Origin of the sequence: Xanthomonas sp. LF02-5 (assembly GCF_034105325.1) — a bacterium.
GTDB lineage: Bacteria > Pseudomonadota > Gammaproteobacteria > Xanthomonadales > Xanthomonadaceae > Xanthomonas_A > Xanthomonas_A sontii.
On record NZ_JAXGGF010000003.1, the window covers coordinates 285523 to 400865 of the forward strand.

The following is a 115343-nucleotide window of genomic DNA, read 5'->3' on the forward strand; positions in this document are numbered from 1 at the left end:
GTGCTTGCGCATCCCCACCCACAACGCCAGCGACAGCAGCGAGATGCCGCCCAGCAGCAGGAATGCGGCGCGATAGCCGAACCCCTGTGCGATCCAGCCGCCCAGTGCGGGACTCAGCGCCGCGCCGACGCCCTGCATCGTCATCACCGCGCCCTGCCCCACGTTGACCCGGCCGGTGCCCTGCAGCAGGTGCGCCACCAGCGCCGGCACCGCCACGCTCTGCAGGCCCGCGCCGACGCCGTCGAGGATCTGCACGGGGAACACGCCCCAGGTATGGATGACGCTGGCGGCGATCAGTCCGCGCAGCGGCAGCGCCAGGAAGGTCAGCAGCAGTACCCACCAGTGCCCGCGCACGCGGATCAGGCGCATCGCCAGCAGCGAGGCGAGCACCATCGTGGACTGGGCGACGATGATGGTGGTGGCGGTCAGCGCGTTCGGGTCGCCCTGATGCGCGGCCACCACGGCCATGCCGTACAGCGGCAGCATCGCCGCATTGCCGAGGTGGAACAGCGCCAGCGCCGCGGCCAGGACCAGCAAGGGCTTGCAGGTCAGCAGTACCGACCAGCCGCTGACGTGCGTACCGTGGTCGTCCTCGGCCTCGGCCATGCCGCGCGCCGCACGGTGATCGATGGCGTCGCGCGGAATCATCAACACCGAGATGATCGCCAGCACGCCGAAGCAGCCGGTCAGCACGAACACCGCGCCGAAACCGAATTTCCAGCCGAGCAAGCCCGCCAGCGCCGCGGCCACCACGTTGCCGGCATGGCTGCCGACCTGGTTGCGCGCGATCTGGTGATCGAAGCCGGCCTGGCGCACCAGGCCCAGGGTGATGCCGGACAGCGCCGGCCCCAGCGCGGCGGCGGCGAGCGCGGTCATCACCTGTGCGGCGATGACGCCGGGCAGCGTCGGCGACCACCACAGCAGCGCCGAGGCCAGCAGGATCATGCTGCAGCCGACCACCACGATGCTGCGCTTGCGCTTGGTCGCATCGACCAGCGCGCCGCCCGGCGTGGTGGCGAGCATGCCGACGATGCCGCCGGCGGTCATTACCGAGCCGATCGCGCCGAGCGACCAGCCCTTGGATTGCAGGAACACGCTCAGGAACGGGCCGAGCCCGTCCTGCACGTCGGCCATGGTGAAGTTGAGCGCTTCCAGCGCGCGCGTGCCGCGCGGGCGCTTGCCAGCGCCGCTCATGCGCGCACCGCCGGCGACGCGAGCGGCGACAAGGACAGGAGTGCGTGGTGCTGCGCAGGCGCGACGGGCGGCATGACGGTGTCCTGGATGAGCACGGGAAACACAGGCGCGGCGGTGGCCAGGGGCACACCGCCGCGACGACTCGGAACTCAGTGGGGCTTGGGCTTCGGTTTCGGCTTGGGCCCGTCCTTCGGCGCAGCATCATCCGCATGCGCGTGCAACGGCTTGTGATGAGGCTTGGGCGGCTTCGGCTTCAACCGCTGCAGCGTCGCGTCGCTGGCGCCCAACGCCTGCGCATGCAGCACCTGGCCATGCGCGGACTCCAGCAATTCGCCCTGCGCCGTCAGCGGCTTGCCGGCGGCGAGCCAGCGCGCCGATTCCGGCACCGCGTGCGGCGGGAAGCGCACGATCAGCCCGTCCTCCAGCAGCGCGCCATGCACCTGCCCGTGCGGGCCGTGCAGCAGCCGTGCGATGGTACCGGCGTGACGCGCCGCGTCCTGCGCGGGCTTGTGCTTGGCCGGCGGCTTGGGCTTGGGTGTGTGAGGACCGGCATGCGGACCTTCATCGACGATGCGCGCGGCCCCGTCCGGGTCCACCGCCAGCGCCACCAGCACATCGGCGCCGCGCGGCTTGAGTCCGCGTACGCCGAGGCCGGCGCCCGGACGCAGCGCCTTCAGCAGTTGCGCCGACAGGTGCGGCGGGGTGTGCACTTCGGTGCCGTCGTCGAACAGCAGGCCGTCGACGTCGGCCTTGGGGTTGAGCAGGAAGCGCGCGAGCGTGCCACGGGTTTCCGGCAGGGAATCGGGATCGACCCAATGCATTGCATTCTCCAGACGAACAAGGGATGCCGACGGGGGCCGGCAGCGCCCGCCGCGAACGGCGGGCGCAGGGGTCAGGCGCGATGGAACCGCGCCCGGATCAACGCGGGGCCGGCGGCGGTGGCGGGGCGGCCGGCGCACCCGGCGCGCCCGGCGGCGGCGGAGCAGCCGGCGGCGCAGGCGGGGCCGGGGGCGCGAACACCGCCTGCAGCGAGTTGCGGTCGCGGCCGACCTGGGTGGCTTCCACCGAGCGACCCACCTGGGTCAACACGCCGAAGCCGTTGACGCTCAGGCGCGCGCCGGGCCGCAGCAACTCGCTGTACTGCACGGCGGCGTGCGGTGGCATGCGCACCACGGTGCCGTCGCTGAGCAGCACGCCGGCGGTGTCGCCGCGCGGGCCATAGACCAGCCGCTCGATGCGGCCATCGGCCTGCAGCGGGGTCAGGGCCGGCGGTGCCGGGGGCGCCGGCGGCGGCGTCATCGGGTTCGGCGGGCGGTCGACCACCTGCTTGCCACTGCGGCGCGCGGTGATGGTGTTGGCCTGCAGCAGCGGCAGGCTGCCCAGGCGATAGCCCTGCACCGAGATCGCATCGCCACGACGTACGGCGGCCTGCAGATCGGCCGACAGGTGCGGCGGGAAGCTGACCTGGGTGCCGTCCATCAGCCACAGGCCATCGACGTCGCCGTTGGGGTTGAGCATGAAGCGCTCGACGGTGCCGTCCACGCGCACCGGCGTGGCAGCGACGGGGGCCGCGGGCGGCGGCGGCGGCGCCGGAACGCTGCCGGGCGCCGGCGGGGCGGGAGGTGCGGGCGGCGCCGGCACCTGCGCGGTGGCGGCAGCGGCGGCGGTGGCCAGCACCAGGGACAGAGCGAGTGCGCTACGACGGATCATGGAAGTTCCTCCTGAGCGGCAAGGGGGCGCCGCTCGCAGGAGAAATAATGCAGAGGCCGTGCCAACTTTTAAGTCATTGATCTTTAAATGAATCGAGTGCCAATCTGGCTTTGGCAGCGTCTCCATTCCATCCACATCTGTCCGCTTTGCGGACAGGTGTGGATGGAAGGGGATTGGAGATTGGGGATTGGGGATTCGCAAAAGCGGACGCGTCGCCTGATGTCTGGTGCTGTGACGAATCCCGAATCCCCAATCCCCAATCCCGCGGCGCGCCAGCGCGCCGCTACAGCCCGTACTCGTCGAGCTTGCGGTACAGGAGCTGGCGATGGATGCCGAGCCGGCGTGCGGCCTCGGCGCGGTTGCCGTGGGCCTGGGTCAGCGCCGCCTGGATCATCTGCCGTTCCAGTTGCGCGATCGCCTGCGGCAGGGTCAGCGCGTCGGTATCGAGCGTCGTGGGCGTCTCGGCGGGCTGGGCCAGCAGTTCGTCCAGGTCGTGCGCCTCGACCACCGGCGCGCGCACCAGCACCTGGCAGCGCTGCATGGCGTTGCGCAGTTCGCGCACATTGCCCGGCCAGGGATAGGCGCGCAGGCGCGCCTGCGCTGCCGTCGACAGGGTCTGCGGGGCGCTGGCACCGGCGGCGAGGAAGTGCTGGGCGAGCAGGAGGATGTCGTCGCCGCGCTCGCGCAGCGGCGGCAGTTCGATCGGCACCACGTTGAGCCGGTAGCGCAGGTCGCTGCGGAAGCGCCCGGCGTCCACCGCCTGCAGCAGGTCGCGGTGGGTGGCGGCGATCACCCGCACGTCCACCTTCTGCGCGCCGCGCCCGCCCAGCGGCGAGACCTCGCCTTCCTGCAGGAAACGCAGCAGCTTGGCCTGCATCGGCAAGGGCATGTCGCCGATCTCGTCGAGGAACAGGGTGCCGCCATCGGCGTCGCGGATCAGGCCGTTGCGGTCGCTCACCGCGCCGGAGAACGCGCCCTTGCGGTAGCCGAACAGCTCGCTCTCCATCAGCTCGGCGGGAATCGCCGCGCAATTGATCGCCACGAACGGCTGCGCGGCACGCGCGCTGGCACGGTGCAGCGCGCGCGCCGCCAGTTCCTTGCCGGTGCCGGTTTCGCCGGTGATGAGCACCGGCAGGTCGGACGCGGCGGCCAGGCCGATGCGCTTGTGCACGGTGCGCATCGCCGCGCTGTGGCCGAGCAGCGCGTCGTCTTCCTCGGCCGGCATCGCCGCTGCGGCGTCCGGCGCGGCGTCGCCGCGGCTGCGCAGGGCGCGCTCGACCACCTCGGCGATATCGGCGCGGCCCACCGGCTTGACCAGGTGATCGAAGGCGCCGAGCTTCATCGCCTCGATGGTGTTGCCGCTGGACGCATGCGCGGTGAGCATCACCAGCGGCACGCGCATGGCCTGCGCGTCGTCCTGGCGCGCACGCATCAGTGCGATGCCGTCCATGCCGGGCATGCGGAAATCGACGAAGGCCAGGTCGAGGCCGCCCTCGCCCAGGCGCGCCAGGCCCTCACGCGGGTCGGCCACGGCCACCACCTCGTGGCCGAACGAGCGCAGCGTGGCCTGCAGGGTGCTGAGGAAGGCCAGTTCGTCGTCGATGATCAGGATGCGCGCCATGGCAGCTCCAGGCTGAACTCGGTGATGCCGTCGCGATGCGCGTAGTGCGCCTCGCCGCCATGCGCGCGGGCGATCTCGCGCACCAGCGCCAGGCCCAGGCCGTTGCCGTCGCTGCGGCCGCTGGCGAACGGTTCGAACAGATGCGCGGCCACCGGCGCCGGCACCGGCTCGCCCTGGTTGCGCACGCGCAGGTGCAGCAGGTCGTTCTCGGCCTGCGCCGCCAACGTGACCTCGGTGCCGGGCGCGGCGTGCTGCAGCGCATTGCGCAGCAGGTTGTGCAGGGCGCGCGCGGCCTGCTGCGGATCCAGCATCCACTGCGCTGGCGCCACTTGCAGGCGCAGCGCGATCGGCGGCGTCTGCCCGTCCCAGTCGGCCGGGTCCAGCAGCGCCTGCAGCCACGGTTGCAGCGCCACCGTCTGCCGGTGCAGGCGGATCGGCTGAACCATGCCGAGCAGGCTTTCCACCACGCCGTCCAGGCGCTGGATCTGCGCCAGCATCAGTTGCGCCTGGGCGTCGTCGGCGCCGTACGCGTGCGCGGCGATCTGGTTTTCCAGCGCCAGGCGCAGGGTCGCGATCGGGTTGCGGATTTCGTGCGCCACGGTCGCGGTCATGCGCCCCAGCGCGGCCAGGCGTTCGTGCCGCGACAGCTCCTCGCCGAGCCGGCGGGTCTCGGCCAGGGCCCGCGCGCTGCGTTGCGCATAGTCGGTGACCGCGGCGCCGAGCCGGTCCAGCTCCGGCGCGCCGGTCTTGGGGATCTGCGGTACCTCGGCCGGCGTCGCCAAGGCCTGCTGGATGCCCTGCAGGCGCTGGCTCCAGCGCCGCACCACCCAGCCCAGCGCCAGCGCCGACACCACCACCAGCGCCAGGATCAGCGCCATCCCCAGCGCCAGCGGCAGACTGGCGGCGGCGTCGCTGGAGGCCACGCGGGTCATGGCCCAGGCCGCGGCATTGCGGTCCAGCGGGCAGGCCGCGATCAGCAGGCTCTCGCGTTGCCCGTCGCGGCGATAGTCCACCGGGTGCTGCGCCTCCACTCCGCGCTGCGCGGTGGACACGATGACGTTGCGCTCGGCCGAGGGCACGTCGGTCTTGTGCTCGGTCCCGTCGTAGGTCGGATAGGCATAGGCGACGAAGCCGCGCTGGCGGTCCCAGAAGCCGCCTTCCACGCCGGCGGCATCGGCCAGCACCAGCTGCGACACCACCGCCGCCAGGCCGGTGCCGTCGCTGCCGTGGGCAGCGGCGCTGGCGCCGTTGTAGCGCTGCACCATGCGCGTGCACACCTCGCGCAACCCGGCCTGCGCGCGTTCGCTGCGCACGCCCTCGCTGTGCCGGTACAGCCCGACCAGCACCACCGCCATGCCCACGCAGGCGGCGACGATGACGATCCAGATCAGCAGCAGTTGCCGCAACAGCGAACGGGGCATGGACGTCCTTGGGCGCAACGGAAGAAGCGGGGCGAACCGCGGCGATCGTAACCGCGCCGCGGTGCCTGCGGCGACTCAGCGCAGGTTGGTCTTGACCAGTTCCAGCACCTCGTCGCCGCGTCCGCTCATCACCGCGCGCAGCAGGTACAGGCCCATGCCCTTGGCCTGTTCCAGCTTGACCGCCGGCGGGATCGCCAGTTCCTGGCTGGCCACGCGCACGTCCACCAGCGCCGGGCCGGGATGCGCGAATGCCTCGCGCAGGGCCGGCTCCAGTTGCGCCGACTCGTCCACGCGCAGACCCAGGATGCCCATGGCGTTGCTCATCGCCGCGAAGTCCGGATTGCTCAGGTCGGTGCCGGTATCCAGGTAGCCGGCCGACTTCATTTCCATCGCCACGAAGCCCAGCGAGCCGTTGTTGTAGACCACCACCTTCACCGGCAGGCCGAGTTGGGCCAGGGTGATGAAATCGCCCATCAGCATGGTGAAGCCGCCATCGCCGGACAGCGAGATCACCTGCCGGCGCGGGAACTGCGCCTGCGCGCCGAGCGCCTGCGGCATCGCATTGGCCATCGAGCCGTGGTTGAACGAGCCGAGCAGGCGGCGCTGGCCGTTCATGGTCAGGTAGCGCGCCGCCCACACCGTCGGCGTGCCGACGTCGCAGGTGAAGATCGCATCGGCGTCGGCGAGCGCATCGACCATGCGCGTGACGAACTGCGGATGCAACGGCTCGCCGGGGGCCGAGGCCACGGCCAGGTCGTCCAGGCCCTCGCGCGCCTTGCGGTAGTGAGCCAGCGACTTCTCCAGGAAGCCGCGGTCCTCGCGACGCTGCAGGCGCGGCAGCAGCGCGGCGATGGTCTCGCGCACGTCGGCGGCGATGCCCAGTTGCAGCGGCGTGCGCCGCCCCAGCGCGGCCGGGTCGTTATCGACCTGCACGATGGTGGCGTCCTTGGGATAGAACTGCCGGTACGGGAAATCGGTGCCGAGCATCAGCAGCGTGTCGCAGTTGAGCATGGCCTGGTAGCCGGAACTGAAGCCGATCAGGCCGGTCATGCCGACGTCGAACGGGTTGTCCCACTCCACATGTTCCTTGCCACGCAGCGCGTGCACGATCGGTGCGCCGAGCGCGTCGGCCAGCGCCACCACCTCGTCGTGCGCGCCGGCGCAGCCGCTGCCGCACAGCAAGGTGGTGGCCTTGCTCGCCTGCAGCAGATCGGCCAGCTTCGCCACGTCGGCGTCGGCCGGCAGGATGCGCGGCACGGCCAGCGCCGGCCACGTCGTCGGCGTGCCCTTGGGCATTTCCTGCAGCGCCACGTCGCCTGGAATGACCACTACCGCCACGCCGCGGCGCAGGATCGCCGTGCGCATCGCCCGCTGCAGCACTTCCGGCATCTGCGCCGGGTTGGTCACCAGTTCGACGTAGTGGCTGCACTCGCGGAACAGTTCCTGCGGATGCGTCTCCTGGAAATAGCTCAGGCCGATCTCCGAGGACGGAATGTGCGCGGCGATCGCCAACACCGGCTGGTGGCTGCGGTGACAATCGAACAGGCCGTTGATCAGATGCAGGTTGCCCGGGCCGCAACTGCCGGCGCACACCGCCAGCTTGCCGCTGACCGCGGCTTCGGCGCCGGCGGCGAAGGCGGCCACTTCCTCGTGGCGCACGTGCATCCACTCGATGCTGTCCATCTGCCGCAGCGCGTCGGTCAAGCCGTTGAGGCTGTCGCCGGTCACGCCCCAGATCCGCTCCACGCCCGCGCTGTGCAGGGTTTCGGCGAGCAGGCGAGCCATGGTCTGCTTGGACATACGTGCTGATCTCCGGGTGGGGAGCAGCATGGTCGCACCGCGTGCGTTACCGACGCGTGGCGCAGCAGATGCAGCCCGCGCCTGCCGCCCCCATGTTCAGCGCACGGTGCGGCTAGTCTTCGCCGCGTGCAGCGGCGGCATCGTGCGCCGCATTGTCCGCATCATCCTCGTGGTAGCCACCCGGCGTGGCGGCCTTGCCGTGTGCGCCGCCGGCATGCTCGCCGGTGGCGCCGTAGGTGCCGGCCTGGCCGAGGTTGGGCTGGCTGCGCCCGCTGCGGTCCTCGCCGTGGTCCTGCGGTGTCCGTGCGTGCGGCGACGGCATGGGCTGCGACGGCACGCCGCGGTCGCGGCCGCGCGGCGGCACGCCGCTGTCGGCGGACACATCGCCCTGCGTGCCGCGGTAGGCGGCCTGGCGTACATCGTGCGTGCCGGTGGGAGGTGAAGTGCGCTGCGCCATGACGATCTCCTGCAGAAGCGTGTGAGCGGATCACGCTAGGCCGGCGCACGTTAGCCGGCATGCAAGTTGCGATGAAGGCAGCGCGAGCGGCGACTGCGATGCCGACCGGCGCGACCACGCCGCACGCACGTGACCTGCACGCCTGCGCCACCCGTGCTGGCCGACGCTGGCCGCTCCTTCCACATTGGAGCCCTGCGATGTCCGGTCTACTCTGGAAACTTGCGCTAGCCGGCACGGCTTACGCCGCCATCCGCGCCTATCGCCGCAACACCCACACCACCATGGCCGACGCGGCCTCGTCCATGCCACCAGCCGAACTGGATGAAGGTCGGGCCACGCCGCCGCATGGCGACGCCCTGCAAGGCGCCGAGCCCACGTCGACGACTGCGGCCACAAACGATCCGGACGGCGCCGTGCCGGCCTGATCCCTGCAACGCGCAGCGGCGTGTCGCGCGCTCACCGCCGACACGCTGCTTCCGCCATCCGCAGGGCGCGGGCGTCAGCTCAGCCTTTGGGGCGATCGTGGGTCTCGCGGCCATCGCCGTGGCGCGCATTGCGCGCACGCAGTTCTTCCCCGGCCTTGCGCGCCAGTTCCTCGTATTGCTTGCGGATCTCTTCCAGCCGCTTCTCGTCCAGCTCTTCCAGATCCAGCAGCTCGTTGTTGGCCTTGGCGCTGACCCGGATCAGCTCGTCGAGCTTGATCTGCATCGCCGCGGTGTCGGCGTTCTGGGTGTGCTGGATCAGGAACACCATCAGGAAGGTGATGATGGTGGTGCCGGTGTTGATGACCAGTTGCCAGGTGTCGTTGAAGCCGAACACCGGGCCGCTGAGGCCCCACACCAGCACGATGCATAGCGCGATGCAGAAGGTCCAGGGCGTGCCGGCGGCATACGACGCCTTCTTGGCGACGACGTTGAACAGCTTGGCAGGTTTCATCGCAGGCCCTCGCTCGACGGCAGACGCCTGCACCGCCGCCAGCGTCTGCAGGCGGCTAAGGATGATCGACAGCCTCCCGTGAGCGAGGCGTGCATATCGCGCCAGCGCCGGGCCAATGAAAAAGGCGGGGTCGCCCCCGCCTTTTTGCTTGACCTGTGCGCGAGGCTCAGCCGGCCTGTTGCGTCGCCGGCTGCAGCGCCCGCACCGGGCGCGGCCGGCTCGGGAAGGCGTGGCGCAGGATCCGCCACACCACCTGGCCGAACTGCTTGGGCAGCGAGCCGGTGTTGTAGTGCTGGCCGTAGCGCGCGCAGATCTCGCGCACCTGCACCGCCAGCGCCGCATAGCGGTTGGCCGGCACGTCCGGGAAGAAATGGTGCTCGATCTGGTGGCTGAGGTTGCCCGACAGCACGTTCAGCAGCTTGCCGCCGGCCAGGTTGGAGGAACCGCGCAGTTGCCGCAGGTACCAATGGCCGCGCGACTCGTTCTTGATCGACTCCTTGGGGAAGGTCTCGGCGTCGGCGGTGAAGTGGCCGCAGAAGATGATCACGAAGGTCCAGATGCTGCGCAGCACGTTGGCGGCCAGGTTGCCCAGCAGCACCGGCAGGAAGAACGGGCCGGCCAGCGCCGGGAACAGGATGTAGTCCTTGAAGATCTGCCGGCCCATCTTGCGCCCGACCGGCAGGAACGTCCGCTTCAATTCGCCGCGCTTCATCTTGCCGGCCAGCCAGCGGCCCAGGCGCAGGTCCTGGATCGCCACGCCCCATTCGAACAGCAGCGCGAACACCACCGCGATGAACGGCTGCGCCAGGTAGAACGGGCGCCAGCGCTGCTCGGGGAAGATGCGCAGCAGGCCATAGCCGATGTCGTCGTCCATGCCGCGCACGTTGGTGTAGGTGTGGTGCTTGAAGTTGTGCGTCTTGCGCCAGTTGTCGCCAGTGGCGACGATGTCCCACTCGTAGGTGTTGCCGTTCAGGTGCGCATCGCCCATCCAGTCGTACTGGCCGTGCATCACGTTGTGGCCCAGCTCCATGTTCTCCAAAATCTTGGACAGGGTCAGCAGCAGCACGCCGGCGATCCACGCCGGCACCAGCACGCTGTGCACGAACGCCCCGAGGAACAGCAGCGCACGGCCGGCCACGCCGGTGTAGCGCACCGCGGCGACGATGCGGCGGATGTAGCGGGCATCGCGCGCGCCCAGGTCGGCCAGGGTGCGCATGCGCAGCGCATCCAGTTCGTCGCCGAAGGCCTGCAGTTCGGCAGGGGTGAGTGCGCGGTTGCGGGGAGCCGCCATGGGGAAGTCCTTCAGAGGTCCAGGGTCAGGTCGCTGCTGGCGCTGTTGACGCACAGCTTCAGCGAACCGGGTTCGGCGGCGTGGGCGCCGCTGAGCAGATCACGGGTGATGCCGGCCTGCTTGCCACAGGCGCAGCTGTTGCAGATGCCCATGCGGCAGCCGTGCTTGGGACGCAGGCCTTCGGCTTCCAGCGCGGTGAGCAGCGACTGGCCGCGCGGCAGCTGCAGCACGCGGCCGCTGCGCGCCAGGGTCACCGCCACGGTGCCCTGCTCGACATCGGCCGGGGCCGGCGGCGGGCTGAACGCTTCGGCCTGGAAGCGGGCCACGCGGTGCTGCAGGCGCGCGCGCGCCGCCTGCACGAAGCCGCCCGGGCCGCAGGCCAGCACCTGCGCCTGCCCCAGGTCGCCCAGGGCGTCCATCGACAGCGTGTCCACGCGCGGCGCCGGCGTGTCGCCCTCGCCGGTGATGGCCAACTGCAGGCGGAAACGCGGATGCGCCGCGGCCAGCGCCTGCAGTTCGTCGCGGAAGCAGACCTGGTCGTGGCGCCGCGCCCAGTACAGCAGGTCGACATCGGCCGGCATGCCGGCATCGGCCAGTTGCCGCAGCAGCGCGCGCATCGGGGTGATGCCGCTGCCGGCGGCCAGCAGCAGCCAGCGGCCGTGCGGCGCGGTCGGCAGCACCATCTCGCCGTAGGCCTGGCCAAGTTCGAACACCTCGCCGATGCGCGCCGCGCCGGCCAGGTACTGGCTGACCCGGCCGCCGTCGACGGTCTTGACCGTGATCGCCAGGCGCCCGCCCGGCAACGGCGTGGGGCTGTAGCTGCGCAGCAGCCGGCGGCCGTCGATCTCCACGCCCAGTTCCACGTGCTGGCCGGCACGCAGGCCGCGCCAGTGGCGGTTGGGCTGCAGCACCAGGGTCACCGCATCGCTGCTGGCGGCCTCACGCTGCACCAGCCGGGCGCGCGGGCGCTGCCAGGTCCACAACGGATGCAGGCGGGTCGACCAGAAATCGAACACGTCCGGCTTGACCCAGGCGCGCAGGGCGCGGGCGGCGGGGCGGAGCTTGGCGGGACGGCGGGCAGCGTTCATGGGTCCACTATACAGATGAAGATACAGATGTCTATACAGTTGTGCATTCAGCAATGGCGTTATCATCCCTCATTGCCTGGCCCGGTCTGCCCATGACGACGCTCTCCCCTCCCCCGTTCGCGGACACGCCGAACGCCCGCAAGGGCGCGATCTCGCGCGAGGACCTGCTGGCCGCCGCGCTCAAACTGATCGGGCCGCACCGCAGCGTGTCCACACTGAGCCTGCGCGAGGTGACCCGCGAGGCCGGCATCGCCCCCAACAGCTTCTACCGCCAGTTCCGCGACATGGACGAGCTGGCGGTGGCGCTGATCGACCTGGCCGGCAGCTCGCTGCGCACCATCATCGGCCAGGCGCGGCAGCGTGCCGCCGGCAACCGCCGCAGCATCATCCTCAGTTCCGTGGAGACTTTCATGGAACAGTTGCGCGCCGACGACAAGCTGCTGCACGTCCTGTTACGCGAGGGCACGGTCGGCTCGGACGCGTTCAAGCATGCGGTGGACCGCGAGCTGAACTATTTCGAGGACGAACTGCGGGTGGACCTGATCCGCCTGGCCGCGCTGGAGGGCTCGCCGCTGCACGAGCCGGCACTGGTGTCCAAGGCGATCACCCGGCTGGTGTTCGCGATGGGCGCCACCGCGATGGACCTGCCGCCGGAGAAGGATCCTGAACTGATCCGGCAGATCACCGCGATGCTGCGCATGATCATCGTCGGCGCGCGCACGCTCGCCGCCGGCTGAGTTCGCGGCGCAGCGGCGTCGCCACCGCAGACAGCCATCGGCACGGGCGCTTGCCCGCATCGTGACATGCCGCCGACATGGCCTTGGCCCCGGCTTTACCTGCGCCTGCCCACCCTCGTCGGACACTCCCCCAACGAGGCATGCACATGGCCGTTCCAAACTATCCGTCGCCGCCGTTCAAGGCGCAGCAGCAATCCTTTCCCGGCAAGACCCAGGCCATGGATCCGAAACCGGACCACGGTGAAGACAGCTATGTCGGCCACGGCCTGCTGCAGGGCAAGCGCACCCTGATCACCGGCGGCGACAGCGGCATCGGCGCGGCGGTGGCGATCGCCTATGCGCGCGAAGGCGCCGACGTTGCCATCGCCTATCTGCCCGACGAGCAGGACGACGCCGAGCGCATCGGCAAGCTGGTTGAGGATGCCGGCGTGCGCGTGCTGCTGCATCCGTGCGACATCAGCGACCGCGCGCAGGCCGAGACGTTGATCAAGACCGTGACCGACGCCTTCGGCGGCCTCGACGTACTGGTCAACAACGCGGCCTACCAGCGCTATTTCCATAGCTTCGACGAGATCACCCTCGACGAATGGGAGAAAACCTTCGCCACCAACGTGCATGCGCCGTTCCACCTGGTGCGGCTGGCGCTGCCGCACATGCCCGAGGGCGGCTCGATCATCAACACCGCCTCGGTGAACTCGAAGAAGCCCACGCCCAACATCCTGCCGTACTCGGCCACCAAGGGCGCGCTGGCCAACCTGACCATCGGCCTGGCCGGCCTGCTCGCCGAGAAGAAGATCCGCGTCAACGCGGTGCTGCCAGGCCCGATCTGGACTCCGTTCATTCCCACCGGCATGGATGAGGAATCGGTGCGCACCTTCGGCGAGCAGACGCCGTTCGGCCGTCCTGGCCAGCCAGCGGAACTGGCCTCGGCCTATGTATTGTTGGCTGCGGACACCTCAAGCTATACCTCGGGCACGTTGCTGACCATCTCGGGTGGCGCAGTGACGCTGTAAGGCCGGGAATCGTAAGTGGGGAATCGGGAATGGGAAAAGCGCTGCGGGCTGGCGGCGCTGTAGGTGCGGCTCTGGCCGCGAGAGGCTTTCTCCTGATGTTGTCGCCGTGATCCTCACGCAAGCACACGCATCGCGCCTGCTGCTGTCTCGTTAGCAGGCCACAGATCTAGCGCACTCCCCTCTTTAGGAGCGGCTTCAGCCGCGACAGGCATTCCCATGAAGGCCTGTCACGACTGAAGCCGCTCCTTCGAGCGCGAGCGCAAAAGACATGCAGCACCCGCGCATCACGCGTATCGCCACCGTGTACATCTCCTCACACGGCATCTCGCACGGCATTCACTCTGCGCTGCAACTGCTCTAACGGCGGCAAGTCTAGGTTGATCGCACAGGGGAAAAACACACGGACGCGCGATGCGATGCAGGTGCGTCGCGCACACCATCTGGAGCGATATCCATGACCCGAAGCAACACCGAACGCTTGTTGAAGTGGCTGCAGGACGCCTACGCCATGGAGCAGGAGGCCAACACCATGCTCACTGCCACCGCCGGCCGCCTGGAGCACTGCCCGCAGCTGAAGGCGCGCATCGAGCAGCACGTCGACGAAACCCGCGATCAGTCCGAGCAGGTCAAGCGCTGCATCCAGATCCTCGACGGCTCGGTCCCGACGATCAAGGGCACGGTGGCGAGCGTGATGGCCTCGGTGCACGCCGCCGGCAATTCGATGATGAGCGACGAGGTGGCCAAGAGCCTGGGCGTGAGCTACGCGTTCGAGCATATGGAGATCGCCAGCTACCGTTCCCTGGTGATCGCCGCCAAGGAAGCCGGGCAGACCGAGATCGCCGACATCTGCGCCGCCATCCTCGACCAGGAAATCGCCATGGCCGAGTGGCTGATCGAGCACCAGGAAGCCACGATCCTGGCGTTCCTGAAGCGCGAACGCACCGAAGGCGAAACCGCCAAGCACTGAGCGTCGTCGTGCACCGCACGACGCGTGCGCATTCCCCCGCAGCACCCACCATCATCGACCGGAGACTCCCCATGGCCGTCAAGACCATCGACGAATTGTTCATCCACGAGCTGTCGGACATCTACAGCGCCGAGAAGCAGCTGACCAAGGCACTGCCGCGACTGGCACGCGCCTCCACCAACCCGGCGCTGCGCGCGGCGTTCGAAGCGCACCTGGAAGAAACCCAAGGCCAGATCGAACGCATCGACCAGATCGTCGAAAAAGGCAACCTGCGCCTGAAGCGGATCAAGTGCGCCGCCATGGAAGGCCTGGTGGAAGAAGGCAAGGAAGTGATCGAGTCGATCGAAGCCGGCCCGGTGCGCGATGCCGCGTTGATCGGCGGCGCGCAGAAGGTCGAGCATTACGAGATCGCCTCCTACGGCACACTTGCCGCCATGGCCAAGCAGTTGGGCATGGACGATGCGTTGAGCCTGCTGCTGGAAACGCTCAATGAAGAGAAGTCCACCGACGAGAAGCTGACCCTGCTGGCCGAGCAGGGGGGCAACGAAGAAGCGGCACGCAAGCGCAAGGCGGCCTGACCGCCCCAGCTGCGGCCCGCCGGCGCGGGTCGCAGCGTCCAAGACGCCTATCCCCCACGCGCGGCCGTCGGTCGCGCCATTGCGTCGTCTCGACGTTCGGGCGGCACTCCAAGAGAACCCCATGTTCATGCACAACAAGCGGCTGATGTACACGGTCCGCGTGGCACAACCCGATCCGGCGCTGGCCTCGCTGATGCTGGAACAGTTCGGCGGCCCGCAAGGCGAGCTCGCCGCGGCGATGCGCTACTTCACCCAGGCCATCGGCGAGGTCGATCCCGGCCGCAAGGATCTGCTCTACGACATCGCCACCGAGGAGCTGAGCCACCTGGAAATCATCGGCTCGATCATCGCCATGCTCAACCAGGGGCCGAAGGCGGTGCTGTCCGAAGGCATGGCCGAAGCCGAGGACATGCGCAACCTCACCCGCAACAACAACACCAGCCAGACCCAGCAGATTCTCTACGGCGGCGGCCCGGCGCTGGTCAATTCAAGTGGCGTGCCGTGGAGCGCGGCCTACGTGGACAGCATCGGCGAGCCGACGGCCGACCTGCGCTCCAACATCGCCGCCGAAGCGCGTGCCAAGATCGTGTATGAGCGCCTGATCAACGTCACCGACGATCCGGGCATCGTCGATGCGCTGACCTTCCTGATGACCCGCGAGGTGGCGCACCAGAAATCCTTCGAGAAGGCGCTATACGCGATCGAGCCGAACTTCCCGCCAGGCAAACTGCCGGGCGATCCGGCCTTCACCGACCGCTACTACGACATGTCGCAGGGCGACGGCGACATGCAGGGGCCCTGGAACAGCGGCAGCCAGTGGGAGTCCATTGCCAACCGCAATCGCCAGGTGGCGGTGGATGGCGGCAGCGGGATGCCCAGCGTGGGCCTGAGCGAACTGGAACAGAGCGCAGTGCAGGCGCTGGCGGCGCGTACGCTGTCGCAGCCGGACAGCGACCCGACCACCGGTGCCGACCTGGGTGCCGGCCCGGGTGCCGGTTCGACCAAGGGCAGCGTGGCGCGCTAGCGCTTCACTGCAGGTCCACCGCAACGACGCCGACGCCGCGATGCACAAGCACCGCGGCGTTCGCATGTCTGGGCCATTGCCCGTGGTCGACACCGCCCTCGGCGCCGCGATCAATCGCCGGTCTGCCGATGCGGCGCGTGCACCGGCTTGGATTGCGGGGAATCCTTCTGCCGCAGCCAGATGCTCAACACCACCAGCGCGAACACCGCCAGGAACTCGCTCTGCCAGTTCTGCATCGATTCGAACCAGAACTGCGCGCCGCTGGCGTGTTCCCAGAAGGACGGCAGCGGCCGATGCTGCATGGCCTGCTCGGCCACCTCGTGGCGCCAACTGCCCAGTGCATGCAGGACGAAGCTGAGCAGGAACAGCGCACCGAAGGCCAGTGCCAGCGAGCGCTCGTACAGCGCCAGCCAGATGCCGCCGGCGCGCACCGGCCAAGGCGCCGGGCCCGGCGCGACGGCGTCGTCCTCCTGCCCTGGCGACAGCGGCCGCGACTCGGCCGAGCCCCACTGGCGCAGCTTCACCGTCAGCACCACGTACATGCCCATCTGCAGGAACTCGCTCTCCCAGTTCTCGAACAGCGCGCCGATGAAGTGCCCGCTGTGCAGGTACTGCAACATCGGCAGCGCCGCCAGCCCCTGCTGGCGCAGTTCCTCGTTGTAGGCTTGGTGGCCACTCAGCGCCTGAGCGGCCATGAACAGCAGGCTCAGCGCCAGCAACACGATCGACAGGCTGTTGCGTTTCCAGAACATCGACTCGGCTCCTCCTCCACCGCCGCACTGCCGGCACGCCGTCGCTGCGACCATAGGCAGCCACAGGCAAAAAGTGGATGAAGAAGCTGGGGCGATACGCCTCGGATGCCAGGCGATGCCATCACCTGCAGGAGCGGCCACGGCGTGGCAGCAGGCGCCACCACGCCGCACTGGCTCAGAACTCTTCCCACTCCGCGCTGTCCGCCGGCACGCCCTGGATCGGGCGTGGCTTGGCCGCCACTTGCCGCACCGGGACCGTCGGCTTGGGCTTGGCGGCGGCGACAGCCCGCACTGCCGGCCTGGCCGGCTGCGGCCTTGCCGCGATGGCCGGTGCCACGCTGATGGCGGCGCCGCCGGCGAGGCGGAACACCGCCACCGCGCGTGCCAGTTCCGCCGCCTGGTCTTCCATGCTCTTGGCCGCCGCGCTGGCTTCTTCCACCAATGCCGCGTTCTGCTGGGTGCCCTCGTCCAGCTGCATCACCGTCTTGCTGACCTGGTCGATGCCCGCGCTCTGCTCGGCGCTGGCCGCGGAGATCTCGGCCATGATGTCGGTGACCCGCTTCACCGAGGCGACCACCTCGGTCATGGTGGTGCCGGCGCGGTTGACCAGGGTCGAGCCCTGCTCCACTTCCTGCACCGAGTCGGAGATCAGGGCCTTGATCTCCTTGGCCGCCGCCGCCGAGCGCTGCGCCAGCGTGCGCACTTCCGAGGCCACCACGGCGAAGCCGCGGCCCTGTTCGCCGGCGCGCGCCGCTTCCACCGCCGCATTGAGCGCGAGGATGTTGGTCTGGAAGGCGATGCCGTCGATCACGCCGATGATGTCGGCGATGCGCGCGGACGCGGCGCTGATCGAGGCCATGGTCGCCACCACTTCCTCCACGGCGCGGCCGCCGTGCTCGGCCACCTCGCCGGTGCTCAGCACCAGCTGGTTGGCCTGGCGCGCGCTGTCGGCGTTCTGCTTCACGGTGGACGCCAGCTCCTCCATCGAGGCGGCGGTTTCTTCCAGGCTGGCCGCCTGCTGCTCGGTGCGCACCGACAGGTCGCTGTTGCCGCTGGCGATCTCGCTGGCGGCGGTGTTGATCGAGCCGACCGCGCGCTGGATGCCCTGCACGATGCCGGTCAGTTGCTCGGCGGTGCGGTTGGCGGCGTCGGCGAGGGTGCCGAACGCGCCTTCGTAGCGCACGTCCACGCGCTGCGACAGGTCGCCATCGGCGATCGCCCCCATGATCCGGCCGACGTCGGCCAGGCCGCTGTCGGCCTGACGCATCAGCCGGTTGAGCGCTTCCACCATTTCCTTGAACGCGAACGCGTAGCGCGCCTCGTCGCCACGTGCAGTGAAGTCGCCGCGGGCGGCCGCGTCGGCCAGCCGCGCGATGTCGCCGTTGACCGCCGACAGGTTGGCCTTGACCACGTCCAGCGCCTCGTGCAGCGCGGCGCGCTGTCCCGGCAGCCGACGCATGTCGCGGCGCAGGTCGCCGCGGCCGTACTCGTCCATGATCGCCATCGCCTCGACGATCGCGTCCAGGTGCTCGAACAGCGCCGTGTTCATGCCGTGCGCCAGCGTGCCGTAGTCGCCCGGGAAGTCTTCCGGCATGCGATGGCTGATGTCCTCGCCCTGCTGCAGCCGCACCAGGGTCTGCATCTCGCCGTTGAAGCGCTGCAGCTGGGTCTGCATCTGTTGCATGCTGGTCATCAACTGCCCGGTCTCGTCGCGCGACTCGACCTTGATCGGATTGTCGAAGCGGCCGGAGGCGATCGCCTCGGCGGTCCGCGTGGCGCCGCGCAACGGCGCGACGATGGCGCCGGCGATCAGCCAGCACAGGCCCACGACCAGCGCCACCAGGCCACCACCGATCACGGTGAGGATCTTGGTGAAGCCCATCGCCTGGGCTTGGATGTCCTCGGCATACACGCCCATCGCCAGCACCCAGTTCCACTGCGGGTACAGCGCGGCGTAGCTGATCTTCGGCAGCTGCACCGACTTGCCGGGCTTGGGCGCGGTGTAGTAGCTGAAACCGTCGCCGCTGCGCACCGCCGTCTGGATGTCGCGGTACACGTACTCGCCGGCATCGCTCCTGTAGCCGCTCATGTCGGTGCCGACCGCGCGCTTGGGATGCATGACGATGCGCATCTGCGGGTCGACGATGAAGAAGTAGTCCACGCCGCCGTTGGTCTTCATGTCGGCCAGCGCGCCCTTGGCCGCTGCCTGCGCCTGCGCCTCGGTCATCTCGCCGCGCTTGGCCAGATCGGCGTAGTGCTGCATCACGCTCAGGCCCATGTCGACCTGGGTCTTGACACTTTGCTTGCGCGCATCGATCAGGTTGAGATATTGCAGGCGCGCCGCGGCAACGGCGAGCAGGATCACGCCGAGCGCGATCAGCGTGCACAGCACGATGAACTTGCGCGCCATGGGCAGATTGGCGATATGGCGGCGCAGAAATTGGATGGGATTCATGGCGTAGAAAGCAGAGAACGGAATTTTGTATCGGCCAGCGCGCGCTCGAACTTGAACTGCGAAGTGCTTCGCCAGAGCAACGCGCACCACAGTTTCACGCTGCAGCCGGCTTCCGTCAGGCCAGTGCGGTATCCATCGGCGCGCTCGCGGACGGCACGCCGGCGGCGTGCGGCTCCCACACCAGGCGATGGAAATCGAAGCCCTGCTGCAAGCGCGGCTTGACCACGTTGAAGTACGGCGAGACGTCGAAATCGCGCGGCAGCGTCAGGCTGTGATGGCGCGGATGCAGGATCTCCGCGTCTTCTCCGGCATCGCTTCCCGTCGGCGGCGCCTGGTCGATTTCCGGCAGGATGGGATAGCGGATCGCGCCGAACGCCTGCGCCAGCAACGTCGAGCAGATCGCCCGCGTCGGCTCGCCGCTGCCCAGCTCCAGGAAGCGCCGCTTCACCGACGACGGCAGCGGCGGCGTGCGGATCAGGTAGCGCGCCAGATCGAAGATGTTCTTCAGGTCGTAGCTGTTGCCGACCCGCGAGACCATGTACTCCACCACGGTCTCGATCTCCTGCGCGCTCAACCCGACCGGACGGCAGATGCGGGTGTGCAGGCCGGCGAACTCGCTCAATCCCACCAGGCGCACGCCGACGTTGATGTCGACATCGCAGAACAGCGGCGCTTCCTCGCCGGGAAGCGCGGCCACGTGGTGGCCGATGTACAGCGCCGCGTGCGACCAAGTGGACTGGCTCAGGTACTTGATGGCGGTGGAGAAGCGGCTGTTGCCCTCGACCAGCAACACGTCGCCCTTGCGCAGCGTGGCACGCAACAGCTGCGGCGGGCTGGTCGGCAGTTGCGAGCCATGGCGGCGCGGCTTGGACAGGAACTTGGCCAGGTGGCGGCCCAGCAAACGTGGCAAGGACAGCATGCGCGTTCCCCCGAGGGACGGCCGCTTCGGCGAAACGGCTCCGCTATCCGCAATGGCGGCCATGCGCTGGATTTCTTGAATGGCGTGCCGGCGCCAGCGACCGGCTCACGGTTGCCGCAGGATCGACAGCTCCACGAACTGCGCGCTGCTGGAACGCAGGTAGACCGCATAGCGACCACGGCCCGGCACTTGCACCAGAAAGCGGTCTCCCGGCACCGGCTGGAGCTTGTCGACCGCGGCCGCACCCAGCGGCGCGATCCGCAGCCGCACCTTGGCATCGTCCTGCGCTGGCGTGAGATTGGCGATGGTCAGCGCGCCATCGAAGAGGGTGCGGCTCTCGCCCGGCAACAGACTCAGCATCAGCGACATCGCCGCGGCCTTGGCGTCGCAGGCACCGGCCTGCGCCTCGGCCAGCTGCCGCTGCAGCGGCTTGACCTCCACGTACTGCACGAAGCCGTAGGTCGCGCCGATCACCACCAGCACTGCCGAGACCTCGGCGGCGGTGCGCTTGAACGAGAGTGCTTGCCACCATGTCTGCGCCGGCGGGGGCGGCGTCTGTCGGGTCGTTCGAGCCATGCATCACGGTATCGATGCCGCCATGCCGCTGTCTGCCAGCACGGCTGACATCGCCGCGCACGGCCGCGTTCGTCTACCTGGCGATACAGACGCGACGCCACCCGCCTCGCGATAGGCGCCGCCCCAAGCACGGACATCGCGCGATGGCGCGGCATGGCCTCGCGCCTACGCAACTCCCAGCAGGCGATGACGCGTCTTTCGGAGGTTTCGAAACCACGGATCGTGGACGCGCAGGGTGAACCGCCCACGCATGTTGCGCCGCAACTTGACGCATCGAGCGCCCGGGCAGAGTCTTGGTATGAAATTTCGAAATTATTTTCGCAATCCGAAATTCACTTGTCAAGCGACAGGATCGAGCGGGTCGAGCAAGCTGGCGATTCCGCCGGGTCCTCCAGGAACTGCAGATGATCAAGACGACTTCCCAGCGCGCGGCCAGCGCCGCGCCCGACGACGGCGACGAGGCCGGGGACAAGAAGCTGCGCAGCACCGTGCAGTCGCTGGCCAAGGGCTTTCGCGTGCTCGAGGCGTTCTCGTCCGAGCACGAGGAACTGTCGCTGAGCCAGATCGCGGCCCTGGCCCGGCTCGATCCCGGCACCACCTTCCGCATGCTCAACACCCTGGTCGAGCTGGGCTACGTGCACCGCGTGCCGGAGAGCCGCCGCTTCCGCCTGACCCTGAAGGTGCTCGACCTCGGCTTCCACGCCATCGCCCGCCGCGATCTGCGCAGCGTGGTGCGGCCGCTGCTGCGCACGCTGGTCAGCGACGTCAACGAAGCGGCCAGCTTCGCGGTGCTGCAAGGCCCCGACGTGCTCTACATCGAGCGCGTGCGCGCCGGCATCACCCGCCTGGGCGTGGACATCCGCATCGGCACCACGGTGCCCAGCACCCGTACGGCGATCGGCCTGGCGATGCTGGCGCACCTGGCGCCGGCGGAAGTGACGCGGGTGACCGGGGTCGACGTGCAGGGTGCGCAGACGCCGGAGATCGCCACGATCCGGCGCACCTTCGACAGCATCCGCCGCGACCGCTACGTGATCCTGGAGTCGATGCTGACCCAGGGCCTGCGCGTGCTGGCGGTCCCGGTGCTGGATGCGGACGACTATCCGCTCGGCGCGATCAGTGTCGCCGCGCCGTCGGTGCGCACCAGCCACGCCGAACTGCTGGAGACCGCCCTCCAGCCGACGCTGCTGGCCGCCAAGGACATCGCCTTCGCGATCCAGGCCAGCGGGAGTGTTGCCGTGACCGCCCCCAGCACCTGATCCGCCCGGGCCACCGCCCGGCCCTCTCTGTCCGTCTCGCTGCGTGGACGCTTCGGCGCCCGCGTCGGGGTCCCCTTGTCCTGCGAAAGGCAGCCACGATGCTCATGCCCACCACAGCCCCTGCCCCCACCGCCAACGCCACCGCCCGCACCCCCTCCATCGCCGAGGCGCAGGCGGAGATCGGCGCACGCCTCGAACGCCTGCCGATCACCCGCAACGTGTGGTGGGCGCGCAACATCGTCGGCGCCGCCACGTTCTTCGACGGCTACACGGTGATCGCCATCGCCTACGCGATGCCGGTGCTGACCAAGGAATGGCAGCTGTCGCCGGCGCAGATCGGCACGATCCTGTCGGCCGGCTACCTGGGCCAACTGCTGGGCTCGGTGTTCTTCGGCTGGCTGGCCGAGCGTATCGGCCGGCTGCACGTGCTGCTGTTCACCATCCTGCTGTTCGTGTCGATGGACGTGGCCTGCCTGTTCGCCGGCAGCGCCGCGGCGATGATCGCGTTCCGCTTCGTCCAGGGTATCGGCACCGGCGGCGAGGTGCCGGTGGCCAGCGCCTACATCAACGAACTGATCGGTTCGAAGAAGCGCGGGCGCTTCTTCCTGCTGTACGAGGTGATGTTCCTGCTCGGCCTGGTCGCCGCCGGCGGCATCGGCTACTTCCTGGTGCCGGCCTACGGCTGGAAGGCGATGTTCATGGTCGGGCTGATCCCGGCGGCGATCATGATTCCGCTGCGCTTCTTCATGTTCGAATCGCCGCGCTGGCTGGCCTCCAAGGGCCACTACGCCAAGGCCGACGCCATCGTCGCCGAACTGGAGCGCAGCGCCGAGCGCCGCCATGGCCCGTTGCCGGCGCCGGTGTTCGACCGCAGCGCGCTGCCCAAGGCGCAGCGCTCGGACTGGCGCGAGCTGTTCGGCAGCGTCTATCGCAAGCGCACCCTGGTGATCTGGAGCCTGTGGTTCTGCTCCTACCTGGTGGCCAACGGCATCATCACCTGGCTGCCGACGCTGTACCGCACGCACTTCGGGCTGTCGCTGCAGCAGAGCATCGCCTATGGCTTCTTCACCTCGCTGGCCGGTGTCGCCGCCGCGGTGGTGTGCGCGCTGTCGATCGACAAGGTCGGACGCAAGCGCTGGTATGGGCTGGCGTTCGTGGCCGGCGGCGTGCCGCTGCTGGCGCTGGCGGCGCTCGGCGGCACCTCGGCGCCGCAGGTGCTGGTGTTCGCGGCGCTGGGCTACGCCGCGGTGCAGACCATCACCTTCTCGCTGTACCTGTACTCGGCCGAGCTCTACCCCACCCGCATCCGCGCCATCGGCACCGGACTGGGCAGCGCCTGGCTGCGCCTGGGCTCGGCCTGCGGGCCGCTGCTGGTCGGCGCGGTCATCGCCGGACTCGGCATCCGCTACGTGTTCGCCGCCTTCGCCGCCGTGCTGCTGGCCGGCGCCGTCGTGACCTGGCGCTTCGCCCTGGAAACCAAGGGCAAATCGCTGGAGCAGCTGTCGCCCTGAGCGTATCGCCGGCACTGCCGCCGGCGCATCGCACAACACCTCCGCACCACCCCCGTCGGACCCCGCGTTCGATTCCATCCCCCGTTGATCCAAAGAAGAGGAAATGAGCATGAGCACCATCGACCTGAAAGGCCTGGTCCCCGCCCCGGTCACCCCGTTCACCCGCGACGGCGCCGTCGACTATCCCGCGATCAAGCGCATCGGCGCCTGGCTCGGCGGCATCGACGGGGTCAAGGGCCTGACCGTGCTCGGCCACGCCGGCGAAGGCACGTTCCTGGAGCGCGACGAACAGGCCAAGGTGATCACCGCCTTCCGCGACGCCGTCGACGGCCGCATCCCGATCATCGCCGGCATCACCCTGGAAGGCACCCGCGTCGCCGCCGACGAAGCCAAGCGCGCGGTCGCCGCCGGCGCCTCCGCCGGCCTGATCTATCCGTCGCACGGCTGGCTGCGCTTCGGCTACCAGAGGGGCGCGCCGCAGGACCGCTACAAGGCCATCCACGAGGCCAGCGGGCTGCCGATGATCCTGTTCCAGTACCCGGATGCGACCAAGGCCACCTACGACCTGGAGACGCTGCTGGAGATCGCCGCACTGCCGGGCGTGGTCGCGATGAAGAACGGCGTGCGCAACATGAAGCGCTGGGACACCGAGATCCCGGTGTTCCGCAAGGAGCGCCCGCACGTGCCGGTGCTGACCTGCCACGACGAGTATCTGCTGCACACCATGTTCGACGTGGATGGCGCGCTGGTGGGCTACGGCTGCATCGCCCCGGAACCGCTGCTGGAGATGATCGCCGCGGGCAAGGCCAAGGACTACGCCAAGGCGCGAGCACTGCACGACCGCCTGCTGCCGGTGACCAAGAGCGTCTATCACCGCGGCTCGCACATGGAAGGCTCGGTGGCGCTGAAGTGGGCGCTGGTCGCGCGCGGCCTGCTCGACCACGCCACGGTGCGTTCGCCGCTGCTGCCGCTGACCGAGGGCGCCGACAAGGAGATCGCTGCGGCGATGGCCGCCGCCGGCCTCGGCAAGGTGGGCTGACCCGCACGGGTTGCCTCCAGCTCGATGGGCCGCGCAGTTGCGCGGCCCATCCGCTGCGGCGATGGCGTGCGCCTCGGCGCCGCGCAACGCGTTCCGGTCTGCCCTCGCGTTTCTTTGCCGGTCCCCCCACAGGTCTGCACACAGGCGTGCCCGTCGCCGACGGACGCGACGCCGTGCTGCGGCTCCACGACCGGAAGGTGTCTTCCCTTCGCGCACTGCCGCGTCGCCGCGCACCCACCGCGCACGTCCGGCGAGTGCTTCGTCTCGTCCGTGGAGCGTCCCATGTCCCGTTCTCTTTCCTGCGTCTCGTTGCTGGCGGCTGCGGCCGCCCTGCCGGCCTCCGCCATTGCCGCCGACACCACGCAATGGCTCGACGACCACGGCATCGCGCCGCGCCTGGTCTGGTCCAACGACTATGCGCGCAACGTCGACGGCGGCCTGTCGCGCGGCGACCGCAACGCCGGCGGCGTGGTCGCCGGCGCGGACCTGGATCTGCAACGCCTGTTCGGCATTCCCGGTGCCACGCTGCACGCCACCGGCGCCTGGTACTACGGCGACAGCCTGTCGCAGCGGCAGATCGGCAACGGCGTCAAGGTGCAGGGCTATTGGTACCCGCAGCAGCAGGCGCAACTGGCGCAACTGACCTGGGAACAGAGCTTCGCCGACGGGCGCTGGCAACTGGTCGCCGGGCGCATGAACACCACCTGGCAGTTCGCGCGCAGCCGCTACGGCTGCCGCTTCGTCAGCGCCTCGGACTGTCCGTTCCAGCTGAGCCAGGCCGATGGCGGCTTCGTCGGCTTTCCCTACGTGAACTGGGGCGCGAAGCTGCGCTACAAGCCTGACGCCACCTACGTGTCGGTGGGCGCGTTCGAACTGAACCCGCAGCGCAAGAACAACCACGGCCTGGACTGGAGCACCGCCGACAGCAGCGGCGTGCTGGGCACGCTCGAGGTCGGCTACGAACCCGATCCCGCACTGGGCAAGGGCGCACCGCGCTACCTCGCCGGCCTCTGGTACAACTCGGCCGACTACAGCGACCTGCGCTACAACCAGGCCGGGGGCTTGCGCGGGCTGGTCGGCGGCCCCGCGCGCCTGTACGACGGCGGGCGCTGGGGCGCCTACGCGCTCGGCGAACGCGCGCTGTACCGGCCGCAGGGCATGGCGAGCAAGCGCATGCTGGTCGCCTTCGGCAACATCGCCGCACCGTTCGACAAGCACCAGGTCTACGACCTGCAGGTCACCGCCGGCCTGTACTACAGCGGCCCGTTCGCGGCACGGCCCGGCGACGGCATGGGCGCGATCGCGCACTACTACCGCTTCAGTGCGGACCAGCAGGGCTACATGAACGACCTGCTGCGCAAGCGCGGCGCGGCCGCGGACATCGCGCGCAACGAACTCATGTTCGAACTCAACTACAGCTATCGCATCGCGCAGACGCCGCTGTTCCTGGTGCCGAACGTGCAGTACATCGTCCATCCCGACATCCTGGGCAATCCCGCGGCGCGCCGTGCGCCCGACGATGCGCTGGCGATCGGCTTGCGGGTGATGCTCAACATGGGTGGGCTGGGCACGCCGAAATGACACCGCGCGTGGCACGGGCCGGGACCGGTATCGCGGCAGCCGAGGCAGGCGCGCACGCACGCTTGCGCCGCTGCGGGTAACCTCCCCTTTCCCCATGCATCGCCTGGATCGCGCCTCAATGGCCAACCCCTACTACCGTGGCCCCGTCAGCGACCATTTCGATGGCGTGCGCTTCTTCAACCCCGGCCAGCCCACGATCGACAATGCGCTGAGCAAGGTCCTGCGCTGGAAGGCCGCCATGGGCGCGGTGCGCTGGCCTGCGCAGGTCCCGGTGACGCCGGCCATGCCTGCACCGCGGCACGACGGCCTGCGCATCACCATGGTCGGCCACGCCACGCTGTTGATCCAGGCCGGCGGCCTCAACCTGCTCACCGACCCGGTGTGGTCGCAGCGCGCCAGCCCTTCGCAGATCGCAGGGCCCAAGCGGGTAACGGCACCGGGCATCCGCTTCGCAGACCTGCCGCCCATCGATGCGGTGCTGCTGAGCCACAACCACTACGACCACTTCGACCTGGCGACCTTGCGCACGCTGCACGACGCGCACCAGCCGCTGTTCGTGATGCCGCTGGGCAACGACGTCCTGCTGCGCAAGCGCGTGCCCGATGCGCGCATCGCCACCGGCGACTGGCACGACCGGCTGCCGATCGGCGACACCGCGACGGCGACGCTGACCCGCGCCAACCATTGGTCCAGCCGCGGCATCGCCGACCGCAGGATGGCACTGTGGTCCGGCTTCTTCGTCGAGACCGCGCGGGGATCGGTGTGGTTCGCGGGAGACACCGGCTACGGCGATGGCGCCATCTTCCGCGAGATCCGCGACCGACACGGCGCGCCCGACGTGGCGTTGATCCCGATCGGCGCCTACGCGCCGCGCTGGTTCATGGCGCCACAGCACATCGACCCCACCGAAGCGGTGCGGATCTTCCGCGACACCGGCGCGCGGCGCGCGCTCGGCATCCACTGGGGCACCTTCCAGCTCACCGACGAAGGGCGTGATGAGCCGCGCGAAGCGCTGGCCGCCGCACTGCACCTGGCCGGCATCGCCGCAACGGACTTCGTCGCCGCCGAGCCTGGGCAGGCGTTCGACTTCGCCGATTTGGCGCCTTGACGTGCGCAGAAGTGAAGCCTGCGGGCGACAATGGACGCTGCTTCTTAAGGCCGGTTGCCTGAGTTTCCCCCGCAGGAGCGTTCCGTCGTCACGACGCGGCGAACCGCCGCGGTCGCGCAATTCGCCCTCGCGACGCAGAGAGCGCAGGTGCAGACGGCTACACTCGCGCTCCCGCCCACCAGGACACCGTCATGCGCGACCTCAGCCCACTGCCTTCCATCGCCCTCGGCCGCTACCGCCACTTCAAGGGCGGCGAATACGAGGTGCTGGGCATGGTCCGCAGCAGCGAAACGCTGGAACCGCTGGTGCTGTACCGGCCGCTGTACGGCGAAGGCACGCTGTGGGTGCGGCCGTATCCGATGTTCGTCGAGCAGGTGGAGATCGATGGCGTACGCCGCCCGCGCTTCGCGCCGATCGACGCGGACGCCTGAGCACGGCGCAGGCGACCGCGCCCGACGCGAGACGCTAGCGCTTGGCCGCGCTGTCCACGTCGCTCTTGGTCGCGGCGTGATCCTGTGCCGGGCGGTTGCGGTTCTTCTTGGCGCGCGTGACCAGATACAGCATCGCGGCGATGAGCAGGACGAACAGTCCGGCGACCCAGGGCATCAGCGTGGTGTCCATTCGACACTCCAATTCGGTTGCACAGCGGTCACCAGACCACACCCGCAGTGAAGGCCTTGGCTAGTGCGACGGTGAGGTCGGCGTCGTGCCGGTGCATCGCATGCGCACGATGGGCGGTTCCGTCGCGCAGTCCTGAGCCGCCGCGACGGCGCCCTTTACGACGGCCTTCGCGACAGGCACCAGCATCATTTGGGTTTGCGACCAGGCGCATTCCGCACGCCGCCGCGATCGCGCTGTCGATGCCTGAGAGGCCCTGGCCGAGACGTTCGCAGGACGGGCAAGCCACTCGAATCTCAGGCCTTCGGAGCGCACCGGCTGCCGTGCCGGCCAAGCCGCCCAGCGCACGCCGAACCGACCGGGACACATTGACATACGCACTGTACGCAAATAACGTACGCCACGTATGTGAATGAAGGCCCGCCCATGCACCAACGCCGCAGCCGCCGCGAGATGATCGAGACCACCCGCGCCAGCCTGCTGGCTGTGGCGCGGCAGGCGTTCGCCACACATGGCTTCGCGCACACCTCGATGGACGTGTTGACCGCCGAGGCCGGTCTTACCCGTGGCGCGCTGTATCACCACTTCGGCAGCAAGGACGGCCTGCTGATCGCGGTCATCGAGCAGATCGAGGCCGAGGTGGGCCTGCGCCTGCAGGCGGTGTCCGACGCCGCGCCCACGCCGTGGGACGGTTTCCGCCGCCGCTGCCGCACCTACCTGGAACTGGCGCTGGAACCGGAGATCCGCCGGATCATCCTGCAGGACGCGCGCGCCGTGTTCGGCGACGTGCCGCCGGCGGCGCAGTCGGTGGGCATCGCCGCGCTGCAGGCGGCGCTGGAAGCCCTGATCGCCGCCGGCACGGTGGCGCCGCTGCATGCCGGGGTGATGGCACGCATGCTCTACGGCGCGATCACCGAGGCGGCGTTCTGGATCGCCGAGCCGGACGCCGACCTGCACGCACGGCTGGCCGACGCGCTGGACGCCTTGGACCGACTGCTCGACAGCCTGCGCACGCCCTGATTCCGCAGCACTCCCCGCCTCGCCACTCGACCAGGATCACGCACATGCACTGGCGCAATACCGCACAGCGCTTCGGCGCCCTCGCCAAGCTGTTCCACTGGACCACCGCCGCCGCCTTCATCGGCGCCTATGCGGTGGTGTACTACGTCATCTGGTTCATGGACGACACCTCCGACGCCTCGCTGCCGGTGCTCAACCTGCACTGGGTGCTGGGCCTGCTGGTCGGGTTCCTGGTGCTGCCACGGCTGTTGTGGCGCTGGCTGGACGTGCAACCGGAGGATCCGCCGGGCTCGGCGCTGGAACACCGGCTTGCGCATCTGGCGCACTGGGGCCTGTACGCGCTGCTGATCGTGATGCCGCTGACCGGCTACATTGGCACCGGCGCACCCACCGATGTCGGCCTGTTCCGCATTCCCGGCTTCAACGAGACCGCGCTGTTCGGCTGGATCAGCCGCACCTGGCACCTGAGCTGGGAGGCGTTCGAAGCGCCGATCGACGTGGTGCACCACTTCATCGGCAAATGGATCGCATGGGTCGTCGTACTGCTGCACGTGGCCGCCGCGCTGTTCCATCACTGGGTCCGGCGCGACGAGGTGCTGACCCGCATGCTGCCGGGGCGTACACCGCGCGTGCGCAGCGACGCGACCTCCGCCTGAGCCAACGCGCCTCTAGCGCGACGCCGGCACCTGCGCTGTGCGCGTCGCGGCCTCCACTGGCGCCAGCGGCCAGCGCACTTCGAATCGTGTCCCGCTGCCGGCCGGCAAGCACAGCGCATCGCCGCCATGCGCCACGGCGATGGCCTTGACCACCGCCAGGCCCAGGCCGCTGCCGCCGCTCTTGCGCGAACGCGACGGATCGCCGCGGCGGAACGCATCGAACACCCGCGCGGCGATCTCGGGCGCGATGCCGGGGCCGGTGTCTTCCACGAACAGCACGCATTGGCCGGCGTCCGCCTGCACGCCCATCCGCAGCGGGCCCGGCTCGGCATAGTGCTGCGCGTTTTCGAGCAAGGCCATCAGCGCCTGGCGGATGCGCACCGCATCGCACAGCACCGGCGTGCGCAGCGCCAGCACGGGTTCCAGCACCAGCCCGCGCGCGTCCAGGCTGGCGCCGAAGGCATGCAGCACGGCCTCCACTTCCCGCGCCAGGTCGGCCGGCGCCGACTGCAACTCCAGGTGCCCGCTGTCGGTGAGGCTGAGCACGCGCAGGTCCTCGATCAGCCGGTTCAGGCCTTCCACCTGCCGCAACAGGCTCTCGAACGCCGCCACGTCCGGCGCGAACACGCCCTCGGCCAGGCCCTGCAGGCGCCCGCGCAGGATCGTCACCGGCGTGCGCAGTTCGTGGGCGACGGCGGCATTCCAGAATGCGCGCTCGCGGGTCATCGCCTGCAGGCGGTCGGCCATGGCGTTGAAGTCGCGCACCAGCTGCGCGGTCTCGCCCAGCGCATGCGCATCCATGCTCGCGCGTGCGTGCAAGTTGCCCTGGGCGACTTCGCGCAGGCTGTGCGCCACCGAGTTCAACGGGGTGAGGATGCGCCGCGACAGCCGCACCGCCACCGCCACCGCGATCGCCACGGCCAGTGCGGCGGTGGCGCCGATCCACATCATCTCCACCCGCGACGGCACCCAGGTGTCGGAGATGCTGTTGGGCTGGTAGGCCGCCGCCAGCGCGTAGAACACGTAGGAGCCGACCACCGACAGCAGGATGATCCACAGCGCCAGCGCGCCCAGCGACAGGATGACCTGGCGGCGCAGCCCGGGGGCGCGGCTCATGCGCCGGATCCGAACCGGTAGCCGACGCCGCGCACGCTGGCCGGCGTGCCCTGCACGCCCAGCGCCTCCAGCTTCTTGCGCAGCTTGCTGATGTGGCTGTCGATGGTGCGCTCCTGGGTGTCGCCTTCCGGCAGGCAGGCGTCGAGCAGTTCGGCGCGGCTGAACACCCGCTTCGGCGCGCGCATCAGCCGCACCAGCAGCTTGAACTCGGTGAGCGTGAGGTCCAGCGTGTGCCGCTGCTCGCCCACGCGCACGCTGGCCTCGTGCTGGTCCAGATCGACATGGAAGGCGCCCACCCGCAGGCTGCGCGCCTCCTCGGCGCCGTTGCCGCGGATGCGCCGCAGCACCGCCTGCACCCGCGCCACCACCTCGGCCGGGTTGAACGGCTTGACCACGTAGTCGTCGGCGCCCAGGCGCAGGCCCATCAGCTTGTCGATGTCCTGGTCCAGCGCGGTGAGCATGATCACCGGGGTCTCGCCCCGGTGGCGCAGTTCGGCCAGCACCTTCCAGCCGTCCGCCGCCGGCAGTTGCACGTCCAGCAGGATCAGATCCGGATCCAGCGCCAGGTGCAGGTCCAGCGCGGCGCGGCCATCGGCGGCGTGGGCGCTGCGCAGCCCGCTGCGCGCCAGGTAGGCGCTGAGGATCTCGGCGATCTCGCTCTCGTCTTCGGCGATCAGGACCAGCGGCGCGGACGCGGGCACGGCGGCACCCGGAGAGGAAACGGACATGGAGGCAGCGAAGGCGCATCGGCCCGGACGGGCGGATCTCCATCATATCTCCACATCGCATCGAACGCCGCGCAACCCGCGGCCGCGACCATGCGCGGCTTTGGCGTCCGCCGCATCCGCGGCGGCAGCGACGAGGCACGAGGCATGGGCATGCGGCAACAGGTACGGACTCTGGGACTCGGCGGCGCGCTGGCGTTGGCCCTGGTGGGCTGCGGCGGCGGCGCGCAGCCGCAAGCGGTGGCCGCGCCGGTACAGGTCACCGCGGTGACCCTGCACCCTGCGCCGATGACGGTGAGCGTGGACCTGCCCGGCCGCGTGGCCGCGCTGCGCAGCGCACAGATCCGCCCACAGGTCGGCGGCATCGTGCAGCGTCGCTTCTTCGAGCAGGGCGCCGATGTGCGGCGCGGCGATGCGCTGTTCCAGATCAACCCGGCACCGTTCAAGGCCGACATGGACACCGCCGCAGCCGCACTGCACCGTGCCGAGGCCGCGCAGGTGCTTGCCGACGTGCAGCATGCCCGGCTACAGCGGCTGGTCGAATCCGGCATGGTCAGCCGGCAGATGTACGACGACGCCGCCTCGCAGCGCAGCCAGGCCGCCGCGGCGGTCGCCGAGGCCAAGGCGACGCTGTCGCGGCGGCGCCTGGACCTGGCCTTCGCCACCGTCGACGCACCGATCGACGGCCGCATCGACCAGGCACTGCTCACCGAGGGTGCGCTGGTCTCGCCCAGCGACAGCGCGCCGATGGCGGTGATCCAGCAGATCGACCAGGTCTACGTCGACGTGCGCCAGTCCGCCAGCGACCTGGACCCGCTGGATCCGGCCGCGCGCGCGCAGGCCACCGGCGACGACGGCCTGCCGGCGCAGATCCTCGACCGCAGCGGCACGCCCTCGGGACTGAGCGGGCGCGTGCTGTTCTCCGGCATCACCGTCGATGCCGGCACCGGCGATGTGCTGCTGCGCATCCTCGTCGACAACCCGCAACGGCGCCTGTTGCCAGGCATGTACGTGCGGGCGCGGGTGCCGCGCGCCCACTACGCGCAGGCGCTGCGCGTGCCGCAGCAGGCGATCACCCATGTCGGCAAGCGCGCGCAGGTGTGGGTGCTGGACGCCAATGCGCAGGCGCACAGCGCGACGGTGCAGCTGGGCGAACTGGTGCAGGGGCACTACCGTGTCGTCGCCGGCCTGCAACCCGGGCAGCAGGTGGTGGTCGAAGGCATCGACCGGCTCAGCACCGGCGCCCGGGTGAAGGCGCGTGCGTGGCAGCCGCCGGTGGTCGCCACCGCCGCCGCGGACTGAACCGGGAACGCCGCCATGCCACAGTTCTTCATCGAACGCCCGGTCTTCGCCTGGGTGATCGCGCTGTTCATCGTGCTGTTCGGCACCCTGGCCATCGGCCAGCTGCCGGTGGCGCGCTATCCCTCGGTGGCGCCGCCCTCGGTGTCGCTGATCGCGTCCTACCCCGGCGCCACGCCGCAGACCCTCAACGACTCGGTGGTGAGCCTGGTCGAACGCGAGCTGTCGGGGGTCAAGAACCTGCTTTACTTCGAGTCCACGGTGGACACCTCGGGCAGCGCGCAGATCACCGCCACCTTCAAGCCCGGCACCAATGCGGAGCTGGCGCAGGTGGACGTGCAGAACCGCATCAAGGCGGTGGAGCCGCGCCTGCCGCAGGCGGTGCGGCAGAACGGCCTGCAGGTGGAATCGGCCGCGTCCGGCTTCCTGATGCTGGTCGGCCTGACCTCGCCGGACGGCCGCTACGACGAGGTGGCGCTCAACGACTACCTGGCCCGCAACATCGTGCAGGAACTGCGGCGCATCGACGGCGTCGGCCGCGTGCAGCTGTTCGGCGCCGAGCAGGCCATGCGCGTGTGGGTGGACCCGGACAAGCTCGTCGCCTACGGCATGACCATGACCGAACTGGCGCAGGCGATCGAACAGCAGAACGCGCAGATCGCGCCCGGCCGCCTCGGCGACGAGCCGACCGTGCGCGGACAACGCCTGACCGTGCCGCTGACCGTGGCCGGGCAACTGACCACGCCCGCGCAGTTCGCCGCCATCGTGCTGCGTGCCGACAGCGGCGGCGCGCGTGTGACCCTGGGCGACGTGGCGCGGGTGGAGCTGGGCGCACAGTCCTATGGCTTCTCCAACCGCGAGGACGGCGCTCCCGCCACCAGCGCGGCGATCCAGCTCTCGCCCGGCGCCAATGCGGTGCGCACCGCGCAGGCGGTGAAGGCACGGCTGGCGGAACTGGCCGCGAGCATGCCGACCGGCATGCGCTATTCGATCCCGTTCGACACCGCGCCGTTCGTGAAGCTCTCGATCAAGCAGGTGGTCAAGACCCTGCTCGAAGCGATGGTGCTGGTGTTCCTGGTGATGTACCTGTTCCTGCAGAACGTGCGCTACACGCTGATCCCGGCCATCGTCGCGCCGATCGCACTGCTGGGCACCTTCGCGGTGATGCTGCTGGCCGGTTTCTCGATCAACGTGCTGACGATGTTCGGCATGGTGCTGGCGATCGGCATCATCGTCGACGACGCCATCGTGGTGGTGGAGAACGTCGAGCGGATCATGGCCAGCGAAGGCCTGCCGCCGCGGCAGGCCACGACCAAGGCGATGCGCGAGATCACCGGCGCGGTGGTCGGCATCACCCTGGTGCTGACCGCGGTGTTCATCCCCATGGCCTTCGCCAGCGGCTCGGTGGGCGTGATCTACCAGCAGTTCACCCTGGCGATGGCGGTGTCGATCCTGTTCTCGGCGTTCCTGGCGCTGACCCTGACCCCGGCGCTGTGCGCCACCCTGCTGCGCCCGATCGCGCCCGGCCATCATGCCAAGCGCGGATTCTTCGGCGCGTTCAACCGCGGCTTCGAGCGCCTGACCGGCAGCTATGCCGCACGCGTGGCGCGGCTGCTGCGGCGCAGCGCGCAGGTGCTGGCGGTGTTCGCGGTCCTGTGCGTGGCGTTGGTCTTCGCCATGCGCGTGCTGCCCTCGGCGTTCCTGCCGGAAGAGGACCAGGGCTACTTCATGACCTCGATCCAGTTGCCCACCGATGCCACCAGCGAGCGCACGCTGGCGGTGGTCAAGGCGTTCGAGCGGCACGTCGCCACGCGCCCGGCGCTGGCCTCCAACCTGGTGATCCTGGGTTTCAGCTTCTCCGGCTCGGGCACCAACGCGGCCATGGCCTTCACCATGCTCAAGGACTGGGACCAGCGCGACGGCGCCACCTCCAGCGACGAAGCCGACCGCGTGCAGCAGGCCATGGCCGACCTGCCCGAGGGCACGGTGATGAGCCTGCTGCCGCCGGCCATCGACGAGCTCGGCACCTCTTCCGGCTTCACCCTGTACCTGCAGGACCGCGGCAACCGCGGCGAGGCCGCGCTGATGGCGGCGCAGGCGAAGCTGCTGCAACTGGCCGCGGGCAGCAAGGTGGTCAGCGGCGTGTATCAGGACGGGCTGCCGCCGGGCAAGAGCATCCGCCTGGAGATCGACCGCCAGCATGCCGAAGCCATGGGCCTGCCGTTCTCCGCGATCAGCAACACCCTGTCGGCGGCGATGGGCTCGCTGTACGTCAACGACTTCCCCAACGCCGGGCGCATGCAGCAGGTGATCCTGCAGGCCGACGCCGCGTCGCGCATGCAACTGGACGACGTGCTGGGCCTGCGCGTGCGCAGCACCGAGGGCGGCATGGTGCCGCTGCGCGAAGTGGTGACCGCCACCTGGACCGACGCGCCGCAGCAGCTGGCGCGCTTCCAGGGCTTCCCGGCCGTGCGCATCACCGGCGGCGCCGCGCCTGGCGTGTCCAGCGGCGCGGCCATGGCCGAGATGGAACGGCTGGCCGCGCAACTGCCGCCGGGCTTCGCCGTGGCCTGGACCGGGCAATCGCTGCAGGAGCGGCAGTCGGCCGCGCAAGCGCCGCTGCTGATGCTGCTGTCGGCACTGGTGGTGTTCCTGGTGCTGGCGGCGCTGTACGAGAGCTGGACGATCCCGCTGTCGGTGATGCTGGTGGTGCCGCTGGGCCTGCTCGGTGCGGTGGCCGCAGTGATGCTGCGCGGCCTGCCCAACGACGTGTTCTTCAAGGTCGGCCTGATCACCATCATCGGCCTGTCGGCGAAGAACGCCATCCTCATCGTCGAGTTCGCCCGGCAACTGCATCGCGACGGCCAGGGCCTGCTCGAGGCGGCGACCAACGCCGCGCGCCTGCGCCTGCGCCCGATCCTGATGACCTCGCTGGCCTTCGCCCTGGGCGTGGTGCCGCTGATGCTGGCCAGCGGCGCCAGCGCCGAGACCCAGCACGCCATCGGCACCGGTGTGTTCGGCGGCATGGTCAGCGGCACCGTGCTGGCGATCTTCTTCGTGCCGGCATTCTTCGTCTGCGTGGTGGGGCTGCAGGAGCGGGTGGCGCGCTGGCGTGCGCGACGCGGCGGGGGTGCGTCTGCCGAGAACTAGATCGGCGCTGCCGCTGCCGTTGTGGCCGTCAACTGTCGTGCAGCCGGGCCGCGCGACGTGGTGTGCTTTTCCGATGGCGCAATGCGTCGGGACTGAAGTCCCTCCCACAGTGCACACGACTGGCTCGCCGCAAGCGCCTGCGGGAGCGGCTTCAGCCGCGACGAGGCATCACTGGGAATGCCTGTCGCGGCTGAAGCCGCTCCCACGAAAAAGAATCGCTGCCGTCGATCGGCACTGAGCAGCACCTCTTCTCCTGGCCTCGCCCGATCTCAGGAGGTGAGACGCCGCTGCCGCATGCTTGCGCGCTCCCCGCTGCTGCCCTGGCCGCCCCTTGCTGCAGGACAGCCAGGTGCGCACATGCGCTGACGTCAGCAGCACCTCGCCGGCCTTTCTGGGCCAGGCCGCGGACAGCACTACCGCACACGCGGTGCCTGTCAGTGCGGGCAAGCGACAGGCGCCACCACGGGGATCTCTCCATCGATGGATCGCACCATGTTCAAGGCACGAATCGGCGACCTGTTCGCCAGCCACGCCCACGTCCACGCGAATGCGGTCAATTGCGCCGGCATCATGGGCAAGGGCATCGCGCAGGCGTTCAAGCGGCGCTACCCGGCGATGTTCGAGGACTATGCCGTGCGCTGCCGGGAAGGCCGCGTGCGTATCGGCGAGCCCTATCTGTACGACGACGCCAGCGGCATCCGCATTCTCAACTTCCCGACCAAGCGCCATTGGCGCTCGCCGTCGCGGCTGGAGGACATCGCGGCAGGGCTGGACCACCTCGCCGCGCATCTGCGCGAATGGGGCGTGCGCAGTCTTGCCCTGCCGCCGCTCGGCTGCGGCAACGGCGGCCTGGCCTGGGAGGAGGTCGGCCCGTTGATCTACCGCACGCTGGCGCACCTGCCGGTCGACATCGAGGTCTATGCGCCGTACGGCACGCCGCTGGCGCAACTCGAAACCGCCTTCCTGTCGCGGCCGGCCAACACCTCGACCGAGGGCGTTGGCAAACGTACGGCACCCCAGCCGGGCTGGATCGCGATCATGGAAGTGCTGCGGCGGTTGCAGGCCCGGCCGGAAGCGCGGCCGATCGGGCGCACCCTGTTCCAGACGCTCTGCTGGGCGATGACCGAACTGGGCGTACCGACCGGACTGACGTTCGGCACTGCCGGCCGCGGCCCGCGCCAGGGCGACGTCCGGCCGATCCTGACCGACCTGGCCAACCGCAACTGGCTGCAGGAGCAGCCGCAGGGGCGGACCATGGCACTGCGCGCCTCGCCGCAGTAAGACAAGGAGCATGCGCGGTTCGCGGCGGCGTATGCACCCTACGACACCGAGATCGCGAAAGCCGTGGACCTGTTCGCACAGATCAGGAACATCGACCAGGCCGAGGACATCATGACGGTGTTCCAGGCCGCGCGCCGGCTGCAGGTGGCGCATCCCGGGCAGGCGCTCCCCGCGCATCAACTGCATGCACATCTACTCGCTTCCAGGACCACGGCCGATTCCGAACAGACGCAGCAAGCGCTCGTCGAAGCGGTCCGCATGCTGGTGGCGCTGGACTGGATACGCCTGAACTGAAAGTGTGCCAAGTGTGTGGAATCAACGCGCTGCCGAGTCGAAGTCGGGCAGATCGCTTTTTCGTTCCACATGGTCTCTGCGTTCCGGCCGCGCAGAGTCCCGAGTGTGCCGCCGCACTTCGGCAGCGGCCGGAGACAGCGATGGGTCCAGCGTCACGCAGAACCACTCCACCCGCTCGCCAGTGCTCGGCACAACCTGCAACCGGTCAGAAGCGCACACGCCAGACGCTGTTGCCGACATCGTCGGCGATCAGCAGCGCGCCGTCCTTGTCCTGCGCCAGGCCGACCGGTGCGCCGTATAGCTGCGACTCGTCCTTCGAGTGGAAGCCGCTGACCACGGTCTGCGGCGGGCCGACCGGCCGGCCCTGCTGGAACGGCACGTACACCACCTGGTAGCCGCTGAGCGGCGAGCGGTTCCAGCTGCCGTGCTCGGCCACGAACGCACCCTCGCGGTACTTCGCCGGCAGCGCATCGCCGCGGGAGAACCACAGGCCCAGCGCTGCCACATGCGAGCCCAGCGCGTAGTCCGGCTTGATCGCCTTGGCCACCAGGTCCGGGCGCTGGTCCTTGACCCGCACATCCACGTTCTGTCCATAGTAGCTGTACGGCCAGCCGTAGAAGCCGCCGTCCTGCACCGAGGTCAGGTAGTCGGGCACCAGATCGGCGCCGATCTCGTCGCGCTCGTTGGCGATCGCCCACAGCTTGCCGGTGCGCGGCTCCCACTGCAGTCCGGTCGGATTGCGGATGCCCGAGGCGAAGATGCGGCTGCTGGCCGAGGCCACGTCCACTTCCAGGACGGCCGCGCGGCGGTACTCCACGTCCAGCCCGTTCTCGCCGATGTTGCTGTTGGAGCCCACGCCGACGTACAGCTTGCGCCCGTCGGGGCTGGCCAGCAGCGCCTTGGTCCAATGGTGCTCGATGGTGCCGGGGAGATCGGCGAACAGCGTGCCGGGCGCGGTGATCTCGGTCTGGCCGGGGACGTAGGGGAACTTCATGATGTTGTCGGTGTTGGCGACGTACAGCGCATCGCCGATCAGCTGCACCCCGAACGGCGAGTGCAGCCCCTTCAGGAACGCATGCTGTTCCCACCGGCCGTCCGCAGTCCTGCGCAGCAGGGTGATGCGGTTGCCGCCCTTGGCGCTCTTGCCGGAGCGGCTCTGGACCAGCCCCGCGATCAGTTGCTTGGGCGTGGTGACGGGTTCCATCCCTGGCGAATTGGCCTCCACCACCAGCACGTCGTCGTTGGGCAGCACGTACAGCTGGCGCGGATGCTTCAGGCCACCAGCGATCTTCTCGATCTTCAGGCCAGCCGCCACCGTGGGCGCCTGCCCCTCCTTCCAGCCCACTCCCTCGGGAACCTGCATCGGAGGCAGCAGGAAGTTGCGCGGCTGCGGCAGCGGCGGCGCGTTGCCCGCCTGCTGGGTGGGCTCGAGCGAGGCCTTGCCGCCGCAGGCGGCCAGGGCCACTGCGCCGCTCAGCGCGAAAACGGACAGGCACAGGCGCTTAGCCATGGACGTAACCCTCGCGTGGCGTGGTGCGGATGGCGATGAGCACATGCCCGATCGCCAACAACGCGACCGTGAGGATCGAGAGCCAGAGCCCTGCCGGGACCACCGCATACGCGTCGCGGCTGTGCACGAAGGAATTGAAGATGGCCGCGACGATGGCGAGCAGGTTCAGCCAGAAGTCGAGCCGCTCCATCGGCAGCGTGGAGCGCCGCGCAGTGATCCAGACCTGCACCAGGTTGATCAGGCGCGGCACGATGGCGATGACCAGCCCGATCGCGATCAGCCAGGCCGCCGCCTTGGTCCACAGGATCACGCCGCTGCGGGCATAGACGATATCGAAGATCAGCGCGGCGACGAAGCAGCCGAACGGAATGGGATTGAGCAGGCCGTAGAAGGCGTTGGCCACCACGGAACGGCGCGGTGCAGTCTGCAGATGCATGAGACGGCTCTCGACGAAAGGAAGAAGGGGGCGAAGCGCTCGCTCAGCACGAACCCGCGGGACGCGCCGCTGTGAGGGTGCAACCCACTATCTGCCCGCCTCTGTCTAGAGGGCGTCGCGATGGCACTGCGCGCACCGAGTGCCATCGCGCATCGTCGCGGCGGCCGCCGCCGCGTTCGCCGTGCTAGGTGCGCTTGCGCGCGACCGGCGCGCCGCTGCTCTCGCGCACCGACAGGCTCACCGGCACGATCGTCCTGCGCGGCGGCGCGGCCGCATCCAGCCGCTCCAGCACCAGTTGCGCCGCCTGGCGGCCGCGGGCGCGCGGTTGCGCGGCGAGCGTGGTCAGCGCGGGCGTGCTCACCGCGGCCTCGGGGATGTCGTCGAAGCCGGTGATCGCGAAGTCCTGGCCCGGACGGATGCCGCGCGCGAGCAGGCCCAGCATCAGGCCGAGCGCGACCGTATCGTTGTAGCAGACCGCTGCGGTGGGCGGTGCGTCGTGGGCGAACAGTTCACCGTGGCGCGCCGCCGCTTCCAGGCGATTGGGCGCGGACTCGATCAGCCAGGCCGGATCGACCGGCAGCCTGGCCTGCCGCATCGCCTGCGCGTGGCCGGCGCGACGCTGCCGGCAGGAACTGGAATCGGCATGGCCGCCGTAGAAGGCGATACGGCGGTGGCCGAGCGCGATCAGATGCTCGGTGGCCAGTCGCGCGCCACGCTGGTTGTCCAGGCCGAGGAAACCCCAGTCGTCGGCGCCGGCAAGTTCGCGGTTGAACAGCAGCACGTTCGCGCGTGCGTCCAGCACCGTGTGCAGTTCGGCGGCGTCGCTGCCCTCGGCCGGCGACAGGATCACGCCGGCCGGCGTGTGTTCCATCAGCGAGGCCAGCACGGCCTGCTGCCGCGCGGGCGATTCGCCGGTGCTGCCGAGCAGGGTCACGTAGCCCTGCTCGCCCAACGCCTCGTCCACACCGGCGGCGAACTCGGCGAAGAACGGATTGGCCAGGTCGTTGATGACCAGGGCCACGCAGGTCGAGGTACGCCGGCGCAGATTGGCGGCGCCGCGGTTGTAGACATAGCGTTGCCGCTTCAGTTCCGCTTCCACGCGCGCACGCGTGTCGGCATGCACCAGCGGGCTGCCGCGCAGCACCAGCGACACGGTCGCGCGCGAGACGCCGACCGCATCGGCGATGTCGGTGACGGTCACCACCCGCTGGCGGTCGCGCGCGGCGGCGGCCGGTGCGGTCTTTGTGGCCTTTTTCGGCTTGTCCGCATGCTCCGCCGCAACCGGCGCCGCCTTGCGCGCGGCGGCCTTGGCCGCCTTGGAGCCTGCGGATCCGGTTCCGGGTGGACGCTTCTGGCTCATCGGATCGCTTCCCTTCGGACGAGATGCGCAGCGTAAACCATCGGCTGCGCGCGCCTGCCGCGCGACGGCACGGACTCAGCGCCAGCCCAGGCTGGCGGCGGACGGCGGCGCCGCGCACGGCGACACCGGCAGGTCCTGCGGCTGCGTGCCCCAGCCCTGCGGCTGCGGCGCATCGCGCAGGTCGAAACGCAGGCGGCCGCCCTGGCGCAACTGCGCCCAGTCCAGCCACACCGGCGCGTGCGCGCGGCCGTCCAGCGACACGCCACCGACGTAGCGCAGCTTGCCGTCGCCGGCCTGCGGCGCATCGATGCGCAGCGTACGGCCCGGCCCCACGTCCAGTTCGATGCGCGAGAAGCGCGGCGCGTGCAGCAGGAACTGCCCGGTCCCGGGCACCGCCGGGTACAGGCCCATCACGCTGAACAGATACCACGCCGACATCGTGCCCAGGTCGTCGTTGCCGGTGACGCCGTTGGGCGCATTGGTGAACAGCGTCTGCGCCGCATGCAGCACGGTGCTGGTCTTCCACGGCTGGCCGATCAGCGTGTACATCCACGGCGCATGCAGGTCCGGCTCATTGTTGGGGTTGTAGCGGAACTGGCTGTAGTAGCTGTATGGCCCCATCACCCATTCCTTGCGCGCGGCGCCGGCCGGGTCGGCCAGCAGCGCGTCGTAGGCGAAGAACGTATCCAGGCGGCGCGCGGTCTGCTCCGGCCCGTGCATCGCCTCCACCAGGCCCGGCACGTCCTGCTGCGCCAGCCACTGGTATTGCCAGGCCGTGCCTTCGTGGAAACCGTGCTGCGAACGCGGATCGTAATGGCCATCCGCCGGCGTGTACCACGCCCCATCCTCGGTGCGCGGCCGCGGGAAACCGGTGAAGCCGGTCTGCGTATCGCGCACCGAGGGATCCCAGATCGAACGCCAGTTGCGCCCACGGCGGTTCAGCACCGCCGCGTCCTCGGCAAGCCCCAGCGCACCGGCCATCGTCGACAGCGCGCAATCGGCCAGTGCGTACTCCAGCGTCGCCGAGCCGCCGTGGTGCGGGTCGACATCCATGCCCTTGGACGGAAACGCGCGGTCGTACTGCACGAAGCCCTTCGCCAGGTAATTGGTATTGCCGGAACGCCCGGCGTGGCGCGAATTCAACGGCGGCATCTCGAACGCATTGCGGCGCAGCGCGGCATAGGCTTCGGCCTCGCGCCCCTGCAGCGCACCGAAGCGCCACAGGTCGACCAGGAACGGCGTGACCGGGTCACCGGTCATCACGTTGGTCTCGAAGTTGGCATAGCCCCAGCGCGGCAGCCAACCGCCTTGCGCATTGATCGCCAGGATCGAGCGGCCGATGTCGGCGGCGCGCTGCGGCCGCAGCAACGCCAGCAACTGGTTCTGCGCACGATAGGTGTCCCACAGCGAGAAGAACTCGTGGTAGGTCCAGCCGTCGGCGTGGTGGATGCCGTCGTCGTAGCCGCGGTAACGGCCATCGGCGTCGCTGCCGGTCAGCGGCTGCAGCAGCGCGTGGTAGAGCGCGGTGTAGAACACCACGCGGTCGTCGCCGCTGGCGCCCTGCACGCGCACGCTGGCCAGTTCCTTGTCCCAGGCCTGCTGCGCGCGGGCGCGCATCGCGTCGAAGCCGAGCAGGCGGCCATTGACCATACCCTCGCGGCGCAGGTTGTTGCGCGCGCCCTCGGCGTCCACGTGCGAGATCGCCGAGATGGCGGTGACCGCGCGACCCTTGCTCAGGTCGAAGGTGAGCCACGCGCCGCTGGGCTTGCCCTCGCCCTCCATGCCATGGCGCGAGCCCGGCACGCCGCCGGCCTCGCCCCAGGTGCCGAAGGCCTTGAACGGGCGATCGAACTCCAAGCGGAACCAGGTGGTGTACTGGTGCCCGCCGCAGAAGCTCTGGGTCACCAGCTTGCCTTCCACAACACGGTCGCCGACCACGTTCAGGGTGCTGCCGGTGACCGTATGGCGGGCGTTGGCCTGGCCGATGTTGACCAGCACGTGGCCCTCGCCCGAGGTGCTGAAGGTATAGCGCTCGGCCGCGGCGCGGGTCAGCGCGGTGGCTTCGGCATCGATGCCGCCGTAATCGGTCAGCCGCACCTTGTAGTAGCCGGCCTGGCCGCGCTCGCCGTCGTGCTGGTAGCGCGCGCCATAGCGGGTGTGGTCGAACGCCTTCGGGTCGCCCGTATCGAACGCGCTGCCTGGGCCGATACGCCCGGTGACCGGCAGCACCGAGACTTGGCCGCCCTGCTCCCAGCAGCCGGCGCCGGACAGGAAGGAGTGGCCGAAGCCGCGGATCTGCGGATCGTCGTAGCGCCAGCCGGCGTAGTGCGCGCCGATCGGGCTGACCTGGATCATGCCGAACGGAGCGGACGCACCGGGGAAGGTGTTGCCGTCGTCCTTGCTGCCGATGAAGGTGTTGACCTCGGCACTGAGCCGCGGCGCGGCGGCCAGTGCCGGCGTCACCAGCAGCAAGGACAGGGCGAACGTGCGCAGCAGGGAGGGCAGCGGGGAAGACGTCATGCGATGGATCCTGTAGTGGACGACCGCGGCAAGCGCGACGGCGCGGTCGTGGACGGCGAAAACGGCGGCCCGGCCGTCGCCGGACCGTCGCGCCCATGCCGACCGCCGCGCGGCGGACATGGGCACGACAGGCTGCAGCCTAGAACTTGTAGGTCAGCCCCAGGTACGCCAGCCGCCCGGCGTAGCCGCCGGTGTAGAAGCGCGCCCGGGTGTCGTCGCCCAGGTGCTGGCGCGACTCCTGCTTGGTCAGGTTGAGCACCGACGCGGTGAGGCTGAGCGCCGGGGTGATGTTGTACGCCGCATTCAGATCGATCTGGTAGTACGGCTCCTCGTACACGTTCAAGCCATTGACCAGGCCCTGCACCAGCTCGCCGCGGCGGTTGTACGAGGCGCGCAGCAGCAGCCGGTCGGTCTCGTAGAACACGGTGAGGTTGGTCTGGTTCTTGGCGCTGCCCGGCATCGAGGTCTTGCCGACCTCGGTGCCGTCCTCCAGCCGCACCGCGGCCTTGCTGGCATCGTTGTAGGTGTAGTTGAACTGCACGCCGAGGCCGGAGGGCAGCGTGTGCTGCGCGTACAGCTCCACGCCCTGCGACACCGCGTCCTGGCCGCCGGCCTTGGTGCTGTAGTTCTGTACGGTGACCGTCTGGCCGTTGATCAGCATGTTGACGTCGCTGATCACGTCGACCGAGAAGTTCTCCACGTTCTTGCGGAACAGCCCCACGCCTGCCACCGAGCCCGGCTGGAAGTACCACTCTAGTCCGAGGTCGAACTGGTTGGCCTTGTACGGCTCCAGCTTCTTGTTGCTGCCCGAGCCGTACCAGCCCTGCTCGCTGGCGCCGCCGGTCAGGCGTCGGTCGGCCACGTACTCGGGGCTGTAGTACTCCAGGCTGCCGGGCGCGGCGATGGCGTTGTAGCTCGGCCGTGCGATCACCTTCGACGCCGCCGCGCGCAGCAGCAGGTTCTCGGTCAGGTCGTAGGCCAGGTTGAAGCTCGGCAGCACGTCGGTGTACTTGCGGTCCAGCGCGCTGACCACGAACGACTCGGTGCGCTGCTCGGTGTCGGACAGCCGCCAATAGCCTTCGGTGCCGCAGTAGGTATCGGCTGGCGCGCCCGCGGGCATGGCCGCGCCCTGCTGACAGGCCAGCGGATTGCCGTCGGCACCATCGAAGAAATAATCGTTGTAGGCGGTCACCTTGTCGGTGGAATCGGCATGCTGACCGGTGCGCGCCACCCGCACGCCGACGTTGCCGCGCAGGCGCTCGGTGTGGAAGTTGAGCTGCAGGTAGGTCGAATAGATCTTCTCGTCGACGTTGTAGACGAAGTTGTCTTCGTTGCGGGTCTGCATCGCGCCGTAGGTCTGGTTCAAGTAGCCGATGTAGCCGGGGAAGTTGATCGCCGGGAACGCGCTGGACTTCACCCCGCCGGCCAGGTTGTCCAGCGGGAACAGCAGGTCAGGCGAGAACTGCGTGGCCAGCGCGTTGCAGCGCCCGTTCCAGTAACGGTTGTTGTAGTCGCTCGGGTCGGTGCCCGGGCACACCCAGTAGTTGTTGCCGGTGTTGCGGTGGATACCGCCGTCGCGGCGCTTGAGGCCGAACTGCAGCGAGTCGAAGAAGGCGCCGTCCATGTGCCAGGTGGTATCGATCTGCGCGTACTGCTGCTGGTTGGTGTTGCGGGTCCAGGACGAGCCGGTCGAACCCAGGTCGACCTGCAGGATGCCGTCGCGCAGGTTCTGCATCAGCTCCGGCGAGAAGGTCATGGTCGGCGTGCCGGTCAGGTCCCAAGCGCTGGCGAAGTTGCCGTTGGTCCAACTGCCGTCGGCGTTCTGCCGGCGCGGCTTGATCGGCAGCGAGAACTGCAGTTCCGGCCCGCCCTTGGCCCAGGTGCGGCCGGCCTTGAACGACACGTCCACCTTCTCGCCGCGCCACTCGCCGCCCAGGTCCACCGTCTGCGACAGCGACTTCTCGATGTTGTAGCTGCCGGTGATCTGCGGCGTGGGCACCGTGCAGTCGTCGGAGCCCCAACCGTCCTTTGGCAGGCCAGCCGCGGCGGCCTGAATCTCGTTGCAGTAATAGGTCTTGCCTGGATGCAGGCTGTAGGCGGCGCCGGTGACGATGGTGCCGCTGGGATCGAACTGCAGACCGTCGAGCAGACGGCCGCCCCGCCAGTTGCCGTCGCCGTAGTAGCGCGCAATGTTCCACTCGGGAATCTTGATGGTGTTGGTCTGCGAGTTCTGCGACAGGTCGAAGCGGAAGTAGTTCGCGGTCAGGGTCAGGTCGTCGGTGGGCTTGAACTGGAAGGTCAGCTGGCCGCCCTTGCGCTCGCGCTCTTCCTGCTTGACGTCCAGGCTGACCGCGGTCGGCATCATGAAGCCGGTGTAGTACTGGCCGTTCTGGTCCCAGAAGCCGGTGCCACCCCACCAGTCGCCTTTGAAGTCGGATGGCCTGCCGTTGACGTCGACCGCCGGGCCGACCTCGTTAGCGCCGTACCACTGCCAATTCTCGGTACTGGCGTTGAGCGTGCGCGCCGTGCGCTTCTGCTGCGTGTACCCCACGAACACGCCGAAGCGGTTGTCCTGGTCGTGCCACGAGTACGAGCCGGAGAACTGGCCATCGGTCTTCTTGCTGCTGTCCGACCACACGCCCTCGGCGGAGACGAAGCCGGAATTGGGCTCCAGCTCCAGCGGGCGCCGCGTCTGCAGGATCACCGTGCCGCCGATGCCACCTTCGTCGATGCGCGCTTCCGGCGTCTTGTACAGCTCGGCGCTGCCGAGCAGGTTCGACGGCAGCAGGGTGTAGTTGAACGAGCGCGTCGGGTCGCCGTTGGATTCGGCGGTAGCGATGTAGTTGCCGTTCAATTCGGTCAGCACCAGCTCCGAGGACAGGCCGCGCACGCTGACGTTCTTGCCTTCGCCGCCGTCGCGGGTGATGACCACGCCGGGTACGCGCTGCAGCGCATCGGCCACGTTCTTGTCGGGGAACTTGCCTACATCCTCGGCGGTGATCACATCGACCACGGCGTTGGCGTTGCGCTTCTGCTCCAGGCTCTTCTCGATCGCGTAGCGGTAGCCGGTGACCGTCACCGCATCCAGGTCGGTGGCCTTGACCTCGGCCTGACCCGTGGGGGCCGGCGTGCCGTCGGCCTGCTGGGCGAAGGCGGTGGTGGAGGCGGCGCTGGCGAGCAGCGCGATGGCGATACCCGCAGACAAGGGGCTACGGTGGCGTGCATATGGCTTGCAATTCATGTCAATCATCCTCTCCCAAAGATTGATCGGCTTGCGGCACGCATGGGTGTCGCTCGATCCAGACCGAACGAACATGCGTGCATCGTTGTAGTGAAGACATCCGGCGCCATCGCGGCATGCCGGTCGTGCGGTCCCTCCCCTCGCAACAGTCCCGTTTAATTGGATCGTTCTAATCCGTTGAAAAACTAAGTATCACAGCGCTTGGCGCAGCGCATGCTGCCGCGCAACAGCGCTAATGCGTTCGACGAGTGCTGCAGTGGGCGATGCGCAGCGCTGTCGCGTGTTCATGGCATGGCCTGCCGTGTCACCGGCCGCAGCAGCTCGATCTCGCCCAGCGCCACGCCTTCGCCAGCCTCCAGGCGCAGGCGGTACGCGCTGTACGCACCCGGCGTGGCGATGCGGAACGGCCGCAACTGTCGCGCCCAGGCGAATGCCTGCGCCTGCCGCTGGTCGAGTTGCGTCCACGTGCCGTCGTCGCGGCGCCCTTCCAGCGTCCACGCCAGACCGGACATCGCGGCGTCGGCGCTGGTCAACGTGTAGTGCGTGGCACGCTGCGGCTTGGCGAAGCGAAGCTCGACCGTGGCGCCCTGCGGCAGCGGCAGCGCCGTCGTCGCATCGTCGTCGATCAGGGCCGTGGCCTTGGGCTGCCCTTCCAGCGACACCGCCACGGCCTGCGACGCCACATCCTCCAGCCCGCGCGGCGCGCGGCCCGGCGGCGTCAGCGACGGCGGCAACGCGTCCGCGCCGCTCCCCCAGCGCGAGGGCGTCGCCCCCATCACGAACTCCAGCGTGGCGCCGTCGGCGATGTCCTGGTGGCGCAGCCAGGCCTTGTTCCACGGCTTGCCGTTGAGCGTGAGCGACTGCACGTACACGTTGCGCGCACTGTTGTTGCGCGCGATCACCACCAGCTTGCGATCGTTGCCGAGATCGACCTCGGCACGCGGAAACGCCGGCGAGCCGATCACGTACTCCGGCGCGCCCATCCGCAGCGGATACAGCCCGAGCATGGCGAACAGGTACCACGCCGACATCTCGCCGTTGTCCTCGTCGCCCGGATAGCCCTGGCCGATCTCGCTGCCCAGGTACAGCCGGCGCAGCACCTCGCGGGTGAGGCGCTGGGTCTTCCACGGCTGCCCCGCCGCCACGTACATCCACGGCAGATGGTGCGAGGGCTGGTTGCTGTGCGCGTACATGCCCATGCGCACGTCGCGCGCCTCGGTCATCTCGTGGATGACGCCGCGGTAGCTGCCGGCAAAGCGCTTGTCCGCGGTCTCCGGCGTGGCGAAGAGTTCGTCCAGCCGCGCCGCCATGGCGTCCTCGCCGCCCAGCAACCCGGCCAGGCCGGCCGCGTCGTGCGGGGTGGTGAAGGCGAAGGTCCAGGCATTGGCCTCGGTGTAGTCGCCACCCCATACGCGCGGATCGAACTTCGACGCAGGCGTACTCCACTGGCCAGCCGGCGTACGCCCACGGAAGAAACGCGTGGCCGGGTCGAACAGATACACATAATCGGTGGCGCGGACCCGGAAGTACTCGGCTTCCTCGCGGTAACGCTGTGCCTGCTGCGGCTCCTGTTCCTGCTCCGCCAGCGCCTGCGCCATCTGCGCCAGGCCGAAATCGTTGAGTGCGCCCTCCAGCGTCCACGACAGCCCTTCGTGCACGTCGTTGGCGGCATAGCCGCGGTACATCGAGCGGGCCAGGCCCTTGCGGCCGACATTCGACACCGGCGGCACCACCGTGGCATTGCGCAGCGCCGCCGCATAGGCCTCGCGCGGATCGAACCCGCGCACGCCCTTCAGCCAGGCATCGGCGAAGGCCACATCGGAACTGGTGCCGACCATCAGATCCGCATAGCCCGGCGAGGACCAGCGCGCCACCCAGCCGCCGTCGCGGTACTGCTGCAGGAAACCATCGATCATCGCCCCGGCTTGCTCCGGCGCGAACAGCGCATACGCCGGCCAACTGGTGCGGAAGGTGTCCCAGAAGCCGTTGTTGACGTAGACCTTGCCTGGCAGGATCGGCGCCGCGGTGCGCTCGGCATCGCCGCCGGTGTTGTCCTTGGACCAACTGTTCTGGTCGGCATGCCGCCAATCCGGATGCGCCGCATCGCCGACGTTCTCGTGGGCGATGTTCGGATACAGGAACAACCGGTACAGATTGGAGTACACCGTGACCCGCTGGTCATGGCTGGCGCCTTGCACCTGCATCCGCCCCAGCACCGCGTCCCACGCGTCCTGCGCACGCGACTGCACCAGCTCGAACCCGGCGTCGCCGATCTCCTGCTGCAGATTGCGCTGCGCCTGCTCCACCGAGATCAGCGAGGTGGCGATGCGCATCACCACCGTGCGATCCGCGCCCGGCGCGAACTTGACGTAGCCAGTCGGGCGCCCGGTGGCGATCTTGCCGCTGGCCGTCCACGGACGGTCGAAGCGCGCATACACGAACAGGCGCGTGGCGCCATTGGATAGCCCGCTGCGCGTGTCCGAGTAACCACGCAGCGTCTGCGTCGCCGCATCCAGGGTCAGCCCGCCGCGTGCATCGACGTTGTCGAACAGCAGATTGGCATCGCCGCCCTCGGGGAAGCGGAAGCGGAAGATCGCCGCACGCTCGCTCGGCGTCAGCTCCGCGCGGATGCCGTTGTCGAAGTCCACCCGATACAGATACGGGCGCGCCTCCTCGCGGTCGTGGCCGAACGACAACGCGCGCTTCGCGCGGTCCGCCTCCGGCACCCCGCGCGTGGACGAGGGCATCACCTGGAAGGTCTGGCGATCGCCCATCCACGGGCTGGGTTCGTGGCTGATCGACAGCGCCTGCAGCCGCGGCCGGTTGTCGTCGCCGTTCTGCTCGTTCCAGCGGTACAGCCAGCTCAGCGTTCCCGCATCGGTCGCCGGCACCCAGAAATTGAAGCCGTGCGGCATCGCCGTGGCCGGGATGTTGTTGCCGCGCGAGAACGTGCCGTTGGACTGCGTGCCGCGCGTGGTCACCACCTCGTCGCTGGGCCGCCGCGCCACCTGCGGCACTGGTTCGCGTCGCACCGCGACATCGTCGATCCAGCCCGACGCCACCTTGCCGGCACCGGGCTGCACCTGCAGCTCGATCGCGCGGATGCGCTTGCCGCGCAGCGCCGCCACCTCACCCAGCCGCACCTGCTTGAATGCCCACTGCTGCGGATACAGCGTCTGCGACGCCGCCTGCCCCGCCGCACCGACCAGCGCACCATGCTGATCCTCCACGCCCAACTCGGACAAGCGGCGCCCATCGTCGAACAACAGATCCACCGCCACACCGGTCGACGCCACCGTATCGCCGTGGACGATCTCCGGCAGCACCATCCACGACAGCACCGTGTCCGGCTCCACCGGAAGATCGACCGCAAAAAGCTGTGCGTGCCCTGCTGCATTAGCGCGATAGTGCAGCGCATGCAGCCCGGTGTAGCCCATGCCGGCCTTGGCCGCGTAGGGCTGCTCGGGGCCGTTGCCGATGGTGACCTGGAGAGCCGCTTTGTCGGACTGCTTGGCCGACGCGGGCGCAGGGTCGCCCCGCTCGAACGAAGACGCGAAGCCGGGATCGGCCGCGCAAGCCGCGCCGCTGCCCGCGCACCACAGCGCCGATGCCGCGACGGCCGCCAACCACCGGCGTGAAGACTCAGGCATGTGCGCGAAGCACGGGCGGATTGGCATGGCAGGCTCCCCAAACTCTCTCGGTCGGCTGTGCCGCGACGCGTGGCGTCACGCACCTCCGGTGGCTACGGCGCGCAACGAAGGCACGCAACGTGGACCGGATCGACCCGATGAATCGCAGCTCAAGTCGGTATCCGACACCGCTTCACGACCGCAGCTGCATGCGGACACAAGAGCAGGCCTCAGCAAACGCGTAGCACGCGATCCCTACCCGCCGTCTTCCCCAGATGCGCTGCATCAACGGCTTTGGATCGATCCAACTGAGCTAGTAGTAACACGCCTTTTGATGAGTTGCATGCTGCTGCGCAACAGTTCGTCTCCGTATCGACACGCGATCCAGCATCGATCGCGTTGCGTTGAATACGAAGAAGGATGACGCTGCACCGTCCCGCGACGAGGGGTGATCGAAGGCGATAGAGCGCCCTGCCTGACTGGCGATCAACGGCTACACTGGCAAGCGCTGGATCGCTCCACACACACAGGGGTTTCAAAATGAAAATGGCCACACTCGCAATTTTGGCTGGACTGCTGGCAACGTCGAGCGCACTCGCCGACACAACACGCTGCTCGACGGACTCGTACGGCAACACAACATGCCGCGGCGACGACGGAAGCGTGACGCGCACCAGCAAAGACTCCTACGGCAACACCACAACCCGTGACGACCAGGGCAACACGATTCGCTGCTCCTCGGACTCCTACGGCAACAAGACCTGCCGCGGCGACGACGGAAGCGTGACGCGCAGCAGCACCGACTCCTACGGCAATACCACGACCCGTAGCGATTAGGGCAACGTGGTTCGCGGCGCGACGCCCTCCTTCGGCAACACGACGCGTCGCGACGACAAGGGCAGCGCAACGCGCTGCAGCATCAGTAGCTTTGGCGTTGAGACTTGCCGATAGGCGGTCCAACATGACATTCAAGCCGACGCCGCCTCGCGGCGCGGCTTCATCCAGCAACCTCCCTTCAAGCAACGGATAGCGCTACGCCACGCATCTTCTTTAGCTACAGTCCGCAACGGCGCGCATTGATTAACTTTAGAACCTGCTGATGCTAGCATCAGCTGTTACTGACGATAGAGCGCATTCGCGCCAATATGCTTTAGACCTCGTCCGATAGGAATTGATGCAAGCTGGCACGCTTTGCCACCTGCTTTCTCTGAAAGTCAGAAATTAATACCATCACCTAGCACCTTCAGATAAACGCGTCGCGCTGCGCCTCTTCGCCATCCACTGCAACTATGCTGTTAGACAACACCGAAACTAGGGATGCAGATCTGAGCCTGCTGCGAGAATCTCGGCATTTACAACGTCGCCGATGCTCTTCCAAATGGAGTCCTTGCTCCCGAACCAACGCATAAAACCCATGTGACTGCTATCTCGCGGCAATGCCAAATTCGACCTCTTTCATGAACTAGATTGCCTACCTAGTGGTCAGCATCTCCTCTAAATCATCAACCGTTGGACACCGCACACCAGCTCCCCAATCGCTTTCTCCCGCACCCTCCAGCGCTTCCCATGCATCTATCCAAGACAAACACACCTCCGCAAGGAGCTGGCGATCCGCAACTGTCAACTCCACCAGCGCGTGAGAAGTTTTGTTTCTGACGTGCTCAACAAGACTTCCCTGCAGCGACTTGATCCTGACCGGATCGATTAACGCAAAACCCTCAAGCAGCCCGCGCGATCGCAGTATCGCGGGCACAATAACTATCAGATTAGCCAACGTCAATTTCACGCCGGGAGCGGGGGGGCGAAACTCGCCCCGGCCACTGAAGTATTCTTGAAAATTGCAATCACTGGGAAGATCTGGCGCAGAACTGAAATCAATTCCACATTTGCCTATTGCCAAGGCCTGAAGAATTACTTCAGGGATATTGATCAAGTCGTCCATCTCTATGCCACACCCACGCCGTGCGACCTCCCGAACGTACCGTTTGATCAGAAAAAACAACAAAAGACGCGTCTCATTATCTGACGCTTTTAGCGTAAGGCAATCTGATTCCAAGCGCGATGACCCGTGAATTTTCCGCACGATCTCCGACCAGCGACACACTACTCCTACCCACTGCCTGTGCTGATCCGGGATGTGTGGCGCCGCAAGCTGAGCGTCGGCGCAGGACTTAGCTAACTCATCCCAGTTTACGCCAAAAAAAGGAGAGTCCAAATCGACGGAGCTAGCTCCTAACATTTTCACCAGTGCAAGAAACGCTCTCTGTCGGCCATCCGTACTCGTAATTTCACTTGCGGTTTCTACGGCACATCGCCACTCACCGGCCCGCAGCAGATCAATACAATTGGCATATCCGCCAAAGCCTCCTAGGCGACTAGAAATAATCCACCTTGAGAGAACTCTGGCGCTACAGATAAGCCTTCCATCCAAACTCTCACTTGCAAAAAAACCCAACATTGGATTAACTTTAAGGAACGCCTCCTCAGGGATAGTTAGCCTTCCCATGGAAAGCGCTCCAAGAAGTTGATATTTCGACGGGCCGGCCTCGCACAGCGTTCGCTCAAAGAAAGCTTCAATAGTTTCGGAGCACTGACTCAAACTATACGAAAGCGGATCTTTTTCGAGTACCAGTGCACTGACGAGTGAATCAAAGACCTTATCGGGCCCCCCGCCCAGAGAGAAGTACTTCTGCGCCAGATGATTTTTCACGCCACGCTTCGTGGCAAAAGAAACAAATTCCGCCCTAGAAATCGGTTGGATCACCGCTTGTTCGTGCGCATCGCCGTAGACGGAATTTAGGAACGCCTGAGACCCCTGCATCGACTTCCTGATAGCGCTGTAGGTCATCGGTGAAAAAGCTATAGTCGTTAGCTTCCCCTCCATTTCAAGCGATCTAAGCTGCGACAACACAGACGACATTCCACCATCTTGAATATTTGCGAAAGCATGAAAGCGCCGAACAAGCAACAAAGGATACCGGTTGCGCGCCAGCGCAAAGTCTATGGCCTCCTGAATTATATCGGTCGGATAGCTTTCAGCGTCTACACTGACATCACCACCACCACTATGACGTATTATCTGTGTAGCAATTCGCGCAGCCACCTGATGGCTACTGAGTTGGCTATCGCTTACAAGCGACACCAGAAGCATTTGGTGCTCGATGAATGGAGACGGGCACTGAAAGTTCCCCAAACACCATGTTTCAACTAACCTTACAACACCTTCATCATTACAGCCCTGAGGAACTAGCACCAAGAACGACCTACCCTTGTGCACCGCCCACACTTTAGCGGCCTTCTCAGAAAACCATTCGCAAGACAATCTCATTTGATCACCTTCTGCTGCCTAATGTTGTATTCCTGCCAGTTTCTCGCCGAGCGGAAGCCCTCGGCAAAAATTGGAACGAGAAATGCGACGGTACTCGAAGACGGGATCTTTATAACCCCAAGCTCAGCAAGCTTGGCGATCCTTTTCTTCCATGCTTCACGGTCATCGAGTTGCAGTAGAGTCTGATCAATGACAAATGCAGTAGCTGCCTCTTCCACTATTAGCGAGCTAGACTGGGCAATCCTATAGAGCAGCATCCATAACAGATCTCTCTCTCGCTCCTCTTCCAGCCCAATCACGCTATCTATTGGCTCCAGTATTTCGTACGACTTGAAAGGCAGCGATGCCGACTCATGTGACGTCAAAATTGCAACAGCTCTACGCACTTCATTTCTTGTAGCATTCCCCGACCGGACGATGTGCGAAACCGTAGCGCCCACCTGCCAAAGGAACTGCGGCATACCACCGCAGATGTCATATGCGTACTCAACCGCATCCTTGTCAAAAGAGATAAAAGGCGTAATTCGCACCGGCGACACTAAAGCAGGAGCATTGTCTCTCTTCAGGCCCGCAAGCTCAATTATTTGGCTGCTACCAAAGAAGGCATTCTTGTATTCACGGGAAAACACACTTATGTGATTGCTTCCCGCAAGTAGGAACGCGAGATTTTCGTCGCTCTGAGACAACTCTCGAATACTTTGCAAGAACTGTTCTAGCTCTAGCCTCTTGCCCCCACCAGCTGCATATGAAGCGACCAATGCCTCTGCCTCATCGATCATGATTACAAGCCGAAGAGACGGATTTCCAACGCAGGTAGCCAGTCTCTCCCTCAGCGCGGACAGAGAATCTGCCAAGCTCTCTTCGTCAAAGCAGCGCTGAAGATCTTCACGCGCAGCCCGTGCATCATTACTGAAGAAATCCCTAACTTTACTGCATAGAACATAATTGTGATCGTTGAAGCTCAGGTTCTGGCGGACTAGCGCGTGTACTATCGCGCCAAACACTACAGCAGATACAGATCTCCTGGCTCCAACCAATTCAACACGACGCTCGGCTAGCGACAGATAGAACGTTACTGCACTTGGCGTCGTGAAACTCCTATGCCTGTGGTGCAAAGCGAACAGTAGCGATGTCTTTCCGATCCGGCGCAGCCCGACCATTAGAACGGGACTCGGCCTTCTCGCAGAGACTAACAGTTTATGCAGCAGCTCCAGTTCATCAATTCGTCCAACGAAAGCTCCCTCGACAGCTGGCGTGTTGCTTACCCCAGGGTAGGCATCCAATAGAGTCTCGTCATCGAGCCGACCAGCACTTTCCTGCTCTCTAGGCTGAAGTCGAACAATGACCTCCATGTCGCCCTGGCAGAGCTCGCCCGTGATCGTCCTGGCACGAATTCTAACTCTTACAGGCCTCTCACTCAGTCGAGAGCTTGCCCATGATGGTCCCAACTGAAGGCTCAGAATGAACTCTGTCGGGAAATAAATTGGTCTTGAGCTAAGCTCCTTTCGTACCCCCCCACTAGCAAATGAGACATCGTCATCGGTCAGTAGCAACGCCTCGATTTTTTCAGGAACTAAACCGACTGGACTAACTACAACGGTAAGATTGGCCTCAGTTGACTTATCTCGTTGTCCGCGAAGCGACAGATCAGATAGCGGCTTCACTTGCAGTTCTGGCATTTGGACCTGAGAAGCCACCGGGAGCGCCTTAAGAAAAGCTTTAAGAGGCGCGTTTTTTGTTGAATTGGCGATCTGATCCGCAACACCGACAGATACAGCCACAAGATCGGGCCGAGTAGAAGCGACACTTCTTAGCTCGAATAAGTGATTGAGCTTTTGAAGTATGCCTGGCTCTTGCCTCGCGGCAAGTCGCCCAATCAGATCACTAAGCTCAAGCTCATATAACTTCAGCAATAAGCTAGTGCGGAACTGAGCAGGATCCTGCAAACCAGATAGTCCGTCCCAAACTGCATGTGCGAAGCTACCAGACGAGAAGCCTAGAAGAAGTTCGCTAAGAACCCGACTTGAGAATCCATCCACGGAAGCGCCTTTCCTGAGTGGCGATCCCTTTGAAGAAAGGACTTGACCCCAACTCCAATCCATATTCTCCCTGGTGATATCTCCGGAGGACTCAACCAAAACTGCGCTCGTAAGCACAGTTTTTGCCAGCAACGTTCTCTGATGCTCTGTCAGGCCGGCAGCAGAGGAAGTTCTTGAAACCAAAAATCCAACCGCAGCCTCGACGTGCTCCTGAGTTATTTCCCTCTGGCCTCCGCCAAACACGTTACAAGCGGAAGCAAGGAGGTGAAGAGTGTTCGCATCCTCAGGCTGGAGGCGCTCTCCCCATTGAAGGCAGAGCTCAGCTACAGTAACCCAATCGAGATCAGTTACATGTCTCGCTATGACATCTGGAAGTATGCTGCCGCATTGAGTATATTCGGGCAATCGAGCTGACACATTTTTTTCTGCGATGTATCTTCCATTGATACCTTCTATTTCGCCGATTTCTTTCAACTGCAAAAGGCTAGCGTAAGGTGAGCCCGCCGTACTAATACTATCGGCGACCTCCATTGCTCTGCCGAGTGCAGAAGCTATTGACGATGGTTCTACGCTCTGAGCGAGGCCTTCGACTAGCTCAGAAATGAATCGCAAATACCATTCCGTAAGAACTGAAAGGGCATGTCGTTCCTCCTGCTTCAAAAGCGAAGCACTATCCGCCCATCTTCCGATTCTAGTACCGCATTCTTCAATGAAGAGCGCGAAGTCAGCCGATGAATCGGCTGGAAGCCAGAAGCGTGGCTGCTCTACCTTGATCCGAAAGTCCGCAGCCTCACTGGCAAGCTCAGGCAAGTTCTGCTCAACTGCTCGAACTGCGGGCAAAAGGCATTGGAGATGTGCCCTTTCAGATTCACGATGGGCCAACAGCTGCGTCCAAGCAGCATGAAGTGAGGGCACGTCGTTGGTTCCCACATATGAGGCTCCACATTCGCTGATCCTTGCTAATAGATCTAAAATTCTCAAGCGATCCAGCTCAGACTCTTCGACCGCATTTCTTCTTTCGATAAGAGCCAACTCTAGCAACTCGAGCGCGCCTTCGGCCTGCGGAATTTCAAGGTTTCTTAGGTGGCCCTCAAATATTCTCGCCTCTGGTGAAGAGTCAACTGCTGCCTGTCCAAAAGTCCCCGTTAGTTCTATCATCTTTAACTCAAGACGTTTCGTTTGAGGACTAGCCGCATCACGAACAATTTGCTCCAAGAATTCGCTAGTGTCTAGGCGAGCATATGCTAGCGCCGATGTGAGATCCCCCGCGAAAATTAGGGCTTCAATAACATCTCCAGGGCTAGGCTTCTTATTTGCCACCATGCATTTCAAAGCTGCATACATCACGTCAGAAACCCTGACGGGCAAAGACATATGAAGTTCTGGGAGATCGAGGCTCTGCATCGCCCAGTCATTATGGGATCGATCCCACTCAGTCTTAAGAAGAGAAGTTGATAAACCCTGGAATGCCGGGAATGATGGCGGCGCAGATGTCCCAGAAAGGATCTTCCGCAGCTCTGACTCGAACCAAGAGACACCACCCGCATCAGCGGTTTTAGCGAGCTTGTCATGCGCTCGAGATAATTCCGCTCTAAGCGCCACTTCTCTCCCGTCGGCGCGCCCAAGCAGCTCCAATTTATAGTCTTTCAGGTGACTGGACGCACGCGACAGATATCGCTTCAATTGCTCCATATGTCTACTTTCTAGCTCACCAGATCTATGCACCGCAACCTCAGCATAGATATCATCCGCCACCGCATCCTGTTCTAGCTCTTCGATAAGTGCACTGATCTCTTCCACTTTGTGCGAATCGCGCTCAACGAGAGGGAGCAGATATCTATCTCTCGCGATTTCGCGAAGACGTTTAAAGTTGCCCTGCATGCCAATCGGAGTGGATACAAACGCGTTCAACGCACGGGCAGCTTGTTTGCTTCCAGCCGGACGTAGAAGCCTTGCTATTGTGGGGGCGTCAGTTAGGAGGTCTGAATTGTTAACTATAATCTCAAGAGCTTCCACTGCATTTCGGCCGACAACATCAGTATCACGCAACCATGGGTGTGGTTCCGAAAGCCGTGCAACGGGCCCGAACTCCAAGGCGTCACGGATGTACTCAAGCGCGCCGATGCGCTTAGCGTGAACACCCTTGAGTTGCGCAATTTGATCGGCCTGAAAAAAGTAGAGAAGGGAGCGACAGTAGTCGGTAGATTGGCTCTCGCAAAGCAGAGCTGCGACATGACCATTAGCATCACCAGGCCCAGCATCAAGCGCTGCACGCACCCCAATCGCACGTGGCAAGATCCATTCCGGTCCCACGCAGCTGTTCGCTAGGGCAGCTAGCTCATCCCCCCTTGCCGACTCAAGATCAGCTCCCTCGCGCCCCACCACCCCTTGCTTGGCCCTCAGGAATTCGGCGGTGTACTCAGAAGAAACTCTCTGCCATTCCCGATGGTGGGACACTTGATAGAACAGCTGCTCGAGTTCCTCCTGACCAAATCCCTTATGTGAAAACCGGCGATACTTTTCACGAAGAGCGTGCGGAAATCCATATTCGCAAAAAAGTGCATTTAGGGCGTCAACCGCCACGTATCTCTGAATGATCGTATCCCAATGACTTGCCGCATCATTTCGGAACGAGATCTTGTATCCAGCGCACGAACTAATGGCTTCAAGTGACAATTCAATGCGCGCGTTGACTCGGTCTCGCAATCCATCCGCGGCCTCGTGGCTTCTTCGGGCCGCTTCAAGATTCGACACAAAAGCATCTAGCTTTGACTTGGTGGAAGTAATAAGAACTGCAATTGGGGTACTCGACAAGGCTGTCTCAACCGCAGAGCGCTTTGCTCGTGCATCTACGTCGGCCGTCCAAAATTCCTTGATTAGACGGCTTGCATCATTACTCGCTTCCAGCGGGGCCTTAGTTATGGGACGAAGCTCAATATGAACTGCAACGGGGGAACGTGGGTTTGGCTCAGATGCAAAACTTGGCATCTCGAGCTCTTCACTCATATCAAAGGCTGCTTCAAGTAATTCGCAACCAGCTTCGCAAGCAACAGTCAGAAGATCGATCATTTCAGCCCGCGGAAGCAGGGATGCGAAGATCACGACGAGGCGTGCAAACTCCACTGTCGCTAAATCATCTCCAATGCTCGCAACAAAATTTTCCGACTTCACAACTTCGGCAGTGAGGTATAAACCCTGAGGCAGGGTAGGATGTTGCACCAGCAAACGCTCAAGTCGTTGAACAAGGGACTTGACAGATTCACATTTCTGATAGGACCTCCAGAGTATGTGAGTGAGATCATTTCGATCTGGCTCCCTTTTAAGCACCCCCCTTTTCCGCCATTTACTAATACCTAATTTAAGGCCTGCCAGCTGTCGCCGAAGACTCGGCGTATTGCATACCACATCGATAATCCATCCAGCGCGGTCGCCGTCATCGTCCTGGTGGCTATCCCACAGACTTGCCGACTCGCGCTTTATGAGCACCTTCAGCAAATGACGGATCTCACTCCAGGGCATTCCGAGTGCTGTAGGCAAGCAGCTAATGAATAAATCCTTCAGGTGCGCCCCCCCAAAAACCAATTCAGGCAAAGCTCCTTCGGGCGCCAAAGGCCACTTTTGCGATCGGGAAAAAAGGCCTGACAAGTCTTTTGTAGATTCCATTCTCTTCACTCCAATTAAATTTCTTCTGGCACGCTAAGCGTAGTAGATTCGGACTCTATAAAATATTAAAAGCACAAATGCATTGGCATACAATAACAGCACATGCAGTTCGCGCCCACTATAACGTCCTTGCCGCTATAGTAAATCTATACCCAGCAGGGGAAGCCTCGGCTCCTCCGGATAGCCACCAAGGAGTCCCTATATGCAAACAATGAATGCGCCAGTGAAAAAAGTCATGGCGTGAAATCGTTAAAAACCAAGCCGATTTTTTAGAAATTTCGCCTCCCCTTTGTTTTCGCGAACGGGCATCGCCAACATGGACTTATGAGCTCGTGAAACAGTTTACACCTGCGCCATTTTTATATTGTATACAGTACACTTTTCCATCCAGCCCTTCATGCTTTAAAAGCATTTTTTATCTCGGGTGGTGGGCCCACCAGGATTCGAACCTGGAACCAAAGGATTATGAGTCCTCTGCTCTAACCGTTGAGCTATAGGCCCGGACGCGTCCGGAGCGAGCGGGCGATGCGTCGGCCGCCGGCTTGGCGCCTCTGGCGTGCATGCAGAGGAAGGCGCCGAGGCGGGCGTGAGTTTACCGGTCGGGGTGGTGGGCTGTCTGCCCGGGGCGGTAGACGGGGCCGAGAATTGCTCTCGGCCTTGTGGGCGCAGCGAGCTGAGCGCCAGGGACTGCACCTGATCGGTGCGAATCCCTGACATCTTGTGTGGTTGCGGCTCGGGTGCTGACAGTGGATCGGGAAAGCGTCGGGACTGAAGTCCCTCCCACAACAGCCGGCTTCTTCCGAGCCAGCTCTTTGCGCCCTCTAGCCGCGGCCAGTTCTGCTTTCTCGCCCTACTCCTCCACCCCCAGCACCAGCACCGCCAGCGGCGGGATGGTCAGCGTCAGCGACGCCGGATGGCCATGCGCGCCGACGTTCTCGGCGCGCACGCTGCCGCCGTTGCCGGTGTTGCTGCCGCCGTAGATTTCGCTGTCGGAGTTGAGCAGTTCGCGCCAGCGGCCGGCGCGGGGCACGCCGATGCGGTAGCCGTGGTGGACCTGCGGGGTGAGGTTGGCCACCACCAGCAGCGGGGTGTCGCCGCTGCGGGCCTTGCGCAGGTAGGCGAACAGGCTGTTGCCGGCGTCGTCGCCGATGACCCAGGCGAAACCTTCCGGTTCGTCGTCGCGGGCATGCAGTGCGGGGTGTTCGGCGTAGAGGCGGTTGAGGTCGCGGACCAGGCGCTGGATGCCGCGGTGGTTGGGTTGGTCGAGCAGGTGCCAGGGCAGTGCGGCGTCGTGGTTCCACTCGGTGGGCTGGGCGATCTCGCAGCCCATGAACAGCAGTTTGCGCCCGGGGTGGGTGTACATGTAGCCGAGGTAGGCGCGCAGGTTGGCGAAGCGCTGCCAGTCGTCGCCGGGCATGCGTCCGAGCAGGGAGCGCTTGCCGTGCACCACTTCGTCGTGGGAGATGGGCAGCATGAAGCGCTCGGAATACGCGTAGACCATGCTGAAGGTCATCTCGCCGTGGTGGTAGCGGCGGTAGATCGGGTCCAGTTCGATGTAGTGCAGGCTGTCGTGCATCCAGCCCATGTTCCACTTGTAGTCGAAGCCCAGGCCGCCGTGGGCGAGGTCGGCGGTGACGCCGGGCCAGGCGGTGGATTCTTCGGCGATGGTCATGGCGCCGGGCGCCTGCTCGGCCACCACCTGGTTGAGCCGGCGCAGGAAGGCGATGCTCTCGTAGTTCTCGCGGCCGCCGTGGATGTTGGGCACCCACTCGCCGGCGTTGCGGCTGTAGTCGCGGTAGAGCATGGAGGCGACCGCGTCCACGCGCAGGCCGTCGACGTGGTAGCGCTGCAGGAACTCCAACGCGCTGGCGATCAGGAAGCCGGAGACTTCGCGACGGCCGTGGTTGTAGATGAGCGTGTTCCAGTCGCGGTGGAAACCTTCGCGCGGGTCGGCGTGTTCGTACAGGGCGGTGCCGTCGAAGTGGGCCAGGCCGTGCGCGTCGGTGGGGAAATGCGCCGGCACCCAGTCGACGATGACGCCGATATCCTCGCGGTGGCAGCGATCGACGAAGCGAGCGAAGCCTTCCGGGCTGCCGAAGCGCGCGGTGGGCGCGAACAGGCCCAGCGGCTGGTAGCCCCAGGAGCCGCCGAACGGATGCTCGGTGACCGGCAGCAGTTCGATGTGGGTGAAGCCCATGTCGGCGACGTACGGAATCAGCCGCTCGGCCAGCGCGTCCCAGTCGAGCAGGCTGCCGTCGGCGGCGTGCATCCACGAGCCGGCGTGCACCTCGTACACGCTGATCGGCGCTTGCGGGGCGTGGCGGCGCGCGCGGGTGGCCATCCAGGCGTCGTCGCGCCACTGGAACGGCGTGGGGTCGGCGACGATGGAGGCGGTGCCGGGCGCCAGTTCGGCCTGGCGCGCGACCGGGTCGGCCTTGGCCGGCAGGTCTTCGCCGCGCGGGCCGCGCAGCGCGAACTTGTAGCGGGCGCCGGGGCCGACGCCGGGCACGAACAGTTCCCACACGCCGGCCTGGTGGCGCAGGCGCATCGGGTGACGGCGCGCGTCCCAGCTGTTGAAGTCGCCGATCAACGCCACGCGCGAGGCGTTGGGCGCCCACACTGCGAAGCGGGTGCCGCGTTCGCCGTCGACCTCGACCACGTTGGCGCCCAGCGCATCGGCCAAGTGCAGGTGATGGCCTTCGGCGATCAGGTGCAGGTCGAAGTCGCTCAGTTGTGGGCCGAAGGCGTAGGCGTCGGCGGTGTCCTGCTCGCCGCCGGGCCAGCGGATGTGCAGGCGGTAGCGCCCCTCGCCCGGCAATTCGGCGTGGAAGAAGCCTTCCGGTCCCTGCTGCAGCGGCACCTCGCTGCCGTCCTCCAGCACCGCCAGCACCGCATCGGCGCCCGGCTGGTAGCTGCGCAGCACCCGCGCCTCGCCGAGGCGATGCGCGCCCAGCACGGCGAACGGGTCGCCGTGGCGGGCGGTGGCGAAGGCGCGTTGCGTCGCGTCGTCCCAGACGTGGACGGCATCACTCATCGAATCGACTCCTGGGGCGCGGGAAAGCGGTCGAGTATGCGCAACAGTCCCTGTATGGGCACCATGATCCATGCCGGGCGGTTGGCGGCCTCGTAGCGAATTTCATAGCAGGCCTTCTCGATCAGGAAGAGCAAAGTGGTGGCCTCGAACGCAGCCGGCGCCACCCACGGATGCGGGCTCGCATCGAGCACGGCACGGTAGGCCGACAGGAACGCGGCGCTGGCGCGGCTGCGGAACGCGGCCAGGTAGGCCTCCTGCGCGGTGTCCAAACCCGCGCCCACACGCGCCGCGGTGCCTTCTTCGCCGCGCGCGGAGACTTCGCTGGCATAGTCGAGCGAGCGCAGGAAACCGGCCACGTCATGGAGCGGGCTGGCCTTGGCGCGGCGTTCGTCCAGCGACTTGGCTGGCTCGCCTTCGAAGTCGATCAGCACCACGTCGTCGAACGCGACCAGGATCTGGCCGAGGTGGAAATCGCCATGCACGCGGGTCAGCAGCGCACCGGACAACAGCGACGGCGCCTGCTGCAGCCAGGCATCCAGGCGCGCGCGTTCGGCCAGCAGGCTGTCCACCGCGGCGTGTTCGGCCGGGTCGTCGTTGGCGTCGCGATGCGCGATGAGCGTGTCCCACATCGCCTGCACTTCGTGCACCACGCCGTCCACCACCTGCTGCGCGGCGGCCGCGTCCACCGGCTGCGGCGCGAAGGCGGGCGCGTCGGTGGGTTGTGCCAGCACCGCGTGCAGTTCGGCCAGGCGCCGGCCGACCAGCGCGGCGAAGGCGTCGTAGCCGGCCACGCTCTCCAGCCGCGCTGCATCGTCCTGGGCGGCATCGTATTCCTCGGCGCCGCGTGCGAGATGATCCAGGGTCCAGCGCCAGGCATCGCCCTGGTTGCGCACGAAGCCCTGCAGCAGCGCCAGTGTGGTCTCGCTACCGTCGGCCTCGACGCGGGCGACATGACCCAGCAGTGGCGCGGCGTTGGCGTAGCCCAACGCGGTGAGGCGCTCGCCGATCTCGATCTCCGGGTTGATGCCGGCCGACACGCGTCGCAGCAGCTTGAACACCGCCGCGTCGCCGACGATCAACGAGCTGTTGCTTTGCTCCGCCGACAGCCAGCGGATCTCCGGATCGGCGGGGATATCCACGCGCTGCAGCGCCGGTGTCGGGCAGAAGCGGATACGCTCCGCGGTCACTTCGATGCCGGTCTCGCCGTCCACGCGCAGTTCCGCCTTGTCGCGCAACGCGGCGAGCATGCTCAGGGTAAAGGGCTTCAGCGCGAAGGCGTCAGTCAGGTAGCCGACCTCGCGGCCGTGGCGCACGCGCGCCAGCGCCAGTTGCTCGGCCAGCACGCTCGGCTGCTCGCGCTCCCAGACGATGCCCAGCGGCAGGATGTAGCGCTCGTGGGCGCCGTCGTCCAGCTCCGCCTCAATCTCCAGCAGGGTCAGGCCGTCGCCGCCGGACAACGGCGTGCGCCTTGCGATGCGCACGCTGCGCAGCGCGCGGTCCTTGGCCGCGAACCAGCGCCGCGTGGACAGCCACGCCGGCAGGATGTCGCGCTCCAGCGTCGGCAGGTGCGGCTGCAGGCCGGCACTGTCGGTGCCGCCACGCAGCACCAGGGTCTGGTAATCCGGCAGCGGCACTGGCGCCGGCACGTGCCAGTCCGGCAGCGTGGCGTTGCCGACCAGTTGGAAGGCGTAGAAGCCGAACGCCGGCACGGTGAGCAGATAGGTCAGGCGCCCGATCGGCGGGAAGCTGCCGCCACCGAGGATGTCCACCGGCACCCGGCCCTCGAACTCGGACAGGTCCAGTTCCACCGCCTGCAGCGTATGCGAGAGGTTGGCCACGCACAGCACGGTCTCGTCCTCGTGGCAGCGCAGGTAGGCGAGCAGGCGGCGGTTGCCCGGATACAGGAAGCGCAGGGCGCCGCGGCCGAAGGCGCGGTAGCGCTTGCGCACCGACAGCACGCGGCGGGTCCAGGTCAGCAACGAGTACTGGTCGCGCTGCTGCGCCTCCACGTTGACCGCTTGGAAGCCGTACAGCGGGTCCATGATCGGCGGCAGCACCAGCGCGGCTGGATCGGCGCGCGAGAAGCCGCCATTGCGGTCGATCGACCATTGCATCGGTGTGCGCACGCCGTCGCGGTCGCCGAGATGGATGTTGTCGCCCATGCCGATCTCATCGCCGTAGTACAGCACCGGCGTGCCGGGCATGGTCAGCAGCAGCGAGGTCATCAGTTCGATGCGGCGGCGGTCGCGCTCCAGCAGCGGCGCCAGGCGCCGGCGGATGCCGAGGTTGATGCGCGCGCGGCGATCCGCGGCGTAGGTCTGCCACAGGTAATCGCGCTCGGAGTCGGTGACCATCTCCAGGGTCAACTCGTCGTGGTTGCGCAGGAAGATCGCCCACTGGCAGCTCTCCGGGATCTCCGGGGTCTGGCGCATGATGTCGGTGATGGGGAAGCGGTCCTCGCGCGCGATCGCCATGTACATGCGCGGCATCAGCGGGAAGTGGAACGCCATGTGGCATTCGTCGGCGTTCTCGCCGAAGTACTGCTGGGTGTCTTCCGGCCACATGTTGGCCTCGGCCAGCAGCATGCGGTCCGGGTACTCGGCATCGAGCGTGGCGCGGATGCGGCGCAGGATGGCGTGGGTCTCGGGCAGGTTCTCGTTGGAGGTGCCCTCGCGCTCGATCAGGTACGGCACCGCGTCCAGGCGCAGGCCGTCCACGCCCAGGTCCAGCCAGAAGCGCATCACTTCCAGCACGGCTTCCATGACCGCCGGGTTGTCGAAGTTCAGGTCCGGCTGGTGCGAGTAGAAGCGGTGCCAGAAGTACTGGCCGGCCTCCGGGTCCCAGGTCCAGTTGGACTTCTCGGTGTCGCAGAAGATGATGCGGGTGCCGGCGTAGTCCTGGTCGCTGTCGGACCACACGTAGAACGCGCGCTCCGGCGAGCCGGCCGGAGCCATGCGCGCACGCTGGAACCAGGGGTGCTGGTCGGAGGTGTGGTTGATCACCAGTTCGGTGACGATGCGGATGCCGCGCGCGTGCGCCTGCTCCACGAAGCGCTGGAAGTCGGCGATGCTGCCGTAGTCCGGATGCACCGCCATGTACTCGGCGATGTCGTAGCCGTCGTCGCGGCGCGGGCTGGGGTAGAACGGCAGCAGCCAGATGGTGTCCACGCCCAGGTCGGCGATGTAGTCGAGCTTGGAGATCAGCCCGGGGAAGTCGCCGATGCCGTCGTCGTTGGAATCGAAGAACGACTTGACGTGCACCTGGTAGATGATCGCGTCCTTGTACCAGCGCGCATCGCCGGCCGGTGCGCGCGGCTCGAGTTGGGGGGACGACGGCGCGGCGACATTCATGCAAGAACTCCGGCGCGGATGCGCCACAGGGAGAACGGCCGCGACGGATCGAGGCGGATGTGTTGGGTCTTGCCGTACCAGGCGAAGTCGTGGCCGTCCCACAGGTCGCGCACGGCGACGCTGGCGTGGTCGGGCAGGCCCAGCTCCCACAGCGGCACTTCGATCTGCGCGTTCTGCGCCGCATGCGGGTCCAGGCTCACCGCCACCAGCACCAGGCTGCGTCCGCGCGCCAGGTGTGCGGCGTCGAGGAACTTGCCGAAGTACAGCACCTGCTCGTTGTGCGCGACGTAGAAGCGCGTGCCCAGGTGCGACTGCAGCTCCGGATGCTGGCGGCGCAGCAGATTGAAGCGGGTGATCTCCTCGACGATGTCGCCCGGTGCGCGCTCCGGCCACACGCGCAACTGGTACTTCTCCGAGTCGAGGTATTCCTCCTTGCCCGGCAGCGGCGTGGCCTCGCACAGCTCGAAGCCCTGGTACATGCCCCACAACCCGGACAGCGTGGTCGCCAGCGCGGCGCGGATCAAGTGCCCGCTGCGCCCGCTGTGCTGCAGGAACAGCGGATTGATGTCCGGCGTGTTGACGAAGAAGTGCGGGCGGAAGCACTCGCTGGGCGCGCCGCTGTTGAGTTCCTCGATATAGGCCTGCAGCTCGGCCTTGTGCTGGCGCCAGGTGAAGTAGGTGTAGGACTGCGAGAAGCCGACCTTGGCCAGCCGGTACATCGGCTTGGGCCGGGTGAAGGCCTCAGACAGGAACACCACCTGCGGATGGCGCCCGCGCACCTCGGCGATCAGCCATTCCCAGAACGGGAACGGCTTGGTATGCGGGTTGTCGACGCGGAACAGCGTGACGCCTTCGTTGACCCAGAACAGCACCGCATCGCGCAGCGCGTTCCACAGCGCCGGCACCGCGCCGCTGGCGTAGAAGTCGACGTTGACGATGTCCTGGTATTTCTTCGGCGGGTTCTCCGCGTACGGGATGGAGCCGTCGGCGCGCCAGGTGAACCAGTCGGGATGGTCGCGCAGCCACGGATGATCCGGCGCGCACTGGATGGCGAAGTCCAGGGCCAGTTCCAGGCCGTGCGCAGCCACGGCTGCGCGCAGGCGGCGGAATCCTTCGAGCCCGCCCAGCTCCGGATGCACCTCGGTATGGCCGCCCTCGGCCGAGCCGATCGCATACGGGCTGCCGGGTTCGCCCGGCTCGGCGGTCACCGCGTTGTTGCGGCCCTTGCGGTTCTTCTCGCCGATGGGATGGATCGGCGGCATGTACAGCACGTCGAAGCCCATCGCCTGGATGTGCGGCAGCCGCGCGATCACGTCGTCGAAGGTGCCGTGGCGCTGCGGATCGCCGCTCTGCGAGCGCGGGAACAACTCGTACCAACTGGCGAAGTGCGCGGCGCGGCGTTCGGCCTCGACCCGGAACGTCATCGGGTATTCGGTGCGGAACGGCTTGGCGTCGGCGCGCGCCATCGCTTCGGCGGTGTCGGGTTCGAGCAGCAGCTGCGCCTTCTCGGCCAGGTCGTCGGTGCGGGCGATGCGAGTGGCGATGGCTTTCAAGCGCGTCGCCAACGCGCCGCGGCTGCGCCCACGCGCCGCCTCGACCTGGGCCAGGGCCTCCTGCACATCCACCGGCAGCAGCGTGCCGGCAGCGCGCTTCTTTTCCAGGTCGGCATGAGTGGTGGCGTACACATCGCGCCAGGCTTCGATGCGGAACTCGTAGCGGCCCAGGCGCTGCAGCGGGAACTCGCCGCGCCAGCGGTCGTTGCCGAGCGCGCGCATCGGCGCGCTCGACCAGGTGCGCGCATCGGCGGCGCGCCACAACAACGCAACGGCGATGCGGTCGTGGCCGTCGCAGAACGCATCGGCTTCCACGCACACGCGGTCACCTACCGTGCGCTTGACCGGAAAGCGGCCGTCGTCCACCGACGGCGTCACCGCCTCGATGCACACCCGCGCCTCGCCCGCGGCGACCTCGGCGGGCGTGCGCGCCCGTGCGGCGGTCAGCACCGGGCGCGCCGGCAGGCTGCGGTAGATGCGCACCTCGCCCGCTTCCAGGGTACCGCCCTGCTCGCCCTGGATCGGCTCGCCATGGTCGCTGAGCAAACCTTCGCTGTCGCCGAGCAGGCGCAGCAGCGCCGGCCCCGGTACCGGCAGCAAGTGGTCGCGATCGCTGTTGAGCAGCACCAGCCATGGCGCGGCGTCCAGCGGTTCCACCGCCACCGCGGTGAGCGCGCCGTCGCGCAGCAGCGGGCGCAGGCGCAGCGCTGCGGTGGCGTCGGGCAACGACGCAGCCGACGTGGACGCATCGCTCTCGGAGGTGCCGTGCTGCGCAGGCGCGGGCTGCCCGTGTTCCATCAATGTGTCCTGTGCTGAGATCGCCCAGGCCCCACCGAATGCCGCGGCCAGGCGCTGCCGCTGCGCGCGCGGCAAGGGCAGTGGCGTATCCGAGGCCGTCTCGGCATCGACGGTGGCGACCACGCAACGCGCCAGCGCACGCAGGGCGCTGTCCTCGTCGAAGAACCAGTCGCCGCGGCCGTCCCACCAGGCCAGCGAGGAGAACGCGGCATCGAAGCCGGCGCCCGCCAGGCCGCGCAAGGCGTCCAGGCCCAAGCCGGGCGTCCACGCCAACACCCGCGCCTGCGGCGCCTGTGCGTGGACCCCGTCGATCAGCGTGCGCCACAACGGCGCCGGGATGCGCTGTGGCTGCAGCACACGGAAGCCGGCTACGCCGCTGCGCAACCAGTCGACCAGGCGCGCACTCCACCACTGCGCCAGGCCCGCCCCTTCTTCCGCAGAGGCGAAGCGGCCCACCGCAATATCCGGCGCGGCGCGTTCGGCGCGCGGATCCGGTAGCGCCGAGCTGCGTGCGCGGAACCAGTGCGGATGTTCCTGCAACAGGCGGCTGCCGCCGCCGATCTCATCGATGCGCAGGTCCAGCAGCACGCGCAGGCCGTGCTGTTCGGCGCGCTGCAGCCAGTGGCGCAACTGTGTCTGGCCCGCCGCGTCGTCGGCTGCGGGGTCGTGCAGACGGCCCTGCGCATCCTGTGCGAACGGATTGGGCAAGACGATGTGATCGCAGCCCTGTGCCTGTGCCGCCGCCATGGCCGCGTCCAGCGCGGCCGCATCGTGAGGAGGAAAGAGGGACAGCAGGCAGACATGCATTCGGAAGATCCCGTTCGACGAATGAGAAGGACACGTCGCCTCTGCGCACCGTTGCCGGCAGCGCGGACTGCGCCGTCGCATGGCAAGGGCATCGGAACGGGATGCGCCTGCACGCGGTCGCGCTTCCAGGGATGGCGACGGCGCCGGCGCACCCGGTCCGCGCGATGCGATGCAGCCGCGCTACAAGACCACGAACGCCGCAAATGGAATGTGTGGATGACATTAAATGCGCGTGCATGTGATGCGACGCGCTGTGACAGGGTGTGGCGGCGCACGCTGCGCGACGCCATGCGCAATGCAGGTCACGCCGAATTCACGCGATGCTGACGCTCGCGCTTGCGTCGCGCACGAGGCCGTAGTGCGGCGCAGAGGCCTCGGCCGTCTTCCAGGTGCAGACTCACGTCGGCGCGGCTTCAACGCATCTACGAACTTACTGCCACCACACTCCATCCGGATGCCGCTGGCCCCTGGGAGCCAACCGTGATGCCGCCGCAATGCGCGAAGTGATGTACTTTCCGATGGCGCAATGCGTCGGGACTGAAGTCCCTCCCACAGTGCACCCGGCAGGCTCGCCGTAAGCCCCTGTGGGAGCGCCTTCAGTCGCGACGAGTGAAGCCATCCAATGACCGATTGCTACAGCAGTCGGGACTGAAGCCCCTCTCACAATGCACCCGGCAGGCTCGCCGTAAACCCACGCGGGGATCAACTGTCATGCCTCCGCGACGCTCGAAGTGATGTGCTTTCCGATGGCGCAATGCGTCGGGACTGAAGTCCCTCCCACTGTGCACCCGGCAGGCGCACCGCAAGCCCCTGTGGGAGCGACTTCAGTCGCGACGAGTGAAGCCATCCAATGACCGATTGCTACAGCAGTCGCGACTGAAGTCCCTCCCACAGTGCACCGGGCGGGCTCGCCGCAAGCCCCAGTGGGGCGGCTTCAGCCGACAGGGCTCGACCGGGAATGCCCCGTCGCGGCTGAAGCCGCTCTTACGGGACATCTCCCGGAAATAGGTGGAGCGCCCTTCACTCGCTCATCGAATAGGCGCGCTCGGCGCCGGCCGCCGCCCAGGCGGTGTTGGGCGTGGCCTGCAGGGTGAAGCGCAGTTCGCCGCCGGCCATGAGTTCCTCGTGGCGCAGGAACGCGCGGTTCAGCGGCCGCCCGTTGAGGGTGACGCTGCCGACATAGGGATGCGCGTCGTCCAGGCCGTCGGCGATCACGGTGAAGCGCTTGCCGTTGGGCAGCGCCAGGGTGGCGCGCGGCAGGAACGGGCGGCCGAGGATATACTGGTTGCTGGCCGGCGCCACCGGGTAGAAGCCCAGCGCGGTGAACACGTACCAGGCCGACATCTGTCCCATGTCGTCGTTGCCGGCCAGCCCGTCCGGGCGCGCGGCGTACTGGCTGCGCATGATCTGCTGCAGCCGCGCCTGGGTGCGCCACGGCTGCCCGGCATAGGCATACAGATAGGCGACGTGGTGGCTGGGCTCGTTGCCGTGCGCATACCAGCCGATCAGGCCGGTGATGTCCTCCATGTGCGCGAACACCTTGGGATCGACCTTGGCGTCGAACACTTGGTCCAGCCGCGCCAGCAGCTTGTCGTCGCCACCGTGCGCACGCGCCAGGCCGGCCACGTCCTGCGGCACGTACCAGGAGTACTGCCAGGCGTTGCCTTCGGTGTAGTCGGTGCCGTAGCCGCTGGCGTCCGGATCGAACGGAGTGCGGAAGGCGCCGTCGCGCTTGCGCGCGCGCATGAAGCCGGTGTCCGGGTCGAAGGCGTTGCGCCAGTTCCCGGCGCGCTTGGCGAAGGCGGCGGCGACCTCGCTGCGGCCCATCTCCTTGGCCATGCGCGCGATGGTCCAGTCGTCGAAGGCGTATTCCAGGGTCTTGGAGGCGGCCTCGCCTTCCTCGTCGATCGGCACGTAGCCAAGTTCGCGGTACTGGGCGATGCCGTCGTAGGGGCCGTAGTTGGCGCTGGCCACCATGGCCTTGAGCGCGGCGTCGGTGTCGTAGCCGCGGATGCCCTTCATGTACGCGTCGGCGATCACCGGCACCGCGTGGTAGCCGATCATGCACCAGGTCTCCAGACCATGGAACGCCCACACCGGCAGCACGCCGTAGGGGCTTTCGCGCTGGTGCGCGAGCAGCGAGTTGACGATGTCGTTGGTGCGTTGGGGTGGCTGCACGATGGTCAGCAGCGGATGCAGCGCGCGGTAGGTGTCCCACAGCGAGAAGGTCGAATAGTGGGTGTAGCCCTGCGCCTGGTGCACGGCGTTGTCCGGCCCGCGATAGCGGCCGTCGCTGTCCATGAACAGGGTCGGGCCGAGCAGGCTGTGGTACAGCGCGGTGTAGAACTGGGTGCGTTGCGCAGGCGGCGCGTCCACCTCCACCGCGCCCAGCGCCTGCGCCCATTGCGCGCGTGCCGCGCGGCGCACGCCGTCGAAATCCCAGCCCGGCACTTCGGCCTCGAGATTGGCGATGGCGCTGTCCTCGCTGACCGGCGAGATCGCCACCTTGACCAGCAGCGGCCCGCGCAGGGCGTCGCCAAAGTCGAACGATCCCACCAGTTGCCGGCCTTCGATCTGCGCGCGCTGGGTGGGGTCGTTGTCGCCCGGCGGCGGAAAGCCCTTGTAGGGAATGTCCTGCTCGGTGTTGTGGAAGGCGTGGCCGCGCAGCGGCTGCGAGAAGCGTAGGGCGAAGTACAGCTGCCGCCCCGGCGCCCAGCCGCGGGTCTCGCGGAAGCCGGTGACGGTGCCGTCGGCGCGCAGGCGCAGCCGCGACCAGCTGATCTTGCCCGGGTAGTCGTACAGGCTGGTGCGCAGGTCCAGCAGCACGTGCGCCGGCTGGCCGGCCGGGTAGGTGTAGCGGTGCACGCCGACGCGGGCGCTGGCGGTGAGTTCGGCGCGTACTTTGTAGTCGTCCAAGGTCACCGCGTAGTAGCCCGGCTCGGCGCGCTCGTCGTCGTGGCGGAAGCGCGCGCTGTAGCCGCTGCCGGGCTTGTCCGGGTCGCCACGCTCCAGGCGCACCGCACCGCTGATCGGCATCAGCAGCACGTCGCCCAGGTCAGAGTGGCCGGTGCCGGAGAAGTGCGTATGCGAGAAGCCGACCAGGCTGCGGTCGTCGTAGCGGTAGCCGGCCGCCCAGCCGTAGGCGTCCTTGCGCGGCTGGATGCGCGTGTCCGGGCTCAGTTGGACCATGCCGAACGGCACGGTGGCGCCGGGATAGGTGTGGCCCTCGCCGCCGGTGCCGATGAAGGGGTCCACCGCCGCTACCGCACGCTCGCCGGCGGTGGCGCCGGTTGCAGCGGCGGCGGGCGCGATCGGCCATAGCGCGGCCAGCAGCAGTGCGGCAGCGCCGCCCAGCGTCCTCGAGCTGCGCATGGCAGGCTCCCCGTATCGAATCGATCCAAACGGATAGCACAAAGCCACCGCAATGCCTTGCTGCACTGCAAAATGCGGATCGGATCACGACGGCGCAGGATGAGCGACCTTTTGAACCGGTCTAATCCGCCGTGGCGCCGTCTCCCGCCGACAAACGCGTCACCGTGTCCGACATCGCCGCCGCCTGCGGCGTGTCGCGGGCGACCGTGTCGCTGGTGCTGCGCAACAGCCCGCTGGTGCATGCGGACACGCGCGCGCGGGTGGCGGCGGAGATCGCCCGCCAGGGCTACGTCTACCACCGCGGCGCGGCCAGCCTGCGCGGCCGCGCGTCCAATGCGGTGGCGCTGGTGGTCAACGACCTGGCCAATCCGTTCTTCGCCGAGTTCGCTGGCGGCGTGGACGCGGCGCTGGCCGAGGCCGGCTACGTGATGCTGATGGGCAGCACCGGCGAATCGCCGGAGCGCCAGCAGACCGTGCTGGCCTCGCTGATCGAACACCACCCGGCGGCGATGATCCTCTCGCCAACCGAGAACACCGACGCGGCGCGGCTGCGCCAACTGCTGGGGCCGCGCCTGCCGGTGCTGCTGTTCAACCGCGCGCTGGACGGCGACTGGCCGCTGCTGGCGCTGGACAACCGTCGTGGCGCGCGCCTGGCCACCGAACACCTGCTGGCGCAGGGCCACCGTGCCATCGCCTTCTTCGGCGGCCACCGCCAGTCCAGTTCCTGCGCCGAGCGCCGCGCCGGCTATCGCGAAGCGCTGGCCGCCGCCGGCATCGCGGTCGACCCGGCGTGGCTGATCGAATGCGCGCCGACCCGGCTGGAAGCCGCGCGCCAGGCCGGCGCGCTGTGCGCGCGCGACCCGCTGCCGACCGCACTGGTCTGCTACAACGACGTGGTCGCGCTGGGCCTGGCCAGCGGCCTGGCCGAACGTGGCCGCATCGCCGGCCGCGACTACGCGCTGATCGGCTTCGACGACATTCCCGAGGCCGCCGTCGCCACCCCGCCGCTGTCCACCGTCGCCGTCGCCCCGCGCGAGCGCGGCATGCAGGCCGCGCGCCTGGTGCTGGACGCGCTGCGCCACCGCCAGGCCCTGCCTGCGCTTACCATCGCCCCCGCCCGGCTGTGCCTGCGCGCCAGCAGCCGGGTCGCCCTCTCGCCCGTTCCCGGAGTCGCTGCATGAGCCGTCGCCCGCTGTCCAACACCGCCGCCATCGCGGTGGTCAGCATGATCTTCTTCACCTGGGGCGGCCTGACCAGCCTCAACGACGTGTTGATCCCGCATCTGAAAGCCGTGTTCCAGATGAACTACGCGCAGTCGATGCTGATCCAGTTCACCTTCTTCGGCGCCTACTTCCTGATGTCGGTGCCGGCCGGCGCGGTGGTGTCGCGGGTCGGCTACAAGGCCAGCATCGTCATCGGCCTGGTGGTGGCGGCGATCGGCGCGGCGATGTTCTACCCGGCCGCGCGCCTGCCCTCCTATCCGCTGTTCCTGACCGCGCTGTTCGTGCTGGCCAGCGGCATCACCCTGCTGCAGGTGGCGGCCAATCCGTACATCAGCCTGATCGGCGCCCCGGAGAAGGCGCCGAGCCGGCTCAACTTTGCCCAGGCGCTGAACTCGCTGGGCACCACCGTATTCCCGTGGCTGATCGGCCCGCTGATCCTGGCCGGCGCGGTGCTCGGTGCCGACCAGCTGGCGGCGATGAACCCCGAGCAGTTGTCCGCCTATCGCATCGAGCAGGCGCGCTCGGTGGAGATCCCCTACCTGATGCTGGCCGGCGGCCTGCTGCTGCTGGCGGTGTTCGTGCTGGTGATGCGGGTACCGTCGCTGCGTGAGGACAACGACGCCAGCGCCGAATCGCATCACCGCTTCGCCGACGCGCTGCGCCACCCGCATCTGCTGTGGGGCGTGGTGGCGATCTTCATGTACGTGGGTGCGGAAGTGTCGATCGGCAGCTTCCTGATCAACTACATCTCCGGCCCCACCACCGGTGGCCTGACCGAAGCCGCTGCCAGCCACTATCTGCCGTTCTACTGGGGCGGCGCGATGGTCGGCCGCTTCGCCGGCGCCGCGCTGCTGCAGTTCGTCCCGGCCCGCAAGCTGCTGGCGACCTTCGCCGGCATCGCCTCGCTGCTGCTGATCGCCACCATGCTCAGCACCGGCCATGTGGCGATGTGGAGCGTGATCGCGATCGGCCTGTTCAACTCGATCATGTTCCCGACCATCTTCACCGTGGCCATCGAGCGCCTGGGCGTGCTCACCAGCAAGGCCTCCAGTCTGCTGATCATGGGCATCGTCGGTGGCGCTCTGGTGCCGCTGGCGCAGGGTGCGCTGGCCGACGCCATCGGCATCCAGCACGCCTTCGTGATTCCGCTGCTGTGCTACGCCTACATCGTCTGGTACGGCCTGCGCGGTTCGCGCCTGTCGCCGGAACTGGCGGCGGCGGCGCCAACCACCGCGCCGACCGCGCGCGTGATGCACTGATCCGCTGATCCGTTCCCGGCACGGCGGCGCACACGCCGCCGCCGTGCGCCGCCGTCTTCCCCTCCCTCACCCAGCTCGCCAGCCAACCGCATGAACCTGCCCGCCACGCCCCTGCCCGACTTCGCCGACGCCGCCGTCCTGCGCGCGCACATCGCCGACACCATGGCCTTCTACCACCCGCGCGCGCTCGACCCGGCGGGCGGCTTCTTCCACTACTTCCGCGACGACGGCAGCGTGTACGACGCCGGCCATCGCCACCTGGTCAGCAGCACCCGCTTCGTCTTCAACTACGCGATGGCGGCGATCGAGTTCGCCGACTCGGCGCTGGCCGCCGAGTACCTGGACGCCGCGCGCCACGGCCTGCGCTACCTGCGCGAGGTGCACCGCGATACCGCCAGCGGCGGCTACGTGTGGACCCTGCGCGACGGCGTGGCCGAGGACCGCACCCAGCACGCCTACGGCGCCGCCTTCGTGTTGCTGGCCTACGCCACCGCGAAGAAGGCCGGCCTGGACACCGACGCGTGGATGGACGAGACCTGGCAACTGCTGGAAACCCGCTACTGGGACGCCGCTGCCGGCCTGTACCGCGACGAGGCCACCCCGGAGTGGACGTTCTCCAGCTACCGCGGCCAGAACGCCAACATGCACCTGTGCGAAGCGCTGATCGCCGCCTACGAGGCCAGCGCCGAGCCGCGCTACCTGCAGCGCGCGCTGCTGCTGGCCGACCACATCACCCGCCGCCAGGCGGCACTGGCCGGCGGCCTGGTGTGGGAGCACTACGACGCCGACTGGCAGGTGGACTGGGACTACAACCGCGACAACCCCAAGCACCTGTTCCGGCCGTGGGGCTTCCAGCCCGGCCACCAGGTCGAGTGGTCCAAGCTGCTGGTGCTGCTGCACGGGCACCTGCAGGCGTCCACCGGCACCGCGCCGGCGTGGCTGCTGCCGACCGCGCGGCACCTGTTCGACACCGCCCTGGCGCACGGCTGGGACGCGCAGCATGGCGGCATCGTCTACGGCTTCGCTTCCGGCACCGAAGACGCGCCGGTGGTCGGCGTGCCCGACGTGGCCGCGGCACCGACCTACTTCTGCGACGACGACAAGTACTTCTGGGTGCAGGCCGAAGCCATCGCCGCGGCCTCGCGGCTGCTGGCCGCCACCGGCGATGCGGCGTATCGCGCCGCCTACGACAGGCTGTGGGCGTATTCCTGGGAGCACCTGGTCGACCACCGCTACGGCGCCTGGTTCCGCATCCTCAGCCGCGACAACCGCAGCTACAGCGACGAGAAGAGCCCGGCCGGCAAGACCGACTACCACACCATGGGCGCCTGCCACGACGTGCTGGCGGTGATGCGCGGCAGCGAGGCGTTCGCGTAGGCGAATAGCGGGGAGATGCACTGTGGGAGCGACTTCAGTCGCGGCGAGGCTTCACTAGGAATGCCCGTCGCGAGTGAAGTCGCTCCCACAAGGCTTGGCTGGCTGCTGACATGACAGCGCATGGCTGCGGCATGGACTGCAACCCTGCGCAACGCCACCGACTCCTCACCCACAAAAAAGCCCCGCACATGGCGGGGCTTTTTTGTTAACACGAACCGCGCTCGATCAATCGATATCGAGGAAGCTGCGCAGCTGTTCCGAACGGCTCGGGTGACGCAGCTTGCGCAGCGCCTTGGCCTCTATCTGGCGGATGCGCTCGCGGGTCACGTCGAACTGCTTGCCGACTTCCTCGAGGGTGTGGTCGGTGTTCATGTCGATGCCGAAGCGCATGCGCAGCACCTTGGCTTCGCGCGGGGTCAGCCCGGCGAGCACGTCGCGCACGGTCTCGGACAGGTTGATGTTGGTGGTGTTCTCGATCGGGGACTCCACGTTGGTGTCCTCGATGAAGTCGCCCAGATGCGAATCCTCGTCGTCGCCGATCGGGGTTTCCATCGAGATCGGCTCCTTGGCGATCTTCATCACCTTGCGGATCTTGTCCTCGGGCATGTCCATTTCCTTGGCCAGCTCCTCCGGGGTGGCCTCGCGGCCGTACTGCTGGAGCATCTGCCGGGAAATGCGGTTCAACTTGTTGATCGTCTCGATCATGTGCACCGGGATGCGGATGGTGCGCGCCTGGTCGGCGATCGAGCGGGTGATCGCCTGGCGGATCCACCAGGTGGCGTAGGTCGAGAACTTGTAGCCGCGGCGGTACTCGAACTTGTCCACCGCCTTCATCAGACCGATGTTGCCTTCCTGGATCAGGTCGAGGAACTGCAGGCCGCGGTTGGTGTACTTCTTGGCGATGGAGATCACCAGACGCAGGTTGGCCTCGACCATTTCCTTCTTGGCCTTGCGCGCCTTGGCTTCGCCGTAGGCCATGGCGCGGCTGATTTCCTTCAGCTCGGCCAGGCTCAGGTAGGTGGCCTGCTCCACCGCCACGGTGGCTTCCTGCTCGGCGATGATCTGGTCCTTGACGTCGCGCAGCGCCGACGACCACTTCTGCTTGCGCTTGAGCGCGTCGTCGACCCAGGCCACGTTGGTCTGGTTGCCTTCCCAGGAACGGATGAAGTCCTTGCGCGGCATGCGTGCCACGTGGGTGGCCAGGTGCAGCACGCGGCGCTCGTGGTCCTTGACCTGGGCCATGGTGTCGCGCAGCTTGCGCACCAGCACGTCGGTCAGCGGCAGCGGCAGCTTCAGGGTGACGAACACCTCGGCGATGTCGTTGCGCAGCTTGGTGACCAGCTTGTGCTCGGCGCCGTTCTTGGCGTGGGCCTTCTTGAACTTGGCGTACTCGGTGGCCAGCACTTCCATGCGCCGCGCGACCTCGGCCGGATCCGGACCGGTCGGGCCAGCGTCCTCTTCGGCGGTGTCGACGTCGTCGTCGTCATCCTCGTCGGCATCGGCATCGGTGGCGCTGTCGTCGTCGGACACCGCGACCGGCGGCGCCGGCTCTTCCTCGATCAGGTCGTTGAAGCCGACCACGATCTCGGCCAGGCGCTTCTTGCCTTCCTTGTGCTGTTCGTAGTCCTCGAGCAGGGTCTCCACCGCCAGCGGGAACGCGCCCAGCGCGGCCTGCACCTGGCCGAGGCCCTCCTCGATGCGCTTGGCGATGGCGATCTCGCCTTCACGGGTCAGCAGTTCTACTGTGCCCATCTCGCGCATGTACATGCGCACCGGGTCGGTGGTACGGCCGCCTTCGGTGTCGAGCGCGGTCAGCGCCGCGGCGGCTTCTTCGGCCGCGGTGTCGTCGACTTCGCGGTTGCCGGTGTTGCCGTCGTTGAGGAGCAGGGTTTCGGCATCGGGCGCAACTTCATGGACATCGATGCCCATGCCGTTGATCATGCCGATGATGTCTTCGATCTGTTCGGGGTCGACCAGATCGTCGGGAAGATGGTCGTTGACTTCCGCGTAGGTCAGATAGCCCTGTTCCAGGCCCTTGCTGATCAGTTGCTTGATGTCGGATTGCTGGGCAGGACGTTCGTTGGCCATGAGTGCTCGCGCCACCGGCAGGTAGGTGAATGAGTGAACCTAGCATTATAACAGCCCGGACCGCCGCTTGCCGGACGAGGAGCCTGAACGGCTCCGCCAGGAACGCGCCGGCGTCTACGGCCGGAGCAGGAAAGTGACCGGGCCGTCGTTGACCAGGCTGACGACCATATGGGCACCGAAGCGGCCGGTTTCCACCCCTGGCGGGTGCTGCGCGCGGCACACCTCCACCAGTCGGTTGAAGCCGCGTTCAGCCTCGGCCGGCGGCGCCGCGGTGGTGAAACTGGGCCGCATCCCCGAGCGCGTGTCGGCGGCCAGGGTGAACTGACTGACCAGCAGCAGGCCGCCGCCGGTGTCGCGCAACGAGCGGTTCATGCGCCCGCTGTCGTCGGAGAACACCCGGTAGCCGAGCAGGCGCTCGGCCATGCGTTGCAACTTGGCCTCGTCGTCGCCCGGCTCCACCGCCACCAGTGCCAGCAGGCCGGGCCCGATCTGGCCCACGACCTCGCCATCGACGCTGACCGAGGCCTGGGTGACGCGTTGGATCAACGAGAGCATAGGGCGGGGATTGGGGATTGGGGATTCGTTACTGGCCGCACCGCGACGAACGGTTGCGATCGTGCGGCATCATCGCCGAATGGGGGAGATTGAGAAAGCGACAAGGCACGCAGCCGGCGCGATCCGCGACACCCGTCGGGCAGGCCAGATGCGCCGAGCGGATAAACTGGGCCGATGAAACCCGCCACGCTCGCTTCCCTGCTGTATCGCTGCGCCGCCGCCGTGGCGCGCCTGCCGTGGCCGTGGCTGCGCCGCCTGGCCGACGGCCTGGCCGGGCTGTGGCTGCGCCTGGACGCGCGCGAGAGCCGGGTGGTTCGGCGCAACCTGGAGCTGGCCTATCCGGAACTGCTGCCCAGCGAGCGCGTCGCCCTGCAGCGCGACGTGCTGCGCTCGACCGCACGGCAGGCGTTCGAGACCCTGGCGCTGTGGACCCGGCCGCCGGAACAGAACCTGGCGCGGCTGCGCCTGCGCCACGGCCAGGAGCTGTACGACGCGGCGCTGGCCGCCGGCCGCGGGGTGATCGTGGCCGCGCCGCATTTCGGCAACTGGGAGCTGCTCAACCAGTGGCTGGCCTCGCGCGGCGACATCGCCATCGTCTACCGCGCGCCGGAGTCGGCCGTGGGCGACGCCTTCCTGCAGTTGGTGCGCAGCGGCGAGCGGGTGCGCCAGGTGCGCGCCGAGGGTCCGGCGGTGCGGCAGCTGTTCAAGACGCTCAAGGACGGCGGCGCAGTCGGCATCCTGCCCGACCAGCAGCCCAAGGCCGGCGACGGCGTGTTCGCACCGTTCTTCGGCGTGCCGGCGCTGACCATGACCCTGGTCAACCGCCTGGCCGAGCGCACCGGCGCGACCGTGCTGTTCGCTTGGTGCGAGCGCGTCGGCAACGACCTGGAGTTCGCCCTGCACGTGCAGCCGGCGCCGCCGGACATCGCCGATGCCGACCCGCTGCGCGCGGCCACCGCGCTCAACGCAGGCGTGGAACGGGTGGCGCGGCGCGACCCGGCGCAGTACCAGTGGACCTACAAGCGCTACACCCTGCGCCCGGACCCGGCCGAGTCCAATCCCTACGCCACCGAGCGCCATCCGCACTAAGAGCGACTGAGGCGCTCGCCTCTGACAAAGCCCGCGCTAATCGTCGTGCGGCTGCGCGGGGCCGGCGAGGATGCGCTGGTAGAACGCCAGGTCCAGCCAGCGCCCGAACTTGAAGCCGGCCTCGCGCACGGTGCCGGCGTGCACGAAGCCCAGTTGCTCGTGCAGGGCGATGCTGCCGGCATTGCTGGCGTCGATGCCGCCGACCAGCACGTGCACGCCGCGCGCCTGCGCGGTGTCGATCAGCGCCTGCAGCAGGCGTCGGCCCGCGCCACGGCCGCGATGGTCGCGGTGCACGTAGACCGAGTGCTCGACGCTGTACTTGAACGCCGGCCAGGCGCGGAAGGTGCCGTAGCTGGCGAAGCCGAGCAGGGTGCCGTCGGCGTCCTCCAGGCCCAGCACCGGGAAGTTGCCGGCGCGCTTGGTCGCAAACCACGCCGCCATGCTCTCCGGCGGGCGCGGCCGGTAGTCGTACAGCGCGGTGGAATGGACGATGGCGTCGTTGAAAATCTCCAGGATCGCCATGGCGTGGCGCGGTTCGGTGCAATCGACGAGCTGCATGCGGGGGCCGGAGCGGACGCGGTGCGGCACAGTAGCAAGCAACCGGCGGCACGTGCACACCTCACCCATACCGCGCGTTGCCGCAGCCGCCGATTTGGTTGCATCGGCGGCGCGCGCGAGCGGGCACAGTGCGTTCCATCGCCCGCGGGCTGGCGGGACGGGCAAAGCGCGCGACAATGGCGCCGGGCGCCATGCGCCTGCCGGCGCCGCGCCGGGGCCACCGCGACCGGATGCGGCAGCCTTGAAGCGGCGCCGCCGATCCCCCATCTGGAGTCGTGCATGACCAGCCCCACCGCCCCTTCCGCGCACGCCTTCGGCGATCCTGCCGCGATCCGCAGCGAACGCGCGGCATCGGAGCTGCGCGCCGGGCGCCCGGTCCTGCTCGAAGACGGCAACGACCGCACCCGCGCGGTGATGGCGCTGGACAGCAGCACCGAACCGTCCTACCTCGGCTTCGCCGAGGCCACCGGGCAGCGGCACTACCTGTTCGTGACCCCGCCGCGGGCGCAGGTGCTGGGCCTGGATGCGCCGCAGGGCGCGCGCATCGCCCTGGCCGGGCACTCCTACGACGCGCTGGCGGCGCTGGCCTACCTGCGCGACGGCCCGGTGCCCGCGCACTGGCTGCCCGGCGACGCGCTGGATGCCGGCGCCGCCGAGATCGCGCGCCTGGGCCTGCTGCTGCCGGCGATGGTCGCGGCGGACCTGGGCGCCGACAGCAGCGCCTTCCAGGGCTGCCAGTCGCTGCGCCTGGACGACCTGGAACACGGCTGTGCCCTCGCCGCCTCCGACAGCTACACCCTGGTCACCCGCACCCAGGTGCCGCTGCGCGACCTGGGCCCTGGCGAATTCGTGGTGTTCCGCGGCGGCGTGGCGCAGCGCGACCAGGTCGCGATCGTGATCGGCCAGCCCGACCTGAGCGCGCCGGTCCCGGTGCGCGTGCATTCCTCCTGCCTCACCGGCGACCTGTTCGGCTCGCTCAAGTGCGACTGCGGAGACCAACTGCGGCACGGCCTGGCCAAGCTCAAGGCGCTGGGTGGCGGCGTGCTGCTGTACCTGGACCAGGAAGGCCGCGGCACCGGCATCGCCACCAAGATGCGCGCCTACGGCTACCAACACGACGGCCTGGACACCATCGACGCCGACGCGCAACTGGGCTTCGGCGCCGACGAGCGCCGCTACGGCAGCGCCGTGGCGATGCTGCGCGGACTCGGCATCGGCCGCGTGCGCCTGCTCACCAACAATCCGAACAAGGCCGAGCGCCTGCGCGCGGCCGGCATCGAGGTGACCGAGCGCATTCCGGTCACCGGCACGATCACCGCCGAGAACGAGGGCTACCTGCGCACCAAGGCCGCCCGCGCCGGCCACGCGCTGGACGTGGACGCGCTGCTGCGCGCGGCGCGCTGAACCACCGCCGCGGCCCGGCACCCTCCACCGCCTGCGTGGATCGGGACGGAAACCGCGCCGCGGACAGCGCACGCCCGCCATCGCCGCGTTAGGATCGCAGGCCACGCCGCGCGCCCGCGCCCCGAGACCCCGACGTGATCGCACCGCCGCCCATGGACGACACCCCCGCCGCGCCCAGCGCTTTCGCCGCCCCCCCGGCGCCCGCGGACTGGCCGCCGGCCGACTGGCAACCGGTGCCGTTGCGCGGCGCCTGGCTGGCCGCGCTCGGCGGCGGCTGCATGCTCGGGCTGAGCCTGGTGGTCGCCGCCGGCATCGTCGGCCTCAGCCTGCACAGCCTGCATGCGCTGGCCCTGGGCGCGGCGGCGGCGGCGGTGGGCAGCCTGTGCGGCGCCTGGGTCGGCTTCGTCCGCCACCGGCGCATCCGCTGGCGGCTGAATGCCCAGGGCCTGGACGTGTTCCGCGGGCGCCTGTGGCAGAGCGAGACGCACGTCCCGATCTCGCGCGTGCAGCACCTGGACCTGCGCCGCGGCCCGCTGGAACGCGCCCTGCGCCTGGCCACCCTGGTCGTGCACACCGCAGGCACCCGCCATACCGCGGTCGCCGTGCCCGGTCTGGATCAGGCCGACGCCGAACGCCTGCGCGAGCGCCTGGCGCACCAGCTCGACCACGACGACGACGCGCTGTGAGCGGCCTGGCCGACGCCGAACACACCACGCCGGTGCGGCGCCTGCATCCGTGGTCGTGGCTGTTCGTGCTGCTGCAGCACCTCAGGCATTTCCTGCTGCCGTTGCTGGCGCTGCTGGTGTTCGGCAGCCGCGACGGCCACCGCGATCACGCCGATCACCTGGTGATGCTGGCGGTGTGCAGCGGGCTGGTGGCGGTGTCGCTGCTGCGCTATCTCACCTACCAGTACCGCATCGGCCACGACAGCCTGAGCATCCGCAGCGGCTGGCTGGAACGCAGCCTGCGCGAGATCCCGTTCGCGCGCATCCACAACGTGGTGGTGCACCAGTCGCTGCTGCATCGGCTGTTCGGCGTGGCCGAGGTGCGGCTGGAGTCGGCCGGCGGCACCAAGCCCGAGGCGCAGATGCGGGTGCTGCGGCTGGACCAGGCGCTGGCGCTGGAACAGCAGATCCGCCACCGCGCGCCTGCCGGCGACACGATCGCCGCGACCGATGCCGACGCTGCACCCGCTGCCGCGCCGGACAGCGAACTTCTGCTGGCCCTGCCCACCACCGAGGTGCTGCGCCAGGGCCTGATCTCCAACCGCGGCATGGTGGTGCTGCTCACCGCGTTCGGCGCCACCTACCATCTGTTCCCCGAGCGCATGATCTCCAACGCAATCGAGCACTACGGGCGGCAACTGTTCGGCTACGCCACGCACCTGCAACTGGGCTGGATGGCGGGCGCGGTGACCTTCGCCATGATGCTGGCGACGCTGTTGCTGCTGATGCGCGCCTTGTCGATGGGGCTGGCGCTGGTGCAGTACCACGGCTTCCGGCTGAGCGAGAGCGAGCGCCGGCTGACCGTGGAGCGCGGCCTGCTGACGCGGCTGCGCAGCAGCGTGGCGCGGCGCCGGATCCAGGCCTGGACCCTGCACGAGAGCGTGCTGCAGCGGCTGCTGCGGCGGCGCAGCCTGCACATCGACACGGCGGTGATCCAGTCGCACCACGGGCATGGGCACGACCACGCGCTGACGGAACTGGCGCCATTGGCCACGCCGGCCGCCTGCGATGCGCTGCTGCAGCGGCTGCTGCCGCAGATCGCCTGGCCGCCGGCGCACTGGCACGGCATCGCCACGCGCCACTGGTGGCGCCTGTCGCTGCCGGCGCTGCTGCTGGTGCCGCTGCTGTGCGTGGGGCTGTGGCCCACCCTCGGTGCCTGGGCCGCGCTGCTGCTGTTGTGGCTGCCGTGGTCGGCGTTCAAGTCCTGGCGCCAGGCGCAGCGCATGGGCTACGCGCTGGAGGCGCGCTACGTGGCGGTGCGCGGCGGCTGGTGGCGGCGCTGGTGGCGGCTGGCCGAACTGGACAAGCTGCAGACGCTGCACCTGAGCCGGTCGCCGCTGGACCGCTGGTGCGGCACCGCGACCCTGTGGCTGGACACCGCCGGCGCCCGCCACGGCGAACCGCCGCTGCGCATGCGGCTACTGCCGGACGCGCAGGCGCGGGCGCTGTACGAGCAACTGGGCGCAGCGCTGGCGCAGCGACGGCTACGCTGGTGAGCGCGCGCGGCGACGCTGCGCGTCAGCGACGCGCGCCGCGCCCCCAGTAGCCGATGCGGCGGCGGATCTTCAGCTTGCGCCACAGGTTCAGCGGCTTGCGCCGCGGGTTGCGCGCACCCTCGGCGACGAACTCGTCGATCGCGCGCAGCACGCGCTCGCTGGACTGGCCGTCGCGGTAGGGATGCAGGCCATCGGCGAATTCGCGGATCGCCGCCATCAGTTCCGGTGGCCGCTGCAGCGCGCGGCGGATCGCCGGCTCGAACTGCGCCGGATCGTCGATGTCGATCAACTGCGGCCCCGGACGCCGGTTCTTGAAGGTCACCACCGGCTTGTAGGTGAGCAGGAACTCGTTGAGCGCGGACGAGGTGTCCGAGCACATCATGTCCACCTGCGGGAACAGCTCCAGGATGTTGTCGTTGTCGGCGAAGTGCAGGTACTCGCTCTCCAGCGCGCGGTAGCGGGCGACCATCGCCGGGTCCATCTTCGGATGGAAGGTGACGATCCAGCGCCACTCGCCGCTGCGCGAAAGCCGCGCGACCTCGTCGTAGAGGATGCCGGCCGCGCTCCACGACGGCGAGAACGTGGAGTGGTACAGGATCACCGGCGGCTGCCGGACCGGCGCCAGTTCCGCGCCGATCTCGCGCATGAACGGGTCGATCTTGGGGAAGCCGGTCTCCTTGACCGCGAAGTGGCCGAGCTTGCGCGCCAGCGCACCGAACGCGGCGGTATCGCGCGGGCCGGTGGTGCAGTACAGATCGAAGAAGCCGCGCACGTAGATGTGCCGCGGCTTGCCGGCGTCGAAGCCGTGGAAGGTCTCAACCTTCACCCCGGGGAAGAAATGCGGCACCGCGTTGCTGGAGGTGATCACCGCGTAGGGATCCCATGCCAGCACCTCCTCCACCGTCGCCAAGTGGCGCTCGTCGGCACTCAGATCCTCGGCGCCGGGGCCGTCGAAGAACCATGCCGCCTCGTCGCCGCGCGCGCGGATCGCCGCCTGCAGCGGACGCAGGATCGCCAGCGCATAGCGCTCGGACCCGTACAGCAGATAGTGCTTGCTCATCAGTGCTCCAGATCGTGCCGTTGCAGTTGCGCCCGCGCCTGCTCCACCGAGGCCGGGTTGATCTGCATCTCGTAGTAGCGCATGCGCTTGTACAGCGCGTAGCTGGCCGCGGTCTGCGCCACCACGAAGCCGCGCCAGCCGTCGAGGAAGGCCAGCCGCAGCAGGTAGTCCTTGAGGAAGGCGCCGGCGAACACGAACGGGCTCTGCCACATTCTCACCGGCTTGCGCTTGTCGCGCCAGCCGAGCGCCTTGAGTTCGGCGTAGCGCAGCACCTTGAGCTGCTTGTGTACCAGCGTCGGGTTGTGCAGATGGTTGAACGGCGGCGCGAACGCGGCGCTGGCGCCGTCGAAGCGCAGCGATTCGTGCACCCGCGCATCGCTCCAGCGCGCGCGGCCGCGGTGGTACAGCCGCGCCAGGCGCTCGCCGACCATCGGTTTGTACCAGCGCATCGGCGCGCCCATGTACCAGGTGCTGCGGCGCAGCCACACCGCGTCCACGCGGTCCTCGGCGAGCAGTTGCGGCAACCGCGCCAGGCACTCGGCGCGCAACGCGTCGGACAGGAACTCGTCCGCGTCCAGCACCAGGATCCAGTCGTGCGCGGCCTGGGTGGAGGCGAAGTTGCGCTGTGGGCCGAAGCCCAGCCAGGCCCGCTCGACCACGCGCGCGCCGTGCGCGCGGGCGATCGCCACGGTGTCGTCGGTACTGCCGCAGTCCACCACCAGCTTGTCGGCGGCGAACGGCACGCTGTCCAGGCAGCGCGCGATGTTGGCGGCCTCGTTGTAGGTCATCACCACCAGGCTCAGCGGCAGGGTGGCGGCGGCAGCGTCGGCCATGGCGCGCGGTATCCGGAAGTCAGGCGCGGTGCCGGCGGTCGGCGCCAGGCGCCGCGCCGCCCGGCGATGCGGGATCGGCAGTCTACCGGCTTCGCGCGGCGCCTTCAGCGCCCTGTGCCGGCAACGCCTCGCGCGCGGCCAGCCCGATCAGCACGCCGACCAGCGCCACGTAGAAGCCGGTGCTCACCTGGTGCGCGAACATCGATTGGGTCATGCCGCACAGGATGTAGGCCACCACCACCATGATCCCGGCTGCCGCCGCGCCGTGGAACTGCGGCTGCGGCCGGCGCCGGTACAGGCGCAGCAACAGCCACAGCGGCACGCCGTACACCATCAGGATCAGCATGGTGCCGGGCAGGCCCTGGGTCGCGCTCCACTCGGCCAGGTCGTTGTGCGCATGGCCCAGGTGGCAGCGCTCGACGAAACCCTTCCGGCAGTCCGGCAGCCGCAGCATGGCGTTGTCGAAACGGCCCACGCCGACCCCGACCACGGGGTGTTCAACGAAGGTCGCCGCCGCCACCTGCAGGCGCTCGATGCGCGCGCCGGCCGAGGAATCGCTGTCGCCGCGCTCGTAGCGCTGCACATCGTGATGCAGTTCGGCCAGGCGGGTCTGCTTCGTCAGCGCCGGCACGCTCAGCACCAGCACCGCCGCCAGCGCGGTGCACGCGCCCAGGATCATCAGCCGCGTCGCGCTGTCGCGCCAGCGCAGGCACAGCGCGCTGACCACCAGCAGCAACAGCACGCCCAGCCACACGCCGCGGCTGCCGCTGAGCAGGATGACGATGCCGCCGGCCACCACCGCGGCGACGGCCCACGGCCATTGCCCGCGCGGCCGGCAGAACACCGCCAGCACCATCAGCATCAGCACCACGTCGGCCAGCACGATGGCGTTGGTCCAGCCCTCGGCACGCGGCTGGCCCTGCAACACCTGCACGCTGGCCAGCACCAGGGCGGCGAAGATGCCGAGCAGCGCGCCCCACCACAGCAGGCGCTGCGGCGGCCGCAGCGCATAGGTCCACAGCGCCGCCCACGGCAGCACCAGGAAGCGGGTGCGGTTGTCGATGTCCTTCAGCGGCTGGCCGAAGTACAGCACCGAGCACAGCGACAGCCCGATCACCAGCAGCGCCAGGATCCACAGCCAGCGCAGCGACGGCTGCATCGGCGCTACCGCCTGGCGCAGCCGCGGCAGGGCCAGCAGGCTGGTCGCCAGCAGCAGCACACCGAACGGCAGCAGGCCGCTGGGGATGCTGATCACCAGCGCCGGCAGGCACAGCAGCGCGAGCGCCGCGCCGCGCTCGGCCAGGGACTGGCTGGAGAACGCGGAAACGGCATGGCGTGGCGCGATGGGCTGGGACAAGAAGGGAAGGCCGTGGGGTGGGGTGGTCGGCGATGATCCGGGGCGCTTCCCTAACCCGGCCTGACCTGCTCGCGATCGGCGCCATGGCTGGCCGGCACGTCGGGCGGCGGCGTTTCCCCGAGCAGATCGGCCACCGCCGTGCGCAGGCGTTCGCCGAACTCGCGCCGGCGCGTCTCGAAGAAGCCGCGCGCGGCCGTGCCCAGGGCGTCGCACTGCATCGGCGACAGCGCCAGCGCCTGCGCCACCGCCTGTTCGAGGCCGGCGGCCTCGATCCGGTAGCGCACGCCGAAATTGTCCGGACCCTCGCCGACCGGATCGATCAGCACACCGCGCTCGGCGTTCACCAGTTCGTTCATCGGCGCCCCGTTGGTGGTGATCACCACCGCGCCGACGCTCAGTGCTTCCATGATGTAGTGGCCGAAGCCCTCCACCTCGGACGGACACAGGTGGAAGCGGTGCGCGTTCTGCAGCCGCCGCAGTTCCTGCTGGTCCAGGTAGCCGGTCAGGTAGTCGATGTTCTCGGCCTCGATCGGGTGGGACTTCTTCGCGCTCTGCACCACGGTCAGCCGCGGCCACTCGGGGTGCCGCGCCCAGGTCTGCAGCAGCAGCGCCGTGCCCTTGGCCGAACTGCGCCCGGCCACATGCAGGCAGGCGCGTTCGCGCGGGACCTCAGGACGGTAGCAATCGTCGCTGCAAAAGCCGATGAAGGCGGTCGGCGCCATCGTGGAGAACCGCTGCTCGGCCTGGCGGGTCTTGCACAGCACCTGGGCGAAGCGCGGCAGGCAGCGCAGCCACTTGTGCCGGAACCACTCCGGGTTGGGAATCAGGGCATTGCGCAGGCCGTTGCCCAGGCAACGCGGATACACCCGCTCCAGGAAGATCTGCAGGTCGGCGCGCCCGAACAGCAGGCTGCGCAGGAACAGGCGCAGTTCGCGCAGGCGGTTGGCGATGCGCACGGTGCCGAAGCCCAGCACCTCGACCTGGTACTTGCCGGTGTCGCGCAGGATGTCGGCGACCACCTGCAGGTCGCGGCTGAGGCCGCCGCCGTTGTCGCGGCTGATGACCCGGATCAGGCGTGGCGGCACGCGCGTCTCCCTGCCCGCGCAGCGCGCCGGGCGCCAGCGGCACCACGCCGCCGCAACGCGCGGAGGCGGCTCATTCGAAGCGGTCCTTGTCCTGCTCGCGCAGGCGGTCGCGGTCGTCCTGGGTGACCACGCAGTGGCCGTGTATCGCACTGGCCGGGACCAGCCACCAGTCGCGCCGGTTGGACACGCCGGCCAGGATGCTCGCGTTGCGGTCCACACAGCCCAGCATCGCCGCCTCCTGCACCAGCAGCCAGCGCCGCTGCGGCGCCTGCGCCTGCCAAGCGATGCCGCGGCGCAGTTGCTCGTCCCAGGGCACCACGAAGCCGAAGGTCGTCGCCGGGCGGTCGGCCATCAGCAGGTTCTGCTCCTTCCAGGCGACCAGGCCGAGTTCGGCCTCCGGGCCGATGCGGCGCCCCACCGACTCCATCACCCCGCGCGCCGAGCTGGACATGTTGATCAGCGGGTACACCAGCAAGCCGGCCATCACCCAGACCATGGTCAGGGTCGAGACCGTCGCCAGTTCCGGGCGGCGCCGCGCGAACGCGGCCAGGCTGGCCACGCCCCACAGACCGATCGCCAGCAGGATCCAGGCCAGCACCTGCACGGTGGCCAGGTCGATGCCGCGGTCTTCCATCATCTTCGCGCGGAAGCCGTGCCCCAGCAGGATCGCCGCGCCCACACCGCCGAGCGCCAGCGTCAGCAACGCGGTGAACGCCAGCAGCAGGCGCTTGACCCCGGGCTTGCGCAACAGCCCTGGAATGAGCGGCCCCATCGCCAGGCACAGCATCGGCAGCGCCGGCAGCACGTAGACATCGCGCTTGCCGGTCGGGATCGAGAAGAACAGCACCACCAGCGCCCACCAGGCCAGCGGCAGCAGGTAGCGCGCGTCGCGCCGACGCAGGCGCCGCGCCCAGGCGGGGATCGCCCACGGCAGCGCCAGCAGCACCGGCAGCCACATGCTCGGCATCACCCCGAAGAAGTACAGCGGCCCGTGCGCGTGGTCCCAGGATTTGGCGTAGCGCCCGGCCGTCTGCCGGAACAGGATGTCGTTGAGATAAGCGCGGTACTCGGGGGCGTTGCTCGACAGCGCGGTGACCACCATCGGCACCAGCCAGATCGACACCGCCGCCAGGAATGCCAGCGGCCCCAGCCAGAAGCGCGGATCGCGCAGGCCGACCCGCACTCCGCGCCAGTGCGCCAGCGACGCCGCCGCAGCCGGCAGCAGCATCAGTAGCGCCAGCACGCCCACGCCCTTGGTGATCGTGCCCAGCCCCGCGGCGAACCAGCCCAGCGCCCACAACCGCCAGTCCGGCCCGCGCAACAGGTGGCGCAGCAGCGCGTAGTTGGCCAGGGTGATGAAGAACACCACCAACGGGTCGATCTGCGCCTTCTTCGCCTGATAAGTGAAGTGGAAGGCGAACAGCAGCGCGTAGGCCGCGTACATGCCGACGCGGCGCGTCCACAGGCGCCGGCCGAGGTCGTAGACGCAGGCCAGCGTGCCCAGCCCGGCCAGCAGCGACGGCAGCAGGAAGGCCACCCGCCAGTTGCCGAACAGCGCGTAGAAGCTGGCCTGCAGCCACATCAGCATCGGCGGCTTGTCCGAGTACAGCTCGGTGCCGCGGTGCGGGAACAGCCAGTTGCCGCTCTCCACCATCTGCTTGGCGACCAGCGCGAAACGCGGTTCGTCGGCCGGGTGCGGATCGCGCAGGCCCAGGCCGGCGCCGAGCACCAGCACGGCCAGGATGGCCAACAACCAGAACTCTCGGGAGGCGCGGGTCTTCAGCATGGGACGCGATGATACCGGGGCCGGTTCATGCCGTCTTGCGGAACCTTGCGTAGTAGAAACCGTCGCAGTCCTGCTCGCCTGGGAAGCGCTGGCGGCCGCCGCCGGAAGCATGCCCGCAGGCCGCGCCCGGATCCTCCAGTGCCGCGCCCGGTTGCCGCGCCAGCAACGCCTGCACCTGCCGCGCGTTCTCGTCCTGCAGCAGCGAGCAGGTCGCGTAGACCAGCACCCCGCCCGGCCGCAGCACCTGCCAGGCGGCGTCGAGCAGGCGCACCTGCAGCGCCTGCAGCGCGATCACGTCCTCGCGGCGGCGATGCAGCAGCACGTCCGGCTGGCGGCGCACGATGCCGGTGGCCGAACACGGCGCGTCGAGCAGCACCGCGTCGAACGGCACGCCGTCCCACCAGTCCTGCGGCTGCGCCGCGTCGGCGACCTGCGGCTGCGCCTGCGCACCGGCGCCGGTGCGCGCGAAGGTCTCGCCGACCCGCGCCAGGCGCCGCGCATCCACGTCCAGCGCGGTCAGGCGCAGACTGGGATCGCGTTCGAGCAGGTGCGCGGATTTGCCGCCGGGCGCCGCGCAGGCGTCGAGCACGCGCGCACCGGGCGTCGGCGCCAGCACGTCGGCGACCTGTTGCGCCGCGCCGTCCTGCACCGACACGCGCCCGTCGGCGAAGCCCGGCAGGGCGCCCACCGCCAGCGGCGTCTCCAGGCGGATCGCATCGGCCAGCAGCGGCGAGGCCTGCGCGGCGATGCCGGCCGCGGCCAGCTCCTGCAGATAGGCGTCGCGGGTACCGCGCTGGCGGTTGACCCGCAGCCACAGCGGCGCCGGCTGCTGGCTGGCGGCGAAGATCGCCTCGGCCTGCTGCGGCCAGTCGGCGCGCAGCGCGTCGCGCAGCCACAGCGGCCAGCCCGCGTCGGCGGCCACCGCCGGCAGCCCGTCGCGCAGCGCGCGCCGCAGCAGCGCGTTGACCAGCCCGGCCTGGCGCGGCCGATCCAGCGCGCGCGTCGCCTCCACCGTCGCCGACAGCGCCGCGTGCGGCGCCAGGCCCAGCGCATCGAGCTGGGCGAAGCCGGCCAGCAGCAGGCCGCGCAGTTCTGCGTCGCGCTGCGGCAGTTGCTTCTGCAGCCACATGCGCAGCGCCGCTTCGTAGGCCGGGCGGCGGCGCAGCACGGCAAAGCAGATCGCCTCCACCAGCGCGCGGTCGCGCGGATCCGGCAGCGTCGGCAACGCGGCGGCCAGTTCGGCCTTGAGCGAGCGGCCGCGGTCGATCACCGCGGTCAGCACACGGGCGGCGACCACCCGCGGGGCCACGCCCGGCGGCCACGCAGCGGCGGGCGTCGCGGTCATCGGCGGGCGCTCCAGAATGTGTCAGGGATCAGCGCGCATGCCGTGTCGTGGTTGCGCGTGCGGATGATGGGGGTGCGCGACGCAGTGGACGCCCGCCCGCGCCGCAGCGCGGAGGCGGCCACAGCCGCGCCTGCCAGGCCCACCGCGGCGTACGCAGGCATGGTCGACGCCTCAGGCCAGGACCGGCAGGTCGCGCCGTGCGTTGAGGTAGTCGGCGGCGGTGATCGCCTTGCCGCCGTCGCGCTGCAGCACGCGCAAGCGCAGCGCGCCCTGGCCGCAGGCGATGTCGATGCCCTGCCTGGACGCGGTCAGCACCGTGCCCGGCTGCTGCGCGTGGGCCAGGTCCAACGCGATCGCGCCGTGCACCCGCACCCGCTCGCCGGCCAGCATCGCCTCGGCGACCGGCCACGGATCGAAGGCGCGCACCTGCCGCGCCAGCTGCGCCGCCGGCTGCTGCCAGTCCAGCCGCGCCTGCGCCTTGTCCAGCTTGTGCGCATAGGTGACGCCGGCCTCCGGCTGCGGCTGCGCCACCGGGCGCAGGCCGGCGCGCAGCAGGCCCAGGCCGTCGGCCAGCACCTGCGCGCCGAGCGCGGCCAGGCGGTCGTGCAACTGCCCGCCGGTCTCGTCGGCACCGATCGGGGTCCGCTGCGACAACAGCACCGGGCCGGTATCCAGGCCCGCTTCCATCTGCATCAGGCACACCCCGGTCTCGCTGTCGCCGGCCTCGATCGCGCGCTGGATCGGCGCGGCGCCGCGCCAGCGCGGCAGCAGCGAGGCATGCACGTTCCAGCAGCCATGGGTCGGGATCGCCAGCACCGCCTTGGGCAGGATCAGCCCGTAGGCCACCACCACGATCAGGTCCGGCTGCAGCGCGCGCAGCGCCTGCAGCGTTTCCGGCGAGCGCAGCGTCTGCGGCTGCAACACCGGGATACCGCGCGCCACCGCTTCCAGCTTGACCGGCGACGGGGTCAGCCCGCGGCCGCGCCCGGCGGGCCGGTCCGGCTGGGTGTAGACCGCGACCACTTCATGGCGCTGCGCAGCCGCGCGCAACGACGGCACGGCGAAGTCCGGCGTACCGGCGAAGACGAGTTTCATGGAGGCTGGGAACCGGGAATGGGGAATGGGGAATGGGAAAAGCGCGCGGACCCGGAAATGGCACGGGCACCGCGCTTACGATTCCCGTGTCTCCATTCCCGGTTCCCGGCCTCACGCCACGTGCTTACGCGCCTTGGCCAGCTTCTTGCGCACCATTTCGCGCTTGAGCGGGGACAGGTAGTCGACGAACAGCTTGCCGTCGAGGTGGTCCATCTCGTGCTGCACGCACACCGCCAGCAGGCCGTCGGTGCTCAGTTCCTGCGGCTGGCCCTGGCGGTCCAGGTAGCGCACGGTGATGGCATCGGCGCGGGTCACGTCGGCGTAGATGCCGGGGACCGACAGGCAGCCTTCCTGGTACACCTGTTCGCCGTCGCGCTGCACGATCTGCGGGTTGATGAACACCTGCGGGGCGTTCTTCTCCTCGCTGACGTCGATGACCATGAAGCGCTTGTGCACGTCGACCTGGCTGGCCGCCAGGCCGATGCCGGGCGCGTCGTACATGGTCTCGAACATGTCGTCGAGCAGGCGTTGGAAGGCTGCGGAGGTGACCTCGGCGGCGTCGACCGGCACCGCCTTGGTACGCAGGCGCGGATCGGGGAATTCGAGAATGGGGAGCAGGGCCATAGCGGTACCCAAGATGGGGGCGCCGGACGATTCGGCAAGACCTGCGGATTCTACCCGTTTCTGCGCCCGCCGCTTGCGCCCGCACCAGGGTTCTGCACTATAGTGCGCGAACCTGTTGGGGAATCAGGCTCCGCGCTCATGTTCAATCGACTCCGTACGGTCGTCGCCGTGGCGATGCTCACCGTGGCGACCTACGCTGCTTCCGCCAGCATGGCCGCCGAACACCCCGACACCTACGTGGTGCGCAAGGGCGATACGCTGTGGGACATCGCCGGGCGCTTCCTCGGCAAGCCCTGGCTGTGGCCGGAAATCTGGCAGGCCAATCCGCAGGTGCACAACCCGCACCTGATCTACCCCGGCGACGTGCTCAGCCTGGCCTACCTGGACCGGGTGGCGCATGCCGAGGTCAAGCCGGGCCCGCGCCAGGACGCGCCGATCGACGCGATCCCGCTGGCGCAGGTGGAGCCGTTCCTGAAGAACCTGCGCGTGGTCGACCGCATCGACAACCTGCCCTACGTGGTCGGCACCGAAGACAACCGGCTGCGCGCCACCGACGGGCAACTGGTCTACGCGGTCGGCCTCGGCCAGGCCCAGGCCGGCCAGCGCTACGCCGTGGTCCGCCCGACCGTGCGCTACCTGCTGCCCAAGCTCAGCGACGACCTCGACGCCGAAGGCCGCAGCATCCCCGGCAGCGGCAACCTGTGGCAGACCTTCGTGCCGCCGGACAAGCGCCGCGAGACCCTCGGCTACGAACTGGCCCAGGTCAACATCGGCACCGTCGCCCGCGTGTCCGCCGACGGCCGCCAGGCCACCGGCCTGCTGCTGCAGGACAACGCCCGCGAAGTGCGCGCCGGCGACCGCCTGATTCCGGTCGAGGCGCAGCCCTACGACCTGCAGTTCGTGCCGCATCCGCCGTCCGAGCAGGCGATGGCCGCCGGCCTGCGGGTGCTGGCGGTGGCCGACGCGTTCAGCGCGGCCGGCCCGCGCGACGTGATCGCCATTTCCGGTGGCCGCCGCGAAGGCATCGACAACGGCACCGTGGTGTCGCTGTGGCGCCACGGCACCCGGGTCAACGACCGCGTGCGCCACCCCAACACCTCCCGCGCCGACGACGGCTTCACCGGCGGCAGCGGCACCGTGGCGCTGCCGGACGAGTACGCCGCGCACGCGATGGTGTTCCGCACCTTCGACAAGGTCAGCTACGCGCTGGTGATGGACGGCATCAAGCCGACCCGGATCGGCTACGACGTCAAGCACCCGGACGCGCGCTGACCCGCGGCTGGGGACTCCCCCTACAGTGATTGCAGACGGCGCCCGAGGGCGCCGTCCGCGTCTGCGGCCTAGGCTGGGCGCATGTCCAGTCCGGTCATCACCCCTGCCCACACACCCGCCGACCCGGCCCTGCTGCGCCTGTCGCTGGCCGGCGGCGCCAGCGCCCCACGCCGGCTGCTGCTGGAGCAACACGGCAGCCCGGCCGCGGCGCTGGCCGCCGGTCCCGCCGGCTGGCAGGCCGCCGGCCTGGATGCGGTGCAGATCGCCGCACTGCAGCGGCCCGACCGCGCCGCACTGGACACCGCCGAGCACTGGCTGGCGCAACCAGGTCGGCACCTGCTGGGCTGCCACGATGCCGACTACCCTGCCCTGTTGCGGCGCACGCCCAATCCGCCGCTGGCGCTGTACGTGGACGGCGATCCCACGGTGCTGTGGCACCCGGCCGTGGCCGTGGTCGGCAGCCGCGCCCCCAGCGCCGGCGGCCGCGACAACGCCTACGGCTTCGCCCTGGCCCTTGCCACGGCCGGCTTTGCGGTGACCAGCGGCATGGCCAGCGGCGTGGATGCCGCCGCGCACCGGGCCGCGCTGTCGCGCGCGGACGGGCTGACCGTGGCGGTGGTCGGCACCGGCCCCGACCTGGCCTACCCGCGCCAGCACGCCGCCCTGCGCCGCCAGATCGCCGAACGCGGCGCGGTGGTCAGCGAGCACCCGCCCGGCACGCCGGCGCGGGCGGGGCACTTCCCGGCGCGCAACCGGATCATCGCCGGACTGAGCCTGGCGACCCTGGTGATCGAGGCAGCCACCCGCTCCGGCGCGCTGATCACCGCGCGGCTAGCCGCCGAGGCCGGGCGCGAGGTATTCGCCCTGCCCGGCTCGATCCACAATCCGCTGGCGCGCGGCTGCCATCGGCTGATCCGCGACGGCGCCGGGCTGGTGGAAAGCGCCGAGGAGGTGCTGGCCGGGGTCGCGCCCCTGGCCGCCGAACTGGCCGACGCCTTGCGCGGGCGCCTGAACGCCCCCACACAGGGAGCCAGCACCGCGCGCGCGGCCACACCGGCCTTCCCCCACCCCGACTACCAGCGCTTGTGGCAGGCGCTGGGCCACGACCCCATCTGTATGGATTCAGTGATCGCACGCAGCGGATTGACGGCCGCAGCGGCGTCCTCCATGCTGCTGGCCATGGAACTGGATGGCTACGTGGCGGTCGAACGCGGTCGTTACACCCGCAAACCCTAGTTTCTTCACCTCCACAGCGTCTCGCGACGCAGGCCGAGGGGCAATGAAAGAGAGCATTCTGGATGTCCTGCTGTACCTGTTCGAACACTATTTCAGCGAAGACGCGGATCCGGTCCGCGATCGCGACTCCCTCCAGAATGGCCTGATCCAGGCCGGTTTCAGCCCCACCGAGATCAGCAAGGCGTTCGACTGGCTCGACGCCCTGGCCGACCAGCGCCCGGCCGTGGCGCAGCCGCGCATCGATGGCCCGATCCGCATCTACCACGGTCCGGAACTGGACAAGCTCGACGTGGAATGCCGCGGCTTCCTGCTGTTCCTGGAGCAGCACGGCATCCTCGACAGCGACCAGCGCGAGCTGGTGCTGGACCGGGCCATGGCCCTGGATCAGGACGAACTGGATCTGGACGACCTGAAGTGGGTGGTGCTGATGGTGCTGTTCAACCAGCCTGGTGCCGAGGCGGCGTACGCGTGGATGGAAACGCAGATGTTCGTCGACGAGCCGGAGCCGGTTCACTGAGTCGCTGACGGTCGCGCACGGATGCACGAAGACACTTCCCCATTGGCGATCTGGTACTACGTCGATGCCACGCGCGAGCGGCACGGCCCGTTGCCGGCGTCCGCCCTGCTGGAACGCCTGCACGACGGCCGCCTGCAGCGCGAGACCCTGGTCTGGCGCGAAGGCCTGCCGGAGTGGCGGCCGCTGCACGCGGTCGCCGCCGAACTGGGCCTGCCCGACGCCCCCACCCCGCCGCCCTTGCCGCCACCGCTCCAGACGGCCGCGCCCGTGCCCCCCGCTGCCACCGCCGCGCCGCGCAGCGGCCTGTCCGGCTGCGCGATCATGGCCATCGTCGGCACCATCGTCGGCGTGCTGCTGGTGGCGTTCCTGGGCATCGCCGCGGCGATCGCCCTGCCCGCCTACCAGGACTACCTGGCACGCGCGAAGGTCGCGCAGGCGCTCGACCACCTGGCGCCGCTGAAGGACCAGATCGCCGCCTTCAATGCACAGGAGCACCGCTGCGCGGTCAACGGCGACACCGGCTTCGGCGCACCGCAGAGCTATGCCGGCGACACCATCGCGCAGGTGCGGGTCGGCCGCTTCGACAACGGCCACTGCGGCCTGGAAGCCACCCTGCACCTGCCCGACCACAAGCGCCTGGATGGCAAAGCGCTGTGGCTGGACTACGATGAGCGCACGTCCGCCTGGAACTGCAGTTCCGACCTGGACGATCGCGTCCTGCCGGTCCACTGCCGCGGCGGCTGACCGGCGCACCGTTTTCGACTGCAACTCCCGGGGAACAGAATGACTGAGTGGTACTACGCCGACGCAGCGCAGCAGCGCCATGGGCCGCTAGCGGCCGCCGACCTGCAGCAGCGCTTCCAGCGCGGCGAGATCGGATTGTCCACCCTGGTCTGGCGCGAGGGCCTGAGCGAATGGCGCACCCTGGCCGAGTTCGTCGACGAACTCGGCCTGACCCAGGCACCGGCGCCTGCGATTGCCCCGATCGAGGTTGACCGAGAGACTCCTCCTCCGCCCCCGGCCGCGACCGTCCCCGACGCCTGGACCGCGCCCGCGCCGGCCGTGGCGGCGTCGCCCTATGCGGCGCCCAGCGCCGTGCTCGACGGTGGCGCGCGGGTGGTCGGCGGCGGCGAGGTGGTGCAGGCCGGTTTCTGGAAACGCGTGGCCGCCTACCTGATCGACGCGTTCCTGGTCGGCATCGTCGCCAACGTGATCCAGTTCGTGGTGATGCTGGGCTTCTTCGGGATCACCGGCTTCGGCAAGCAGCCGGACTTCAGCACTGCCGCGGGCATCGTCATGCTGCTCCTGCTGTACCTGCTGCCGATGGCGATCGCGGCGCTGTACTACGGCCTGTTCCACGCCTCCACCAAGCAGGCCACGCTGGGCAAGATGGCGGTCGGCATCAAGGTGGTGCGCACCGACGGCAGCCGCATCACCGTGTCCCGCGGTGTGGGCCGCTACTTCGGCTTCATGCTGAGCAGCCTGACCCTGGGCATCGGCCTGCTGATGGCGGCCTTCACCGAGCGCAAGCAGGCCCTGCACGACATGCTCTGCGACACCCTGGTGGTGGACAAGTGGGCCTACACCGACCACCCGGAATGGCAGCAGCGCAAGCTGGGCACGGTCACGGTGGTGATCCTGGCCCTGTTCGGCCTGCTGTCGGCGGCGGCGCTGCTGGTGGTGGCGCTGGCGATCGGCGTGGCCGCCAAGGGCGGCTGGCACTGAGTCCGGCGGGCTCCGGGAACCCCCGCCGCCGCCAGCGCGCCTGCCCGGCCGGCAGGCGCCGGCTTGACAGCGGGCGCCGGACATGCCCACTAATAAATAAGCGCCGTAGCTGAACGCCCGGGGGTTCCATCCCGGGCGTCGGCTTCTCTGCGAGACCGCAACGCTTCACTAACCGGAGCAATTGCGCCACCCTACCGCCCCCAGGGCGTCCGCCCACGCCCATCGAAGCCCGACCCGCCATGTCCAAGCACCTGCTCATCGTCGAATCGCCCGCCAAGGCCAAGACGATCAACAAATACCTCGGCAAGGATTTCCACGTCCTGGCCTCGTATGGGCACGTGCGCGACCTGATCCCGAAGGAAGGCGCAGTGGATCCGGACGACGGCTTCGCGATGCGCTACGCGCTGATCGACAAGAACGAGAAGCACGTGGAGGCCATCGCCAAGGCGGCCAAGGCGGCCGAGGACATCTACCTGGCGACCGACCCGGACCGCGAGGGCGAGGCGATCAGCTGGCACATCGCCGAGATCCTGCAGGAGCGCGGGCTGCTCAAGGGCAAGCCGCTGCACCGGGTGGTGTTCACCGAGATCACCCCGCGCGCGATCAAGGAAGCGATGGCGCAACCTCGGCAGATCGCCGGCGACCTGGTCGATGCGCAGCAGGCCCGCCGCGCGCTGGACTACCTGGTCGGCTTCAACCTGTCGCCGGTGCTGTGGCGCAAGGTGCAGCGCGGTCTGTCCGCCGGCCGCGTGCAGTCGCCGGCGCTGCGCATGATCGTCGAGCGCGAGGAGGAAATCGAAGCCTTCATCGCCCGCGAGTACTGGTCCATCGCCGCCGATTGCGCGCACCCCTCGCAGCACTTCAACGCCAAGCTGATCAAGCTCGACGGGCAGAAGTTCGAGCAGTTCACCATCACCGACGGCGACACCGCCGAATCTGCGCGCCTGCGCATCCAGCAGGCCGCGCAGGGCGCGCTGCACGTCACCGACGTCGCCAGCAAGGAGCGCAAGCGCCGCCCGGCGCCGCCGTTCACCACCTCCACGCTGCAGCAGGAAGCCTCGCGCAAGCTCGGCTTCACCACCCGCAAGACCATGCAGGTGGCGCAGAAGCTGTACGAAGGCGTGGCGATCGGCGACGAAGGCACGGTCGGCCTGATCTCGTACATGCGTACCGACTCGGTCAACCTGTCGCAGGACGCGCTGGCCGAGATCCGCGACGTGATCGCCCGCGACTACGGCATCGCCTCGCTGCCGGACCAGCCCAACACCTACCAGACCAAGTCCAAGAACGCCCAGGAAGCGCACGAAGCGGTGCGTCCGACCTCGGCGCTGCGTACCCCGTCGCAGGTGGCCCGCTTCCTGACCGACGACGAGCGCAAGCTGTACGAGCTGATCTGGAAGCGTGCGGTGGCCTGCCAGATGATTCCGGCCACGCTCAACACCGTCAGCGTCGACCTGTCGGCCGGCAGCGAACACGTGTTCCGCGCCAGCGGTACCACCGTGGTGGTCCCCGGCTTCCTGGCCGTGTACGAGGAAGGCAAGGACAACAAGAGCGCCGAGGACGAGGACGAAGGCCGCAAGCTGCCGGCGATGAAGCCTGGCGACCGCGTGCCGCTGGAACGCATCCTGGCCGAGCAGCACTTCACCCAGCCGCCGCCGCGCTTCACCGAAGCGGCGCTGGTGAAGGCGCTGGAAGAGTATGGCATCGGCCGTCCCTCGACCTACGCCTCGATCATCCAGACCCTGCTGTTCCGCAAGTACGTGGAGATGGAAGGCCGCAGCTTCCGCCCGTCCGACGTCGGCCGCGCGGTGTCCAAGTTCCTGTCCAGCCACTTCACCCAGTACGTGGACTACGACTTCACCGCCAAGCTCGAAGACGAGCTGGACGCGGTCTCGCGCGGCGAGGAGGAGTGGGTCCCGCTGATGTCGCGCTTCTGGGAGCCGTTCAAGGAACTGGTCGAGGACAAGAAGGAATCGGTCGACCGCGCCGAAGCCAGCGGTGCGCGCGAGCTCGGCACCGACCCCAAGACCGGCAAGCCGGTGAGCGTGCGCCTGGGCCGCTTCGGGCCGTACGCGGCGATCGGCAGCACCGCCGAGGACGCCGAGGACAAGCCCAAATTCGCGTCGCTGCGGCCCGGCCAGAGCATGCACACCATCACCCTGGAGGAGGCGCTGGAGCTGTTCCTGATGCCGCGCAGCCTCGGCCAGGACCAGGGCGAGGAGGTCAGCGTCGGCATCGGCCGCTTCGGCCCGTTCGCCAAGCGCGGTAGCGTCTACGCCTCGCTGAAGAAGGAAGACGATCCCTACACCATCGATCTGGCCCGTGCGGTGTTCCTGATCGAGGAGAAGGAAGAGATCGCGCGCAACCGCATCATCAAGGAATTTCCCGGCAGCGACATCCAGGTACTCAACGGCCGCTTCGGCCCGTACATCAGCGACGGCAAGCTCAACGGCAAGATCCCCAAGGATCGCGAGCCCGCCTCGCTGAGCCTGGACGAAGTGCAGAAGCTGCTGGAGGAAACCGGCAAGCCGGTGCGCAAGGGCTTCGGCGCCAAGAAGGCCGCCGCCAAGAAGGAAGCCGCGCCGAAGAAGAGCGCGGCGAAGAAGGCCGCGGCCGACGCCCCGGCCAAGCCGGCGGCGAAGAAAGCGGTCAAGAAGGCCGCGAAGAAAACCGCCAAGAAAACGGTGAAGAAGGCGGCGAAGAAGACCGTGGCCAAGGGCGGCTGAGCCGCTCTGCGGATGGCCCAGGGCGGCCCGATGCACCCCCTCGAATAGTATGAGCGCGGGCGCCGAGCCGCCTTCTCGCGGTGCCGACGGCGTCTCTCAGCGCCTGAAGATCCGCGACAACCCGATTTTCCTGTGGGAGGGGCTTCAGCCCCCGACGCTTTATCGGTAAGGCGTCGGGGCTGAAGCACCTCCCACAGAAAAGCGGCGGGCCGGAGACTTGCGAAAATCCCGAGTCCTGCCCAACCGACCCTCATTGTCCTTAGACGACGACGTGCCGCATGATGCGCGCATGAACGACCTGTCCCTGAGCCATGCCGTCGCCGTCCTGCGCAAGGGCGGCGTGATCGCCTATCCCACCGAAGCGGTGTGGGGCCTGGGCTGCGATCCGCACGACGAGACCGCCGTGACCCGCCTGCTGCGGATCAAGCAGCGACCCGTGGACAAGGGCCTGATCGTGGTCGCCGCCGAACTGGACCCGTTGCGCCCGTTGCTCGACCTGTCGGCCCTGCCGCCGGACCGGCTGGCCGCGGTGCTGGCCAGTTGGCCCGGACCGCATACCTGGATCCTGCCCGCCGCCGCGCATGCGCCGCCCTGGATCACCGGCGCGCACCAGGGCATCGCCGTGCGGATCAGTGCCCATCCGCTGGTGGCCGCCCTGTGCCGGGCCTGGGGCGGCGCCCTGGTCTCGACCAGTGCCAACCGCGGCGGCGAGCCGCCGGCACGGCAGCGCAGCGAACTGGATCCGCTGGTGCTGGGCGACCTCGACGGCCTGCTCGACGGCGAGACCGGCGGCCTGGCCCAGCCCACCCCGATCCGCGACGCCGCCAGCGGCGAGATCCTGCGCGCCTGAGGCGCTGCTCTTCAGCGCGGCACGCCTGTCTTCCGCCGTGTCGGCGTCTGGCGGCAATGGCGCGATGGGGCCACGCGGGCGCTTCGCGCACCGTACCCTCACCCCAACCCCTCTCCCAGCGGGAGAGGGGTAGCTGTTCCCTTCTCCCATTGGGAGAAGGTGGCCCGAAGGGCCGGATGAGGGTGCGGGCGCAGCCTGGTGCACTCAAACTACACGAGTCGCTTCGCGCCGGACCCTCACCCCAACCCCTCTCCCAGCGGGAGAGGGGTAGCTGCTCCCTTCTCCCATTGGGAGAAGGTGGCCCGAAGGGCCGGATGAGGGTGCGGGCGCAGCCTGGTGCACTCAAACTACACGAGTCGCTTCGCGCCGGACCCTCACCCCAACCCCTCTCCCGACGGGAGAGGGCTAGCTGTTCCCTTCTCCCATTGGGAGAAGGTAGCCGGAAGGGCCGGATGAGGGTCGGGCGAAGCCTCGCAGCGACAGATCAACGCGCCAGTACTGCACGAGCGCGCCCTGGCCGAGGCCGGCGGCACCTTACAGCAGCTGCGAAATGCCGCAGGAAGCGCGCTGACCGACCCGCGGCCTGCCCGATGCGCGACAAGACCCCGCTGCGGCCCCACCCGCGCCATCGCGTCCTGAATCCCCGCTCCCCCGCCCTTTCCCTGGCTGCCCAAGGCGCGCAAGATGCGCGCATGCGCCTCCTTCTCCGCCCATTGCTGCTGCTGAGCCTGTCGTCCTGGATCGGTGCCGGCTGGGCGCAACAGACGCAGACGGTCAGCAGCGACGGCAGCAATGCGTCGGTGCGCATCTATCGCTGCATCGCCGCTTCCGGCGCGGTCAGCCTGCAGAATGCCCCCTGCGAGAACGCGCGCCAGCAGCAGGTCCTGGACATGCAGCGTCCGCGCGATCCGCCGCCGCGGCCGACCACCACCATCAGCACCGATCCGGCACGCGCGCAGGCCTCGCCGGCGCCGCTGCCGCAGCGCGAACTCCGCATCGTCACCGTGCAGCCTGCGCAGCCGATGTACGAGTGCGTCACCCCGGAAGGCGCGCGTTACACCAGCGACGACAACGCCGGCAATCCGCGCTGGGTGCCGCTGTGGGCCTATGGCTATGCCGAGGGCCCGTACGCACGGCCATCCGGGCGCGGCCCCGATGGTCGCTCGCCCGGCCCGCCGGGACCGCCTCCGCCCGGCGGCCCGCGCCCTCCCGGTCCACCGCCGCCTGGGGTGTCCGCCGGCGCCGGCGTGATCGTGCCGGCCGGCAGCACGATGATCCGCGACACCTGCACCGCGCTGCCCGAGCAGGAAGTCTGCGCACGCCTGAGCGATCGCCGCTGGGAACTGATCCGTCGCTACAACAGTGCGCTGCAGAGCGAGCGCCGCGCAATGGAAACCGAGCAGCGCGGCATCGATGCGCGTCTGGCGCGCGACTGCGGCGGCAGCTGATGCGGCGCGCACTCTGCCTCGCCGTGGTGCTGACCTGTGCCGGCGCCGCGCACGCCGAACCGGTGGTGTTCTATCGCTGCACCGACGCGCAGGACAACCTGACCATCCAGAACCAGCCCTGTCCCAAGGGCATGCGCCAGCAGAAAAAAATCATGCAGGGCGTCAGCAGCGCCGCACTGCCGGCCGCGATCGCCGCCCAGCCCGCGCCATCGCCGCCGCCCGCACGCGCCACGACCGCCGCGTCCACCACCACGTCTGCTGACACGCCAACCGCGGCAGACGCAGCCGCCGCGCCACCGCCACCAATGCTGCCGCCCCCGCCGCTGTACACCTGCAGCACCCGCGAGCAGGCGTCCTACATCGGAGAGGTCGCCGAACCGCCGCCGCGGTGCGTGCCGCTGCCCACGACGGATCTGGATGGCGGCCCCAACCAGGCCGGCGGCAGCGCCTGCGAAGTGCTGCGCGACCAGTGCCAGCCGCTGCCCGCCGAGCAGCTATGCGATGCCTGGAAGAACTATGTGGCCGAGGCCGAGACACACTGGCGTTTCGCCGTGCCCGACCATGCCGAGGCACTGCGCACGGAGTTCGAACGCCGCCAGCACCTGCTCGAGGCCAGCGAGTGCGGCGCGCCGGATCGCCGTGCACCGTGACCCATCGCGCGCGCGCGTGGCTGTGCGCCTGTTTTCGTAGGAGCGGCTCCAGCCGCTCCTAGGCATTCCGCTGCGCGCAGTTGATCGCATGCACCACAGCCGGCAGCGCTAAACAAAGCGCTCAGCCAAAAACCACCATCCACCACGATGCATTCGCCGGTCATGTCGCTGGCCGCCGGCAGACAAAGGAACCGGTCACCGCGGTGCGCGCGCACAGCTTCTTGTGGGAGGGACTTCAGTCCCGACGCCGTATCACCCGGGGCGTACCGCACTGCGCCTTTCATCTGCTGCCCTGCGCGCGCGCAGCCGCCACGCAAAGGGCTGACCCGCTAGAACCCATAACGCAAAAAGCCCCCATCCACCGCGATGCATTCGCCGGTGATGTAGCTGGCCGCCGGCAGGCACAGGAAGCCGACCGCCGCCGCCACTTCCTCCGGTTCGCCGATACGGCGCATCGGCGTGCGCTCGATCACTTGCTCGTAGTAGTCCGGATCCGACAATGGGCCGGAGGTGCGGCGGGTGCGGATGTACCAGGGCGCCACCGCATTGACCCGGATGCCGTCCTCGGCCCATTCGGCGGCGAGGTTGCGGGTGAGCTGGTGCAGCGCTGCCTTGGTCATGCCGTAAGGCGCGCCGCTGCGCACGTGGGTCAGTCCCGACACGCTGCCGACGTTGACGATCGCCGAGGCCGCGTGCTGCGCCAGCAGCGGATGCGCGTAGCGCGACAGCTCGAACGCGGAGAACAGGTTGGTCTCGAAGATGCCGCGCCACTCGTCCTCGGTGTAGTCCACCGCAGCCTTGCTGACGTTGCCGCCGGCGTTGTTGATCAGCAGGTGCAGGCCATCGGCATGGTCCTCGACCCAGTCCAGGATCTCGCGGCGGTCCTCGTCGTCGGCGACGTCGGCGGCCAGCGCCAGGATCTCGCGCTCGGGAAAGGTCTCGCGCAACTCGTCGCGCGCCGCTTCCAGCGCGTCGAGGTCGCGCGCCACCAGCAGCAGGTCGGCGCCGAACCCGAGCAGTTCGCGCGCGATCGCCAGGCCGATGCCGGCGCTGGCGCCGGTGATCAGCGCGGTCTGTCCGTCCAGCCGCCAACGGTGCTGCATGCGCGTGCCTGTCTGCTCACATGGGAGGCGTAGGATGATACCTCCACCCTCGAGGAGGTCGCCGCCATGTCCGCACCACTGCGCAGGATGACGTTGGCATTGCCGCTGCTCGCACTGCTGGCCGCATGCAAGCCGGAGCCGCCGCAACCGCCCGATGCGCCGCCACCGCCGAAGGCCAGCGCATTGCGCAGCGCCATCGCCCAGCCGCTGGATCGCGCCAGGCAGACCCAGGCCACGCTCGACCACGCCGCGGCCGCGCAGAACGCCGCGCTCGACGCCGCCACCGCGCAATGAACAACGCCGGCCACGGGGGCCGGCGTTGCAGGAAGCAGGCGACGCGCTCGCAAGAGCGCGCCGCTGCCGGCGCAGGGCCGGCTTACAGACCGCAGAAGCAGTAGGCCAGCGCCTTCACCGGCGCGCCCGGACGGGTGTCGGCCGCATCCTTGACGAAGCGCAGCTGGGTGTCCAGTTCCGGCAGGCTGCGCGCCAGCAGGGCGTGGCCCAGCGCTGAGTCGCTCAGCATCCACACGCCCAGGCGGCTGCCGGCGAACCCACTGACGAACTGCGCTAACGGCGTGGCCGGCTTCTCGACGTAGCGCACCCGGTACTTGTCCGGGCCGCCCAGCTTGGCGCGCGCGGCGGCATCGGCCACCGCGTCCTTGAAGCCGCCGAACGCGTCCACCAGCCCGCGCTCCTTGGCCTGCGCACCGCTCCACACGCGGCCGCGCGCGACCTGGTCGATGGCCTCGACCGACTTGCCGCGCGCCTGCGCGACCTTGCCGGTGAAGTCGGCATAGCCCTTGTTGATCACCGACTGGATCAGCTGGCCCACCGCCGGATCCATCGGCCGGGTCATGTCGAACGCGCCGGCGAAACGGGTGGTGCCGACGCCGTCGGTATGCACGCCGATCTTGTCCAGGGTGCGGGTGATGTTGGGGATCATGCCGAAGATGCCGATCGAGCCGGTGATCGTCGACGGGTCGGCGTAGATGCGATCGGCGTTCATGCTGATCCAGTAGCCGCCGGACGCGGCCAGGTCGCCCATCGACACCACCACCGGCTTGCCGGCGGCCTTCAGCGCCACCACCTCGCGGCGGATCTGCTCGGAGGCGAACACTTCGCCGCCCGGCGAATCCACGCGCAGCACCACCGCCTTGACCGCGTCGTCGTCGCGCGCCTGGCGCAGCAGCGCCGCGGTCGACTCGCCGCCGATGCGGCCGGCCGGCTGTTCGCCGCCGCTGATCTCGCCCGCGGCGACCACCACCGCCACCTGCGGACGCGAGTCCACCGGCGAACGGCGCAGGTCCAGCTGCTGCAGGTAGCCGTCCAGGTCGACGTTGCGGTAGCCGGTGTCGGCATCGTCGTCGGCGACGCCACGCTTGGCCAGCAACTGCTCGACGTCCTCGCGGGTCTTCAGGCCGTCCACCAGCTTCTGCTGCAGGGCGAACTTGGCCAGGTCGCCACCGGCGGCGGCCACGCCCTCGGGCATGGTGTCGATGCCGGCGTTGATCTGCTCAGGCGCCAGCTTGCGCGCCTTGGCGATGTCGGCCACGTAGCGCTGCCATACGTCGTTCATCCAGAACAGGTCGGCTTCCTTGGACGCCGCCGAGGCCGCGTCGAGCACGTACGGCTCGGCGGCGGACTTGTATTCGCCGACCTTGAACAGGTGCACGTCCACGCCGAGCTTGTCCTGCAGGCCCTCGCGGAAGTACTGGCGGTAGCGGCCCAGGCCTTCCAGGGTCATCGAGCCCATCGGGTCCAGGTAGACCTCGTTGGCCTGCGCGGCCAGCAGGTACTGCCACTGATTCAGGTTGTCGCTGTAGGCGACGATCTGCTTGCCGGAGCTGCGCAGGTCCTGCAGCGCCTTCTCCACCTCGCGCATCGAGGCGAAGCCGCTGGGCTGCAGCTTGTCCAGGCGCAGCGCCACGCGCTCTATCTTCGGGTCGGTCTTGGCCGCCTCGATGGCGCGCACCAGGTCGCGCAACTGGATCTCCTGCGCGCCCTTGTCGTTCATCGCCTTGGCCAGCGCGCGGCTGACCGGGTCGGCGCTGAACTGCTCGACCAGCTTGCCTTCCGGCGCGATCAGCAGCGTGGTGCGGTCGCGCAGCGCCTTGCCGCCGTCGCCGCGCGCCATGGCGAACACCATCGCCAGCAGGATCAGCAACAGGAAACCGAAGAACACCAGGTTGAAGATCAACCGGCGGGTGAAGTTCATCACATCCCACAGGCCGACGAAGAAGTTGGCGACGGGGCTGCGACGCACGGGTTGGTTCATGGAAAGCTCCGAAAGGAAGGCGTCTTGCGCCTGCGCAGCATACCGGCTGCATCAGGCGCCGCACATGCGTCTGAAGTCAGGGGGCCGCCGGCGCGGCCAGCAGCCGCGCGCTGCTCCAGCGGAAACGCGCACCCATCATCACCGCGGCCGCGGTCAGACCCAGGATCAGGCCGATCCACATGCCCTGCGGTCCCCAGCCCAGCCACAGGCCGAGGCCGGCGCCCAGCGGCATGCCCAGGCCCCAGTAGGAGCACAGGGCCAGCAACATCGGTACGCGGGTGTCCTTGAGGCCGCGCAGCGCGCCGGCCGACAGCACCTGCACGCCGTCGGGGAACTGAAAGGTGGCCGCGTACAGCAGCAGCGTGGAGGCCAGCGCCGCCACCGCCAGGTCGCTGGTGTAGACGCCGACGATGGCGTCGTGGCCGACCAGCAGCACCAGCGCCGACAGCGCCTGGGTGCCGAGCACGATCGCATAGCCGGCCCAGGCCGCGCCGCGCACGCCTACCGCATCGCCCGCGCCGGCAGCGCGGCCGACCCGCACCGTGGTCGCCTCGGCCACGCCCATCGGCACCATGAAGCACAGCTGCGCCACGTTGATCGCGATCTGGTGCGCCGCCGCCGGTACCTCGCCGAGCCGCGCGATCAGCAGCGCGGTGACGATGAACAGGCCGCCTTCCATCAGGATGGTCACGCCGATCGGCAATCCGGTCTTGAGCAGCCCGACGATCGCGCGCAGATCCGGCGCCTCGAACCGCGCGAACAGGCGCAACGGCGCAAAGCGCCTGGACCGCGCCAGGTAGATGGCGAAGCACAACGCCTGCGCCCACATCATGATCGCCGAGGCCATGCCCAGGCCGCCGGCGCCGTGCTCGCGCAGGCCCCACAGGCCGAAGGTCAGCGCATAGCCGAGCGGCGCCAGCAGCAGCAGGCCGCCGAAGCCGAGCAGCATGGTCGGCAGGGTCCAGTGCATGCCTTCGCTGAGGTAGCGCATGCAGAAGTACAGCACCAGCGCCGGCACGCCCCAACGGATCGCAAGCAGGAAGTCGCGCGCGCCGGGCACGATCTCCGGGGCGATGCCCAGTTGCGGCAGCGCCATCGGCATCACGCTCAGGAACGCGAACATCAGCAGGCCCAGGCCCAGCGACAGCCACAGCGCCTGGCGGAACAGCGGCCCGATCTGCGCATGGCGCTTGGCGCCGTCGAGCTGCGACACCGAGGCGGTCAGGGCGATCAGGGTGCCGATCGGGATCATCATCGGCAGCCACAGCAGCGCGGTGCCGACCGTCACCGAGGCCAACGTGCGGGTGCCGTGGTGGCCGGCGATCACGTTGTCGACGAAGCTGATCAGGCCGGTGGAGACGTGCCCCAGGACCAGCGGCAGGGCGAGCTGCGCGGTGGTGCGCAGTTCGCGGCCCCGGACCGAGGCCGGGGTGGAAGACGAAAACATTGCAAGACTCTGGCGATCCCGCCGACTGCGGCCGCGCAGACAGCGCCGGCACCGGGTGGCGGAGGCCGGGCATTCTACCCGCTGCGGCGGATGACTGCAGGAAAGCCGGGACCCGGGGCCCGGGACCGGGGACCCGGAAAGCCAGAGCGCCCGAAGCGACTCAACGTGCGGCGCGCTGCTTCAGCCAGGCACCACGGCTGTCGGCGCCCTGCGCCAGCAGGTCGCGGCGCAAGGCGGCACGGTCCTGCGGCGGGGTACGTTGCGACAGCAGCGCCAGATGCTCGCGCTGGTCCGCCGGCAGGCCGCGCACCAGGCCCAGCAGTGCCTGCCGCTGCGCCTCCGGCACGTAGCCCAGCAGCGGCTGCAGCGCCCAGAACTCGGCGCCCAGTTCCGGGCCGAGCAACCAGCCGTGGCGCTCCAGGGCGTCCATCTCGGCGAACTGCGCATGCAGGCTGTGCTGCTGCTCGATCGGCAGGCCGGCGAAGGCCGTGGCGACCTGACGCAGCCGCGCCTGCGCCGCCGCCGGCAGCGCATCCCAGGCGGCCTGGCGCGCGCGCAGTTGCGCCGGGGTCAGCGCCGGTGGCGTGGTCGCCGCGGGCGCGACGGCCGGGGCAACGGTGGCAGCCGGCGGGGCTTCGGCGGCCTCCGCCAAGTCGGCCGCGCTGGGAGCACTGCGCTCGATCCGCGGCGGCGGCGCGCCGGCCGCGTACCACGCATAGAAATCCAGGTCGTAGATCGCCGGCTCCGGCAGCGGCGCCGGCGGCTCGGCCGGCAGCGGCGGCGCGCTAGCGGTGTCCGATTCCGGCGGCAGCACTTCCACCTGCACCGGGCCGGTATCGCCCAGCGCCAGGCTCGCGTCGCTGCCACCGGCCGCGGTCGCGGCGCGGGACCGATGCCAGGGCAGGCGGTCCCAGAACACCGTCCCGACCAGGGCCAGCACCACCACCGCGATCACCGCCCCGGCCAGGCGCGTGCGCAGGGCCGAGCGCGCGCCGCGGCGGCGCGGACGCGCCGCGGCCGCGGCAGAGGCCGGCGCCTTGGCCGGCGCAGGCGAGGCCGTGCTGCCGGCGATCGCCGCATCGCGCAGTTGCGCCAGGGCCTGCAGCCGCGCCGGCGGCAGGTCGCGCAGACACTGTTGCGCCGCGTCGGCCAGCGCGCGCCAGCCGGCCGCATCCGGACGCCCGCCGGCGTCGCGCGGGCAGGCCCGCGCCAGCGCCTGCTGGTAGTCCTCGGTGGTCAGCTGCAGCACCTGCGCGGCCAGCGGCTCGTCCAGCCCGGCGACGATGCGCAACAACAGCGCCAGGCGGTCGGCCGGCTGCAGGCTGCGCAGATGCGCCAGCGGCGCCGGCCAGGCACCGTCGGCGGCATCGGCCTGGCGCAGGGTGGGCACCGCAGCGAGCAGCTTCCAGAACCGCAGCGGCCAGTCGGCCATCGGCAGCGCCGCGGCGTGGCTGCGGAAGGCCCGCATCGCCGCCGCCAGGGCCGGCATGCCGCGTTCGGGCCGGCCGCTCTGCAGGTCGGCCAGGACCGCGGCGCGGCGTTCGATGCCGCGCAGGAACGCGGCCAGGGCGGGCGGTGCGGCCACGCCGTCGGAAGGGGGCGTGGCGGTCATCGGGACTCCATCATCGGCGCGATGATAGCGAGGCAGCCGCCACACCGCGCGCTTGACAGCGGCGTCCCGATCGGCTCACCCGCGGCCGTCGCGACGGCCGGTTGTGCACAGCGCCGGAAATTGGCCTGCGACAGGTCTTGTCAAGCCCCCGCGAAACCATGTTGCATCTGTGTTTCACGGCCAAGTTGTTGTTTTGAAAAGAATAAATGCGATTGGCGCTTTTTTGTCCAACTCGTGGCAGAGGCTTGTGAGTCCGTCTTCACGGCGTGGAGCATGCCCGTCATGCACAGCTTTATCCACAGCAGATGTGGATAAATTCGATTCCCCAAGCGCGGCGGCCATTTACGACCGGTTTATCACTTTGCGGGCAGCAATCGCGCGCAACTCCCGCCCCCCGGAACCCACTTTGCGGCGGCCGCTAGGGCGTGTCACCAATCCCCGAGCATGCCGCGCCGTGATTGCGCGTGCCTGTGGCAAGGAAGAGCGAGGAAGTGGACGTCCGTCCACGCCCGAGCGATGACGCGGCCACGGGCGTGCGCAACCGCGGCCCTTCGGGTTGGGTCTGGCAGGCGCGCAGCCGGCGCCGCGCAGCTTGGCCTGACGGCCAGTCAGGCGCTGCGCCCGCAACGCCGGCTGCGCGCCTGCCAGACCCAACGCGGCATGCTCGGGATTGGTGACACGCCCTAGACTAGGCGGATGCCCTCCCCCGCCGCCACGCTCCGCGTCGCCCTGCCCGTGCCGCTGCCGCAGGTGTTCGACTACCTGCCGCCGCCCGGGGGCACGGTCGCCGACGGCGACGTCGGCCGCCGGGTGCAGGTGCCGTTCGGCAATCGCGAACTGAGCGGAGTGGTCGCGGCGATCGGCCAGGTCGAGGACGCGGACGGCCTGCGCGCGGCGTTGGCCTGGCTGGACCCGGTGCCCCTGCTGCACGGCGAACTGGCCGAGTCGCTGCGCTGGTTCGCGCGCTACAGCCACGCGCCGCTGGGCGAGGTGCTGGCGACCGCCCTGCCGGTGCCGTTGCGTCGCGGCGAACCGCTGCCCGACACCCACGCCTGGGCCTGGCGCCTGACCGAGGCCGGCGCCAGCCACCGCGCCCGCGCCGGCACCCGCCCGCACCGCTTCGCCGCGCTGCTGGCGGACGGCGCCATGGACGAGGACCGGCTGGACCAGGCGATGGACGACTGGCGCAGCGCCGCGCGCGCGCTGGCCAAGCGCGGCCACGCCGAGCGCATCGCAGTGCGGGCCAGCGCTGCGGCGCCGCAGCCACAACCCGGTCCGATCCCCAATGCCGAACAGCAGGCCGCCATCGACGCGGTGGTCGCCGCCGCCGGCTTCGCCCCGTTCCTGCTCGACGGTGTGACCGGCAGCGGCAAGACCGAGGTCTACCTGCAGGCGATCGCCGCCTGTCTGGCGCGCGGGCGCCAGGCGCTGGTGCTGGTGCCGGAGATCGGCCTGACCCCGCAGACCCTGGCCCGCTTCCGCGCCCGCCTGGGGGTGCCGGTGCACGCGCTGCATTCGGGGCTCAACGACAACGAACGCGCCCGGGTCTGGGCCGCCGCCTGGCGCGGCGAGGCGCGGGTGGTGGTCGGCACCCGCTCGGCGATATTCGTGCCGCTGCCGCGGGCAGGATTGATCGTGGTCGACGAGGAACACGACGGCAGCTACAAGCAGCAGGACGGCATCCGCTACCACGCCCGCGATTTCGCTTTGGTGCGCGGCAAGGCGCTGGACGTGCCGGTGCTGCTGGGCAGCGCCACGCCGTCGCTGGAGAGCCTGCACAACGCCACCGGCGGCCGCTACGCACACCTGCGCCTGACCCGCCGCGCCGGCGACGCCAGACCGCCGACGGTGCGCGTGCTCGACGTGCGCAAGCGCCCGCTGCAGGACGGGCTGTCGCCGGAGGTGCTGGCCGGGATCGGCACGGCACTGGCCGACGGCGGCCAGGTGCTGGTGTTCAAGAACCGCCGCGGCTATGCGCCGGTGCTGCTGTGCCACGACTGCGGCTGGACCGCGCCGTGCCAGCGCTGCAGCACCCCGCTGCACGCCACGCCGATGACCGTGCACGCCGGCGGCCGGCGCCTGCAATGCCACCACTGCGGCGCGCGCCAGCCGGCGCCGCTGGCCTGCCCGGACTGCGGCAGCCTGGCCCTGCAGCCGCAGGGCATCGGCACCGAACGCCTGGAGGAGCGTCTGGTGCAGGCCTTCCCGGACGTGCCGGTGCTGCGCATCGACCGCAGCACCACCCAGCGCCGCGATGCGCTGGAGACGCAGTTGGCCACGCTCGGCACTGCGCCCGGCATCCTGGTCGGCACCCAGATCCTGGCCAAGGGCCACGACCTGCCGCAATTGAGCCGGGTGGTGGTGGTGGGCATCGACGAAGGGCTGTTCTCCGCCGATTTCCGCGCCAGCGAGAAGCTGGCGCAGCAACTGATCCAGGTCGCCGGGCGCGCCGGCCGCGCCGCGCGCCCGGGCGAGGTCTGGCTGCAGACCCACCACCCCGCGCATCCGCTGCTGCAGACCCTAGTGCACGGCGGCTACCACGCCTTCGCCGCCGCGGAACTGGAGCAACGCGAGGCCGCCGGCTTCCCGCCGTTCGCGCACCTGGCGCTGCTGCGCGCCGAGGCCAAGCAGGTCGAACACGCCAACGCCTTCCTCGCCGCGGTGCGCGCACTGCTGCCGGTGCAGGACGAGGTGCAGCGCTTCGGCCCGATGCCGGCGCCGATGCCGCGCCGCGCGGGTTTCCAGCGCACCCAGTTGCTGCTGTCGGCCAACACGCGGCGCGCGCTGCACGCGTTGCTGGACGCGGCGGTGCCGGCGATCCACGCGCTGCCGCAGGCACGGCGGGTGCGCTGGTCGCTGGATGTGGATCCGCAAGATCTGTACTGACACGGCGAGTGGTGGCAGCTCGGCAGAACCGACGCGCTGTCCAATGCCGTAGAAGCGGCTTCAGCCGCGATGAGGCGTTACCGGGAGTGCTTCGTCGCGGTTGAAGCCGCTGTTACGAGGCATGAGGCAATGGCGCGTATCGCGACACCACCCGTATTCCCCCCCGGAGCCGCTCTAGAGGAACAGCGCATCCGCTTGACGCGTAGCGAGGCAGGCGGGCAACGCGCCAGCGGCCGTGACACCTCGTGCGTTGCTCAGCCCGCCAGACCCAAGGCGTCGATCACCTGCGCGCGCAGCGCGGCGCTGTCGCCGGCCTCCACGCAGCGCCACGCGCCAGCGTCCGCGGACAGGCCGCAGGCGGCGGTGGCGATCACCGGTTTGCCCAGCGCCATGGCCAGCAACAGGCCGCGCGGCTGTTGTTCGATCCACGCCGGCAGCAGCACCAGGCAAGCAGCGTGCACACCTTCGGCCATCGACGCGACCCGATGCACCGCGATGCCGTTCCAGAAGTCCGGCGTCTCCTGCGCACCGGGCGGCAGCAGCAACACCAGCGGCAAATCACGCACCGCCTCACGCAGTTCGTAGGCGCCCTTGCGCGCCAGCGCCGAGGCCGCCAGTAGTACCCGCGGTACGGCGTCCGCCGTGGTGGCCGCATGCTCCGGCGCGGCTGCCGGGAGCGCCGGCCGTTGCCATGCCAGCGCGAGGCCGCGGCTGCCGGCCAGCGCCAGCAGTTCGCGATGCGGCGTGATCCAGTGCCGCGCCCGCGCCAGTGCCGCACGCTCGGCGGCGACCAGCGAAGGATCGGCGCGGAAATCGCGCAGGGTGGGACTGTGCGGATGCCGCTGCGCGGCCACGTCCAGGCGCGCCTGCAGCAGATGCATCGGCAAGGCGGTCATGCACACGTCCCAGCGCCGGCCCTGCAACTCGCCGGCCAGCCACAGCTCCGGCAACAGGCTCTGCGGCACCACCAGGTCGACATCGCGCGCGCCCAGGCGCCGCCGCAGCGCCTGCAGGCGGATGCGCTGCGCGCGCTGGCGCGCCTGCGGCAACGGCATGCCGCGCCACAACCACCAGCGCCGCAGCAGCGCCGCGCGCAAGGCCGCGACGCTGGTCCGCGGCAGCGCCAGCACGCGGTCGCCGGGTTGCTGCCGGCGTCGGCGGTCCGTGGCGAACTCCGGCCATTCCTCGTCGACCAGCCAGGTGCGGTGCAGCCCATCGGGCACCGCTGGCACATGGCGATGGCAGGCACTGCGGCCGCAGCGGGTGCAGTCGTTGGCGGCGTCGACACCGGCCGGCGCGGTGGGTCGCTGCAGCGGCGGCAACGGCAACGCCGCCGGCGCCACGGCACCGCCACGGATGCGCACGTGCAGCGCTTCGCCGTCCAGCCACACCTCCAGCCGCCACGGCGCGGCGGCGCGCAGGCGCAGGTCCACGTAGTTCCAGAACACCACCGCGTCGCGGTCGCGCTCGGCCAGGGAGCCGGCAATCACCTGGGTGTGGCGGTGCCGCTCGACGATCTCCAGACCTTGCCGCAGCGCCGCGTCGTAGATCGCATTGGACACCTGGCACAGGCCACCGCCGATCGACGGCACCAGGCAGCCCTCGCGCAGTTCGCGGCCGGCGACGAAGCCGCGACGGCCGGTGGCGCGGCCGAGCTGGCGCCAGAAACCGAAGGTCGCCCCGGCCGGCACCTCCACGCCGTGCAGCGCACGCGCGGCCAGGCGCAGGTTGTGGATCTTGCCGGCCACCAGCTGCGGCGCGGTCTCCTCGCTGTCGGGCCACAGCGCGGTGACGGATTCGGCACAGCTGCCGTCGGCGATCGCCAGGCCGGCATCGCGGCGATGCCGGCGCGGACCGTCGCGCAGATCGTGCAGCGCGCGGCGCAGTTGCAGCGCACGGTCGTGGCCCAGAACAGCAGGCTGCGCCAGCGCGACGGCAGCAGCGCCGGCGGCGGCGCCGATGCGCGCGGCTTCACTGTCGCTGGCATGAGCGTGCGTCCTCCCTGTCGCTGACCGCGCTTGGCATCGCGTTACTATACGGACATGCAGGTCCGGCCCTCGACGTTCGCGCAGCGCCTCACCGGCAGCGCGCGTTCCAGCGGATCGGCGCGCCGCGCGGCTGCGACGCGACCGCCGCGCCGACAGCGGACGCCTCCTCTCCCCTTCCCCTCCTGGAGTCCTGCATGGACGACACACGCGTGCCGCACCTGATCGTGGTCGGCGGTGGCTTCGCCGGCTTGTGGGCCACCCGCGCTCTGGCCAGGACGCCGCTGCGCATCACCCTGATCGACCGCCGCAACCATCACCTGTTCCAGCCGCTGCTGTACCAGGTCGCCACCGCCGGCTTGTCGGCCCCGGACATCGCCGCGCCACTGCGGCAGATCCTGCGCCACCAGGACAACGTCGAAGTGCGCCTTGGGGAAGTCGTCGACATCGACAAGCAGGCGCGGCAAGTGCGCCTGGCCGATGGGCAGACGCTGGCCTACGACTACCTGCTGGTCGCCACCGGCGCCACCCATGCCTATTTCGGTCACGACGACTGGGCCGCGCACGCACCCGGCCTGAAGACCCTGGACGACGCGCTGCAACTGCGCCGGCACCTGCTGCTGGCGTTCGAACGTGCCGAAGCGGAAACCGACCCCGCCGCGCGCGCGGCCTGGCTCAGCTTCGCCATCGTCGGCGGCGGCCCCACCGGGGTCGAGCTGGCCGGCACCCTGGCGGAGATCGCGCGGCACACGCTGAAGCACGAGTTCCGCCGCATCGACCCGGCCGAGGCGCGGGTGCGGCTGATCGAGGCCGGCC

84 protein-coding genes and 1 tRNA gene (2 of these 85 only partly in view) are annotated in these 115343 nt (G+C 68.7%); 39 read left to right on the plus strand and 46 right to left on the minus strand.

All coding sequences use genetic code 11. From position 1 onward, the window contains the following. From SLW52_RS10350 to SLW52_RS10380, 7 genes are all read right to left on the minus strand, one after another. On the minus strand, positions 1 to 1194 hold the 5' portion of the coding sequence (locus SLW52_RS10350; protein ID WP_152235629.1) for an MFS transporter. 60 nt of this gene lie to the left of the window's left edge; the window shows 1194 of its 1254 coding nt (coding positions 1-1194); it begins with the start codon at positions 1192 to 1194; its stop codon lies beyond the left edge, outside the window. Positions 1195 to 1343: 149 nt separating this feature from the next. Then, positions 1344 to 2015: a hypothetical protein gene (locus SLW52_RS10355; protein WP_295942391.1), complete on the minus strand. Its 672-nt coding sequence runs from the start codon at positions 2013 to 2015 to the stop codon at positions 1344 to 1346. Positions 2016 to 2112: 97 nt separating this feature from the next. Continuing rightward, a complete protein-coding gene (locus tag SLW52_RS10360) occupies positions 2113 to 2904 on the minus strand; it encodes a hypothetical protein (RefSeq protein ID WP_153750613.1) in 792 nt (263 codons plus the stop codon). 283 nt (positions 2905 to 3187) lie between these two features. Further along, a complete protein-coding gene (locus SLW52_RS10365; protein ID WP_295942390.1) occupies positions 3188 to 4525 on the minus strand; it encodes a sigma-54 dependent transcriptional regulator in 1338 nt (445 codons plus the stop codon). Then, the gene (locus SLW52_RS10370; protein WP_320740210.1) at positions 4510 to 5946 is read right to left on the minus strand and encodes a HAMP domain-containing sensor histidine kinase; all 1437 of its coding nucleotides are present in this window, start codon (positions 5944 to 5946) and stop codon (positions 4510 to 4512) included. The genes SLW52_RS10365 and SLW52_RS10370 overlap by 16 nt, the downstream gene beginning before the upstream one ends. A 75-nt stretch (positions 5947 to 6021) precedes the next feature. Next, entirely contained in the window at positions 6022 to 7731 is a 1710-nt protein-coding gene (gene poxB / locus SLW52_RS10375; protein WP_267100301.1) for a ubiquinone-dependent pyruvate dehydrogenase, read from the minus strand. 127 nt (positions 7732 to 7858) lie between these two features. Next, the gene (locus SLW52_RS10380) at positions 7859 to 8203 is read right to left on the minus strand and encodes a hypothetical protein (RefSeq protein WP_295944938.1); all 345 of its coding nucleotides are present in this window, start codon (positions 8201 to 8203) and stop codon (positions 7859 to 7861) included. Between the two features lie 197 nt (positions 8204 to 8400). Here SLW52_RS10380 and SLW52_RS10385 point away from each other — a divergent pair, with 197 nt between their 5' ends. Next, on the plus strand, positions 8401 to 8628 hold the full coding sequence (locus SLW52_RS10385) for a hypothetical protein (protein ID WP_295944941.1): 228 nt from the start codon (positions 8401 to 8403) through the stop codon (positions 8626 to 8628). Positions 8629 to 8707: 79 nt separating this feature from the next. Here the strand turns inward: SLW52_RS10385 and SLW52_RS10390 are convergent, their stop codons facing one another. The 3 genes from SLW52_RS10390 to SLW52_RS10400 all read right to left on the minus strand — a co-directional run bounded on the left by SLW52_RS10390 (position 8708) and on the right by SLW52_RS10400 (position 11518). Next, positions 8708 to 9139, minus strand: a complete 432-nt coding sequence (locus SLW52_RS10390; protein ID WP_152240348.1) for a low affinity iron permease family protein — start codon at positions 9137 to 9139, stop codon at positions 8708 to 8710. Positions 9140 to 9305: 166 nt separating this feature from the next. Then, a complete protein-coding gene (locus SLW52_RS10395) occupies positions 9306 to 10430 on the minus strand; it encodes an acyl-CoA desaturase (RefSeq protein WP_152235636.1) in 1125 nt (374 codons plus the stop codon). An 11-nt stretch (positions 10431 to 10441) separates the two neighbouring features. Next, positions 10442 to 11518, minus strand: a complete 1077-nt coding sequence (locus SLW52_RS10400; RefSeq protein WP_320740209.1) for a ferredoxin reductase — start codon at positions 11516 to 11518, stop codon at positions 10442 to 10444. Positions 11519 to 11610: 92 nt separating this feature from the next. Between SLW52_RS10400 and fabR the strand changes: the two genes are divergently transcribed. The 5 genes from fabR to SLW52_RS10425 all read left to right on the plus strand — a co-directional run bounded on the left by fabR (position 11611) and on the right by SLW52_RS10425 (position 15837). Next, positions 11611 to 12255 (plus strand): HTH-type transcriptional repressor FabR, encoded by a 645-nt coding sequence (gene fabR, locus SLW52_RS10405; protein ID WP_320740208.1) that lies wholly within the window; start codon positions 11611 to 11613, stop codon positions 12253 to 12255. A 146-nt stretch (positions 12256 to 12401) separates the two neighbouring features. Beyond that, on the plus strand, positions 12402 to 13268 hold the full coding sequence (locus SLW52_RS10410) for an SDR family oxidoreductase (protein ID WP_017910119.1): 867 nt from the start codon (positions 12402 to 12404) through the stop codon (positions 13266 to 13268). A 454-nt stretch (positions 13269 to 13722) separates the two neighbouring features. Beyond that, on the plus strand, positions 13723 to 14235 hold the full coding sequence (locus SLW52_RS10415) for a ferritin-like domain-containing protein (protein WP_320740207.1): 513 nt from the start codon (positions 13723 to 13725) through the stop codon (positions 14233 to 14235). A gap of 71 nt (positions 14236 to 14306) precedes the next feature. Further along, positions 14307 to 14813, plus strand: coding sequence for a ferritin-like domain-containing protein (locus SLW52_RS10420; protein ID WP_048491450.1), 507 nt, complete (start codon positions 14307 to 14309; stop codon positions 14811 to 14813). A 121-nt stretch (positions 14814 to 14934) separates the two neighbouring features. Beyond that, positions 14935 to 15837 carry a manganese catalase family protein gene (locus SLW52_RS10425; protein WP_043094621.1) on the plus strand — a complete coding sequence of 301 codons (903 nt, stop codon included), beginning with the start codon at positions 14935 to 14937 and terminating at the stop codon, positions 15835 to 15837. A 110-nt stretch (positions 15838 to 15947) separates the two neighbouring features. Here the strand turns inward: SLW52_RS10425 and SLW52_RS10430 are convergent, their stop codons facing one another. From SLW52_RS10430 to SLW52_RS10445, 4 genes are all read right to left on the minus strand, one after another. Continuing rightward, on the minus strand, positions 15948 to 16589 hold the full coding sequence (locus SLW52_RS10430; RefSeq protein ID WP_267111404.1) for a DUF6766 family protein: 642 nt from the start codon (positions 16587 to 16589) through the stop codon (positions 15948 to 15950). 175 nt (positions 16590 to 16764) lie between these two features. Beyond that, positions 16765 to 19026, minus strand: coding sequence for a methyl-accepting chemotaxis protein (locus SLW52_RS10435; protein ID WP_320740295.1), 2262 nt, complete (start codon positions 19024 to 19026; stop codon positions 16765 to 16767). 133 nt (positions 19027 to 19159) lie between these two features. Further along, a complete protein-coding gene (locus tag SLW52_RS10440) occupies positions 19160 to 19963 on the minus strand; it encodes a YiiX/YebB-like N1pC/P60 family cysteine hydrolase (RefSeq protein ID WP_320740206.1) in 804 nt (267 codons plus the stop codon). Between the two features lie 105 nt (positions 19964 to 20068). Then, positions 20069 to 20539, minus strand: coding sequence for a hypothetical protein (locus SLW52_RS10445; protein ID WP_039728364.1), 471 nt, complete (start codon positions 20537 to 20539; stop codon positions 20069 to 20071). 404 nt (positions 20540 to 20943) lie between these two features. Between SLW52_RS10445 and SLW52_RS10450 the strand changes: the two genes are divergently transcribed. From SLW52_RS10450 to SLW52_RS10475, 6 genes are all read left to right on the plus strand, one after another. After that, entirely contained in the window at positions 20944 to 21798 is an 855-nt protein-coding gene (locus SLW52_RS10450; protein ID WP_284468311.1) for an IclR family transcriptional regulator, read from the plus strand. Between the two features lie 104 nt (positions 21799 to 21902). Beyond that, positions 21903 to 23309 (plus strand): MFS transporter, encoded by a 1407-nt coding sequence (locus SLW52_RS10455; RefSeq protein ID WP_320740205.1) that lies wholly within the window; start codon positions 21903 to 21905, stop codon positions 23307 to 23309. A 109-nt stretch (positions 23310 to 23418) separates the two neighbouring features. After that, positions 23419 to 24348, plus strand: coding sequence for a dihydrodipicolinate synthase family protein (locus SLW52_RS10460; protein ID WP_320740204.1), 930 nt, complete (start codon positions 23419 to 23421; stop codon positions 24346 to 24348). Positions 24349 to 24630: 282 nt separating this feature from the next. Beyond that, the gene (locus SLW52_RS10465; protein ID WP_320740203.1) at positions 24631 to 25929 is read left to right on the plus strand and encodes a carbohydrate porin; all 1299 of its coding nucleotides are present in this window, start codon (positions 24631 to 24633) and stop codon (positions 25927 to 25929) included. A gap of 118 nt (positions 25930 to 26047) precedes the next feature. After that, a complete protein-coding gene (locus tag SLW52_RS10470; protein ID WP_152240111.1) occupies positions 26048 to 27037 on the plus strand; it encodes an MBL fold metallo-hydrolase in 990 nt (329 codons plus the stop codon). Positions 27038 to 27228: 191 nt separating this feature from the next. Further along, on the plus strand, positions 27229 to 27468 hold the full coding sequence (locus SLW52_RS10475) for a DUF1653 domain-containing protein (protein WP_152240110.1): 240 nt from the start codon (positions 27229 to 27231) through the stop codon (positions 27466 to 27468). Positions 27469 to 27502: 34 nt separating this feature from the next. Here the strand turns inward: SLW52_RS10475 and SLW52_RS10480 are convergent, their stop codons facing one another. Further along, complete coding sequence (locus SLW52_RS10480) at positions 27503 to 27658, minus strand: hypothetical protein (RefSeq protein WP_017910105.1); 156 nt, start codon at positions 27656 to 27658, stop codon at positions 27503 to 27505. Between the two features lie 423 nt (positions 27659 to 28081). On the opposite strand from SLW52_RS10480, the gene SLW52_RS10485 reads away from it, so the two are divergent. Further along, the gene (locus tag SLW52_RS10485) at positions 28082 to 28675 is read left to right on the plus strand and encodes a TetR/AcrR family transcriptional regulator (RefSeq protein ID WP_017912853.1); all 594 of its coding nucleotides are present in this window, start codon (positions 28082 to 28084) and stop codon (positions 28673 to 28675) included. Positions 28676 to 28719: 44 nt separating this feature from the next. Next, a complete protein-coding gene (locus SLW52_RS10490; protein WP_295964033.1) occupies positions 28720 to 29331 on the plus strand; it encodes a cytochrome b in 612 nt (203 codons plus the stop codon). A 12-nt stretch (positions 29332 to 29343) separates the two neighbouring features. Here SLW52_RS10490 and SLW52_RS10495 read toward each other — a convergent pair whose 3' ends face one another. Beyond that, the gene (locus SLW52_RS10495; protein WP_320740202.1) at positions 29344 to 30447 is read right to left on the minus strand and encodes an ATP-binding protein; all 1104 of its coding nucleotides are present in this window, start codon (positions 30445 to 30447) and stop codon (positions 29344 to 29346) included. Beyond that, positions 30444 to 31175: a response regulator gene (locus SLW52_RS10500; RefSeq protein WP_051067644.1), complete on the minus strand. Its 732-nt coding sequence runs from the start codon at positions 31173 to 31175 to the stop codon at positions 30444 to 30446. The genes SLW52_RS10495 and SLW52_RS10500 overlap by 4 nt, the downstream gene beginning before the upstream one ends. Positions 31176 to 31265: 90 nt before the next feature. On the opposite strand from SLW52_RS10500, the gene SLW52_RS10505 reads away from it, so the two are divergent. From SLW52_RS10505 to SLW52_RS10520, 4 genes are all read left to right on the plus strand, one after another. Beyond that, a complete protein-coding gene (locus SLW52_RS10505; RefSeq protein WP_320740201.1) occupies positions 31266 to 32474 on the plus strand; it encodes an efflux RND transporter periplasmic adaptor subunit in 1209 nt (402 codons plus the stop codon). A gap of 15 nt (positions 32475 to 32489) precedes the next feature. Beyond that, on the plus strand, positions 32490 to 35621 hold the full coding sequence (locus SLW52_RS10510) for an efflux RND transporter permease subunit (protein WP_320740200.1): 3132 nt from the start codon (positions 32490 to 32492) through the stop codon (positions 35619 to 35621). 492 nt (positions 35622 to 36113) lie between these two features. Next, positions 36114 to 36902: a macro domain-containing protein gene (locus tag SLW52_RS10515; RefSeq protein WP_320740199.1), complete on the plus strand. Its 789-nt coding sequence runs from the start codon at positions 36114 to 36116 to the stop codon at positions 36900 to 36902. Between the two features lie 63 nt (positions 36903 to 36965). Then, positions 36966 to 37196 (plus strand): hypothetical protein, encoded by a 231-nt coding sequence (locus SLW52_RS10520; protein ID WP_320740198.1) that lies wholly within the window; start codon positions 36966 to 36968, stop codon positions 37194 to 37196. A 205-nt stretch (positions 37197 to 37401) separates the two neighbouring features. Here the strand turns inward: SLW52_RS10520 and SLW52_RS10525 are convergent, their stop codons facing one another. The 6 genes from SLW52_RS10525 to SLW52_RS10550 form a co-directional block, all read right to left on the minus strand. Continuing rightward, positions 37402 to 38706, minus strand: coding sequence for a sorbosone dehydrogenase family protein (locus SLW52_RS10525; RefSeq protein WP_320740197.1), 1305 nt, complete (start codon positions 38704 to 38706; stop codon positions 37402 to 37404). Beyond that, the gene (locus tag SLW52_RS10530) at positions 38699 to 39142 is read right to left on the minus strand and encodes a DUF2231 domain-containing protein (RefSeq protein WP_320740196.1); all 444 of its coding nucleotides are present in this window, start codon (positions 39140 to 39142) and stop codon (positions 38699 to 38701) included. The genes SLW52_RS10525 and SLW52_RS10530 overlap by 8 nt, the downstream gene beginning before the upstream one ends. 184 nt (positions 39143 to 39326) lie before the next feature. Continuing rightward, entirely contained in the window at positions 39327 to 40502 is a 1176-nt protein-coding gene (locus SLW52_RS10535) for a LacI family DNA-binding transcriptional regulator (protein WP_320740195.1), read from the minus strand. Between the two features lie 75 nt (positions 40503 to 40577). Beyond that, positions 40578 to 43022, minus strand: coding sequence for a GH92 family glycosyl hydrolase (locus tag SLW52_RS10540; RefSeq protein WP_320740194.1), 2445 nt, complete (start codon positions 43020 to 43022; stop codon positions 40578 to 40580). Between the two features lie 139 nt (positions 43023 to 43161). Continuing rightward, on the minus strand, positions 43162 to 46263 hold the full coding sequence (locus SLW52_RS10545; RefSeq protein ID WP_320740193.1) for a TonB-dependent receptor: 3102 nt from the start codon (positions 46261 to 46263) through the stop codon (positions 43162 to 43164). Between the two features lie 284 nt (positions 46264 to 46547). Next, entirely contained in the window at positions 46548 to 49913 is a 3366-nt protein-coding gene (locus tag SLW52_RS10550; protein WP_320740192.1) for a GH92 family glycosyl hydrolase, read from the minus strand. Between the two features lie 519 nt (positions 49914 to 50432). Here SLW52_RS10550 and SLW52_RS10555 point away from each other — a divergent pair. Then, positions 50433 to 50729, plus strand: a complete 297-nt coding sequence (locus SLW52_RS10555; protein WP_320740191.1) for a hypothetical protein — start codon at positions 50433 to 50435, stop codon at positions 50727 to 50729. Positions 50730 to 51363: 634 nt separating this feature from the next. On the opposite strand, the gene SLW52_RS10560 is transcribed toward SLW52_RS10555, so the two are convergent. From SLW52_RS10560 to SLW52_RS10590, 7 genes are all read right to left on the minus strand, one after another. Next, positions 51364 to 53043 carry a hypothetical protein gene (locus tag SLW52_RS10560; protein ID WP_320740190.1) on the minus strand — a complete coding sequence of 560 codons (1680 nt, stop codon included), beginning with the start codon at positions 53041 to 53043 and terminating at the stop codon, positions 51364 to 51366. A gap of 173 nt (positions 53044 to 53216) precedes the next feature. Continuing rightward, positions 53217 to 58922 (minus strand): hypothetical protein, encoded by a 5706-nt coding sequence (locus SLW52_RS10565; protein ID WP_320740189.1) that lies wholly within the window; start codon positions 58920 to 58922, stop codon positions 53217 to 53219. A 425-nt stretch (positions 58923 to 59347) separates the two neighbouring features. Next, a tRNA-Ile gene (locus SLW52_RS10570) sits at positions 59348 to 59423 on the minus strand. A gap of 349 nt (positions 59424 to 59772) precedes the next feature. Next, positions 59773 to 61956 (minus strand): 1,4-alpha-glucan branching protein GlgB, encoded by a 2184-nt coding sequence (gene glgB, locus SLW52_RS10575; protein ID WP_320740188.1) that lies wholly within the window; start codon positions 61954 to 61956, stop codon positions 59773 to 59775. After that, the gene (treS, locus tag SLW52_RS10580; RefSeq protein WP_320740187.1) at positions 61953 to 65306 is read right to left on the minus strand and encodes a maltose alpha-D-glucosyltransferase; all 3354 of its coding nucleotides are present in this window, start codon (positions 65304 to 65306) and stop codon (positions 61953 to 61955) included. Before treS ends, glgB begins: the two co-directional genes overlap by 4 nt. Continuing rightward, positions 65303 to 68404 carry a maltotransferase domain-containing protein gene (locus SLW52_RS10585; RefSeq protein WP_320740294.1) on the minus strand — a complete coding sequence of 1034 codons (3102 nt, stop codon included), beginning with the start codon at positions 68402 to 68404 and terminating at the stop codon, positions 65303 to 65305. The genes treS and SLW52_RS10585 overlap by 4 nt, the downstream gene beginning before the upstream one ends. Before the next feature lie 1080 nt (positions 68405 to 69484). Next, positions 69485 to 71836: a GH92 family glycosyl hydrolase gene (locus SLW52_RS10590; protein ID WP_320740186.1), complete on the minus strand. Its 2352-nt coding sequence runs from the start codon at positions 71834 to 71836 to the stop codon at positions 69485 to 69487. 131 nt (positions 71837 to 71967) lie between these two features. Between SLW52_RS10590 and SLW52_RS10595 the strand changes: the two genes are divergently transcribed. The 3 genes from SLW52_RS10595 (at position 71968) to SLW52_RS10605 (ending at position 75695) form a co-directional block, all read left to right on the plus strand. Then, on the plus strand, positions 71968 to 73017 hold the full coding sequence (locus SLW52_RS10595) for a LacI family DNA-binding transcriptional regulator (RefSeq protein ID WP_150410424.1): 1050 nt from the start codon (positions 71968 to 71970) through the stop codon (positions 73015 to 73017). Further along, a complete protein-coding gene (locus tag SLW52_RS10600) occupies positions 73014 to 74318 on the plus strand; it encodes a sugar MFS transporter (protein ID WP_017911893.1) in 1305 nt (434 codons plus the stop codon). The genes SLW52_RS10595 and SLW52_RS10600 overlap by 4 nt, the downstream gene beginning before the upstream one ends. A gap of 90 nt (positions 74319 to 74408) precedes the next feature. Next, a complete protein-coding gene (locus tag SLW52_RS10605) occupies positions 74409 to 75695 on the plus strand; it encodes an AGE family epimerase/isomerase (RefSeq protein WP_320740185.1) in 1287 nt (428 codons plus the stop codon). A gap of 225 nt (positions 75696 to 75920) precedes the next feature. On the opposite strand, the gene rpoD is transcribed toward SLW52_RS10605, so the two are convergent. Together rpoD and dtd are read right to left on the minus strand one after the other, a co-directional pair. Then, positions 75921 to 77783: an RNA polymerase sigma factor RpoD gene (gene rpoD / locus SLW52_RS10610; protein WP_048490828.1), complete on the minus strand. Its 1863-nt coding sequence runs from the start codon at positions 77781 to 77783 to the stop codon at positions 75921 to 75923. A gap of 114 nt (positions 77784 to 77897) precedes the next feature. Then, the gene (gene dtd / locus SLW52_RS10615) at positions 77898 to 78338 is read right to left on the minus strand and encodes a D-aminoacyl-tRNA deacylase (protein WP_017911891.1); all 441 of its coding nucleotides are present in this window, start codon (positions 78336 to 78338) and stop codon (positions 77898 to 77900) included. Positions 78339 to 78512: 174 nt separating this feature from the next. Between dtd and SLW52_RS10620 the strand changes: the two genes are divergently transcribed. Further along, a complete protein-coding gene (locus SLW52_RS10620) occupies positions 78513 to 79427 on the plus strand; it encodes a lauroyl acyltransferase (RefSeq protein ID WP_320740184.1) in 915 nt (304 codons plus the stop codon). Between the two features lie 36 nt (positions 79428 to 79463). Here SLW52_RS10620 and SLW52_RS10625 read toward each other — a convergent pair whose 3' ends face one another. After that, positions 79464 to 79985, minus strand: a complete 522-nt coding sequence (locus tag SLW52_RS10625) for a GNAT family N-acetyltransferase (protein WP_017911888.1) — start codon at positions 79983 to 79985, stop codon at positions 79464 to 79466. Between the two features lie 279 nt (positions 79986 to 80264). Between SLW52_RS10625 and ribA the strand changes: the two genes are divergently transcribed. From ribA to SLW52_RS10640, 3 genes are all read left to right on the plus strand, one after another. After that, a complete protein-coding gene (gene ribA / locus SLW52_RS10630; RefSeq protein WP_320740183.1) occupies positions 80265 to 81389 on the plus strand; it encodes a GTP cyclohydrolase II RibA in 1125 nt (374 codons plus the stop codon). 152 nt (positions 81390 to 81541) lie between these two features. Further along, on the plus strand, positions 81542 to 82075 hold the full coding sequence (locus SLW52_RS10635; RefSeq protein ID WP_267121924.1) for a PH domain-containing protein: 534 nt from the start codon (positions 81542 to 81544) through the stop codon (positions 82073 to 82075). Beyond that, positions 82072 to 83610, plus strand: a complete 1539-nt coding sequence (locus SLW52_RS10640; RefSeq protein WP_320740182.1) for a PH domain-containing protein — start codon at positions 82072 to 82074, stop codon at positions 83608 to 83610. The genes SLW52_RS10635 and SLW52_RS10640 overlap by 4 nt, the downstream gene beginning before the upstream one ends. A 22-nt stretch (positions 83611 to 83632) precedes the next feature. On the opposite strand, the gene SLW52_RS10645 is transcribed toward SLW52_RS10640, so the two are convergent. From SLW52_RS10645 to def, 8 genes are all read right to left on the minus strand, one after another. Next, complete coding sequence (locus SLW52_RS10645; protein ID WP_320740181.1) at positions 83633 to 84670, minus strand: CDP-glycerol glycerophosphotransferase family protein; 1038 nt, start codon at positions 84668 to 84670, stop codon at positions 83633 to 83635. Then, positions 84670 to 85503 carry a glycosyltransferase family 2 protein gene (locus SLW52_RS10650; RefSeq protein ID WP_295961531.1) on the minus strand — a complete coding sequence of 278 codons (834 nt, stop codon included), beginning with the start codon at positions 85501 to 85503 and terminating at the stop codon, positions 84670 to 84672. The genes SLW52_RS10645 and SLW52_RS10650 overlap by 1 nt, the downstream gene beginning before the upstream one ends. 82 nt (positions 85504 to 85585) lie before the next feature. Beyond that, the gene (locus tag SLW52_RS10655) at positions 85586 to 86860 is read right to left on the minus strand and encodes an O-antigen ligase (protein ID WP_295935924.1); all 1275 of its coding nucleotides are present in this window, start codon (positions 86858 to 86860) and stop codon (positions 85586 to 85588) included. A 50-nt stretch (positions 86861 to 86910) separates the two neighbouring features. Next, a complete protein-coding gene (locus SLW52_RS10660; RefSeq protein WP_295935922.1) occupies positions 86911 to 87945 on the minus strand; it encodes a glycosyltransferase in 1035 nt (344 codons plus the stop codon). Between the two features lie 70 nt (positions 87946 to 88015). Then, positions 88016 to 89731: a glycosyltransferase family 39 protein gene (locus tag SLW52_RS10665; protein WP_295935919.1), complete on the minus strand. Its 1716-nt coding sequence runs from the start codon at positions 89729 to 89731 to the stop codon at positions 88016 to 88018. Positions 89732 to 89756: 25 nt separating this feature from the next. Further along, positions 89757 to 91076 (minus strand): 16S rRNA (cytosine(967)-C(5))-methyltransferase RsmB, encoded by a 1320-nt coding sequence (gene rsmB, locus SLW52_RS10670; protein ID WP_320740180.1) that lies wholly within the window; start codon positions 91074 to 91076, stop codon positions 89757 to 89759. Positions 91077 to 91247: 171 nt separating this feature from the next. After that, positions 91248 to 92171: a methionyl-tRNA formyltransferase gene (gene fmt / locus SLW52_RS10675; protein WP_295964103.1), complete on the minus strand. Its 924-nt coding sequence runs from the start codon at positions 92169 to 92171 to the stop codon at positions 91248 to 91250. Positions 92172 to 92282: 111 nt separating this feature from the next. Further along, positions 92283 to 92795, minus strand: a complete 513-nt coding sequence (def, locus tag SLW52_RS10680; protein WP_010340689.1) for a peptide deformylase — start codon at positions 92793 to 92795, stop codon at positions 92283 to 92285. A 138-nt stretch (positions 92796 to 92933) separates the two neighbouring features. Here def and SLW52_RS10685 point away from each other — a divergent pair, with 138 nt between their 5' ends. From SLW52_RS10685 to SLW52_RS10725, 9 genes are all read left to right on the plus strand, one after another. Beyond that, a complete protein-coding gene (locus SLW52_RS10685) occupies positions 92934 to 94067 on the plus strand; it encodes a LysM peptidoglycan-binding domain-containing protein (protein WP_017912905.1) in 1134 nt (377 codons plus the stop codon). A gap of 81 nt (positions 94068 to 94148) precedes the next feature. Beyond that, entirely contained in the window at positions 94149 to 95303 is a 1155-nt protein-coding gene (gene dprA, locus SLW52_RS10690; protein WP_320740179.1) for a DNA-processing protein DprA, read from the plus strand. 43 nt (positions 95304 to 95346) lie between these two features. Next, positions 95347 to 95820 (plus strand): DUF494 family protein, encoded by a 474-nt coding sequence (locus SLW52_RS10695; RefSeq protein ID WP_010340686.1) that lies wholly within the window; start codon positions 95347 to 95349, stop codon positions 95818 to 95820. A gap of 42 nt (positions 95821 to 95862) precedes the next feature. Then, on the plus strand, positions 95863 to 96564 hold the full coding sequence (locus tag SLW52_RS10700; protein WP_267122511.1) for a pilin: 702 nt from the start codon (positions 95863 to 95865) through the stop codon (positions 96562 to 96564). A gap of 39 nt (positions 96565 to 96603) precedes the next feature. Beyond that, entirely contained in the window at positions 96604 to 97545 is a 942-nt protein-coding gene (locus SLW52_RS10705) for an RDD family protein (protein WP_152182267.1), read from the plus strand. A 239-nt stretch (positions 97546 to 97784) separates the two neighbouring features. Then, a complete protein-coding gene (locus SLW52_RS10710; RefSeq protein ID WP_017913294.1) occupies positions 97785 to 100271 on the plus strand; it encodes a DNA topoisomerase I in 2487 nt (828 codons plus the stop codon). A gap of 289 nt (positions 100272 to 100560) precedes the next feature. Continuing rightward, positions 100561 to 101121 carry a Sua5/YciO/YrdC/YwlC family protein gene (locus tag SLW52_RS10715; protein ID WP_295913069.1) on the plus strand — a complete coding sequence of 187 codons (561 nt, stop codon included), beginning with the start codon at positions 100561 to 100563 and terminating at the stop codon, positions 101119 to 101121. Positions 101122 to 101813: 692 nt separating this feature from the next. Continuing rightward, entirely contained in the window at positions 101814 to 102569 is a 756-nt protein-coding gene (locus tag SLW52_RS10720) for a DUF4124 domain-containing protein (RefSeq protein ID WP_267085809.1), read from the plus strand. Continuing rightward, positions 102569 to 103219: a DUF4124 domain-containing protein gene (locus SLW52_RS10725; RefSeq protein ID WP_267085810.1), complete on the plus strand. Its 651-nt coding sequence runs from the start codon at positions 102569 to 102571 to the stop codon at positions 103217 to 103219. Before SLW52_RS10720 ends, SLW52_RS10725 begins: the two co-directional genes overlap by 1 nt. Before the next feature lie 329 nt (positions 103220 to 103548). On the opposite strand, the gene SLW52_RS10730 is transcribed toward SLW52_RS10725, so the two are convergent. Then, positions 103549 to 104322 carry an SDR family oxidoreductase gene (locus SLW52_RS10730; RefSeq protein ID WP_017909765.1) on the minus strand — a complete coding sequence of 258 codons (774 nt, stop codon included), beginning with the start codon at positions 104320 to 104322 and terminating at the stop codon, positions 103549 to 103551. Between the two features lie 87 nt (positions 104323 to 104409). On the opposite strand from SLW52_RS10730, the gene SLW52_RS10735 reads away from it, so the two are divergent. Then, entirely contained in the window at positions 104410 to 104616 is a 207-nt protein-coding gene (locus SLW52_RS10735) for a hypothetical protein (protein ID WP_017914852.1), read from the plus strand. A gap of 82 nt (positions 104617 to 104698) precedes the next feature. Here the strand turns inward: SLW52_RS10735 and sppA are convergent, their stop codons facing one another. The 3 genes from sppA to SLW52_RS10750 all read right to left on the minus strand — a co-directional run bounded on the left by sppA (position 104699) and on the right by SLW52_RS10750 (position 109656). After that, positions 104699 to 106597, minus strand: coding sequence for a signal peptide peptidase SppA (gene sppA, locus SLW52_RS10740; protein ID WP_267085811.1), 1899 nt, complete (start codon positions 106595 to 106597; stop codon positions 104699 to 104701). A gap of 76 nt (positions 106598 to 106673) precedes the next feature. Next, positions 106674 to 108044, minus strand: a complete 1371-nt coding sequence (locus tag SLW52_RS10745; protein ID WP_017911990.1) for an MATE family efflux transporter — start codon at positions 108042 to 108044, stop codon at positions 106674 to 106676. 160 nt (positions 108045 to 108204) lie between these two features. Next, positions 108205 to 109656 carry a hypothetical protein gene (locus SLW52_RS10750; RefSeq protein WP_320740178.1) on the minus strand — a complete coding sequence of 484 codons (1452 nt, stop codon included), beginning with the start codon at positions 109654 to 109656 and terminating at the stop codon, positions 108205 to 108207. 696 nt (positions 109657 to 110352) lie between these two features. Between SLW52_RS10750 and SLW52_RS10755 the strand changes: the two genes are divergently transcribed. Beyond that, on the plus strand, positions 110353 to 112542 hold the full coding sequence (locus SLW52_RS10755; RefSeq protein WP_320740177.1) for a primosomal protein N': 2190 nt from the start codon (positions 110353 to 110355) through the stop codon (positions 112540 to 112542). A gap of 254 nt (positions 112543 to 112796) precedes the next feature. Here the strand turns inward: SLW52_RS10755 and SLW52_RS10760 are convergent, their stop codons facing one another. Beyond that, positions 112797 to 114290 carry a VanW family protein gene (locus SLW52_RS10760; RefSeq protein WP_320740176.1) on the minus strand — a complete coding sequence of 498 codons (1494 nt, stop codon included), beginning with the start codon at positions 114288 to 114290 and terminating at the stop codon, positions 112797 to 112799. Between SLW52_RS10760 and SLW52_RS10765 the strand changes: the two genes are divergently transcribed. Both SLW52_RS10765 and SLW52_RS10770 read left to right on the plus strand, forming a co-directional pair. Then, positions 114273 to 114554 carry a hypothetical protein gene (locus SLW52_RS10765; RefSeq protein WP_320740175.1) on the plus strand — a complete coding sequence of 94 codons (282 nt, stop codon included), beginning with the start codon at positions 114273 to 114275 and terminating at the stop codon, positions 114552 to 114554. The genes SLW52_RS10760 and SLW52_RS10765 overlap by 18 nt on opposite strands. A gap of 170 nt (positions 114555 to 114724) precedes the next feature. Beyond that, positions 114725 to 115343, plus strand: partial view of an NAD(P)/FAD-dependent oxidoreductase gene (locus tag SLW52_RS10770; RefSeq protein ID WP_320740174.1) — the start only. The gene runs 686 nt beyond the window's last position; only the first 619 of its 1305 coding nucleotides appear in the window; it begins with the start codon at positions 114725 to 114727; the stop codon falls past the right edge of the window.

Coding starts and splice junctions, on each gene's coding strand:
- SLW52_RS10355 (WP_295942391.1), bottom strand. CDS start 2,015: ATGCATTGGGTCGATCCCGATTCCCTGCCGGAAACCCGTGGCACGCTC.
- SLW52_RS10360 (WP_153750613.1), bottom strand. CDS start 2,904: ATGATCCGTCGTAGCGCACTCGCTCTGTCCCTGGTGCTGGCCACCGCC.
- SLW52_RS10365 (WP_295942390.1), bottom strand. CDS start 4,525: ATGGCGCGCATCCTGATCATCGACGACGAACTGGCCTTCCTCAGCACC.
- SLW52_RS10370 (WP_320740210.1), bottom strand. CDS start 5,946: ATGCCCCGTTCGCTGTTGCGGCAACTGCTGCTGATCTGGATCGTCATC.
- poxB (WP_267100301.1), bottom strand. CDS start 7,731: ATGGCTCGCCTGCTCGCCGAAACCCTGCACAGCGCGGGCGTGGAGCGG.
- SLW52_RS10380 (WP_295944938.1), bottom strand. CDS start 8,203: ATGGCGCAGCGCACTTCACCTCCCACCGGCACGCACGATGTACGCCAG.
- SLW52_RS10385 (WP_295944941.1), top strand. CDS start 8,401: ATGTCCGGTCTACTCTGGAAACTTGCGCTAGCCGGCACGGCTTACGCC.
- SLW52_RS10390 (WP_152240348.1), bottom strand. CDS start 9,139: ATGAAACCTGCCAAGCTGTTCAACGTCGTCGCCAAGAAGGCGTCGTAT.
- SLW52_RS10395 (WP_152235636.1), bottom strand. CDS start 10,430: ATGGCGGCTCCCCGCAACCGCGCACTCACCCCTGCCGAACTGCAGGCC.
- SLW52_RS10400 (WP_320740209.1), bottom strand. CDS start 11,518: ATGAACGCTGCCCGCCGTCCCGCCAAGCTCCGCCCCGCCGCCCGCGCC.
- fabR (WP_320740208.1), top strand. CDS start 11,611: ATGACGACGCTCTCCCCTCCCCCGTTCGCGGACACGCCGAACGCCCGC.
- SLW52_RS10410 (WP_017910119.1), top strand. CDS start 12,402: ATGGCCGTTCCAAACTATCCGTCGCCGCCGTTCAAGGCGCAGCAGCAA.
- SLW52_RS10415 (WP_320740207.1), top strand. CDS start 13,723: ATGACCCGAAGCAACACCGAACGCTTGTTGAAGTGGCTGCAGGACGCC.
- SLW52_RS10420 (WP_048491450.1), top strand. CDS start 14,307: ATGGCCGTCAAGACCATCGACGAATTGTTCATCCACGAGCTGTCGGAC.
- SLW52_RS10425 (WP_043094621.1), top strand. CDS start 14,935: ATGTTCATGCACAACAAGCGGCTGATGTACACGGTCCGCGTGGCACAA.
- SLW52_RS10430 (WP_267111404.1), bottom strand. CDS start 16,589: ATGTTCTGGAAACGCAACAGCCTGTCGATCGTGTTGCTGGCGCTGAGC.
- SLW52_RS10440 (WP_320740206.1), bottom strand. CDS start 19,963: ATGCTGTCCTTGCCACGTTTGCTGGGCCGCCACCTGGCCAAGTTCCTG.
- SLW52_RS10445 (WP_039728364.1), bottom strand. CDS start 20,539: ATGGCTCGAACGACCCGACAGACGCCGCCCCCGCCGGCGCAGACATGG.
- SLW52_RS10450 (WP_284468311.1), top strand. CDS start 20,944: ATGATCAAGACGACTTCCCAGCGCGCGGCCAGCGCCGCGCCCGACGAC.
- SLW52_RS10455 (WP_320740205.1), top strand. CDS start 21,903: ATGCCCACCACAGCCCCTGCCCCCACCGCCAACGCCACCGCCCGCACC.
- SLW52_RS10460 (WP_320740204.1), top strand. CDS start 23,419: ATGAGCACCATCGACCTGAAAGGCCTGGTCCCCGCCCCGGTCACCCCG.
- SLW52_RS10465 (WP_320740203.1), top strand. CDS start 24,631: ATGTCCCGTTCTCTTTCCTGCGTCTCGTTGCTGGCGGCTGCGGCCGCC.
- SLW52_RS10470 (WP_152240111.1), top strand. CDS start 26,048: ATGGCCAACCCCTACTACCGTGGCCCCGTCAGCGACCATTTCGATGGC.
- SLW52_RS10475 (WP_152240110.1), top strand. CDS start 27,229: ATGCGCGACCTCAGCCCACTGCCTTCCATCGCCCTCGGCCGCTACCGC.
- SLW52_RS10480 (WP_017910105.1), bottom strand. CDS start 27,658: ATGGACACCACGCTGATGCCCTGGGTCGCCGGACTGTTCGTCCTGCTC.
- SLW52_RS10485 (WP_017912853.1), top strand. CDS start 28,082: ATGCACCAACGCCGCAGCCGCCGCGAGATGATCGAGACCACCCGCGCC.
- SLW52_RS10490 (WP_295964033.1), top strand. CDS start 28,720: ATGCACTGGCGCAATACCGCACAGCGCTTCGGCGCCCTCGCCAAGCTG.
- SLW52_RS10495 (WP_320740202.1), bottom strand. CDS start 30,447: ATGAGCCGCGCCCCCGGGCTGCGCCGCCAGGTCATCCTGTCGCTGGGC.
- SLW52_RS10500 (WP_051067644.1), bottom strand. CDS start 31,175: ATGTCCGTTTCCTCTCCGGGTGCCGCCGTGCCCGCGTCCGCGCCGCTG.
- SLW52_RS10505 (WP_320740201.1), top strand. CDS start 31,266: ATGCGCGGCTTTGGCGTCCGCCGCATCCGCGGCGGCAGCGACGAGGCA.
- SLW52_RS10510 (WP_320740200.1), top strand. CDS start 32,490: ATGCCACAGTTCTTCATCGAACGCCCGGTCTTCGCCTGGGTGATCGCG.
- SLW52_RS10515 (WP_320740199.1), top strand. CDS start 36,114: ATGTTCAAGGCACGAATCGGCGACCTGTTCGCCAGCCACGCCCACGTC.
- SLW52_RS10525 (WP_320740197.1), bottom strand. CDS start 38,706: ATGGCTAAGCGCCTGTGCCTGTCCGTTTTCGCGCTGAGCGGCGCAGTG.
- SLW52_RS10530 (WP_320740196.1), bottom strand. CDS start 39,142: ATGCATCTGCAGACTGCACCGCGCCGTTCCGTGGTGGCCAACGCCTTC.
- SLW52_RS10535 (WP_320740195.1), bottom strand. CDS start 40,502: ATGAGCCAGAAGCGTCCACCCGGAACCGGATCCGCAGGCTCCAAGGCG.
- SLW52_RS10540 (WP_320740194.1), bottom strand. CDS start 43,022: ATGACGTCTTCCCCGCTGCCCTCCCTGCTGCGCACGTTCGCCCTGTCC.
- SLW52_RS10545 (WP_320740193.1), bottom strand. CDS start 46,263: ATGAATTGCAAGCCATATGCACGCCACCGTAGCCCCTTGTCTGCGGGT.
- SLW52_RS10550 (WP_320740192.1), bottom strand. CDS start 49,913: ATGCCTGAGTCTTCACGCCGGTGGTTGGCGGCCGTCGCGGCATCGGCG.
- SLW52_RS10555 (WP_320740191.1), top strand. CDS start 50,433: ATGAAAATGGCCACACTCGCAATTTTGGCTGGACTGCTGGCAACGTCG.
- SLW52_RS10560 (WP_320740190.1), bottom strand. CDS start 53,043: ATGCTTCTGGTGTCGCTTGTAAGCGATAGCCAACTCAGTAGCCATCAG.
- SLW52_RS10565 (WP_320740189.1), bottom strand. CDS start 58,922: ATGGAATCTACAAAAGACTTGTCAGGCCTTTTTTCCCGATCGCAAAAG.
- glgB (WP_320740188.1), bottom strand. CDS start 61,956: ATGAGTGATGCCGTCCACGTCTGGGACGACGCGACGCAACGCGCCTTC.
- treS (WP_320740187.1), bottom strand. CDS start 65,306: ATGAATGTCGCCGCGCCGTCGTCCCCCCAACTCGAGCCGCGCGCACCG.
- SLW52_RS10585 (WP_320740294.1), bottom strand. CDS start 68,404: ATGGCGGCGGCACAGGCACAGGGCTGCGATCACATCGTCTTGCCCAAT.
- SLW52_RS10590 (WP_320740186.1), bottom strand. CDS start 71,836: ATGCGCAGCTCGAGGACGCTGGGCGGCGCTGCCGCACTGCTGCTGGCC.
- SLW52_RS10600 (WP_017911893.1), top strand. CDS start 73,014: ATGAGCCGTCGCCCGCTGTCCAACACCGCCGCCATCGCGGTGGTCAGC.
- SLW52_RS10605 (WP_320740185.1), top strand. CDS start 74,409: ATGAACCTGCCCGCCACGCCCCTGCCCGACTTCGCCGACGCCGCCGTC.
- rpoD (WP_048490828.1), bottom strand. CDS start 77,783: ATGGCCAACGAACGTCCTGCCCAGCAATCCGACATCAAGCAACTGATC.
- dtd (WP_017911891.1), bottom strand. CDS start 78,338: ATGCTCTCGTTGATCCAACGCGTCACCCAGGCCTCGGTCAGCGTCGAT.
- SLW52_RS10620 (WP_320740184.1), top strand. CDS start 78,513: ATGAAACCCGCCACGCTCGCTTCCCTGCTGTATCGCTGCGCCGCCGCC.
- SLW52_RS10625 (WP_017911888.1), bottom strand. CDS start 79,985: ATGCAGCTCGTCGATTGCACCGAACCGCGCCACGCCATGGCGATCCTG.
- ribA (WP_320740183.1), top strand. CDS start 80,265: ATGACCAGCCCCACCGCCCCTTCCGCGCACGCCTTCGGCGATCCTGCC.
- SLW52_RS10635 (WP_267121924.1), top strand. CDS start 81,542: ATGGACGACACCCCCGCCGCGCCCAGCGCTTTCGCCGCCCCCCCGGCG.
- SLW52_RS10645 (WP_320740181.1), bottom strand. CDS start 84,670: ATGAGCAAGCACTATCTGCTGTACGGGTCCGAGCGCTATGCGCTGGCG.
- SLW52_RS10650 (WP_295961531.1), bottom strand. CDS start 85,503: ATGGCCGACGCTGCCGCCGCCACCCTGCCGCTGAGCCTGGTGGTGATG.
- SLW52_RS10665 (WP_295935919.1), bottom strand. CDS start 89,731: ATGCTGAAGACCCGCGCCTCCCGAGAGTTCTGGTTGTTGGCCATCCTG.
- rsmB (WP_320740180.1), bottom strand. CDS start 91,076: ATGACCGCGACGCCCGCCGCTGCGTGGCCGCCGGGCGTGGCCCCGCGG.
- fmt (WP_295964103.1), bottom strand. CDS start 92,171: ATGAAACTCGTCTTCGCCGGTACGCCGGACTTCGCCGTGCCGTCGTTG.
- def (WP_010340689.1), bottom strand. CDS start 92,795: ATGGCCCTGCTCCCCATTCTCGAATTCCCCGATCCGCGCCTGCGTACC.
- SLW52_RS10685 (WP_017912905.1), top strand. CDS start 92,934: ATGTTCAATCGACTCCGTACGGTCGTCGCCGTGGCGATGCTCACCGTG.
- dprA (WP_320740179.1), top strand. CDS start 94,149: ATGTCCAGTCCGGTCATCACCCCTGCCCACACACCCGCCGACCCGGCC.
- SLW52_RS10695 (WP_010340686.1), top strand. CDS start 95,347: ATGAAAGAGAGCATTCTGGATGTCCTGCTGTACCTGTTCGAACACTAT.
- SLW52_RS10705 (WP_152182267.1), top strand. CDS start 96,604: ATGACTGAGTGGTACTACGCCGACGCAGCGCAGCAGCGCCATGGGCCG.
- SLW52_RS10710 (WP_017913294.1), top strand. CDS start 97,785: ATGTCCAAGCACCTGCTCATCGTCGAATCGCCCGCCAAGGCCAAGACG.
- SLW52_RS10715 (WP_295913069.1), top strand. CDS start 100,561: ATGAACGACCTGTCCCTGAGCCATGCCGTCGCCGTCCTGCGCAAGGGC.
- SLW52_RS10720 (WP_267085809.1), top strand. CDS start 101,814: ATGCGCCTCCTTCTCCGCCCATTGCTGCTGCTGAGCCTGTCGTCCTGG.
- SLW52_RS10725 (WP_267085810.1), top strand. CDS start 102,569: ATGCGGCGCGCACTCTGCCTCGCCGTGGTGCTGACCTGTGCCGGCGCC.
- SLW52_RS10730 (WP_017909765.1), bottom strand. CDS start 104,322: ATGCAGCACCGTTGGCGGCTGGACGGACAGACCGCGCTGATCACCGGC.
- SLW52_RS10735 (WP_017914852.1), top strand. CDS start 104,410: ATGACGTTGGCATTGCCGCTGCTCGCACTGCTGGCCGCATGCAAGCCG.
- sppA (WP_267085811.1), bottom strand. CDS start 106,597: ATGAACCAACCCGTGCGTCGCAGCCCCGTCGCCAACTTCTTCGTCGGC.
- SLW52_RS10745 (WP_017911990.1), bottom strand. CDS start 108,044: ATGTTTTCGTCTTCCACCCCGGCCTCGGTCCGGGGCCGCGAACTGCGC.
- SLW52_RS10750 (WP_320740178.1), bottom strand. CDS start 109,656: ATGACCGCCACGCCCCCTTCCGACGGCGTGGCCGCACCGCCCGCCCTG.
- SLW52_RS10755 (WP_320740177.1), top strand. CDS start 110,353: ATGCCCTCCCCCGCCGCCACGCTCCGCGTCGCCCTGCCCGTGCCGCTG.